Raw genomic sequence first — 115,343 nt, 5'->3', positions numbered from 1 at the left:
TTCATTTGGACCTAAAGTAATGGTTCCCCATTTTATATTACAAATCACAAGAGTTAGGATGGATACAGTAAACAGTAAGATGGTTAAAATAACAAAATCTGATTTTTTCAATTTATTCCTCATTTAAATTTTTCAAAGAAACTCAACTTGATACAATCTCAAAACAAAAATACCCATATGGGAGGGATTCCACATCTAGTTTAGTCATATCGTAAAGCCATACCATCATTTGAGGAATACCTCGAATCATCAGATAATCCATATATCTATTAATACTATCTTGAAAACCAGTAATATCTTTCTTTTCTACTAAAAAATTCGTATGTTCTACATCTTCCATTGATATGTAATTCTCAAGGATTTTATAATCAGAATCTGGATGTAACCAATACATTTGTTTTCTTAAAAAGTTCTGTTTATCTTCTACAGTTACAGTGTCTGCACATTCGAGATAGAAAACTCCAATATTTAATTCTTCCTGAAAATCTAATTTTTCGTTGATATAGAAAGGGGTAATCAGAATGCTTTCTGTAGTTTCTTCTGTTTGGATAATTTCTCTCAAGATACCAAATAAATTTGTTATTGTCGGATAAATTCGACACTTTGAATCCTGGTAACTTGTATTTACATAAATAATATTGTTTATCACGCCTTCTTTTTGTTTCTTCATATGATTCACCTCATCCGTAAACAGTTTTAGGATATTTCTTTAATCCAGTATATATTCGGAAATAACTTTTACATTACCCCAATTTTCAACTGAAAAGTGACTAGGATAGACGGAAAGCCAGTCTGGAATAATCTTATTTCGTAACAATTCTTCACTTTTAGTAAAGTATGGTGAAAGATTAATTTTTTTCTCCTTTACATACTCCATAATTTGATTGAGGTCTGTCAACCTTTTTTCATCAATAATGTTTAGAGACTGAACCAATTTATCAGATTCGTGATTATACTTATAATATATATCTATAATCACTCCACTACTATGCATGAATAGAAAGTCTATAGACATTCTCCCACTATCTAGTTTACCATCTGGATAATAAAAACTGTACGAAATACTCTCAACTCCTGTAGGTAAGACTTCTGAACGATACTTTTCTGAAATTGAACCGTAAAGCAGCCCGCCTGTTTTATTTACTTCCATCTCAGGTATTCTATTTAAAGTAGAATTCGTACGTAAAAAAGAAGTTGTAGCATGATGGTACTCGTCATGATAAATTTCTTCAAAAACATTACTATATCGTGGCTTTAAAAAAATGAAAGCGAGCGGTAGTAGCATGATTAAAAACGCCCCTATAGATAAGCTATAAAACATTTTTTTATTCATTTTGCGACCTCTTTCTTGTTAATCAATATAATCGTGCAAATCAGCTTTTTATATAAAGATTTGAAAAATTCTTATAACTCCTACTACTACATTTTTATCATCTTCTATCATAAAACTTAAAAGAACTCCTTAAACACAAAATCATATTCTCCCTTCAATCAAGTTACATTACTTATCCAATCTATAATTAGCTCCAATAATCTGAATTAGGAATATCCTTCGATATTTTTTCAGTAGAACATGGAAGATAACTATTTACCGTATTTAAACACAAAATTTCGATCATTGTCCTAAAATATAGATATAAACATCTTTTTCAAAGTCATACATTCTACACTTGATAGAAAGTACTTTTTGCATATGTAGGACAATCTATTTGGAAAAATTCAATGGCACAATCTCTACATCCCCAAGATTATCAACCGAGTAACGTTGACTGCCATTTTTTAACCAGCGTTCTAGAACGACATCATAGAGCATGAAGTGGGATTTTTCTTTAATCCAAGCTTCATCAATCCCATAAGGCTTTAAATACTCTAGTGCTTCGTTGGGATTAGTTAGCTGAAAACTTGGTAAACCTTTAGTCGAGCTAAAACTATAGGAACTTTTTAAATGTAGCTCTAAATCAGATTCTTTTCCCTTCTTCACTTCTATATTATAACCAATTAACCCGTAAGCTAATGATTGATCAGATTCTGAAATTTCAATAGTTTGTTTGAGCATCTTATCTCTATAATCATAATCAATAAAAAGATATCTACCATCAGGTAACGCCCGCCTATACTCAATTAGAAATGTTTTTTCAATACCTACATACACTAATATAGTTTCACTCTCAGATAAGCCTGCTTCAGGACTCAGACCAACTATAATATCCTTATCGCGATATGATTGGCCTCCGTCAACGGCTTTACTAAAATCAGCAAGTCCAGGTAAAATACCACTATGGGTTTCTGCATAGTTCATTTCTAAAAAGACATTACTTAAAGATTCATACACTCTCTTATAATAATTCTTTTGATGGACACGATCTAGACTAAACAAAGTTAGAAAACCTACTACAGTTATGAGTACGATTTTTAAAAATTTTTTCATTGACTTTTTTCCTTACTTAAATCTTGGATAAACTGATAAGCAACATTATTCTTCTCTTTTAACAGCTCCATTGCTTGGGTATCATCCTATTCAGAAAAACTGAATGGCACAATCTCTACATCCCCAAAATTGTCAACTGAATAACGTTGACTACCATTTTTGAACCAACGTGCCAGAACAACATCATAGAGCATGAAGTGGGATTTTTCTTTAATCCAAGCTTCATCAATCCCATGAGATTTTAAATACTCTAGTACTTCGTTGGGATTTGTTAGGTAAAAATTAGGTCTTTCCACAGTGCCCGCTCTCTTAAAATACGACTCCAAATTTATCTCCCCGCTATCCTTATTTCTTATATTATACCCAGCTAAGTAGTATGCCAGTGAACTTTTAGAATCCGAAATTTCGATAGTTGGGTTAAGATTTTTATTCTTATAATTGTATCTAATAAATAGATATCTCCCATCAGATAATAGTTGCTGATATTCAATAATAAAAGTTTCTTCAAAACCTACAATCACTTCTAAACTTTCATTTTCAGACAAGCCTGCATCAAGTCCTATGGAAATTATCCAGTCTGGATCTCTAAACGACTGACTTCCATCAACGGCTTTACTAAAATCAGCGAGTCCAGGTAAAACACCACTATGGGTTTCTGCATAGTTCATTTCTAAAAAGACATTACTTAAAGATTCATACACTCCCTTATAATAATTCTTTTGATAGACACGATATAGACCAAACAAAGTTAGAAAAACTAATAAAATTATGAGTACGATTTTTAAAATTTTTTTCATGACTTTTTCCTTACTTAAATCTTGGAGAAACTGATAAACAACATTATTCTTCTCTTTTTACATCTCCATTGCTTGGGTATCATCCTATTCAGAAAAACTTAGAGACACAATCTCTACATCCCCAAGATTATCAACTGAGTAGCGTTGACTACCATTTTTGAACCAGCGTTCTAGAACGACATCATAGAGCATGAAGTGGGATTTTTCTTTAATCCAAGCTTCATCAATCCCATAAGGCTTTAAATACTCTAGTGCTTCGTTGGGATTAGTTAAGTAAAAATTGGGTATCGAGTCCCCTGTTTTTGACTGACGTGATAATTCTTTATATACCTCTAAATCTAGTTTTTCCCCATCCTTGTGTAGTATATTGTAACTAGCTAAGTCATATGCTACCGACCATTTAGAATCTGAGATTTCGACTGATTGGCTGAATTTCTTATCATTGTAGTCATATTTTATATAAAGATATCTCCCATCAGATAATAGTTGCTGGTATTCAATAATAAAAGTTTCTTCAAAACCTACAATCACTTTTAAACTTTCATTTTCAGACAAGCCTGCATCAAGTCCTATGGGAATTATCCAATCTGGATCTCTAAACGACTGACTTCCGTCAACAGCTTTACTAAAATCAGCGAGACCAGGTAAAATACCACTTTTTACCTCTGCATAGTTCATCTCTAGAAAGACATTACTTAAAGATTCATACACTCCCTTATAATAATACCTTTGATAGACACGATATAGACAGAACAAAGTTAGAAAACCTACTACAGTTATGAGTACAATTTTTAAAATTTTTTTCATGACGTTTTCCTTACCTAGAACTTATATACTTTACAAAGTAAAAATACATTTTAAATACCTTATTTAGAGACAAGATAAAATTTAGACGCAAAACTCTTTTTTATAAGTTTTTTATCTTTAGCAACATTTTCCTTATAATCATTATACTATAAAATCTTAGACGGTGGAATCCAGACCATTTTTAGATAATCTCCCTTTAATACAAAAAACTTAGAAGCAAAAGCCTACTTCTAAGTTTTTAAGGATACTTGATTTAAAAATTATCTACTCAAAAAGTTGATAGTAATCGGAAATTTTCATCTTGGCTTTTTCATCCTTATTCAAATCTTGGATGATTCGCCCTTCTTTCATGACAATGAGGCGATTTCCATACTTGAGAGCATCTTCCATATGGTGAGTAATCATCAAAGCTGTTAGATGGTCCTTGTTGATAAAGTCATTTGTCAATTCCATCAAGGCCACACTTGTTTTAGGGTCAAGAGCAGCTGTGTGTTCATCCAGTAAAAGGAGCTCTGGACGTTTCAAAGTTGCCATCAAGAGGCTCAAGGCCTGTCTTTGTCCACCTGACAAGAATTCAATCGGTGTATCCAAATGCTTCTCTAGACCATTGCCAACCTTCTCAATGGTCGCTTGAAATTCTTCCTTATAGGATGACAATTTTCTTGGGAAAAGTCCACGTTTTTCCCCACGGAACTTAGCAATCAAAAGGTTTTCTGCAACGGTCATACGAGGGGCTGTTCCCATCTTAGGATCTTGGAAGACACGAGAAAGGTATTTGGCACGCTTTTCTGGGCTGAAATGAGTCACATCTTCGCCCATGATACGAATGCTACCACTGGTTAAAGGTAAAGTTCCCGCAATGCTATTAAATAGGGTTGACTTGCCTGCACCATTTCCACCCAAAATTGTGATGAAGTCGTGTTCATAAATATCAAGCGAAACATCATTTAGGATAATCTTTTCTTCGTCAAAGCCATTTGTCACAATTTTTGTGGCATTTTTTAATTCTACAATTGCTGTCATTTGCTTAACTTGACTCCTTTCAAGTATTTATCCTTAAGAGTTGGAATTACCAAGCAAGTTGCTAGGATAAGGGCACTATATAGACGGAGGTAGCTAGTATTAAAGCCGAGAGCAATGACTCCCCATACCAAGAATTGATAGCTGATGGAACCAACTACAATAGTAATCAAGCGTTCTGCTAAGGTAAGACTCTTAAAGAGAACCTCACCGATAATCAAGCTGGCAAGACCAACAACGATAACACCGATACCACGAGAGACATCCGCATAACCTTCTTGTTGAGCGATAAGTGCGCCAGCAAGTGCGATTACACCATTTGACAAGACCAAACCCATAAGCTCCATACGTCCTGTATTGATACCAAAACTACGAGCCATGTCTGGATTATCCCCTGTAGCGATATAGGCCTGTCCAAGTTTGGTATCTAGGAAGAAAAGCATGAGAAGGATAACCAAAGTCACAAAGATTAAACCTGTCAGTAATTGATTAACCTCTGATGAAAATGGAAGAACATCTTGTATTTGCTTGGTGTTTAAGAGTCCAAGGTTAGCCCGTCCCATAATCATGAGCATGATAGAATGACAAGAAGTCATGACTAAGATTCCTGATAGAAGAGTTGGAATCTTTCCTTTGGTATACAATAGTCCAGCTGCTAAACCAGCAAGACAACCTGCTCCTACAGCCGCTAAAGTCGCAAGAAAAGGATTGACTCCCTGGGTAATTAAAGTCACTGCTACTGCTCCTCCAAGTGGGAAGGAACCCTCAGTTGTCATATCTGGAAAGTTCAAGATTCGAAAGGTCATAAAGATTCCCAAACCTAGGATAGCCCAGACCAATCCCTGTGAAATAATAGATATTATCATGTTTGATTCATTTCCTTTATTCTAAAAATTGGAGGAGATGTCTCCAACTCCTCCTTCATTCTTATTCGATTACTTGACCAGCTTCTTTGAGAACTGATTCAGGAATTGTGATTCCAAGGTCTTGAGCAACTTTTTTGTTGATCACTGATTTACCAGTTGAGAAGACATTAACTGGTGTATCTGCAGGTTTTTCACCCTTCAAGACTTTGGCAATCATTTTACCAGTAGCAACACCAAGATCGTGTTGGTCAACAACGACTGAAGCCAAACCTCCAGCTTCTACCATGGCAGTCGCACTTGGGTAGATTGGTTTTTTAGCTGTTTGATTGCTTGAAACGACAGTTGAGAATGCAGATGCGATTGTGTTATCGATTGGAACCCAGATTGCATCAACTTTACCAGTCATAACATTAACTGTTGAAGCAATTTCGTTCGTTGATGGAACTGCAAATGTTTCTACTTTCAAACCAGCTTTTTCAGCGTAGGCTTTGAATTCTTCAACTTGTGATTTTGAGTTATCTTCACTACTTGAGTAAAGGGCTCCAACCGTCTTGACATCAGGAGTCAATGTTTTGATCAATTCAACTTGTTGTTCAGCAGGGTTGTGGTCAGACACCCCAGTGATGTTCCCACCTGGTTTTTCCAAGTTTTGTACAAGGTTAGCACCAATTGGGTCTGTGATAGCTGCCATGATAACAGGAAGGTCTTTTGTTGAACTTGCAAGACCTTGAGCTGCTGGTGTTGCAATACCGACAACGACATCATTTCCATTTGCTACCAATTGTTTACTCATTGTAGCAACCTTACTTTGGTCACCTTCTGAGTTCATAAAGTCGATTTTAACTTGGTCACCTTTATAGCCTTCTTCAGCAAGTCCATCTTGGATACCTTGGTAGATCAAGTCAAGCGATGGGTGGCTTACAAACTGAAGAACACCAACCTTAGCTGTTTTATTAGCTGTCTCAGTTTTAGTTTCTTGTTTCGTTAAACTAGAATATACCAAGCTTCCTCCAACTACAAGTGCTAATACTACGATAATACCGAGTAGACGTTTGTTTTTCATAATTTTCTCCTTATTTCTTCTTAACTTATTATTTTTTTCAATCACTTATTCAAGCGACGCCATCGTTTGATTTCCATAATTTTTTCCTCCCCATAGAAAAAGTCCTCACACAAAAAACTTGTGTGAGGACGTCGATGCGCGGTGCCACCTCAATTATAGGAACTAGTCCTATCGCTCTTACTCGCTAAAACGAGTTGCACTATAAGGTGTGCTCACCGAATTCTTATGATTTCAAATTCTTAATAACATTCAGCCCAATTTTCATCACTTCCACCTATCTGTTTCCACCAACCACAGACTCTCTAAAAAATTTCAATGATTACTTTCTGAATGCTTAAATTATATCATTTTACTAAAACTTGTCAAGGGTTTTCATGAATTATTTTAAAAAATTACGAAAATTCCTACGGTTTTTGGAAAATGGAGCTTATATCAACCTGAATTACGTAATCCTGTAGCAATTCCGTTGATAGTTGTATGGATCAATCGTTCTTCATCTGAAGATAGCTCACCTCTACGTTGACGCTTAATCAATTCCAACTGAATATAGTTAAGGATATTGAAATAAGGCATGCGGTAGTTGAGACTGTCTTTCAAATAAGTATTTTCTGCCAACAGCTCCTCATGGCCTTCAATAGCCAAGATAACATCCTTAGTCAACTGCCATTCATCCAAGATAGTATAGTAGATTGCTTGTACTTCTTCACTTTCACACAGTTTAGCGTATTCAAAGGCAATGTTCATATTTGATTTTGACAAGACCATATCGACATTGGATAGGAGTGATTGGAAGAATGGCCAATTTTGATACATATCACGAAGGAATTCGATATTTTTAGGATCTTGATCGATAAATTCCTTAAAGCTTGAACCAACCCCATACCAACCTGGGAACATGACACGACTTTGTGACCATGAGAATACCCAAGGAATAGCACGTAGACCACCAATTTCAGTGATTGTTTTACGAGCTGCTGGACGAGAACCAATATTGAAACTTGAAATAGCCTTGATTGGACTAGATTCAAAGAAATAATCATAGAAATGGTCATTTCCGAATACGAGTTCACGGTAGATATCGTAACTACGTTCTACTACTTGATCCATGATTGCTTCATAGCGATTTGACGTATTGGTATCACTCTTCTTCTTGGTAATCATACGGTTGATAGCTGCTGAAACCAACATTTCAAGGTTATAGTAAGCTGCATCCTTGTTTCCGTATTTGTTTCCGATAACTTCCCCTTGCTCTGTCAATCGAATACGATCCTTAATTGACTTGAGCGGTTGAGAAGCAATGGCATCATAAGTAGGGCCACCACCACGGCCAACGGTACCACCACGACCATGGAAGAAGGTTACTTTGACTCCAAATTCGTCACCAATAGCTGTCAATTGTTGTTGGGCCTTATAAAGTGTCCAACAAGATGATAGATAACCGCCATCCTTATTACTATCAGAGTAGCCAAGCATGATTTCTTGGTAATTGTTTTTAGAAGCAATCCATTTCTTAGCAAGTGGTAGAGAGAAATACTTTCTCATTGTTTCTTCAGAATGGTCCAAGTCCTCAATTGTTTCAAAGAGTGGAACAATCTGAACACGCGCTTTTTCAGCATCTACCAGACCAACTTCTTTGAGCATGATAGCCAACTCAAGCATATCTGACACGCTGGTTGCATGAGAGATAATCGTTTGACGAATGACATCTTCTCCTAAACGGTCTTTTAATTCACGTGCCGTTTTGAAAATAGCTAATTCTTTTTCGAGAAGTTCAGACTTCTCAGCATGAGTTGCAGACAAGATTCGAGGATCTTCTAACAATTCATGTAAAAGCAAGTCGCATTTTTCATCTTCTGATAAATCACTATAGTGGTCATTGATTCCAGCAGATGCCAACAATTCTGCTACACAGGCTTCGTGGACGCTTGAATCTTGACGCATGTCGATGGAAGCCAAGAAGAAACCAAATACTTCTACAGCTTCTAAAAGTTCTGCAAATTCACCTGTGAGTAAGGACTCTGCCTTGTTTTCAAGTAATGAATCCTTAATGGTATATAGATCTTTTTTAAACTCTTCAACTGTTTCGTAAAATGGTGGACGATCTTCAGCTAGCTCTTGAATAGCTCCTGAAAGTCGATTGCTAATATAATCTGTAATCACTCCTTGTTGATGCCCTTGAGTACCAAGAAGACGTTCAACAGGATGACGTTCATCAGCTGACGAGCCAACAACAGACCATTCTTTTAAATTCAAGAGAGTTTGAATCAATTTGGACTGAATCAAATGAAAGGCACGACGATAAGGTTCTTTTTCACGAAAGACTGATGTATCTCCAGACTGAGCAGCCATTTCTTCAACAGCTTTACTAGTTTTTGATAAATTCGTCGAGAGAGAGAAGGTACGATAGAGACTAGAAATCTTGCTAATATAGTAGTTCAAGATCACTTCACTTTGGATAGTAGCAGAACGCATAAGTGTTTCAGCTGTTACAAATGGATTTCCATCACGGTCTCCGCCGATCCACATTCCCATAGTAATTGGTTTGGCTTGTTTAAGATCAATTCCTTGCTCTTTTGCTAGACGTTTGTACTCTAGCATCAAGTTAGGGACAGCCTGTAGGAAGGAACTATTGTAGTACTCCATCACATTGGTGATTTCGTTGGTTACTTTTAGTTTCTTCTCACGAATCATATCTGTCTGCATGATAATCTCAATATAGCGACGAAGATCATTATGCCATTTTTCCTTGTTAATGAGTCCCATTCTCACGTCACGATATTTACGTAAAAGGGTATGGATATGAGTGGTCAAATCCAACATACTCTTACGTTGAACTTGAGTTGGATGGGCTGTCAAAACTGGCACCACATTCAAGTGTTCAAGAATCTCGGCAGCATTTTCTTTTTCAGCCACCATTTTAATAGTTGTTGACAATTTACCCAAATAGTCTTGATCAACATTATTTAGGTGGTTAATCTCATAAGCCAAGTCAACATCTTCTGAGATGTTAATTAAAAGAGGTAAAATAGAGAAGTATCTAGAAATGTAGACCATCTCATCATTTGAAAGCCCTGTTACTACTTTATCTAGCCCTTGATAGTCAAGTTTTGAAGAAAGTTCCTTCAAGTGCATAATCTTATCAAAGGTTTCAGCAGGAAGCATATTTTTTGTGATATCTTCCAGCATATCTGTCAAGATTTGAACTTCTTCTTGTACGACCGTTTTGTTACTATAATTTTCTAACTTTTGAAGAGACATTTTTTTCTCCTTGTTATATTATGTCTTAGAGTTGCGCTTCTAATTCGCGATAGAGTTTGGCACGTTTTTCGCTGGCATCAATATTCAACACAAAGGCGATAGCTACTGATAGGACCAAAAGACTGTTTCCACCTTGCGATAGGAAGGGGAAGGTTACCCCTGTTGAAGGGATCAAGCCTGATATACCGCCAATGTTAACAAATACCTGTATTAGAATCATTCCACCAATACCAATTGCCACCATAGAGTTGAAAGGATCTCTCGCTCGAATACCAACCAAAATAATACGAAGAATCAAGAAGAATAGAAGAGCCAAAATAAGACTAGCTCCTACAAATCCAAACTCCTCTATCACAATCGAAAAGACAAAGTCTGTATGAGCTTCTGGTAGATAACCTCGTTTTTCAATGGAATTTCCTAATCCAAGACCAAACCAGCCACCGTTAACCATTGCATAGTAAGAATTAGCCAACTGATGTCCAGATCCTGCTAGGTCATTAAAGGGGTTGAAAAAAGCACTGAAACGCTTGGCAACATAACCAAATACGGGAATTTTAGAGAATTTCTCAACACCGATAAAGCGAATGGCTGTTAAGGAAATCATAGAGACACCAGCTAGTAAGCCAAGAATAGTTGTGAACCATCGATAAGCTATTCCACTGATGGTATACATGAGCAAGGATACTAAAATCAAGATGGTTGCATTTCCAAGGTCAGGGAAGATTGCCAAACTACCAATCATGACCAAGAGGACAAAACGCCAATCATTAAAGGCTCTTGGCAACCACTGATTGAGGGTTAAAACTTGGAAGTCATAAACTGCTATCTCATCTTGTTGTTTTGAAAAACGCTGAGCCAAGTACCAAATGATAATAATCTTTAGATACTCTGCTGGTTGAATCGTGATGGGACCAACCTTGATCCAGCCATATGCTCCATTGATGGGACTACCTATTAACCGTGCCAGAGCTAGGAGTATCAGCTCGACAAACATAACGATAAAGAGCAACCGCTCATTACGAAGAAATCCTAATTTTAATTTATAGATTAAGGCTATTAAGAATAAACTGGCTATCCAGAAAATTCCCTGATTTCGCACTAGATATAATGCACTTTTCCCCTCCTGAATAAGGGTCGCACTAGTTGTCGAATAAACTACTATCAATCCTAAAACGGATAACAGTAAATAAGGAATCAAAATGGAATAATTCAGCAGGTGCCTTTTACTTATTTTCATATGTCACCTATCTTTCGGAAAAATATTTTTATTTTCCCTTATTATTTCTAGTTTTACATGCTATTATACCATTTTTTAGCCTAGAAAAAAACTCTTACAGTATAAACATTCGAATTTTACTCAAATATAGCATAAAAAGGGCAGTAACGCCCTTTCTATTTTATCTATATTTTCGTTTTCCTGCTAAAGCAAGTAGTCCAATACTTGCACCAAGCACTGCTAAGAGATTCGATTCTTTCGTTCCAGTATTTGGAAGTTGTTTCTCAGGTTCTGATTTTGCATTTGTAGCTTGTGCAGGCGCTTGATAAGTTTTATCGTCTTTAGTTCCTACAGTCACTTTCTCTGCTTTGTAATTAACCACATTCCCACGACCGTCTACCACTGGTACTGGTTGGTAACCTGCTTTTTCTAGCTCTTTACGTTTTTCGTCTGCAAGTGCAGCCAAGCGTTTTGCTTCTGCTTCTTCAAACTTAGTTTTAGCAGTTTCATAAGCAAACTTGGCTTGGTCTGCTGCAAGGCTCTTAGTTTCATAATCTAGTTTAGCTTCGTTTTGTGCTTTGTAAGCATCTTTAAGCTCAGTTTCAGCTTTTTCAAGCTCTGCTTTCGCTTCGTTCAAACGAGTATGCGCACCTTTAAGGTCTGCAAGTTCTTTTTCGGCTTGTTTAACTTCTTTTTGTGCATCTTGAAGGGCTTTCTTAGCAAGAGATACCGCTTGAGCTTTGCTTGTTGCAATCGCTTCAAGCTCTTTCATCTTATCTTCTTCTGCTTTAAGAGCTTCTTGTGCAGTTTTAAGAACTTGCTCAGCGTCTTTCAATTTTGCTTGCGCATTTGTAAGAGCTTCTTCTTTTGCAGACTGTGTAATAGTCAAATTATTGACAAGAGCGTTAGCGTTAGAAAGAGTTACTACTGCCATATCATGACGGTCTTTTGCTTCATCAAAAGCCTTTTGGGCATTCGCAAGTGGACTTTCACCTTTCTTCAAGGCAGTCAGATTAGCTTCAGCATTTGTAAGAGCAATTTTCGCATCTGATTCTGCTTTTGTTTTTGCTTCAAAAGTAGCTTGTGTGTTATCACGAGCAGTCATAGCATCAGCAAGTGCTTGACGAGCTTCGCTCAATTTACGCTCAATGACTCCATCGCTAAGTGGGTTTGCAATAGGTGTTTTATCCCATTTAGAGTCCTTTACTTCTTCATTACGAATAGCAGTCAAGAAGTGAGTAGTGTAAAAGTCGTCTGTTTTACTTTGTGCTACACCACCGAAGTAGATAGTTTCATTTGCGTGAGTAAATTGGAGGATACCATTAGTGTGAGCATAGTCTCCTTTAGTGGAAACTAGCATGATAAGGTCGTTATACAACTGCTCTTTCATTTCGCCAAGAGTTTTACGATAAACTCCGTCAGCATCGTCAAAATCATGGAAAACATAAGTAGTTACAGTATTTTCATAATATTGTTCACCCTTGTTTTCTTCCTCTGCATCTGTTGTAGGCATACCATATTCTTTGGCAACTTTGTTAACACCTTTAGCATAGTGACCGACACCACCTTTAGCGTAATAGCTTTCCTTCATAGCATTAGAGAAGTTCACTTTCAAATATTCTTTTGCAATCTTATCAGCAAACTCAAAAGAAGTTTTTGAAAGAACAACATCTGAAAGCCCAAGTTGGCGGCGCATTTGGTTAATAAGGTCAACCACATAGTAGTTCAACTCATCTTTAATCGCTTGTGGGAGATTGTTAATATCGTAGCGAGTTTTATCGGCTTGGTCGGCTTTGCTTGGAACGTATTTGTTGAGTTTCTTGTGTTCTACTTGTGAACCAACAATACGGTCATAAATTTCATCACTCTTAGCGTTACGCTCTTCTTCAGTCATTTCGACACCTTCATCGATTTGACGAAGGAACGCCATTTTATCTTTCACTGCTTGAATGAAAGCGGGTGAAAGGGTAATGGTTTGTTTCTTAGAGCTATCTTGAAGTGCGTCAAGCACAGATACCGCTTGGTTGTAAGTAGCCAGAGCGTTATCACGATTAGTTTTGGCAGTTTTAGCTTCGTTTTCAGTACGCTCTACATCTTGTGTAGTAGTTTTAACAGTAGTTTCTGCTTTTTTGAGTTGGTCAGCAAGCTCACCGTCCAACTTCTTAGCTTCATCAAGAGCTACTTGTGCATCTTCTTGTGCTTGTTTGCTTGTAGCTTCTTCTTTAATCGCTGCGTCTTGCTTCTCTTTAGCATCAGCAAGACCAACACCCTTCAAAGCATCCTCTGCATTTTTAACGGCTGCTTTAGCATCAGTAACTCCATTTTGCGCTTGAGTCACTTCTGCTTGCTTAGTACCAACAGTTTTACCCTGAATAGCGACATTACGGTCAGCATCATCTTGTTCAGTTTGTGCAGAAGATACCGCTTGTTCAGCAGTTGGAACACTTGCTTTAGCAGTTTCTACTTTCTTCTCAGCACCTTGGATAACCTCAGGAGTTGCTTTGTCCGCAATCTTTTGAGCATCGTCTTTAGCTTGGTTCAAGTCAGCGACTTTCTTTTCTGCTTTACCAGAAGTTTCATTAGCTTGATCCAAAACCTCTTTTGCCTTATCTGCATCTTCTTGGGTTTGTTTAGCAGTAGCACCAAGTTCAGCAACGTCTTCCTTAGTAGGAGTTTTCACTTCTACTGGTTTTGGTGCTTCTTTCTCTACCAAAGCTGGTTCAGTTTTAGCATCAGTAATGTTAAACGCTGGCTCAGTTTGAGCAGTACGAACACCACCTGCATTATCTACATTGGGTTCAGCTACCTCATTTGCACTTACAGTTGTTGCAAGGCACGTTGCTGCTATGGCAGTCAAAGCAATCAATTCTTTTTTCATAGGTTTCCCCTTTTTATTTTTTTATACCTTCATTATACCACAATATACAACTTTTTAAAGTCATTTTATTAAAATGTAACTATTTAAAGTCTAAAAAATGCAGTCGTTTGACTGTATCATGTAAGTAGCGAGGTACTACATGGTCAAAAATAAAAGTAATTTGCAAGACTACATTTCTAAACGCATCCGTTTACTCAGAATAGAAAGAGGATATACCCAAGAACAATTAGAGGAAATGGCTGACTTAGGAACAAATTATGTTTACAAATTAGAAAATCTATCAACAAACTTAAAGATTCAAACTCTAGAAAAAGTCATGGAAGCATTAGAAGTAGATTTAGACACTTTCTTTGATATCCAACTGAAAGAAGAAGACCCCAAAATATCCCGTCTGATTGACGAATTGAAACTTCTTCCTACAGAACAAAGATCTCGTGTACTAGATGCACTACTGCTAATTCTGAAAGAAGTCCAATAGAAAAAAACTATCTACTTTCTAAAAAAGAAAGATAGATAGTTTTTTTATTAGTTTGAGGCGCTACTGCTGCTGTCAGAAGTTGTTTCGCCTTTGATGTATTGTGTAAAGATATTTTGGAAGGCCTGGTCTTTAACTTTAATGTTGGCATCTTGTAATTCTTTACTAATAACACCTTGAACAAAGGTTGCATCATTTTGTTTTTGAGTCAAAATGATTGTTTTAAGTTTTTCTTTATAATCATCCAAGTTTGAAGATTTTTCTGACTTCTTCGTTAACTTAACAATGTAGAAACTACTTGTATAAGCTTGAGTTCCTGGAGCAGTGATAACATCTGAAATTCCGTTGACATCAAGAGCAAAAGCTGCTTTCTTAACTACATCTGGTAATTCTGTTGATGCAGAGTCAAAAGTAATTTCTCCACCATTTTCTTTTGTCTTTTCGTCTGTAGAATTGTCTTTTGCAAGTTGTGCAAAGTCAGCTCCAGACTCTTTTGCTTTGGCAAGAACTTCCTTAGCCTTATCTTCACTGTCAAGTTTAATAATTTGAGCCGTTACTTCTGGAGTATACTCTTCAAAAGCTTTTTTGTAGTTTTCATCTGTTAATTCAGCTTCAGCAGCTTTCTTAACAGCATACTCAACTAATTTACTTGTACGAATTTGAGCTTTACGGCTTTCTGCAGTCATACCTGAACGGGCGAGAATCGTTTGATAGCTATCACCGTATTTCTTTTGTTCTTCTGCAACTGCATCATCTACTTCTTTATCACTTACTTCTGAACCATATTGTTTTTCAAAAACTTTTTGAATGGTCATATTCAGCAAGACTTGTTGAGCAGTAGCATTATTTTTGACTTCTTCAAAGAATTGATGCTCAGTAATAACATCGCCTTTCATGCTAATCAAGTCAGTTCCTTCAGAACTGTTTGAACAAGCAGCCAAAGTAGCTACTGACAACAATGTGATGGCTCCTGCCATTAGTTTTTTCTTCATGTTTACTCCTTTTGTATACTAAATAAAGGTTTACCTTATCTATTTTACCAAATTGTCTTAAAAATATCTGAAATCAATCAATATCAGGCAGTTCTACTTCTGCTTGATTCTTTCTTAGCATGAGAATCCCATCTCCAAGAGGAACCAAAGTAGCGGTTAATCCTGGATTGTCCAAAGTCGCATCAAATAATCTTTGCAAGCCACGATAAATCGTCCGTTGTCCACGTCGGACTTCCATAATATCCCTCGCAATATCTCCTCCTTGGAAAATATCATCCAAGACAATGACTCCACCTACTTCGAGGTGTTTGAGGATTTCTGGTAGAAAGACGATGTATTTGGACTTGGCAGAATCCATAAATACAAAATCATAGGTCTCAGTCAACGTTGACAGGACATCTACCGCATCACCTTCTAAGAGAGTGATTTGTTTGCGGCTATCAAATTTTGCAAAATTTTCTTTGGCAAAACCAATCATCTCAGGATTTCGGTCAATAGTGGTGATTTTTGACTTGGGTGAATGCTCTGCCATTAAAAGTGCTGAAAATCCAATAGCCGTACCGATCTCTAAAATGTTTTTTGGTTGAATGGTTTCCATAAGGAAACGAAAATAAGCGACGGTTTCATGAGGAATGATGGGAATATTTTCCTTGCGAGCGAACTTCTCTAATTCCTTGAGTGAGCCAGTCACTTGCTTTTGTCTGTGGCGCATAAACTCAACAATCTCATGCTTGACAACAGGACGACGCATATTGTGATTGGCATTTTTGCTATAAGACTTTACCATCTGCCTTATGCCAATCCTAATTTTTCAACAAGAGCTTCAAACTCATCTAAACGACGTTCAAAGACAGCAAAGGCATCGTTGAGGTAGTCTTCCTTCTCCATATCAACGCCTGCTTTTCTCATGACATTAAGTGGATAGTCTGACTTCCCTGCTTTGAGGTAATCGATATAGCGATCACGATCTTCTTGGCTACCATGAACAATCTTTTCAGCCAAGGCTGAAGCTGCTGCAAAGCCTGTTGAATATTGATACACATAGTAGTTGTAGTAGAAATGTGGAATACGGGCCCATTCATATTGAATTTCAGGATTGTCTTCTTTACTCAAACCATAGTATGCTTCATTCAAGTCGGCATAAAGCTCATTTAAGAATTCACTGGTCAAGACTTCACCATTTTGGTCGGCTTGGTGGATGGCATGCTCAAATTCAGCAAACTGAGTTTGACGGAAGACTGTACCACGGAAACCATCTAGGAAGTTGTTTAAGATTGCAAAGCGTGTTGCATCATCTTGAACTTCTTGCAATAATTTTTCTGTCAGGATGTTTTCATTAGTAGTTGAAGCAATTTCTGCTAAGAAAATCGAATAGTCTCCATAAACGTATGGCTGGGTTTCACGAGTATAGCTAGAGTGCATACTGTGTCCAGTTTCATGGACAAGAGTAAAGAGATTATCTAGATTGTCCTGCCAGTTAAGAAGCATGAAGGCATTTGTATCGTATGATCCACCTGAATATGCACCTGAACGCTTGCCTTGGTTTTCATAGACATCAATCCAACGTTCGCTAAAGGCACGTTTAACTCGACTCAAGTAATCATCACCAAGAACTGCCAAAGCTTCTTCTGCCTTCTTTAAGGCTTCCTCGTAAGTAAAGCTGTAGTCTACTGAAGAAAGTGGTGTATAGACATCATACATCTTGAGGTCTGGAATACCCAAGATTTTTGAACGTAGTGCAAGATAACGATGCAAGAGTGGCAAGTGTTTGCGAACTGCTGACACTAGATTGTCATAGACACTTTCTGGTACAAAGTTAGCCGCAAGAGCAGCCTGACGAGCACTCTCATAATTGCGAACTTTAGCACGGTAGTTTTGGACTTTGACATTGGTCTGTAGAGTCTTAGCATAGGTGTGCTGGAACTGCTCGTAAGTCGCATAAAGTGCTTCATAGGCACAACGACGTACTTCTCGATTTTTTGATTCCATCAAACGTACGTAGGTTCCGTGAGAGAGCTGCACTTCATTATCTTCGTCATCCAAAACGTAAGGGAAAGTAAGGTCAGCATTGTCTAGGATAGCAAAGGTTTCACTTGCCGACCCAAAGATTTCACTGGCTCCTGCAAGCAATTCTTCTTCACGCTGTGAAAGAACATGATCTTTCTTTTGTAAGAGCTGATCAAAAAAGTGTTTATAGAGCTCAAGTTTAGGTTCAGCAGACAAGAAAGCAGTCATTTGTTCCTCAGTAATCTCCATAAACTCTGGCTCGTAGAAAGAAAGTGCCTGATCAAGCTGGCTATAAAGCGTCATAGCCTTAGCATAGTATTCTTGATACTTAGCTTCGCGGGTGTCTTGGTCATTTTTCATATGCGCATAGACATAAAGCTTCTCCAACTGGCGCTCTAACTCTAGAGAACGTTCAGTAATTTCAAGCAAGCTCTGAGCACTGTCTAAAAGATGACCTACATATTGGTCAACTGTTTCCACTTCCTCTGACAGTTGGTTGAGGGCATCTTCCCAAGCCTGATCAGTAGCAAAGATCGTTGATAGATCCCATTTGTCTTTTTCATTTATTTCATTTCGTTGTAATACCATAAGATTCCTCCATCCTTTCTATTTTACCACATTTTTTAAGAAATATTGCTGATAAAAAGCTGGGGGATAGAGCTTTTGTAACTCTGTTTGAGGATTTTTTTGATAATAAATTCGAAAGTTACGATAATAATCACTAATATCCTGTTTAATTTGACAAAAAGATCCGTTTTCTATCGGCCTTACTTGAGGATACCAGTCCTGATTCTTCAGATTCAAAAGGTTCTCCCCTCTCAAGTAGGCCTTGGCTTGTTGCTTCATCCAATAGGGATTTTGATAGTAGAGTTGTTTTTGAATATACTGACAAATGTTCTTATCTTGTTCGACCGAAAAAGTGCTAAGATTTTGTTGCTGATAAGGAGTCCGTAATATTTCTAGAAGATTTCCTTTGTCATAAGAAAATTCCTTGACTTGATAATGGAGTTTCCCTTTCAAATCTTGATGAAGGAGGTACTTGAGTCTCAAAACCTGTTTTTTATGGTCTAACTCCCAAATATGAAAGCCCATGTTATTACTAAAGTAAAGAAAATCTCTCTGAAGTTGAGTTAGTCGCTCTTTTATCCATAGTTTTTCTCCAAGTAACCACAAAACTTGAATCCCGAGACTTCGATAACCATTGCTTCTCTCCCTTAAAAGTTCACAAGAAATGGGACTACACTGAATTTCTAGAGCTAGTTGCTTGTTGATAAAGATATCAGCAATCTGCTTCAGTTCAGGTATAGGATATTCCATCTCTACTTCAGCATCTTTCTTAACCCAATTAAAAAGTGCCACCTTATTTTCCAAATGTTCTGGTCCTTCATTTTCATGAAAAAAATCACATTTTTTGAGACTTTCATGCGCAAAATGCCTTCTCACATTTTTTCCTTTTCTCATGCGAACACTTGTTCCACAAGCTGGACAATAATAATCTTGTTTGACTAGTTCATCCTCCAAGGCATTGACTAGGCGCCCGTTTTTATCTCTAGCTAAAAACATAAAACCTCCTTTTCTACTTTATTCGAAAAGAATAAGAAAAAGGCTGAGAAAAACAGCCTCATGGATTATTTAACGAATTAATAGAGGAATCTTATCCCCTTTTTCTTTTTAATTTCTTTTCCAACATCGGAATGATGTTAGAAATCTGATCATTTTTTATGACCAAGACTCCGTATTCATGGCAACGATTGATGTATACTGGATTTATTTTCCCAGAACAAACAATTAGTTTTAGACAACTTTCCCCGGCAAAATGGGTGGCATAAAGTTCTAATTCATTTATAGCCTCTACTGATAAGTCTGTCATTTTACAGGAAATAAAAACAATGGACCTACCTTTACGAAGGACAACATCAATCTCATTTTGTACATTATCAGCCTCAGGGAAAATACCATTCCAATCAATTTCAGCCCCTATCATACATTCATCAAAATACTCTGACTCTAGCGCTAGAAGGTAAAGATAGAGTTCTAAAATATGGCCTTTGCTCCGACAAAGCAGTTGGGCCTCGGGGGTAGAAAAAGTATAACTAACGTGTTTAGAAGTTTCCTCTTCAATATGGAGCAAGCCAGCATCTGTTAATAAGGAAATGATAGATTTAGGGTAATAATAACGTTTCCCATTATTCTCTAGCACTTTTCCTGTTTCAGAATGAATATTACTCGTCTTTGCCAGCGCAAAAAATTGTGTTACTTTTAACCACTCTTCAGGATTTGTAAGGGCAAAATTTGCCAGTTTTTTGATAGCAGCAATCTGTTTAGGCGTATGGAAAGGTTGCTTGGACTTTAGTAGTTTACCACCACGTAGGGCAATCAACTGCTGGATGGTTAGAGTTGGGACCACCAGGTTCTTTTTCTCCAATTTCCCAAGCTTCCAGTCATACTGTAGACCATGGTCAACATCCATTGCAAGAAGTGGTATATTTCTCTCCAAAGCATACTGATAAAGAACCATTGCTAATAGATTATCTCCGCCAAAAACATCGATGGTCACTGAATCATAGTTAGTCAAGAAAAGATTCAAATCATCCGTAATCTTATCTAGACTTATTTGCCGAAAATGCACTTGTTTTACATGGGAAACTTGATCCAGCAAAAAATGTTTCAAGGCCAATCTTTCATCTTCTGTAATTTTTTTCAAGGAGAGAAATAAAACCTCATCACAATCACAAATAAAAGTCTGATAAACATTTTTCTCGATAGTGTGATGATCAAAAAGTTCGACTAAAAGACTAGGCATATCGCTACCTCCCTATTAAAAATTTGCTAGTTGTATGGAAAATTTAAAATTTCTTATTATAAACTTCATAGAAATATGGGTTAAGAGATTGTCTTAAGCATTTTCTACACATCTAGTATAGCATAATTCAGTTGATTGGCCCTCAAGTCTTTATATGAAAAAACGAATAGAAATGGATAGCTATTCGTTTTAAGATTTTTATTTTACTTTTTTAGCCAGCATTGTTGCAAAACGTAGTTGGATACGATTTCCGTTTTCATCACGACGGTGCAAATGACCAGGATTTTCATTATACTTCACTAACTCCCAGTCCTGGTAGTAATTTGCTAATTCCCCCTCTTTAAAGGTAAAGGGAAAATTAACTGAACATGGATAATCTTCCGTATCCATGGCACAAACAATCAAATTGTAGCCACCGATAGAGGTTTGTTCCTGCATGTTTCGGATAATAGCAGGAATACGTTCTGCTTGTAAAAACATGAGCACAACCGTTGATACGATAAAATCGTAACTTTGTACAATGCTAGCTGAATTGATATCGTAGAGACCGACAGGCATTTCAAAGTCTTCTTGCTCCACAATGCTTTGCAAGATTTCAAGGGATAACTCATTTTGGTCCACTGCTGTGACATCAAATCCATGTTGAGCGAGAAAGAGTGCATTTCTTCCTTGACCACAACCCAAATCTAGTGCCTTACATGGTTTGACCGTCTGCATAGCTTCTAAGACTTCCGAATGAACTGGATTGGTATTGTATTTCTTAGGGAAATAATCTTCTAGTTTACAATAGAATTCCAAGTACCATTCCACATCTTCTGTGGCAGCTTCTACTCTGTGCCAAGCTTGAGGTTGTGCCATAGGATTATCAGCACCTGCTTCAAAAAAGTGCTCGGCTAAAACTTCCCCGTCTTCAGTCAACTCAATAAACTTTAGAGTCCCTTTTAATACGGTAATCTTGCCCCAGGTTCCGACCTTAGTATTGTGTTTTTTTTGAACAACTTCTGGCATGGTGTCTTTATTCCAGACAGGCATGCGTTTGTAGGCAACTAGTTTTTCCATTTCCTTCACTCTTTCTATCGGTGGTTAACAGCTTTCATAACACGCGCAATATCGCGATCTTGCTCACGTCGTTTGATAGACTCACGTTTATCGTAATCGTGTTTCCCTTTTGCAAGTCCTAAAAGTAACTTGGCATAGCCATCTTTGATATAAACTTTAAGAGGAACCAAGGTCATCCCTGTCCCTTTGGTTTCTTGCTCTAATTTCTGGATTTGTTTCTTATGGAGCAGGAGTTTACGACGACGTTCGGGTTCCTGATTCCAGATATTTCCTTCTTCATAGGGTGCAATATGCACATTGCTCAGCCAAACTTCCCCATTTTTCACTTGGGCAAACCCATCCTTCAGATTGATGCGGGCTGCTCGAACACTCTTGATTTCAGTTCCTGTCAGGACCATTCCTGCTTCTAGCGTATCTACGATTGTATAGTCGTGGTGCGCCTTTTTATTTTGCGCGACGACCTTTCCCTCGCCCTTTGCCATGCTTGGCTCCTTTCTTTGCTACTTCTTTGTAAAAAGGTTTCTTGCTTTTTTTCTTTTTGTCTTTTGGAGAATGCTTGCGCTTATCACCTAAGCGACCAGATTTTCTCTTGTCTTCTTTCTTATCGGAACGACGACCTCTATCCTTACGGCCAGACGGTTTCAACCCCTTCTCAATGACATCAAATTCGCTTGGAATAAAGCTGAAATCAATCTCGCCAGTCATCTTATCGGCTCTTTCGACACGAATGCGTATCTGTTGTCCCACACGGAAGGTTGTCCCTGATTTCTCCCCACGAAGAGTCAAATCACGTTCATTGAAATGGTAAAACTCAGGTAGATTTGTAATGTGAATCAAGCCTTCAACTGTATTTGGCAATTCAACAAAAAGACCAAATTTAACAATACTTGATACTACGGCATCATACTCTTCGCCCACAAATGCTTCCATGTACTCAGCTTTTTTCATAGCCTCGACTTCGCGCTCTGCCTCAATAGCTCTGCGCTCACGATTTGAAGACTGGGTGGCAATCTCTGGAATGACCTGTTCAAAATGTTCTGCTATTTCCTTGGAACGTCCATAGTCACGAATCATTCGGTGAACCAAGAGGTCCGGATAACGGCGAATCGGACTGGTAAAGTGAGTGTAATAGTCCGCAGCTAGTCCATAATGACCGTGATTACGCTCAGAATAACGAGCCTGCTGCATGGAACGTAGAAGCATCATGGACAACACATCCGAATATGGCTCACCTTCAACAGCACTCATGATGTCTTGAAGGGCTTCCTGGCTAATCTCACTGGCAGTCCCATAGATTCGCAAGCCAAAACTAGAGGCGTAATCAATAAACTTCTGAACTTTTTCAGCTTTAGGTTCCTCATGGATACGATAGATAAAAGGTAAATCAAGCTTGCTAAAATGCTCAGCAACTGTTTCATTTGCAATCAGCATAAAGGACTCAATCATACGTTCTGCAGTACCACGATGACGAAGAACAATATCTACTGGTTTCCCTTGCTTGTCAACCAAGATTTTAGCTTCATTGGTATCAAAATTGAGAGCTCCACGCTTAATCCGCATACTTTCAAGAATTTCATGGAGCTTAGCCATGAGTTCAATGCTAGGAACAATTTTCTTATACTCTTGTCTCTTCTCCTCGTCACCAGCTAAAATGTCATTTACATCACTATAGGTCATACGGAAACTTGTCTTGATAACTGTCTGCGTAATGGTGTAATTACGAACCCGACCATTTTTGTCAATTTCCATGATAGCTGATTGGGTCAAACGATCTACTTGAGGATTAAGAGAACAGATGCCATTTGAAAGGCGTTCTGGTAGCATTGGAACTACACGATCTGTCACATAGACAGAAGTCGCACGATTAAGGGCTTCCTTATCAAGAGCAGAACCTTCCTTTACATAATAAGAAACATCCGCGATATGAACTCCAAGTTCAAAATTTCCATTCTTCAAGGGCTTGATGTGAACTGCGTCGTCCAAGTCCTTAGCATCTGCTCCATCTATGGTAAATGTAATTTCATCTCTCAGGTCCAGACGGCCTTCCAGGTCTTTTTGGGATGGAGCATCAGGTACACTTTCCGCTTCTTTAAGAACAGCCTCTGGAAATTCTGAGACAATATCCATAGACTCTAGGACTTCAAGAACATCAATCCCTGCATCTGTTGAATGTCCCACAACATCTAAAACACTCGCCACAAAGAAATCGTGTTTCTTACTTGGGTACTTATCGATAAAGACCTTGAGAACTTCTGTGCCTTCCAATTGAATAGCTGGTTTTTTAACGTAGATCGGTTGACTAATTTTTTGATTTTTTGAACGGATATAGCCCGCATACTTGGGCTTTTCCTCATCAAGAACGATTTGCCCAACAACTGTCGTTAGACTGTGCTCTAGGATGTCGATAATCTTTGCTTCTGCGGCGGTTCCTTTGTTACGGTCAGCAACTTTCTTAATGACAACTTCAACAGTATCGCCATCAATGGCATAGTTAACATCACTTTTCCCAACAAAAAGATCGTCTTCTTCGCCTTCAAGACTTACAAAACCAAAGCCATTTTTATGGGCATGAAAAGTTCCTTTAAGAGTAATCTCGTGTTTCTTCTTTTGGTTCAAGGTGAGACTACCATCTTCTTCAAAGCGAATTTGGTGCTTTCTCTCCATCAGTGAAAGAGTTTTGATTAACTCACGGAAGTCCTTGGAACCATCCTTTCCAAGAACTTGAGCCAAGTCATTGACTGTGACTCGCCCCTTCTCTTGTAAATATTCTTTTATTTTATCTTTCATGTTTACTTTCTAGATTTATAATATTTTCTTTTTGGTGTAAAACCTTATTTCTTTTAAAAATAAAAATAGGCAAAGACCTAGTCCCGCCCATTATTTTCTTATCTACTTGATAATACCGTCAATGCTAAGGCAATGGCTAGCCAGAAAAAGACTAAAATTCCTGTCAAACGTTGCATCACAGCTTCAAAACCGCGCGCTTTGCTACGTTCAAACAAATCACCTGCACTGGCATCAAATACATTGCTAGATTGGTTTTTAGTTGGTTGCATGAAAATTGCAATCACAATCACAACAGATAATACTAATAGAATGGTTAATAATAGGTTATACATATCAAACTCCTTAAAATCCCTATTATTCTACCATAATTTCTACTTAGATTCAAGATGTAGAGTCACTTTTCTTTCTTTAGGGCAATACTTTAAGACCTCAATCTTGTCTGGATGGGTTTTGGAGTTCTTACTGGTTAGATAATTGATGCTACCACAAGAGGAGCATTTGAGATTGATTTTTACTCGCACTAGATTTCCTTCACTTTTAATAATGTTTTAAATTGGATAAGGTTAAATAAACAACTGATAGCTACACAAAGAGCTGTTGCATAAAATACTGAGTGATAGCCAAATTGTCCCGCTACTGCTGATCCTGCTAAGGGACCTATCACTCCTCCTAGATAAAAAAAGACTTGATTAAAGGCAAATACCCTTGAAATGCCAACTTTAGGGGTCATTTTGCTTAGAAGAGCATTGACACCAGGTATCAGAGCTCCCGTCCCCAAACCAAATAGAAAACGATAGAAGCCTAATTGGAATGGGCTAGTCGCATTTGCACATAATAGATATATGAAAACTGAATATACCTGAGCTACGACAAGTAGTCGATGATTGCCCACTTTATCACCTAATTTACCCATGATGCCTGCGCTCATCATACTTGAAAATCCCATGCTGGATACAATCAAACCAGAGACAAAGAGAAGATTCTCTTTCTGTCCCAAATCTCGTACATAGAGGGCAAGGATGGGACCAATAGATTGGGCAGCAAATTGAATCACAAAGCTAGTTAGAAATAGATTTATCAGGAGAAAAGGGTATTTAACAGAAGTAAAGAGCTCTTTTGTAGGCAGTGCTTTTTCTTTTGGCACTGGTTGAAAGTTTTCTTTGATAAAAAGAATGGTTAAGATAGCTGCCAAAAACAGGAAACTACCAACCAATAAAAAGACATTTCGAATTCCAAAAATTTCGGCAATGAAACCACCTACAAATGGACCGGTCAAAGTTCCAGCGACAACACCAGTTGATAAAGTCCCTAGAGCGTATCCCGACCTATCTTTGGGAACTTGACTTGCAATTAAAGCTGTCGCATTGGGTACAAATCCTGTAAAAACTCCATTAAGAAACCGTAAGAACAAGAGCCAGAAAACATTTGGAACAAAGGCCAGACCACCCATAGTAATAGTCATGGCTAGCCCTGCACGAATCATCATGGGTTTTCGACCATACTTGTCTGCTAAGATACCCCAAATTGGTGATACGATGGCTGCAGAAATGGCTGAGACTGATATAGCTAAACCTGAATAAAAGGCAACTTGATCCCCTTCAATTCCTAACTGTTCGACAAAAATAGGCATGAAAGGAACAACGAGAGAAATGCTGGCTCCTGTTAAAAAGCAACCAAACCAAGCAATACGAAGATTATCCTTCCAACTAATCTCTTGCATGGGCATCACCTCCTTCAAGTAAGGTCACTACTTGACTCAAAAGCTGCTCTCGAATGCCATTATTGTCTAATACATAAGTAGCAAATTTCTTCTTTTCTTCTAAAGGCCACTGTGAAGCTAAACGAGTTTCAGCTGACTCTTTGGATAACTGATCACGGTTCATTAAGCGATCCAGCTGGGTATCTCGCCTTACATAAACTAGCCAAGTTTCATCGAACCATGAAGCATAGTCCTGTTCAAAAAGCAATGGAATATCCATGAAAAACACGTCCTCAGTCTGAGATAACTTGTCTCTCAAAGAGCCCAATTCTTCACGGATGATTTGTCCTTGAGTTTCTTTAGACCATTCTCTCTCCTCAGAATTAGAAAAGATAAGACTGGCGAGTAATGGACGATTCAGTTCCCCATCTTCTAGAAGGATTTTTTCACCGAAATGCTCTACTAAAATCTGAAAAAGTCGTCCACCAGGTTTTTGAAGTTGGTGGACAAGAGCATCCGCATCTACCACTTCAAACCCTTTTTGTCTTAGAAAATTTGTGACGGTGGACTTCCCGGATGCAATACCACCAGTGATTCCAATAATTTTTCCCATCACTTTCTCCTTTGACATTTTGGGCAAAAATGGGTTCCACGACCACCGAGTTGAATTTTTTCGATAATGGATCTACAACGTGAACAAGCTTGTCCAGCTTTATCATAGACCTGATGAAAATCTTGCATGGTCCCATCTTCACCAAATGCATTGGTATAGGTGCGAATGGTTGAACCGCCTTTCTCAACAGCCTGCCCCAAGACTTCAATGGTTTGATCATGAATAGCTGTTGCTTCTGCTCTTGTCAAATTTTTTGAAGGTCTAGAAGGATGAACTTTCGCTTTCCAGAGAACTTCATCCACGTAGATATTTCCCAATCCAGCAACCAAAGTCTGATCGAGAAGATGCGATTTGATCGTTTTTTTAGATTTCTTCAAGGCACCTATAAAAATCTCTAAGTCAAAATCCTGTTCAGTAGGTTCTGGTCCAAGCTTTTTAGATATAAAGTAAGCATCTAAGAGTTCAGGAACAAGCAATTCCATGGTGCCAAACTTGCGGACATCCTCGTAGACTAGAGTGCCTCCATCTTCAAAATGAATCAAAACATGGGCATGCTTACGTTCAGGGACTTGACCTGGATAATAAAAATACTTGCCTTCCATCCTTAGATGAGAAATCAAGACCTTGTCTGTCAGGAAGAAAAGTAAATACTTGCCACGGCGCCCCATCGATTGAATTTCTTGACCAGGCACTTCCTTTTGAAATTGATCCAAATCTGTCTTAATCATTTTAGGATATCGAATGTCAAGACTAGCAATCTTCTTCCCTAGAATCAGTTTTTCAAGACCTCGTCGAACCGTTTCAACTTCAGGTAATTCAGGCATAACTCCTCCTTCTCTAAAAACAAGAAGCAGGCTACTGCCCACCTCTTTTTTAATTTAAATACTACATAAATATACATTCTTTGGATTGGTATTTAATTAGTGTAAATATTTACAAGATTGACCATTTTTTCCCAACATTCTATTAAATTCCTCGAAATCAATCTTAGCTTTACTTCCAATTTTAAGAGATGGAGCATTAGAATAAAAAATATCAAAATGATATAATGGATGAATATCTCCATCTTGACGTTTTGCATCTTCGTCAAATCGAATATATGCAGGTTCAAATACTAATAAATCTAAAAAGATATCCAGCACCTCATTAATAAGATTATCAGAAGTTATCATATCTAAGTCAGTCTTCACTATATCTTCAATCTTTAAATGAGTTTCCATTGAGATACCATACTTCGCTTTTTGATAGTCCAACACACCTTCATCTAGCAACATTTGCAAAATCTGTATATGTACAGAATATATTTCAAACTCATTTGAAGTTGACTGAAGACTAATTCGATAATTTTCTTCATCACACTTGATATTGAATGGGTATTGTAAACTAAAATGTCTCCATTCACTTGTTTCTAAATTGTTCTCAGTGAACATTAAACGTTTCGTATTTTTATCATAATTTAGCTGTCCCACTCTATCCTTCTCATCTATAGGGTAAGGATTAACTAATAAAAATTTGCTAATAAATAACACTAAATTGATTAGTTTAACCCGATTTTTTAAATTAATTCTCGAAACGTAATCCTTTACATGTTGATTATAATATATTTCCATCTCAATATCCGTTATTTTTTAAACCTTCAAAAAAATCATCATCTATTCTTCGGTTCGCAATTATAATGTTTTCCATTACTTCCTTATCTAATGATTTATCAATAAAATGCGCAGATAAAATTTGATCATATTTTATATATTGATATTGTGGGATACCTAATTTACTATATAGTTCATCTTTCATCTCTTCATAGCTTTGATAAGATGCTGACTCAACTTTTAATTGTTCTTCTGATAAAATTTCTTCTGGTGTTGGTTTTATAACTTTCAAACAATTATTTTGAATAATAAAATCTCTCGCATCTTTCCAAATTTTATATAATTCAGAATTTATATCAGAGATAATCAAATATGAGCTTATGAATGATCTTGTAAGTGACATATAAATTGTATTACGAACATCTTTACTTTTTGTTACCGAAGAGTTTGTAATACAAATTATAAAAGGGAATTCTAATCCTTTTACATTATTTCTATTACTAACAAATAGTGTATTTTTAATCTTCTCTTTAAAATCATAACCTCTTATTATTTTCCAATTTAATTCTTTCAGAATGATATATTCCAACTCATCTATGTATCCATAAGTAGATTTATTGCTATCCATAAAGACGACACCAATATCATCTGGTGTAACTGTAGGATGATGCTCTATAATCTCTTTAATAGTGTTAACAATTTGAATAACACACCCGTCTTTCTGAGTAAATAATTTTAAAGATAGTGGATTATATTCTTCGTCAATATCATCGTTATTGAATCTCCTTATTTTTTCTCTTGATAAGGTATACTCATCCTCTTTTGTAACAATATTATAACCACATGCTTTCCAATCATCATCATCAAGCCAATTTACAACTGGTCTTTCATAAAGTCCTAAACCTATAGCTTGTGCAAACATTAGTGTTCTTGGATCAGTACGATAAACTTTATTTAGTAAAAAATCTGGTGTTTTGTTACTGATATCCCTTTGAAAGATATTTTGAAAAATATCACCAGCAACATATACTGTCTTAGCAGTTATAAGTTCACACAATTCAACAAAAGATTTACCAAAATCTTGACTTTCATCAATTAACACAAAATCAAATATAGGATTAATATTTTCTAAAGATTTTAAATCATTAATTGCTTGTCTACAAACATCCTCGAAACTACCATACCTTAATCCATGAAATGGAATTTCATATTCAGAACAAATTTGAGAATAAAAACCTGAATATTTATCTCTAGCCGATCCCCAACTATGACTCACAAACAATCTACTATTCCACTCAATTTGCTCATCAACCTTCATAAATGTAAAAAAGTCAGGAATTCGTTGATTTAAATTATTAGCTAAAACCTTATTGTAACACGTAAAAGCTATTTTGTATTTATTGGGATGCGTGTACAATTCTTTTAATTTATGTAAAAGAAGTTCAGTTTTTCCTGTACCTGCTAAGCCTTGTATATATACTGTTTTTTTTTTAATATCTTCAAAAATAAAGCGAGTCTGTTCACCATCAAAAAGTACAATTTTTTGTTTAACTTTATCTAATAAAGTATCAGGTTCTTCTAAATTTATTTCATCAATTTGATTTATGCTACCAGTTAATAATGAAATGAGCAACTCAGATATTCTTTTTTCTTTGGAATTACTTAACCTAAATTGTTCAATGTCATCTATAAAACTGTTAATTTCAAATCTTTGATCTATGACTTGAATTTGTTGATCTTTCCATTTTCTCGGCCTACCTAATTTTTTAATGTATTCATATTTATCAGATAAAAATCCTAAATCAGCTATGAAATCATCTTTAAAATCATAAAAATCTTCATTATCTTCCCCTTTATTTACAATAAATATTTTATATTCTGGTATTAAGATAATAAAGGCATCATCATAATCGTATTCTGCATCACTCTTTATCAAGGGTTTTTTTATGATATATACTTGCTTCTCTAACTTTTTAGCAAATTCACTAAATTTTTCAATAGATTCTTTAGACAAATCTACATCTACTATACTTAAATTATCATAAATCATTATTATTACTAACTTCTTTCTATTATCTAATAAATAACTCCTTTAGAGAATAAATACAAAAACTTAACTGTGAAAGGTTTAATATTCTTTTTCGTTATAGCCAAAGTCAGCCAAATCTAGCTTCTTATCTCGCCAGTTTTTCTTAACCTTGACCCAAGTTTCTAGGAAAACCTTGTCCCCTAGCATAAGCTCGATATCACGACGGGCCATAGTCCCAATCTTCTTGAGCATAGCACCACCTTTACCGATGACAATCCCTTTTTGGCTGTCACGCTCCACCATGATGGTTGCTCGGATATGAACTTTATCAGTTTCCTCATCTCGTTTCATAGAGTCCACCACTACTGCAACTGAGTGTGGAATTTCTTCACGAGTTAAGTGTAAGACCTTTTCACGAATCATCTCAGAAACCAAGAAACGCTCTGGATGGTCTGTGATTTGATCGGCTGGGAAATATTGGAAACCTTCCTCAAGATTTTCACTGAGAATATCGACTAGACGAGAAACGTTATTTCCCTGAAGTGCTGAAATCGGAACAATTTCCTTAAAGTCCATTTGATTACGGAAGTCATCGATTTGAGCCAAAAGTTGATCAGGGTGTACCTTATCAATTTTGTTGACCACCAAAATTACAGGAACCTTAGCAGCCTTGAGTCGTTCGATAATCATGTCATCACCCTTACCACGCGCCTCATCTGCTGGCACCATGAAAAGTACGGTGTCCACTTCACGAAGGGTGCTATAGGCAGACTCTACCATAAAATCTCCGAGCGCTGTCTTAGGCTTGTGAATTCCAGGAGTATCGATAAAGACGATTTGCTCCTTATCAGTGGTGTAAATCCCCATGATTTTATTGCGCGTTGTCTGCGCCTTATCACTCATGATGGCGATTTTTTGCCCCATAACGTGATTCAAAAAAGTTGACTTCCCTACATTTGGACGTCCTAAAATGGCTACAAAGCCTGATTTAAATGTCATAATTTCCTCTTACTGTTTAAAATAATAAATCCCAAATTCGTGGGAGAAAGATAAGTGCACCTGTCAAAGCGGCAAAAAGTGAGACCACAAGCACGGCACCAGCCGCCATGTCTTTAGCTTTTTTTGCCAACATAGAAAAGTGATAGTGACTAGCCAAATCTACTACATTTTCAATAGCTGAATTAATAATCTCAAAAGCTACTACCATGAAAATGCTCAAAAGTAGAAATAACCATTCGATTCGTGACACCTGAAAAACAAAACCTGCAAGAACAACTATTAGAGCTGTCACTGCATGCTTTCTCATATTACGTTCTTCCTTAATCGCAGTAAAAATCCCTGTAATGGCAAATTCTAAACTGGAGATTAGGTCACGATTTTTCCATTTTCGTTTATTGTCTTGTGAGTCCATAGGCTGTCAAAATTTCTTCTTGTAAACCGAACATCTCCGCTTCTTCCTCGGGAGTGTAGTGATCATAGCCGTTAATGTGTAAAAAGCCGTGCACTGCCAAGAAGCCCATTTCACGCTCAAAACTATGACCGTACTCCTCAGCTTGCTCATGTGCCTTATCAATGGAAATGAAAAGCTCACCGATATAAGCATCAAATTCTGACATCATATCTGCCAAGTCAGGATCATTTTCCAGATCTTCCTCATCAAAGGCAATCTCTAACTCCGGCTTATATTCAAGACTGATGACATCTGTTGGACGATCGGTATCACGAAACTCTAGATTGAGTTCATGGCTTCGTTCGTTGGTCACAAATGTGACCGCCATTTCCTTGTCTTCTTTTCCAATTTTTTTTGCAGCAAATTCTAAAATTTCCTGTGTTTGTTCTAAAATTTCTTTTGAAACTTGTCCAGTTTCATCTACCATTTCAATATACATGTGCTTCTCGATTCTCTTTACTTGGCTTTATTATATCACATTTCTATGATTTTATTCTACCTTTTTGATATAATACTATGGAATACATTCACGAGGAGAGAACCATGTCATTTGATGGATTTTTTTTACACCACATGGTTGAGGAATTGCGGACTGAACTACTTAACGGACGCATTCAAAAAATTAATCAACCCTTTGACCAAGAATTGGTCCTGCAAATCCGTAGCAATCGTAAAAGTCATCGTTTGCTCCTGTCTGCCCATCCAGTTTTTGGACGCATCCAGTTAACAGAGTCCACCTTTGAAAACCCTGCTCAGCCATCTACTTTTATTATGGTATTGAGAAAGTACCTTCAAGGAGCAGTTATCGAGTCAATCGAACAAATTGAAAACGATCGTATCGTGGAAATCACGGTTTCCAATAAAAACGAGATTGGGGACCATATCCAGGCCACGCTTATTATCGAGATTATGGGCAAACATAGCAATATTCTCCTTGTAGATAAGTCTAGTCACAAAATCCTTGAAGTTATCAAGCATATCGGTTTCTCTCAAAATAGCTACCGTACCTTATTACCAGGTGCTACTTATATCGCTCCTCCAACTACAGAGGCGCTCAATCCTTTTATGGTCAAGGACGAAAAACTCTTTGAGATTCTACAAACCCAAGAATTAACTGCTAAAAACCTTCAAAACCTCTTTCAAGGTTTGGGAAGAGATACAGCAACCGAGTTAGAAAGACAACTGCTTAATAACAAACTATCTACTTTCCGGAACTTCTTTAGACAAGATACCAAACCTTGCCTAACAGATAAATCCTTTTCTTGTGTGCCTTTTTCTAGTAAAACAGCGGAGAATTTTGACAGTCTTTCACAATTACTTGATATCTATTATAAGGATAAAGCCGAACGTGACCGTGTGAAACAACAGGCTAGCGAACTCATTCGCCGTGTTGAAAACGAACTACAAAAAAATCGGCAAAAACTAAAGAAACAAGAAAAAGAACTTCTGGCTACTGAAAACGCAGAAGAATTTCGGCAAAAAGGAGAGTTACTAACCACTTTCCTTCATCAAGTTCCCAATGACCAAGATCAGGTCATTTTGGACAACTACTACAACAATCAACCTATCACGATTGCACTTGATAAAGCTTTAACACCAAACCAAAATGCTCAACGTTACTTCAAGCGTTATCAGAAATTAAAAGAAGCTGTTAAATACTTGACTGATCTGATTGAAGAAACCAAGGCAACCATTCTCTATCTAGAAAGTGTCGAAACTGTCCTCAATCAAGCCGGACTCGATGAAATTGCTGAAATTAGAGAAGAATTAATCCAAACAGGTTTTATCCGTCGAAGACAAAGGGAAAAAATCCAGAAACGACAGAAACCAGAGCAGTATCTAGCTAGTGATGGAAAAACGATCATCTACGTGGGGCGCAATAACCTACAAAACGAGGAATTGACCTTTAAAATGGCCCGTAAAGAAGAACTCTGGTTCCACGCTAAGGATATCCCTGGAAGTCATGTTGTTATCTCAGGCAATCTCAATCCGACTGATGAGGTAAAAACAGACGCTGCAGAACTTGCAGCCTACTTCTCTAAGGGACGTCTCTCAAATCTCGTTCAGGTAGATATGATTGAAGTTAAAAAACTCAACAAACCAACTGGTGGAAAACCTGGTTTTGTCACCTATACTGGACAAAAGACCCTCCGTGTTACACCCGACCCTGAAAAAATTCAGTCCATGAAAATCAAATAAAGTCTTGTATACTTGTGGGCTGTTACTGCTATAGACTCAATTAAAAATGGGAGGTGCGTTCAATGCTACGACATATCAAATCTATTTTAACCATTATATTCGGAGCTGCCATTTATGCCTTCGGACTCACGTATTTTGTTGTGCCCCACCACTTATTCGAGGGTGGAGCAACAGGAATCACCTTGATTACCTATTATCTCTTTAACATCCCTATCTCCGTGATGAACCTCATCATCAATATCCCATTATTCATTCTAGCCTGGAAAATATTTGGTGCAAAGACCCTATACAGTAGCCTGCTTGGTACTATTTCCTTATCCATTTGGTTAGCAATCTTTGAAAAGATTCCTCTCAGCTTTAATCTTGAGGGAGATCTGGTCATCGTTGCTTTAGTTGCGGGTGTTCTTTTGGGACTTGGTCTAGGTATTATCTTCAATGCTGGTGGTACCACTGGTGGAACAGATATCGTCGCTCGAATTCTCAACAAGTACACCAATATCTCCGTTGGAAAATTACTCTTTGCACTAGACTTCCTTATCCTAATGCTCATTTTAATTATCTTCCAAGACCTTCGTCTCGTAACTTATACACTTTTATTTGACTTCATCGTCTCTAGAGTTATCGACTTGATTGGTGAAGGTGGATATGCTGGTAAAGGATTTATGATCATCACCCAAAAGCCTATGGAGTTAGCTGATAAAATCAATGAAGAGCTCGGTAGAGGTGTCACCTTCATTTCTGGGCAAGGCTACTACAGTCAAAAAGATTTAAAAATTATTTACTGTATTGTAGCAAGAAATGAAATGATTAAGATGAAAGAAATGATACATACCGTGGATCCGATGGCCTTTATTACCATCACTGAAGCACACGAAATTTTAGGAGAAGGGTTCACCTTCGTAAAAGAAGAAACTTCATAACATCTAAATATTAAAAATAGTAACTTCGACTCTGAAGTTACTTTTTTTTTGATGATAAAAACGGAAGAATTAAATCTTCCGTTTCACAAATCATTATTTTTCAGCTGTCAATGCTGCCATAGTGATGTAGTTGTATGGTTTATTGAAGTGTGGCAAGAAGAATAGGTCTGTCAAGGCCAATTTTTCAATTGTAACATGTTCTTGGATAGCCAATGAGAACATGTGAATTCCCATACTGATTGCTGAATCACGTGATACCATTTGAGCACCAAGGATTTCACGGCTATCTTTATCAAAGACAATCTTGATTGCTACTTCATAGTTGTCATGTTTCATGAATTCTGGTTTTTGAAGATCGTTGAAGCCTGTTTCAACAGCATTGTAGCCTGCAGCTTTAGCTTTTTCAAGAGTCAAACCAGTTGAAACCATGTGAAGACCATAGATAGAGATACCGTTTGATCCTTGAACACCGATTCCTTCAAGTTCATGTCCACAAGCATTGTATGCACCAACGATACCAGTACGTACAGCGTTTGATGCAAGAGCGATGTAGCTAGTGTCTTTACGAGCGTTGTCATAAACAGTCGCACAGTCACCAACAGCGAATACACCTGGAAGTGAAGTTTCTTGTTTTTTGTTAACAAGGAAGGCACCGTTGCGGAAAAGTTCAATCTTGCCATCAGCAAGAGCTGTGTTAGGACGGAAACCAACTGCAAGAACAACCATGTCAACATCGAATGTTTCTTTGTCAGTGATCAAGCGTTCAACTTTACCGTCGCCTTCGATAGCTTTAACAGTTTGTCCAAGCGCCAAGCGGATGTTGTGGTCTTCCAAGTTTTTAGCCATCAATTGCGTGAAGTCTTTATCGTAGTATCCGTTCAAGACTGTATCTACGATGTCAACAAGGACAACTTCTTTTCCAAGACGTTCGAATGCTTCAGCAAGCTCAACACCGATGTATCCACCACCGACAACAGCGATACGCTCAAGATGTTTGCTCTTGTCAGCAAGTTTATTGATAACTTCTTCAGCGTTTTGGTACAATTTAACGAATTGTACATTTTCAAGAGTTGCTTTGAATTCGCGGTTCCCCTTAACAATTTCAACACCTTCGATTGGTGGCAAGATTGGAGTTGAACCTGTAGCAAAGATCAATTTTTCGTATGATTCTTTGTGTTCTTTTCCATCAACTTCAGCAGTTACAACTTTGTTATCATAGTCAATTGAAAGAACTGGTGAGTTCATGTAAACTTTAGCACCTTTTGCTTCCAATTTTTCTTTATCTGAGTAGAAGAGACCTTCTGGACCATCGATTTGCTCACCAATCCAAAGAGCCATTCCACATCCTAGGAATGAAATGTTTGAGTTTTGGTCAAAAACAACGATTTCATTTTCATTTCCAAAATTGTCCAACATAGTGTTGATACAAGCAGTTCCAGCGTGGTTAGCACCCACGACTACGATTTTACTCATAAGATAATTCCTACCTTTAATTTTTTATTTACCTTCCTAGTATATCATTTTCTGTGAGCGTTTACAAGCTTTTTACTCATTTTCACTTATTTTTGAAAAGATCGAAAACGTATATTAACTTATTTCCAGCGTTTTCAAATTTTATTTTAAGGGAATTTAGTTTTTTGAGCATATTTCTTGACTTTTTGTAAAAAATGATTTGTGAAAACGCTGACTTTATGATATTCTATTTACATGGGAATAAAATATAAATCTTTACATCACTTTCATGATAGGATTTACAACTATTTCCAATTGACTTGAAAGGAGTTGGTTTTTTGCCTCTTAGTTCATCTTCTCAACGACTAATGGGAACTACGATTACCATTTCCTTAGTACATGATCAGGCTGATAGTCTGCTCAGGCAAGCTTTTGATTTGCTTAGGGAGCTTGAATTTCGCTTCAATGCCAACAGTTCTGAATCGGAATTGATGGAAATCAACCATCGAGCTGGAATTGCTCCAGTCAAGGTTCATCCTGATTTATTTGAACTGATTTCCTTTGGTTTAGACCATAGTCTAGCACCTGGAAGTCATCTCAATATTAGTATCGGCCCCTTGGTTCAAACTTGGCGTATTGGTTTTTCCGATGCGAAAGTTGCTAGTCCTGAAGAAATTGCTTCCGTTTTACCATTGATAGACCCTCGCTTGATCAAGCTTGATTCAATTGATTCTACTGTTTTTTTAGAAAAAAAAGGGATGAAAATTGACTTAGGTTGTTTAGCAAAAGGTTATAGCGCAGATAAGGTTGCAACTTTTCTAAAAGAAAAGGGTGTCACTTCTGCTCTTATCAATCTTGGAGGAAACATCCTCACAATTGGGACCAACCAATCAAAAGATGGACGTCCGTGGCAAATCGGCATTCAAGATCCAAATAATCCACGCGGTAATCACCTGATGACCTTGTCTATTACTGGAAAATCAGTTGTTACATCTGGTATTTATGAACGGCATCTTGAAATCAATGGCAAGGATTATCATCACATTCTCGATAGTGAAACAGGCTATCCTATTGAAACGGATTTAGCTAGTTTGACCATTATATCAAATCGATCTGTCGACGGCGAGATATGGACTACACGATTGTTTGGCCAACGTAGCGCATCAATCATGTGGCAAGTCGAAAATATTGATGGTATCGAAGCCATCCTCATTGACAAAGATGGACGCATCGCTTGTTCATCTGGTATCCAACGGTAATTAATTAATAATGCAAAAGAGAAAGGAAAGCCCATGCTTAAACTTATTGCTATTGTAGGAACCAACTCTAAACGTTCCACAAACCGCCAACTGCTACAATATATGCAAAAACACTTTGCTGATAAAGCAGAAATCGAATTGGTCGAAATTAAAGATCTTCCAGTTTTCAACAAACCAGCCGACAAACAAATCCCGGCTGAGGCTATAGAAATCGTAGCTAAAATCGAAGCAGCTGATGGTGTTATTATCGGTACTCCAGAATACGACCACTCAATTCCAGCTGTACTTATGAGCGCCCTTGCTTGGATTTCTTACGGAGTATTCCCACTTTTGAATAAACCAGTCATGATTACTGGTGCTTCATATGGTACTCTTGGTTCTTCACGTGCTCAATTGCAACTTCGTCAAATTTTGAATGCGCCAGAGATTAAAGCGACAGTTCTACCTGACGAATTCTTGCTTTCTCATTCTCTTCAAGCATTTGATAAGAATGGTGACTTGGTAGATCTTGATGTTATTAATAAATTAGATGCCATCTTTGATGACTTCCGTATCTTTGTCAAGATTACTGAAAAATTGCGTAGCGCGCAAGAATTGCTTCGCAAAGATGCAGAAGAATTTGACTGGGAAAACTTGTAAGATAGGAGACAAAATAGAATGAAATTTGTTGGACTTGTTGGATCAAACTACGATCAATCATATAACCGCAAACTCTTGGAATTCATCCGTCGTAACTTCAAACTAAAATTTGAATTAGAAGTTCTTGAAATTGATGAAGTTCCAATGTTTAATCAAGATGAAAAATGGGATGAAAGCTTCCAATTACGTCTTCTTTACAACAAAATCACTCGTGCTGATGGTGTCATTATTGCTACTCCAGAGCACAACCACACTATTTCTGCTTCACTTAAGTCAGTCCTTGAATGGCTTTCATACGAAGTTCATCCATTTGAAAACAAACCAGTTATGATTGTGGGTGCTTCATACTACGATCAAGGAACTTCACGTGCTCAAGTTCACCTTCGTAAAATTCTTGATGCACCAGGAGTAAATGCCTACACATTACCAGGTAATGAATTCCTTCTTGGAAAAGCTAAAGAAGCTTTTGATGCTAACGGAGATATTATTAACGAAGGAACTGTTAAATTCCTTGAAACTTGCTTAGATAACTTTGTCAAATACGTGGGAGTCGTTTCTAAATTGAAAAAACCAAAACCAATTGAACCAGAAGACTTGGATTGTGGAAAACCAATCGCTACAACTATTACAGAAGTTGACCCTGATGATCCAGAATGGGTAGAAAAAGTTGCAGAAATTACAGGTGCTGTATCTGGGGATACATACGTTAAACTTGACCATGGTATCCTTACAGTTAACCAAATTGATATGTTCTTGAAAGCTATGCCATTTGAATTGACATATGCTGACGATAACAACCAATTCCTCTACTACAACAATGCTCACCAAGATCCTGATACAATGTTTGCAAAACGTGTACCATCTCAATCTGGTAGCCGTATGTCAACAGTTCATGGATCACTTCCACCTGCACGTATGAAAAACGTTGAGTGGGTTATTGGAACTCTTAGAAACGGTAACCAAGAATACGTACGTACAATTGTTCCAGGTTCACCTGCTGGTGTTATCAACACTCACAACTACCAAGCAATGTACTATCCTGATGGTTCATATGCTGGTATCAATGAAATTGTCTTTAACTTTCAACCATGGCTTGACTGGTACTTGAAAGAAACAGGTCAACGCTTGGTAGGAGGAAGCGGTCCGTTTGCTCCTGCTGGAGGCCACGGTGACGCAGATGCTACTTCTGGTGCTTCTGACTCAGCTGACGGAGGCCATGGAGATGCAGACGCTACTTCTGGTGCAAGTAACTAATACTCAATGAAAATCAAAGAGCAAACTAGGAAGATAGCCGCAGGTTGCTCAAAGTACTGCTTTGAGGTTGTAGATAGAACTGACGAAGTCAGTAACATATATACGGCAAGGTGAAGCTGACGTGGTTTGAATTTGATTTTCGATGAGTATAAAATTTAATACTAAAGGAACCTCTTTAGGTTCCTTTTTTTAAAACAAAAACTCGGTTAGATTTTACTAACCGAGTTTTCTATATCTCAAAATTATGAATTTGGATCGTCAAGACTACGACCATGCAAGCCTTTTTCACGTTGTACCTGACGAAGTTTCTCAGGAGTCACATCATTTCCATCTTCATCTACGATTTTGATTCCTTCAATGTGATGACGAACTGAACGACGATAGCCTTCGATATATTCCTCACGAAGTTTAGCTTGTTCTACTTTTTCTTCTGCAGTCAAGCCTTCTGTTTTTTTCTTTTTCGCAAGCTCATTAATACGAGCGATTTTTTCTGGTGTCATATTTGGACCTCCAATCTACTTTTTAATTTCTATTTTGTATTAAGAAGATTAAAAGCAGCGACTGTTTTCGCTTTATTCACAAGTTCAGTTAGAATAGCTAGACGATTATTCTTAACATCAACATCCTCTGCCATAACCATAGTATTGTCAAAGAATGCATCAATAACAGGACTAAGAGCAAATAACTGCGTTAATTTATCACTAGCTGAACCTTTCAATTCTAGATTTTCTACTGCTTGAGCTAGTTCTTTTTCCTGTTCATTTTCAAAGAGACTAGTATCAACTTTGACTGAACCTTCTGCTTTTTCCGCTAGGTTAAAAGCACGAGATAAGGATTCAACAGCTGGTTTGTAGTCACTATTTAGAGATGCTTCTTTCAGTGCTTCTGCTGCTTCAATCATATCTGCAACAACAAAGTTTGAACTTGCAAGAACAGCCTCTTTAATATCTTTTGCAGTAGACCCCATCATCTTATCAACACGAGCTTTGATGAAGTTAAGCACTTCTTCTTGATTATCGTAAGTTAGACTATCAAATGATAAAGCATAAAGGCTAGCAATCAATTCGTCCATTGGAATATTCCAGCCGAAGTCTTCCAAGATACGGACAATCCCTTGTGTTGCACGACGAAGAGCATAAGGGTCATTTGAACCAGATGGAATCAAGCCAACAGAGAAGAAGGACAAAAGAGTATCCAATTTATCAGCTAGTGCAAGGATAGCTCCGACTTTAGACTCAGGAAGAGCACCATCTGCAGAATCTGGAAGGTAGTGTTCACGGATAGCTTGTGCCACTGTAGCATTCTCACCTGCAAGAAGAGCATATTTCTCACCCATGATCCCTTGAAGCTCATCAAATTCACCAACCATACCAGTCAAGAGGTCAAACTTATAAATAGCTGCAGCACGAGCAAGGTCAACAGTTTCATCTACCGATAAACCTGCTTTTTCCGCCAAAAGGATAGCAATTTGTCCGGTACGAATCATGTGTTCACGTAATGAACCAATCTTTTCATGGAAGGTTACGTGTGATAATTTAGCTACAAGATCTTCAATCTTCAATTTTTGGTCTTCACGCCAGAAAAATTCACCATCTTCAAGACGCGCAACTAAGACTTTCTCATTTCCTCGGATGACATTATCCAAATATTCTGCATTTCCGTTACGAACAGAAATAAAGTTTGGTTTTAGATTTCCATCAAGGTCACGTACTACAAAGTAGCGTTGATGAGTTTCCATTGAAGTGACCAAAACTTCTTCTGGAACCTCTAAGTACTTAGGATCAAAATTCCCCATGAAGGCAGTTGGGTATTCAACCAAATTCAAAACTTCATTCAAGAGTCCTTCATCAATTTGTACCTGTACACCTTCTGCAGCTTCAATAGCCTTAATTTGCTCACGAATCATATTTTCGCGTTCAGTGCTATCTGCAATAACATAAACTTTGCGCAGGTCTTCTTCATAGCTGTCAGCATGCTGAATTTCTACTTCGTGACCAAGGAAACGATGTCCACGGCTAACTCTTCCTGAATGAATATCTAAGAAATCCATATCGAGTGCCACATCATCCAAAAGAACTGTCAACGTATGGACTGGACGGATATATTCAAAGGTATTGTTTGCCCAGTGCATACTTACTGGGAAGCTTAAGCTAGCCAATACTTCTGGAATTCCAGTCAAAACTTCCTCAGCTGGTTTTCCAGCTTCATGCTTAGTTACGTAGACATATTCTTCACCTTTGATTTCACGGAATTCGATATCATCTACCGTCAAGCCTTTACCACGGACAAAGCCTTGCGCTGCTTTAGAAAAGTTTCCTTCTGCATCCAAAGCAATTTTTTTAGAAGGTCCTTTAAAATCTTCAGTCAAATCCGTTTGTTGGTCTGCCAAGCCAAGTACGCGAACAGCCAAACGACGTGGAGTTGAAAAAGTTTGAATTCCTTCGTATGAAAGGCGGTTTTCATTCAAGAAGGCTGCCATTTTTTCACCTAGTTGTTTTTCACTTGGTGTGACAACGTAGGCTGGTAACTCTTCGAGTCCTAGTTCTACTAATAAATTTTTTGCCATGTTTTTTCCTTTACAAAATTTCTTCTTTTTGATAGGCAACTTAGGTACTGGGGACGTTGCTAACTAACTTTGTAAGTCTATGGGGAAATCTTCTGTCTTCTTGACAAAGATTTCCCCACAGTCTCATCAAAGTGGATTTAGGCAACTGATTTTTGAACCTAAAGTTTCAAAAATCCTCAGATATCAGTACGGCGGTGCCTATCCCTTTAGCAAGTCTTCGACTTGCCTCTCAGTGCCATACGGGCTCACTTTGTTCGCCCTTTTTCTATTCTTGTAACTATTTTTATTATTCCTCTTCTGCTAGGAGTTGAGCGCGTGTGGCTTCGTCAAGAAGTGGGTAACCAAGTTTCTTACGTTCTGCGACAAAGGTTTTGGCTACAACACGGGCTAAGTTACGGATACGAGCGATATAACCAGCACGTTCTGTAACGGATACTGCTCCACGAGCATCAAGCAAGTTGAAGGTATGTGAACATTTCAAAACGTAGTCATAGGCTGGGTGTACAAGTCCCAATTCCAAAGCACGTCCTGCTTCTTTTTCGAATTTCTCAAAGTTTTCAAGAAGCATATCTTGATCAGAAACTTCAAAGCTGTATTTTGAGTGTTCGTATTCTGGTTGAAGGAAGATTTCACCGTATTTAACACCAGGAGCCCACTCGATATCGTAAACTGAGTCTACTTCCTGAATATAAGAAGCTAAACGCTCTAAACCATAAGTAACTTCAGCTGTAACAGGACCAGTTGCCAAGCCACCGACTTGTTGGAAGTAAGTGAATTGAGTGATTTCCATACCGTCAAGCCAAACTTCCCAACCAAGACCTGCAGATCCAGTTGATGGGTTTTCCCAGTTATCTTCAACGAAGCGAATATCATGTTCCAAAGGATTGATACCCAATTTTTCCAATGACTCAAGGTAGAGTTCTTGAATGTTTGATGGTGATGGTTTCATAACCACTTGGAATTGATGGTGTTGGTAAAGACGGTTTGGATTTTCCCCGTAACGACCGTCTGCTGGACGACGTGATGGCTCAACATAAGCTGCATTCCATGGCTCAGGACCGATAGCACGAAGGAAAGTGTAAGGACTCATAGTTCCCGCACCTTTTTCATTATCATAAGCCTGCATCAGCATACAACCCTGATCATTCCAGTATTGTTGCAAAGTCAAGATAATCTCTTGAAAGGTTAGTTTTTTAGACATTATTTACTCCTTTTTCTATAATTTCTTGCGACTTAGAATACAAAAAGAACCGTGTCTTTGCTCCTAAGTCAAGTGACCTAGGGGCGTCAGAAACGCGGTTCCACCCTAATTTATTACTTCATTATTTTTTAAAATTTACCAAAAGCGCCACACTCATCTCTCAATCACCTGACTCTCACTATCACAGGCTCGCTTGGGATTTACTGATAAGATATTCTTTCTTGTTGTCTATTATATCAAAAAGGAATGAAAAAGTAAAATTATTTTATCATCACTCTTGTATTTTTCTCGGTATTAAATCTTAGAGATCTTTGCAATTCTTTAGAATATTAAAAATAGCATTATTCAATAATATTCCTAAAACTAAAAATACAAACTTCAATGACACATTTTTATAAGAAGGGCTGATAAAAAATACAAGATAATTGCTTTTAGACGATATGATCTTCTACTTTCTAGAAGCATTTCTAAATACTTCTTCCTTATTGAAAAACGATGATTAAATTGGTAAAAGAGGTAGCTAAGGAATTGATGTCTAAAAAGTCAAATCCACTAATATACTGGATTGCATAAAAGAGCAGTAAAATATCGATTTTTTCAGTATTTCCAGTACAGAGGGAAATATTTCTCTTTCTTGCGACTGAAAAATTACTTACAGAATAGACAACAATCGGAAATTTATCTTTTGCTATCGTTTTTTTCAATAACAAAATTTCTTCATCCCTTGTATGCATATGATAAGCTCCATTTTCTTGAACGATTTTAATTCTATTCATCCAGTTTTCTTCATATACCGATTTTGACTGAAGGGCCAGTCTTAATGATTTCTGCAAAAAGTTTTTAACTTAGAGTTTTTCTAGTTTAAACATTTATCATTAGCAAAACTAAACCTTCCAAAAGAAGTTCTGTTCACTCACCATAACTTTAGAGACTTGAATATCTTGGTATACAATGTCAATTAACATACTTGATAAAGTAATTGTAGCTTGTATCATATTATTTTTCGCTTCAATAAGTCTAATGTCATGTACAGTGTGAGACATGAGATTTTCAAAAGGAATATCTTTCATATTGAAATTTCTTGTGCCAGTTTCACTTTCAAAACATGTCCAACCCGCGTCCGTCTCATAGTTAACCTTAAAACAACGATAGAAGACTATCTCCCAGCAATACTGATCCGATTTACCATTTTCAACTTCAATATAGAGTCTACATTCATCTCCAAAAAATGAAGCTCTAAAATCTAATGCATAGGCGTCCCAGTAGTTCGTCCCCTTAATCTCTTCCTCTAGCTTTAAAATATCCACAAGTCCCTCCCCTTCAATTTTTTTAATTATAATCTAATTAAAAATGCATACATCTATAGAATAAACGAGAAACGCTTGCTAAATCATTACATTTCTAGTTTGTTCATCGTGTAATGTTACTGCCCTTTTATAGTCTTTTGAAAAAATTCTAGGCAAATGATTTCTAAAATGCTTTAGATTTTCCAATTGAGTTTTGACATAGAATTGACATCGATGGAGCCCCTCGTCATTATCTGCTACTTCCATATCCACTTCAATATTTAACTCTTCTCTTACATTAATAGGTGCAAAAGTGAAAACAAAATAACCACTTCCACCACCCCTATCATCTCCAAAAATGATCTTTCTTACTAGATTAGGATTTTCTATATAGTCATCCATGGTCAGTAATACCTTCGTCATCTCATCCTCAAAGAGATAGCATACTTGATAAATTGTTAGAAACTTTGTTTCACAAGTAAGCCTAACTTCGCAAAATTTTTCCGATTCATCGAACCACTCACTTCGTAGTACTATATTATCCAGTTTTTTCCCTCCTCTACACAATTACATATAACACATCACTCTATATTATAAAATTTAACAATAAAAATATGACCATAGATAGGTGATTTAGCGTTTAGCATTTAAACAAATAGTTTCCATGATAGTTTAATAAGTCAGATTTTATTTACGGCTGTATTCAAAATGATGACATTTCAAAAATCTACAAAATCAGTTTATTTTTTACACCTTAGAGTTATATGAAATAATAAAAATCGGTGTTTCAATAATTTTAATGGCTCATTGGATTTAAAAAATTTTTAGAAAATCCTTCTTCAGATACTTTTTACAACTACATTTTTACCTTCCTCGAGTGCAAATCTAAAACAAGTCAACATAACTTCAAATAAATCACTTCCTGAACTAGTTATGAAATATTGAGATAAATTTGTGATATGGGAAGCAATTTGATTACCCCAAGGAGGAGTGACTGACAAATCTTCAAAATCCCATATGATGTCGTGAGGTGGAAATTTTTTCAACTCTTCTTGAATAGATAACAACTCTGCTATTCCACTCTCAATATCTTCCAAAGGAATATCGCCAAAATAAAGTTTATTCATGATAACGGGATACTTACTTCCCCAGTCTTTATTCTCCAACTGAACATATATAGTCGAAAATAATGAATTAAAAAAGCTCCCTTCTCCTACTGTCCACCAATTATAACCTACCATTAAGCCTACAGACATAAAATCCACCTCCAAATTATTCTTAAATATTACTTCTACATCAACAGATGTCCTATTATTGTTAATAAAATCATCTGTTTACTGAAGATTAGCAAATGCTATCCCCTTTTTCTATCTATTATGCGCTATCTCTAGCAAATTGTCTTTCCAATGTTTATGGTCGAGATCAAACTTTTATACATCTGTGCTTTAATTGTAAATATCCTATTCAATCTTTAATTTCCTTTGATTTCCTAGGAGAGCATGTTTACAGATAAATAAGATTGTTGATTACTTTGGTCGTGTCTGACTAATTTATCTCTTAAACTTCCTCTAATATTTTCAACTGTAACCACTAGCATCGTACTAGTAATTTTAAAGATTAGATGGAATTTTTACTCGGATTTTAAAACTATCTGATATTCCTTTAAATCCCAAAAAGAAATATTGGCGAACATCAGTAAAAATAATAAAAACGGAGTTATTCCTAATATAATAAAAGAATCAACTTCATCTGTTACCACAATAGTATAAACACACCACAAGAGTAGAAATAAGAGGATGAAATAACCCATTATTTTACCAACTGCCATTTTCCAGTTAGCAGGCGACATTTTGACAAATACATAGGGGCGACCTTCATAGTCGAGTGAAAGTCTTTTTTTATGAGAATATTGAAATCTAAACCCCAACACGAAGAATAAGCTTATAAATAATAAACCGAATTTCGATACTGCTGCTACATTTGGAAGTTCAGGTAACAAATCCTTAACTAAATACCTCCTTAATAGTGTCGTACCGGAAATAATACATAAAGTTGCTCCTACAAACTGATATGGTTTTATATCAGAATAAGTTGAAGAAAGCAATGTCTTGTATTCTTCAGGCTCTATACAATAACATTTATGAGTTCTAAAAAAAGCAAACATTGGAAAGAAAAGCAATAAAATACTAGCATCACAATCCAATAAGTAGTACTTGCTATTCCATTCAAAAACACGATATCTTACATTTTTATACAAGCTATTTATAAGTACCAACTGCACTTTTACCTCCGTCCTAAGCGCTTTTTAGGATCAAATAATGAGGCAGTCCCATTATCTATTTTACTTCCCAGACAATCAAGTCCGTCATCAAGGCAAGCAATATTGTGATTATATTTTTACAATAGTTACCACATCATCTACATAGCCAAAACAAAATCTTATCGACTGATGTTTTTTAGAATTCCTATCTATCATTACTGAGCATAATCCCTACTTTTTTAGCCCAATAGATTCTTTAAAATATACTAGCCGTCTATTCTTTTTATGAGAAATTCAATAAAATCGCTAGCATAATATTCTCCATCTCTAAAAACTGCTAACTCATTGGTCAAACTTTCCTGTTTTTGAAAATAAAACATGCCATCTTCCCCTTCACAGATGACTAATTGTTCAGAGTTACTAAATCCTTGCTTTCTATTCAGTTCGTTTATGTAAACAATATCACCTCCCACAACCGTATCAAAATCTAATCCATAAATACTGAATATTTCTTCTCCATAAATTTCTCCACCCATATAATTTTTCAGCCACCACTTATATGTTTCAGGAAAAGTAAAATTTAATCTTTTCTCAGCTTTTATAATCCATTCATCAGAAATCCCCTCTCCAAATGGTGCAAAGTCCACACCCTCGGAAGAAGCAATCTTCTTTTTCAGTTCATCAATCATAATCCACCTATATTTATTTAAATTTTTTGAACTATTAGCGTTTGTCCAACTTATCTAGTTATTATCTGCCTGACAGAAATGCTTGTATTTATATCATATCAAACAATTAGTATTAATCTAGCAGATACACATTGAATATTTTTCTTTTTCCATCAACTATGTATCTTTCAACATCTTCTTCCCACCATGAAACTGTATCAGATAATATTTCTAAAAAAGTATTTTTAGAGTTTGCATCCTTGATAAAAAGATCTCTTGAATTGTTAAGAAAAATATTAATTCTCTCTGGATGTATATAATTAGAACGTTGAAGGCGGTCAAATAATGCATCCCAATTACCATCTTGGAGATCATCAATATTAAAACTGTTCGCTAATATCTCTATCGCATCTCTTTCACTTTGTACTTTTTTTCCATCAATATTTAGATTGAAATCATTAAAAGACTTAACCATTAAATAGTTTTTCTCTAACTTTGTTATTCTTCTATAAACATTCACTTAAAGTTCCCCTTCATAAACTGTTTAAAAATTTTTTCAAATTCATACTAGTATCACTTTTTTTATCCAACACTCCGCAACTCTAGTAGTTCTTGTTGGCCTTTCTCCATCCCCATTCAAGCATTACTTTATACATTTTTGGGCATAATCTAATGGTTAACTTTTGATAAACGTAAGAGGCCTCTAGGAATCCATTAGTCATTCTTCAACTCTTACTACAACCTTGATATGCTTATCAATATGTGTATCAATAAATTTTTTGGCTGTTAGGATTTGTTGGGGTATTGGGTGAATTTTCTAAAGTAGGCAAGTCCTTTACTAAGACCACCACTCTTTTACAATTTGTGCAGTCTTAAGTAGCGCCCTCATAAACTAATAAATAGGCATTGTAATTCAAAGTATTTATAACCTTATAACTCGATAAAATAGATTGGGCAAGCCCCATAAATCCACCATTTAAAACTTGATAAACAAAATGATTTTCGGGATGGATAGTAGCGATATCTAACTCATATTCCGATTCAATTGAACGTAAATCCAGTCCTTCATCAATCAATCTAAAAGCAACATAACCGTCACATTTTATAAGTTTATCACTGATTTTAACATAGAGTTCATCGTCATTGGTTAAACTAGCTTCTACATAATATAAACCTTTCTCGATGTTTCCTACTTCACTTATTTTCAAGGGGACGCCCGATATTTTTTGCAGTTCAGTAGCTGTTTTTTCAAATTTAAATGTCAAGGAAACATTTATGAGTATTTCCATCATGCCTTTATTAGAAAGGAAAACATAATGATTAAAATCATCAGCTGACCATATACCACAAGATCGATAACTAACTTCTTTCGATAATTTACTATCAAAAACTTGGTAGATTCCATAGCCATCAAGCTCATATTCTTTATTATATAGTTCACTATACTTTTTACTAACAAACGATAGATACTTAATATAATTAACTGATAAATTGAATTTCTGGATTCCATCATATACCTGAACTATATCTGCATCTTGAGTTTCATGAGCAATCTGAAAAGAAAAATCCAAGTGCTCTGAAGAAATCTTATCCGTAAATAACTTTATTACTCTACACACTTTCATACCTCAATATCTCATTTTTATATCTCAATCGTCAATTTTGCTATTTTATCTGATGCTTTAAAACCTAAATCAGTTCTCTGACTATCATAATAGCTTGTGCATCAATTGTCAAGTTCAGCTTTCTCTCAAACTTATTCTATCTGAGCTATAAGTAAACTTTATATGACACCATAAGTAAAAAAATCTCCTGAAGAATAAATTCCTCAAGAGATTTTAGATTGATTTAACTCATAATCCTATGTCATCAAAAATCTAAACCGATAATTATCCATTCATCTACATAATCCCAAAAAGGTATCGGATATTCTGGCAACTCATCCTTTGACCAAAATACACCTCCTTCATCTATTGGTTTAGACAAGTCTAATACGAGATACGTTCCCATACCATTGCTAAAAAAATTGTAATAACTGGAAATGTCATTTGTTAACTGTTCCTCAAATTCCCAATCATAATCAGCTATTGGTTCAATCATATCTAGATCGTCTAAGCCCATGCTTTTACTGGTAAAATCATTAAAACCTGCATGAATGTGTGTATAGAAATCACGGATACTTCCGTCAAGTTCTAGTTTGGACTGATTAAAGTGATCTGTAAACTCTTGGTCCGAAATCGGCATTTTGCCCTCATAAAAAACCAAGCTATTGCTTTGATACGTTCTAATCGAATAAAGCAATGAGTAATTGTTTCCAATTTTGATAAGATCTATATCTTCTGAAAATTCCTCTAGATATGAGATTGTATTGCTGAGTTCCTCAGCTAGATATTTTTTCCATTCTCCTAGGATGATTTGTTTTCTTTTAGAAAAATCTGATGTTTGAAACGCATCCCGCCAATATTGTGGAATAGGATGATTGGACAGATTTTCAAAATTAGATAAAATCTCGACCATCTCTCCAGATGGCACATATTTCTTTAAAAAATTTAATTTTTATTCATAAACTACCTCCAATTTATTTATCATAGATAAAGTTATCTATCATGCTCTGAAGTTTCCTTTCTAAGATTACTTCTTTTCTTATCAAATCCCTCCAAAGTAACAAATTTTTTCTTTGGGAATATATGATCAGATTCTATTTTCTTAGTAATGACATTTCCTGGTATTGTAAAATCATTCATCGGCAGACCAATCCCTTTATTGACTCTCATTCAAAGATCTGATATGGAGGAGCATTATCTCTAAATTCTATATTCTGCAGCAGATAATTTATTTTTCCAATATCGTGCTTTAGATATTAAAGTACACGATTAACCGCAAACATTTAGAAATTTTCTACTGTCATTGGTAGATGCTTCGTCATCGCAATATCAGCCTAAGGAGCTTCAACTATTTGAATATTACTACTCCACTACTGACCATTACCCGACAGTCTCACTCTCATAATCACACATATATATCAAAGCGTTCTATGGAGTTCTATTATCAAAATATTTGGCACTTCCATTCCGAAATATTTCAATTCTTCTAGTATCGTATCTATGATTATCAATTTCAGAATAAATCCAAACAGGATAATCATCATCATGTTACCAATAAGTTCGATAGTATTCCATTATTGGCCCCCCATCTGATTTTTAGCATTAAAAAGTTGTAATGTTTTTTCAAAATCATTTTTTGAAATTTCTATTACGGTAATTTCCTCACTATCGTTGATAGATTCTAAATCTTCATCGGTAGGAAATTCACCCAACTCAAAGGGAGTATTAGCATCATAATAACTAATTTTTCCATCTAAAAAAATTTCTAGTTTTCTAATCTCATACCCCTGATTATCAACTTCTGAAAATATCCATGTTGCATATTCAAGAGATGACTGCTCCCAATAAGTTCTATAATATTTCATTAGCTTCCTCCTAATTTTCATCATAATTTACAATACGATTTGTTATATCAAGAGAAGATTCATTAGGCGAATGGATTCCCTGTCATGTCTGTAGTTTTTAATGATTATCGCAAAGTTCAAACTACTCAGTTTCTTCTAATAAGGAGGGATTAATAATTAATTCTCTTTCAATTTCCTTTCCTATTCCACTGATGGTTGTTATTCCATGCATCCCTAATAATTTAGGCTCTTTATCCAATAATTCCCCAGTCTCTTTACAGAAAAAGTTACCTTTTAAATTAAGTTTATAAAAGCCGAAATCCAGATTTTTCTCTTCCTCTGTTAAGGGAATATTAGCGATAGTATGGAAATATCCTTTTTTCCAATATTCATCACCTACAATAGCAAGCGGAATTAACAAGTTAGAATAATCTGGCTTGTATTTATCAATATTTTTTTCATGAGTATTTCCTTTAAAGATAAATACAACATGTTTTCCTTCCACAAAAGAATCCGGAACTTTTCTAACTATATTAGCAACCAGCACTTTACCATAAAAGTAGATTCCCTCCCTAGGAGACACAAGAAATACATCTCCCACTTTTGGAATTGACCTGCTTTTTTTAATCACTTTTAGTTGATGAGTAGCTGCCTTTGTATCATAAAAGTCATCTAACTCCTTCTGAATTTCTAAATTTAAACTCTCAAAATGTTCTTTTCTTCTTAAAGCTATTAGATTTGTATTCATTATTCATTTCCTACATTAAGATATTTTTCACCATTTCATGCATTAGAGACCGTCTTTTTAACATAGTTCCAACCTTTTTTGATACTGTTCCAGAAGTACCCACTCGGGTCGGTGTAGTTGACGGGGTTGTTCTGCACATAGCTGTAGCGGTTCTGGCTGAGAGGCTCTGTGTCCTCACCTGGGTAGCTATCCTCGGTTAAGAAAGTACCTCCCTGACTATCATAATATCTTGCGCGTAAATAGTCAAGTCCAGTATCGTCACGGGCTTCGCTGTTATAGGCAAAGGCCTGACCTGTTGTGTCTGTGCTTGTCTTTCTTGCCCCAGAGAAGTTATAGCTGATTGATGCGACGGCTTTTCCATCCTTGGTCAAACCTGTCACAGAGCCCGACTATTTTCCAAGTAGTTGTAGCTGTCACCTGTTTGGTTGTTGAGGTAGCTAGCTCGAACCTGACCATAGCTATAGGTTTCTAGAGCCTTGACATCATGGTCATAGGTTTCAAGGACTTCTATATGTTCACGATTGATATCATTGACATAGTTGCGTTCCTCGTAGTAGTTGTAGGTATCCTCTCGTATGGTATAAGGGATGAGGACATCCTGAACCTGACTGGCATAGGTTACTTCTCCCTGTCCAGGTAGGTTCCCAAGTTCTGGTGGATTGACGACGATTCCTTCCTTAGTTTCTCGACCCTTAGCCACTTTCTGGTGGTAGGCTCTCAACACATTGTCAAAGATGCTGTGCCAGATGCTTCCTACTGTCTGTGGTAGGGTGGATAGGGATTGGAGGACATTCTGGCTAAAGCCATACCAGAAGAGGGAGTTTTCTTCCCCACTTGGAGCTGTATATGGCGACTTACGACCTGACTTATCTCTACCTGCATGCGTTACCTGATCCCCAGATTGAGTATCCTCGGCTTTGCGTTGGAAGAGTTGATAGGTGTACTTGCCTTCCTTGCGGCTAGCAGTGAAAACACGATTCTCATCTCCGTCGTAAAGTGCAGCCATGAGAAGACCCTTCTTGTTCTTGATCGCAAGCAGGCAGTTCTCGGTGTCGTAGATGTAGTCTAGCTTTTCTGAGTTCTTCTCAAAAGCGATGTTTATAGCAACATAGTCAGCTAGCAGTAAACTTTATAGTGAACCATAAGTAAAATCTCCTGAAGAAAATCTTCAAGAGATTTATTGATTTTAATTAACAGATTGTCTACTAATCCACATAAATGCACATGCCTTCTAATAATCCCTTAGCTTCCTTAAAGCCCTCTAATCCATATTTAGATAAGATTTCTACATCATCAGCCAGTCTGATATCTTGTTGCGGATTAGACACTTTTTCTTTGAATAACTTTACAACTAAATTCAACTCCGCTGTATTCATATCATAGTAATTTTTCCAATGCTCTAAACCGATTTCAAAAGAAGAGAGTTGAGGAATCAAAATATCTCCACCGTTAGAGAATATATCCTTCCAACTATCATTAGATTCTAACTCATTCCCGTTATTCCAGAAACAAGCTGTAATAACTGGGAGAATTTCTCCATTCCTTTCATCCAATAGATATTGCAAGGTCTCTTCCTCAGCCAATCGAAAATTTTGAACTGGACAATTTTCAAAATAGTATGTATAAGGAAGGAAATGGCTTAAACGTTCACTATTATCAGACCGAATAGCACATACACAAACATCATTTTGAAACGTAACAGTTCCTCGACTGCCAAAACCATCCTGAACGGAATAACTAGCCCCGTCCCAAGAGTGCTCAAAAGATAGTTCTGGAAATTTAGCAGACATAACTGCGCAAGAAATACTTGCTAAATAACATCCTTCATATAAAGTCTTTACATTTACATCATAAGACATCTCAATCACCTCCTGAATCATCATCAGATTTCATTCTATTCTCAAATCTAGGAAAAAACTGTGCATTAGCATAGCTATTAGAACCACCTTTGGTTTTAGGAATAATATGATCTATTTGCCACTCGTTATGTTTACCAGCTTTTTGAGGTTTATATAAAATTTCTACAGGTAAGTCTGAACGAACTACTCCACCATTTCTTACCCTATTCTCTTTTATAATGAATTCCTTTTGAATCGCATCACTTATTGTTTCACCTACTGTATCACTCCATTTTAGAATGAAATGTGTTAACTACTTTTAGTATTCTCTGAAAAGGTAACAACATTCTAATTTCCACTTTTAATAATTCTAAGATACTCTTCACCGTCTTTTGTACTACTTATTCAGTCAGTAATCCTTTTTTAAAATATATAATGTTTCTCAAATCATTTGTCCACTCCACTATTTCATCATTACTCCATGTAATAAACAATATGATTTGAGATATTTGAAAATTAGTTGATACATTGTTCTTCACGTCAAGTCCCTAATTCGGTTTTATAAAAAACAACTATTGGTTCTTCAGTATAATATAATTAAAATTCCATCTGTATTTACGTAATGTGTAAAAAACAGCTCACAAAAAGTAGAAGCTAAAGAGTTTAACGAGACAGTGTCATTCCCACATAATTTCGTTATTATATTTACTTATAAAAGAATAGATTATTTGCGGATTCATAAATAAATAAACAATCTGGTCATATAGATTTTTATTCATGCCGAAATCCCCGCCTAAAAAGTGTAACTCAATGGTTCCAGCATCTGTATTCATCTCTAAATCTTCAAATTTCTTCATCTTACTTTTACGGAAGTAAGAATCTAAAAATTTTTCCCAATTATAACCATTCATGTAAATTCCAAAATGTACTTCAATATAATTTGAAATTTCTCTAACCAATTTGTCTCCAATATCTATCGTAATTATACCTTCATCATTTTTTATGAAACTATCAATTTTTTTGTAGACAGATTATCATTCTTTAATACAAAATTAGGAATAATAGATGGATTCATAATTAATGAACGGTTAATTTCAGCAGCTACTCCTGTAATTGTACAAAGTCCGTACATTCCTAAAATCTGAGGTTCATGTTCTAAACGCTCTCCACTTGAAGTACAAAATGAATCTCCTAAAGGATGAATCTTATAGAATCCTATCTCCAGTTTTTTCTCTTCTTCACTGAGAGGAGAATGTTTAATTACGTAAAAGTAACCTTTTTCCCAATATTGATTATTAACAATAAAAGGATCCGTCAACAATTCATGATAGTTAGGTTTAAATATTTCGATATCCATAGTATTTCAACATGTTGAAAATATTACGACAACATAGCTTCCACTCATCAGGCTATTGCTTGATACAATGTTTAATTCCATAACTTTCCCCAAAAAATAATATCCTTTTTTGGGGGATAAAACAAACAGATCCCCTTCTTTAGGCAAATCATTACTAGGTTTTATTACTTGGAGTTGATAATCACTCGAATCAAGCTCTTCAAACTTTTTTAATTTTCTTTGTACTTCTTTTGGAAGACTATTAATTTTTTTATCTCTTCTTTCTTTCATCAAGTTATTAAAAATCATAATCTCCACCTATCTATTATTTTGAGCCCACATAATAGCCTCATCATGAAATTTATTTTTTGGACTAATGCTGTTGATCTTATTCAATTTATTTGAGTTACCAATTGGATTTCCTATTAACACTCCATTAAAATCAAAGTACATTTTTTGTTGACAGGCTACTTAATAAATATCCTAATCCAGTTATTAACTTAGAAATTACCAACTAATCAATGAATCTTATAGTATTTTAGGAAAGTAAAGAAAGAGTTTCTAACAAAGAACTAGAATATATTTGCTATAGAAGTAAACATTTCTGCTCTTTTTGATTTTAAATGAGTTTTAGTTATGAACTCGGAGATTAGTTTAAGCAGAAAAGTTACCATTTGGGGATACCTTTACTTCAATGCTAAAGAACATAATCATTGGAAACTAAGAACTATAAGAAGGACCATTGAAACTCTATTTTAAAATTGTGTCGTTCCTTTTTTGTCAAAAAAACACAGGCTAGCGGCTTGGTAGATTTGCAATTGGGATTGGAAAAAATTATACTTGTTTATCTTTAAGATTAACTATCATCACAACTCTAATTTTTATATTCCAATCATCATTCCTGCTAATTTATCTGATGTTTTAATATTTAAATCCGTTCTCTGACTATCATAATAGCTTGTGCATCAATTGTCAAGTTCAGATTTCTCTCAAACTTGTCCTTTACTAGGAATATTTCTCAGATAGATTAGACCAAATCTATATAGTATCTATTTTCGCTTCATAGCACTCATCATTCTATGAAATCGTAAGTAGATGAAGTCAGTTTCAATACCCTAGTAAGATAATTTTTGACCACTACTTGAATCTATGAAATACTTCTTCTCACCTTCGTAAATAAGTATGAGTTCTGTTCCAATAGGCATGTTAAAAATTGATAATACTGCTGGTTCTATTTCAAGAATTGTACTCCAGTCACATATCGACATATTTTCAGCATGTGATAGATATTCTTCTGTATCTATTTCGGATAAAAAACGCCATCCGTTATCTAACTCATTAACACTGTTCTCGCGTAATATCCATTTTATATTGGCCTTATTTTCTAAAATATTATTAGATACTATTGAAGCGCCTAATCCCATTCCTTTATTACTCACATTTATAACCTCTATTTATGTTAGCTAGTTCTTAACTTGAATCAGACAAGACAAACTACTCAAACCCATCACCTTTTATATAGTGGATTGAAATAAGATGTGAACAAAGAGGTTAGGAAAGTCAAATTGATTTCTTAGAATCCATAACGTACTATTCTAAATTCAATCTACTATACAAAACTGTACACTGTGAATTCTAAAAAATGCTAAAAATTGACTTAACTGCTCTGGTAAATTTGTTCAGATTCTATTTCATTTCACTATATATCCCAACCAATAAAAAAACCGAAGCCTAAGCTTCGGTCATTTTTCATGGAAACTCTATTATTTAAGAGTAACTGAAGCTCCAGCTTCTTCCAATTTAGCTTTGATTTCTTCAGCTTCTGCAGCTGCAACGCCTTCTTTGATGACACCTGGTGCACCATCAACAAGTTCTTTAGCTTCTTTAAGACCAAGACCTGTGATTTCACGTACAACTTTGATAACGCCGACTTTCTTGTCGCCTGCAGCTGTCAATTCAACGTCAAATGAATCTTTAGCAGCTTCTTCAGCACCACCAGCAGCAGCTACAGCTACAGGAGCAGCTGCAGTTACACCAAATTCTTCTTCGATAGCTTTTACAAGGTCGTTCAATTCAAGGATTGAAGCTTCTTTAATTTCAGCAATAATGTTTTCAATGTTCAATGCCATTGTTATTTCCTCCAAATAAGTTTATATTTTATGTTTATATTTTTGTAGCTAGGCTACGCTGCGTAGCTTAAGATTAAGCTGCGTCTTCTTTGTTGTCTGCAACCGCTTTGACTGCAAGAGCAACGTTGCGCACTGGCGCTTGAAGTACAGAAAGGAGCATAGAAAGAAGTCCTTCGCGGTTTGGAAGAGTTGCAAGAGCAACGATTTCTTCTTTTGATGCGACAGCGCCTTCGATTGCACCACCTTTGATTTCAAGTGCGTCAGCAGTTTTAGCAAAGTCGTTCAAGATTTTCGCTGGAGCGATAACATCTTCGTTAGAAAATGCTACAGCAGATGGTCCAACAAATACAGATGCAAGTTCTGCAAGGCCAGCTTTTTCAGCTGCACGACGTAAGATTGAGTTTTTAATAACTTTATACTCAACTTCGCTTCCACGAAGCTCACGACGAAGAACTGTATCTTGTTCAACTGTCAAACCACGAGCGTCTACAACGACGATTGATGCAGCAGCTTTCATTTTTTCAGCTACTACGTCAACTAGTTCTGCTTTTTTAGCAATAATTGCTTCACTCATTAGTGTGTTCACCTCCGTAATTATTTTGCTTGGGGAATTTTTCCAAAAGAAAAACGCGCCCAAACCTAGACACGAAAGTACAATACGCTTCTTTTTACATGATACGTTTTGTCCTCGGTAGGATATTTATGAGTCGATCTCCCCTACTGTCTTAGGCAGTTTTTTCAAACCGTATATAAGTATACCATACTACTTTGTTTAGTGCAAGAGTTTTTTTCTTATTTTTTAAAAAATTTATTTATTTTTTAACCTTATTTCAAGATAATCTCATCAAAAATCAATTTTAGTTCTTGACTTGTTTGATTTTTTATTGTACTATACAACTGTATATACAGCTAAAAGGAGTTATTATGAATACACAAAAGAAAACACAATTCATGACCTTGACCGCATTGCTAACAGCTATCGCTATTTTGATTCCTTTGGTGATGCCCTTTAAAATTGTCATTCCTCCCGCTTCCTACACTTTAGGAAGTCACGTTGCTATTTTTATCGCTATGTTTCTCTCGCCATGGATGGCTATCTTTGTTATTATAGCTTCTAGTTTAGGATTTCTCATGGCTGGGTATCCGATTGTCATTGTACTTCGCGCCTTTTCCCATATCTTTTTTGGAAGTCTGGGTGCTTTCTATCTTCAAAAACATCCTCAAACCTTGGACAATAAGAAATCTTCATTGATTTTCAATTTTGTACTTGGTTTGGTTCATGCTATTGCTGAAGTTTTGGCTTGTATGATTTTTTATGCTAGTACTGGAACTGACTTAAAAAATATGTTCTATGTCTTGTTTGTCTTGGTTGGATTTGGTACTATTATCCATAGTATGGTAGACTATTATCTAGCCTTGGCTGTTTATAAAGCATTGAGAAAACGCCGTTAAGCGTTAAGAAAGAAGAATATGACAAAAAATCGAAAAGAAGCACTTCTACAACTCTTAAAAGAAGCTCAAAAACCTCTAAACGGAAAAAGCTTAGCAGAACATTTTCATGTCACTCGCCAGATTATCGTTCAGGACATTGCAGTACTGCGTGCTGATGGTGCTCCTATCTTATCAACCAATCGTGGCTATATTTATAAAGAAAGCAAAACCAGTCCGTATGTTCACAAGCTGTTTAAAGTAAAGCACGAGATGGAAGAAATCGGTCAAGAACTTCTAGCTATCGTCGATAATGGGGGACGTGTTCAGAATACCTTGATTGATCATCCTGTCTATGGAGAAATTGAAACCTTGCTCAAACTCTCTTGTCGTCGGGACGTTCAGCATTTTTTAGAGCAAGTCGAAAGGTCTGACTTTAGACCACTTTCTGAATTAACAGATGGCGTCCATTATCACCTAGTCGAAGCTGAAAACGAACAAGACCTTCTCTATATCGAGAAGGCCTTGGATAAGTTAGGTTATTTAGTAAAGGATTAGAAGATTTTCTTTTCCCAATCGTCTTCTGTACGGCGAGGGTAGAAAAATTCAGACTTATCCGGATCTTCCATCATCTCCATTAAAGGTAACATATCATAGGCCAGATCCAAGTTTGGAATCTGGTCTTTTTGCACCCAAGAAACTTCTCCTTCATCTGAAGAACGAAGGGTACCAAAGAACTCAGTCGCCTTATAACAAACGACAATATAGCGGCCACCTGTATCTAGTGGCCAATTTTTAATGCCGACAAGTTGAGGATTTTGAATCGTCAGACCTGTTTCCTCGTATATTTCACGAATAACAGATTCTGCAAAGGCCTCACCATCTTCCACATGACCTCCTGGAAAAGCATAGCCAGACCAGCGGTTGGTTTCAGGCGATCGATACTGCATAACCACGCGCTGATTTTCAAGGTCTTCTATTAGACAAATATTAGTTAGAATGGTTAATTGTGCTCTAGACATAGGACTCACTTTCTAATGTTTAATTTTTTTCTACATACTTAACTTTAGACTTCATAATCAAAGGATTAACTAAGTCATGATATTCATGAATTTCATGGAGTAAGAATCCTCTGATGATTCTTATTTCATTTTTTTCCCTAATCACATAGTAGTCTAAATTGATAGGCATAGATGAATCTGGAACCGTGGAGAAAAATAAAAATATCATAAACCAGATTATGAGAGCAACGAATCCACTGAGAGCTTGAAAAATCAGATGATGCCATTGAAAGATTCTAGATTTATAAAAGATAGTCCACGGATGGATAAATAGGGTTAAACAAAGACCAAAGAACCAGAAATTCCACAAGACCGGTGTAAAGGCTAAACCAAAAAGCCCTAAGATAAAATGAAGCAGTACAAATACCAGGCACAAAAGATAAATAAACCTAAATACAGTTAGATGTTTCATCATGATTGACTCCTTTTCTTTTCAATATATTTCATCGCTAGAGTTATAATAGATGCCAAACTGAAAAAGATCAGATAAGTTGCAATAGGAAACCAGATGTAGCGGTGATCTAGGGATAAGAGAGAAGGTAAAATCCCTTTACTATTTTTCCCACAAACTCCTAAAAATAGATGAACTATTAAACCGATACTATTAAGATAGATAAATAATTCTGCATATCTTTTTATTGTCATTCTTGTCCTAGTCAAGTCTAGGAACCAATAGTCAAATAATCGATACACCAGACAAAAAAGATTTATATATATTGGAAAACTATAGTTGATATCTCTGTAGGGTGACGGAATAGGAAGGAGTTTAAAAACAAGATTGATACCTAGTCCTATTCCTAAGATTAGACCAAATACCAAGAAGAAACCTAATAATTTATGAGAATTCATCCAAAGCTGAAAACTTTCTTTCATTGAGAGATTCTTTTTTGTATTTGAATTTCTTTTATTCTTTTTCATTTTTTACTCAAGAGTGGAATTACTCATTCTTCAACAAAATTTTAAAAAATGTAAATCTCTAAGCTCCCCGATAAGGGATTTTTGAACTTTCTATCTCTATATCAGGATTGGCAAGTTTGAGATAAGGAGCAATATAGTCTGCATCCGTAACCTTTGGACCTAGAATTACTTTTGAGTACTTCAAAGGAGCCAGATTGATGTATACAAATAAATTATATCTGCCATTATCTTTCGAGCTTAATACGATATACTTCCTAAAATCTTTATAGTTAACCTTATCAAAAACTTCTAACCCAATTTCTTCTTTCTTAAAGTACTTCTCATTTGATGAATCATTAGCACCTCTTTTAATAATATTTTGTATAGCTGTATCATCTAAATTAATTAAAATACGATACTCCATTTCATACTCATAGTCTTTGACTTTAAAAAGGTAAGAAATCCTCTTCAATTTCTCAGCAAAACTTATTAATTCTTTTTCAGCTTTAAGATCCTGTAATTTTTCAAACAGCTGTTTTAAATTATCAAGATATTTACCAACATCTGTTTCATCTTTATTCTCTGACATTAAATCTAAATAATGAACTTTAACAAACTCTATCGATTTATGAGCGACTATATTTTCAAGATAAGACAGATCATATTCAAGGAATGCTCCCTGAGATGAGTCTGCATACTCCTTCCACATAGGTAAACTATCAGATACCGTAGTTAGAGAAGATATAAAAACATTGGAAGTTTGGTATTGTTGGAAAAACGTATTATCAATACCCAAATAATCATATATTACTCTTCCTTCCATCGGATCGTTTAACTGTTTAAGATTAGTAAGCCGTAAATATGGAAATTTCACTTTAGAGTCATTTTCACATTTGTTGTCATCCTTCCAGTCAGCTTTTATAAGATAATTTGTTAATGTGTCAATCTTTGTATAATGTCCAAAGGAACCTATTTCTTTCAACTCATTTGAATCAACAGTCAATTTAGAACGAATATTGGTGATAATTTTATCTGCTTGTTCTAAAAGTTGAGTCGCATCTAATGACGAAATAGATTCTAAATCACTTGTTTCATTAAGGTAATCATTATCATACTTCTCAATTAACTTAATAGCTTGGTTTCGGATGATATCAGAATCATTTTCTTCTACTATCTTTCGAACAATTACTATCGAATCTTCAATCACATCATCAAAGTTTCTCGATACAAAATCCAAGTATTTCTCAACATAATTAGATTGAGGGTTATTGAAATAATAGTTATTAATTGTTTCAAGATGTTCATTTTTAAAAATTGATAACATCTCATCTAATGCAAAATACCAATAGTCAATTGTCTCAAAATCAATATCTTGGAATATAAAACTTATAAATGATTCTAATTCCCTCTTAAAATAGATTCTTCTTTCTTCTGGTAAACTATCTTGTCTAAACAGTCGAACAAAAACTGAAAACAAGTCCGAAATACGATATTTTTCATCCTCTAGATTTTCTTTTAATGTTAAATCAAGGATTTCAAAGAAATAACTATCATTTTCAAACAGTTTAGAATATTCTTCATATCTTTCTATTTCAAATAAATATAAATAAAGAGTATCTAAGTAATAAGATATTTCATGCCGACTATATCCTTGTGATTTTTTTGATAGTATTTTATTTATAGTTTCTAAAATCTTTTTTTGGATAGTTTTATCAATTTTCAATAAAAAATTTCTACAGACATAAAGAACAGTTTCAGTATATTTCAATTGTTCTTCTTCAGATAACTCCAAATATTGATTAGCAAAATTATCAAGTTCGTATTTCAGTTTTATTTCATCCAAGGAATCAAAATAATTCTTTAATTCGGATTCACTAAATTTACCAGTAAAATAATTTAACTTTTCCATTTCATCTCCTTCTAAAACCTACCCCAACGCCTTGACTTCCAACATCATATCTCGGATCTGAGCAGCTAACTCGAAGTCAAGCACTTCGACGGCTTCTTGCATTTGTTTTTCCAGTTTCTTGACTAGTTCTTTGCGCTCCTGTTTATTGAGGCTATTGATATCAACTTCCTTGTCCTCTTCTTTAGCCACAGTTTTTGTGACAGAAATAAGGTCACGGATTTCCTTCTTAATAGTTTGTGGTACAATGCCATGCTCTTCATTATAAGCCATCTGAATTTTACGACGACGAGCTGTTTCATCAATGGCTTTTTGCATAGACTGGGTCATAGTGTCAGCATACATAATCACATGCCCTTCACTATTACGGGCTGCACGACCGATTGTTTGGATAAGACCACGTTCATTACGTAGGAAACCTTCCTTGTCAGCATCGAGAATGGCAACTAAACTTACTTCAGGTACGTCAATCCCTTCACGAAGTAGGTTAATTCCAACCAAGACATCAAAAACACCCAAGCGCAAGTCACGGATAATCTCTGTTCGCTCTAAAGTCTTGATATCCGAGTGCATATACTTGACCTTGATACCCATTTCCTTGAAGTAGTCTGTCAAGTCTTCTGCCATTTTCTTAGTCAAGGTAGTAATAAAGGTGCGTTCATTCTTTTCAACACGAGCATTGATTTCCCCCAAGAGGTCATCAATCTGTCCCATAGTTGGGCGCACTTCCACCTCTGGATCCAAAAGACCAGTCGGACGGATAATCTGCTCAATCACGGTGTCCGTTTGTTCCATCTCGTAATCACCAGGCGTCGCTGAAACATAGACAATCTGGTGGACATGACTTTCAAACTCTTCACGACGAAGAGGACGGTTATCCAAGGCAGACGGCAAACGGAAACCGTAGTTAACCAACATTTCCTTACGTGAACGGTCTCCATTATACATTCCTTTGATCTGCCCCATAGTCATGTGGCTCTCATCAATCATAATCAAAAAATCATCTGGGAAGAAGTCAAGAAGAGTATAAGGTGGCTCTCCTTCGCTTCGTCCATCCATGTGACGTGAGTAGTTTTCGACACCATTGGTATAACCCATTTCACGCAACATCTCGATATCGTACTCTGTACGCTGTTTCAATCGTTGCGCTTCGAGGAGTTTGCCTTCTTTTTCAAAGATAGCTAATTGTTCTTCCAATTCAGCCTGGATCTTAGCAATCGCTACTTCCATGTGGTCATCATTGGTCACAAAGTGAGTGGCTGGGAAAATCGCCAAATGGTCCACTTCTCCTAGAACTTGACCCGTAAGAGCTTCGACTTCACGAATACGATCAATCTCATCTCCGAAGAATTCAACACGAAAGGCATGCTCGTCACGAGATGCTGGGAAAATTTCCACCACATCTCCACGTACGCGAAATCTTCCACGCTGGAAATCAATGTCATTACGCTCAAATTGAATGTCGACTAATTCATTAAGCAGTTTATCACGAGAAATTTCAAGACCTGGACGCAGACTTACTACACTATCAGCATATTCCTTAGGAGAACCCAAACCATAAATACAAGATACAGATGCTACAACGATGACATCGTTACGCTCCAAGAGTGCTGATGTAGCGGAGTGGCGTAGTTTATCAATTTCGTCATTGACCGAGCTATCTTTTTCGATGTAGGTATCGCTCGATGGCACGTAGGCTTCTGGCTGGTAGTAATCGTAATAGGATACGAAGTACTCGACGGCATTCTCAGGGAAAAATTCCTTAAACTCCCCGTAGAGCTGTCCTGCTAGGGTCTTATTGTGGGCGATGACTAGAGTTGGTTTATTAACTTTGGAAATAACCTGACTCATGGTATAGGTTTTCCCTGTACCAGTCGCCCCCATCAAGATTTGAGCTTTTTCACCACCCTCGATGTTATCTACCAACTGTTCAATGGCCTGCGGTTGGTCGCCAGATGGTTGGTATTTGGATACAAGTTTAAATTTGTTGTCTGTAATTCTATTGATCATAATTGCCTCATACACATTTTCTATCCTTCTATTTTACCATAAAAAAGATCGACTTACTGATTCTCAACTTCTTGCCACTTGGCACTTTATGTCACATCTTCTTACATCAAAACACTAAATATTTGCCAACTTTTTTATTTTCTGCTATAATGGGTAAATATTCTAAAAAGGAGACTAAACATGAAGAAAAAAATCCTTGCATTTTTATTATTTTTATTTCCCTTATTCTCTTTAGGCTATGTTAATGCGGACACTATCAAAATTGTTAGTGATACAGCTTATGCACCCTTTGAGTTTAAAGATACAGACCAGACTTATAAAGGAATTGATGTCGACATCATCAATAAAGTCGCTGAGATAAAAGGATGGAATATCCAAATGTCTTATCCAGGCTTTGATGCTGCTGTCAATGCGGTCCAAGCAGGGCAAGCAGATGCAATCATGGCTGGTATGACAAAAACCAAAGAACGTGAAAACGTCTTTACCATGTCTGATACATACTATGATACAAAAGTTGTCATCGCAACGACTAAGTCTAACAAAATCACTAAGTATGAAGAACTCAGTGGTAAAACTGTTGGTGTTAAAAACGGTACTGCCGCACAACGTTTCCTAGAAAGCATCAAAGATAAATATGGATTCACTATCAAAACCTTTGATACTGGTGATTTGATGAATAACAGTCTCAGTACAGGGGCTGTAAATGCCATCATGGATGACAAACCAGTCATCGAGTACGCTATTAACCAAGGGCAAGATCTCAGTATCAACATGGACGGAGAAGCCGTTGGAAGCTTTGCTTTTGGAGTTAAAAAAGGTAGCAAGTACGAATACCTGGTTACAGAATTTAACGAAGCTTTAGCTCAGATAAAAAAAGATGGTAGCTTGGACAAAATTATCAATAAATGGACAAGTTCTTCTAAAACTAGTTCACAAGTAACTTCTCTCACTTCTACTACAAGCGCAGGGCAAAAAGCTACTCCAGTCAAATCAAAATACGTTATCGCAAGTGATTCTTCATTTGCACCATTTGTTTTCCAAAACTCAAGCAACCAGTACACTGGTATTGATATGGACTTAATCAAGGCTATTGCTGATGACCAAGGTTTTGAAATTGAAATCACTAACCCAGGATTTGACGCTGCTATTAACGCAGTTCAATCTGGTCAAGCTGACGGTATGATTGCCGGTATGTCTGTTACAGACGCTCGTAAAGAAACCTTCGATTTCTCTGATTCTTACTATACAGCTAATACTATTCTTGGAGTTAAGGAATCAAGTACCATTTCTTCTTATGAAGATTTGAATGGTAAAACCGTTGGTGTTAAAAATGGTACTGCTTCTCAAACCTTCCTAACGGAGAACCAAAGCAAGTACGGTTATAAAATCAAAACCTTTGCTGACGGTTCATCTATGTATGACAGTTTGAACACTGGTGCAATTGATGCCGTTATGGATGACGAACCAGTGCTTAAATACTCTATCAGCCAAGGACAAAAATTAAAAACACCAATCGAAGGTACTCCAATCGGTGAAACTGCTTTTGCAGTTAAAAAGGGAAGCAATCCTGAATTGATTGAAATGTTCAACAACGGTCTTGCAAATCTTAAAGCAAGTGGTGAATTCCAAAAGATTCTTGATAAATACCTTGCAACTGATTCAACAAGTGAATCATCAGCTGTTGACGAAACTACTATCTGGGGCTTGTTGAAAAACAACTACAAACAACTCCTAAGTGGACTTGGAATTACCCTTTCTCTAGCTTTGATTTCCTTTGCAATTGCGATTGTTATCGGGATTATCTTTGGTATGTTTAGCGTTAGTCCTTATAAATCACTTCGTATTCTTTCAGAAATCTTTGTCGATGTGATTCGTGGTATTCCATTGATGATTCTTGCTGCCTTTATCTTCTGGGGAGTTCCTAACTTTATCGAATCCCTTACAGGCCAACAGAGTCCAATCAATGACTTTGTCGCTGGTACAATCGCCCTCTCCCTAAACTCAGCCGCTTATATCGCTGAAATTGTTCGTGGTGGTATTAAGGCTGTTCCTATCGGACAAATGGAAGCTAGTCGAAGCCTTGGTATCTCTTACAGTAAAACCATGCGTAAGATTGTCTTGCCACAAGCAACCAAACTTATGCTTCCAAACTTCGTCAACCAATTTGTTATCGCACTTAAAGATACAACTATCGTATCTGCAATCGGTTTGGTCGAACTCTTCCAGACTGGTAAGATTATCATTGCTCGTAACTACCAAAGTTTCAAAATGTATGCAATTCTCGCAGTCTTCTATCTTGTGATTATCACTCTTCTTACTAGACTTGCAAAACGCTTAGAAAAGAGGATTCAATAATGGCTAAATTAAAAATCGATGTCGATAATTTACATAAGCAATATGGTAAAAACAAAGTCCTAAAAGGAATCTCAGCAAAATTCTATGAAGGAGATGTTGTTTGTATCATTGGACCTTCTGGTTCAGGTAAATCAACTTTCTTGCGTAGCTTGAATCTCCTTGAGGAAGGTACAAAAGGTCATATCACAGTTAATGGCTATGATTTGACGGATAAAGCAACCAACGTGGACCACGTTCGTGAAAATGTCGGAATGGTGTTCCAGCACTTCAATCTTTTCCCACACATGACGGTATTGGAAAATATCACTTTCGCTCCAGTAGAGCATAAGTTGATGACTAAGGCCGAAGCTGAAAAATTGGGAATGGAACTCCTTGAAAAAGTTGGATTGGCTGATAAGGCTAATGCTAATCCTGAAAGCCTATCAGGTGGTCAAAAACAGCGTGTGGCTATCGCTCGCGGTCTAGCCATGAACCCTGATATCATGCTCTTTGACGAACCAACTTCTGCCCTTGACCCTGAGATGGTCGGCGACGTTCTTAACGTTATGAAGGAATTGGCTGAACAAGGCATGACCATGATCATCGTAACCCACGAAATGGGATTCGCCCGCAAGGTTGCCAATCGTGTGATCTTTACTGCTGACGGTGAATTTCTTGAGGACGGAACACCTGACCAAATCTTTGACAACCCACAACATCCGCGTCTTAAAGAATTTTTAGACAAGGTTCTAAACGCCTAGAAGAGATTGGGCAAAAAGTCTTTATAATCAAAAAAACGCATTGTATCAGATATTAAAAACTTGATATTATGCGTTTTATTGTGGGAAAATTTACTTCGGTTGCTCCTGATACTCAATGAAAATCAAAGAGCAAACTAGGAAGCTAGCCGCAGGTTGCTCAAAGCACTGCTTTGAGGTTGTAGATAGAACTGATGAAGTCAGCTCAAAACACTGTTTTGAGGTTGTAAATAGAACTGACGAAGTCAGTAACATATATACGGTAAGGCGACGCTGACGTGGTTTGAAGAGATTTTCGAAGAGTATGAAATTGAGATTTTTCCCAGCCTCTTATTATAGACGTATTGGATTTTTGGATTTTTTAGAAAATTATGATAAAATAAAAAATATGAAAAATGGGGATTCCTCATGCCTAGTTTGACTAGGAAACAAAATAGAAATTAGGTAGCTAGATGTCATCAAAAGTTATTGTTACAATTTTCGGTGCAAGTGGGGATTTGGCCAAACGTAAGCTCTACCCTTCACTTTTTAGACTTTATAAATCAGGTAATCTTTCTGATCATTTTGCTGTTATTGGAACTGCTCGTAGACCTTGGAGTAAGGAGTATTTTGAATCTGTCGTTGTCGAATCTATTTTAGACTTGGCAGACAGTGTGGAAGAAGCTCAAGCATTTGCGAGTCATTTTTACTATCAAAGTCACGATGTTAATGATACTGAGCACTACATCGAACTACGCAAGCTTCAGGCTGAATTAAACGAAAAATATCAGACTGAGCACAACAAACTCTTCTTCCTCTCAATGGCACCTCAGTTTTTTGGTACCATTGCTAAACACCTCAAATCAGAGCAAATTGTTGATGGTAAAGGCTTTGAACGTTTGATCGTTGAGAAACCTTTTGGAACAGACTATGAGACTGCAAGCAAACTAAACGAAGAACTCCTAGCTACTTTTAACGAAGAGCAAATCTATCGTATCGACCACTATCTCGGTAAGGAAATGATTCAAAGTATTTTTGCCATTCGCTTTGCCAATATGATTTTTGAAAATGTTTGGAATCGTGAGCACATCGATAACGTACAGATTACCTTTGCAGAGCGTCTAGGTGTTGAAGAACGTGGTGGCTACTATGATGAATCTGGTGCCCTTCGTGATATGGTTCAAAACCATACCCTCCAACTTCTGTCACTCCTTGCTATGGACAAGCCAGCAAGCTTTACCAAGGATGACATTCGCGCAGAGAAAATCAAAGTCTTTAAAAATCTTTACCACCCTACAGATGAGGAACTCAAAGAGCAATTCATCCGTGGTCAATATCGTTCTGGTAAAGTTGATGGCATGAAATACATCTCTTACCGTAGTGAACCAAATGTTAACCCTGAATCTATGACAGAAACTTTTGCTTCAGGTGCCTTCTTTGTAAATACTGATCGCTTCCGTGGTGTACCTTTCTTCTTCCGTACAGGGAAACGCCTAACCGAAAAAGGAACACACGTGAACATTGTCTTCAAGCAAATGGATTCCATTTTCGGAGAACCACTAGCACCGAATGTGCTTACTATCTACATCCAACCAACTGAAGGATTCTCTCTCAGTCTTAACGGTAAAAAGGTAGGAGAAGAGTTTAGCCTTGCGCCAAATTCTCTTGACTATCGAACAGATGCGACTGCAACAGGTGCTTCGCCAGATCCATATGAAAAACTCATCTATGATGTTTTGAACAATAATTCAACTAACTTTAGCCATTGGGATGAAGTGAGTGCCTCATGGAAATTGATTGACCGTATTGAAAAGCTTTGGGCTGAAAACGGTGCTCCACTCCATGACTACAAGGCTGGTAGTATGGGACCTCAAGCTAGCTTTGATTTACTTAAAAAATACGGAGCTGAGTGGACTTGGCAACCAGATATCTCCTATCGTAAAGATGGTCGTTTAGAATAATCAAAAACAATCCTGCAAGAATTCTTGCAGGATTTTCTTTTATATCAAACCTTCTAGAAGGCCCTTCATAAAGTTTTCAGAGTTAAACTCACCGATATCATCGATTTTTTCGCCAAATCCAATCAACTTAACAGGAATATTGAGTTCTTCACGGATAGCCAGAACAACACCACCTCGGGCAGTTCCATCAATCTTGGTTAAGACAATTCCTGTAACAGGCGTAATTTTTGAAAACTCTTTGGCTTGTACAAGAGCGTTTTGACCTGTTGAGGCATCCAGAGCTAGGAAGGTTTCATGCGGAGCTTCTGGAACGACACGTTTAATGATGCGACCAATTTTTTCCAACTCTGCCATCAAGTTTTCCTTGTTTTGTAAACGGCCAGCTGTATCAATCATGAGAATATCAACACCTTCTGCTACTGCTCGTTCCATCCCATCAAAGACAACACTAGCTGGATCTGCTTTTTCAGGTCCAGTAACCACAGGAACTTCTACACGACGACCCCATTCTGCTAGCTGAGCTACCGCACCAGCACGGAAGGTATCTGCAGCAACAAGCATGACTTTCTTGCCAGCTTGTTTGTAGCGGTGAGCTAATTTACCGATTGAAGTTGTTTTCCCGACACCATTCACACCTACAAAGAGCATGACTGTCAAACCATCTTGGAAGTTAATGCTTTCATTGTATTGTCCATCTTTTTCGTAAAGCTCTACCAATTTTTCGATGATCACACGACGGAGGACATCTGGTTTCTTGGCATTTTCAAGTTTTGCTTCATAGCGCAATTCTTCAGTGAGATTTGAAGCTACCTGTACACCAACGTCACTCATGATTAAGAGTTCTTCAAGTTCTTCGAAGAATTCTTCATCAACAGAGCGGAAGTTAGCAAAGAAAGCATTCAAACGAGCTCCAAAGCCCGTACGAGTTTTCTTGAGACTACGGTCATATTTTTCCTGTACAGTCTCTTGAACTTGAGGAATTTCTTCGATTACTAGATCTTCTTCCACTTTTTCAGAAGTGTCTGCTTCCGTTTCGTCTGATTGAGCTTGATTAGCTTCTTCATCGTCGCTGTCACTTGAAGGTACTTCTTCGACTGGTGACTCAGGTTCTTCTGCAACAAACTCAACTACTTCTTGAGAGCTGTCTTCAGTTTCTTCAACTTCTGTTGACTCTGACTCTTCCTGACAACAATGACACTCAGTTTCCTCTTCAAACTGAGTTGCTTCTGGTTCAACTGTTTCTAGAGTTGTTTCTGCTACTGGTTCTTCCGACTCACTATCTTCTTTAAAATAAGTTTCCTCAAATTCTGAACTTTGGTCGATTTCTTCAGTAGTTTTCACTTCAACTTCTTCATTTACAAGTGCTTCAACTTCCTCGCCAGGTTCTGTCAGATCCAAGTTTTCCAAAGCTTCTTTAACAACTTCTTCGATTTTTGGTTCTTCTTTTCTACCAAATAAACGGTCAAATAATCCCATACTTTAGTTCTCCTTCAGTACATATTTTTCAATGGCCCAGGCAACAGCTTCCTCGTCATTGGTCATAGGGGTGACTACATTTGCAACTTCCTTGACCTCAGGCACTGCATTTTGCATAGCAACACCGAGTCCTGCCCACTCAATCATGGAAAGGTCATTGGCCTCATCTCCACAAGCCATCACCTGACTTCGGTCAATTCCTAGGTGGTCAATCAATTTATCTAATCCAGTAGCCTTATGAACGTTCTTTGGTGACCATTCCAAAAGCATGTCACGAGATTTAAAAATTTCATAATTGTTAAACAAGTCTGGAGAAATATTAGCAATTGCGGCATCCAGTGGTTCTTGGGCAAAAGCGGTCACACATTTGTTGTAGGTCATTTGACTAGACAAATCTTCAAAGTCAATTGGAACAAAAGTCAGAGCAGGATTAAATTTAGCATACAGACTCTCTTGATCTGATTGGATTTGGTAAACGGTTCCTTCTGAAATAGCATCTAAAGGAATGCCTAGTTTTTCAGTTTCCTCATAAATACGTGTCACATCATCAATCGAGAATACTGTCTTATCAAGGATTTCACCCGTATTTTTCTGAACCAATCCACCATTAAAGGTAATGGTATATTCATCATCATGACCGTCTGTCCCTAGCTCTTTGAGGAAGAAATCCATAGCCTTGAGGGGACGTCCAGTTGTCAGTACCACTTTGACTCCCTGATCACGCGCAGCCTTTAAAGTTGCCTTGGTACGATCAGTTAATTTCTTGTCTGTCGTCAGCAAGGTTCCATCTAAGTCCAAAGCAATTAATTTAATATCTGCCATTACAATTCCTCCATATAAGCAATAACTGATTGGTCCTTGTGGTGTCCAATAATTGTTTCAGCAAGTTCTAAAATCTCTGGACGAGCATTTTCAGGTGCTACTGGATGCCCAACCACTTGCATCATGTGAAGATCATTTAGATTATCACCAAAGGCCATCACTTGATCCATATCCAGATTTAATTTCTTAGCCAATTCGACAATAGCGACTCCCTTATCAACATGGTCTAAAACGATATCAATGGATTCAAAGCCTGTCGTCATAGCCTTGACCCCAGGAACATGTTCATTAACCCAAGATTCTCCAGCGTCAACCGTTTCTTCAGTGAAGTTAGTTGTGAATTTGAAAATCTCATCGGTAATCTCTTCAAGACTGGCTACTTTTTTGATATTTTCATTGTAATGATGACTAAACATAAGATAGGTTTCATCTACTGTGTCTAATACATAGCAAGCCTCTTTACCAGTCAAGAGCATCTTTTTCTCATCAAAATAAGGTGAAGTCTTTAGTTTTTCAAATGTTGATAGGTAAAAATCTCGAGGCATGGTTGCTTCATAGAGGTCCTCTCCATGGAAACGAACGAGACTCCCATTTTCAGCAATGAAAATAATCTCATCTTTAACATCCGCAAAATGCTTTTCAAGTGACAAAAGCCCACGACCAGATGCAACAGCAAAGTAGATTCCTTTTTCTTGATAAGAATGGAGCAACTTTTTCAGACGCTCCATATCAAATTGACCGGCACCATCCAAAAAAGTACCGTCCATATCCGTTGCTACTAATTTAATCATAAAGTTCTTCATACTCCAATTAATAAATCTACCTTCTATTATACCATAGAAAAAGTAAAAAAAGACGTGCTGAATTGACACATCCTTGTCTTCTATAAATCAATCCATATGCCATTTTGAAGGCCAGGCTGATTTGCTTACTTTCTTTTATATCCAACCTCTCAACACTTTTCTTCCAATGTTCTTGATTGAAGTTTATTCTAAGAGTTAATCAACTATTGCGTAAAAATTATCAATCTTTGGCTGAGATACATTTGTCACAATCATAAATAGCATATAGTTCTTGACATATAATCTTGCATATGAAAAAATACTTGTTGGAGGTTAATCATATGACTGAAAAAATCAAAAACTGGGTTAATATTTGTGTTTTGAGAAATCAAGAAATTTTATTACTTAATAGACAGCACGATAATTTTCCTGGCTGGATTCCACCGGGGGGAAAAGTTGAATTCCCTGAAAGTTTTTTTGAAGCTGCATTACGGGAACTTAAGGAAGAGACTGGACTCACTGCATTAAATCTTGAGTTAAAAGGAATTTCAGGTTTTACTAATTCAATTGGTAATGAGAGATTTGTCTTCTATGACTTTTTATGTACTCAGTTTACTGGTGAACTAAGCACATCTGCTGAAGGTGAGCCAAAATGGTGGAATCTAAAAGATATTGGTAAAATACCAATGCAAGATGAAATAAGAAAAAGGCTACCGCTTTATTTAAGAAAAGGAAGCTTTGAAAGTATTAACTATTGGGATGATAATAAGAAATGCATTAGTGAAAACAAAACAATTTTATTTGACTAATATCCTCTACAGTATAATCAAATGCAAAAATCTCAATCCATTAGTAATTTTTGTATAATTCAATACTCAACACAATCTGTCTTTAATAACATATAATTTAACGTTATACAAAATAAGGATATCTAATAAAAATCATCTACTCTAACAACTTTTTCCTTCTATCTATAGATAGCTAAAAAGCCTTGGAAACAGATTATTCCAAGGCTTTCTTTGTATTTTATTGTTTCAATTTCCTTATTCCGATTTCAGTTGTGACAAGTTTAATCATATATATTTCCATCCTCCGGTTAAAATTCTATCTTCTATTGGGTTAATTGTTATTAAAAATATAAGCCCTTCTCCACACTTTCCTGAATTAACTCTTCTGTCAGTTTCCATAATTCTTCTGATTCACTTTTTATGAACTTTTTCTTTTCTAATACCATGTCTGCACTGATATTATCAGGATTATAATTGAATTCTGACACTTCCAAGTGATTTATCAGCGGTACCAAGGCGTCGATCACTCTTGCATATCTTGCTTCATAACTCTGCCCTTTTTCAAATTCCAACCACGAATTTTTCATTTGTAAATATTTTTCTTCTGGAAGGATACTCATTGTTTTTTCTATAGATGCTCGTTCTCTATCATGAGAATGAAGCTTTTTTTCATCATCAAACACCCAAGTATCTCCAGCATAAATCTCACCTAAATCATGAATCAATAACATAGAAGTGACTTTCTCCATATCCAATTTTTCAGGATAATAATCTTGAAGAACCATCGCAGCTATGGCACCCTGCCAAAAATGTTCGGCACTATTTTCAAATCTGCCATCAAGAGTTCTATTAAATCTTCTTACTGCCTTTAATTTCTCTATTTCTTTAATAAAATCAACTGAATGTTTCAAATTACTCATTGCTATTCCAACCTTATTCGAAATTACAAATATATTAGCAAAAAATAATCTTTACATCATTAATTTCCCGTATTTGCAAAAAATAACGCCTAATCCACATGAGATTAGACGCTGATAATATAACTCTCGCTTATTCATCAATTCAAGGTTCTCTTATCCATATTTGGCAAAGAGAGTCGGAATTTAATGATGCAGAGTCGAATCACAAAACCAACAATAGAAACAATGATAAAGACAGTGATTCTTGGAAAGTGAAGGACAAAGGCCAACCAATAATAAATAACTCCAATTACGAAAGATAGAAGGGCATAAATATCTTCTTTTAGAACACTTGGTACTTCATTGATCAGGAGGTCTCGGATAATTCCACCACCTGCACCCGTTAAACAGGCCAAAATCCCTGCAGACATCAAATTTAGCTTACTATCCACTAAGGCTGTGGCTCCGATTAGAGAGAAGATAATTAACCCAATCGAATCAAAGATGAGGTAAGCTTCTCTCAACCACTTATAGAACTTTTTTTCATGACTAGCATTGGCCTGTTTTGAAGTTACAAAGACATACATGATAACCGCTACAAGGATAGAGACATAAATCGGGCTGGGATCAGCAAGAGAGGAAGGAAAACGACTGATAATAGAATCTCTCAAAATCCCTCCGCCTACTGCCGTTACAATTGCCAATAAACTAATTCCAAAAATATCTAATCGTTTACCAAATCCTTTGATGGCTCCTGAAGCCGCGAAGGCTATAGTCCCAATATAATTACAGATCATTAGGAATAGATCGAAATCCATATAAGCTCCTCAATTTATTTTTGTAACCCTCCGACTTCTTGAAGGTCATTCTAAATACTTTAGCTTGAAATGTTGTATCGAAAACAAACTAAGCATCCATATTTTCTAAATCTTTTAGTTTAACAGATACAATCTTAGAAACACCAGATTCTTGCATGGTCACCCCATAGATAGAGTCTGCTGCTGCCATGGTTCCCTTACGGTGGGTAACAACGATAAACTGGCTATCCTTGTCAAATCGGTTGAGATAATCCCCAAAGCGTTTAACGTTTGCTTCATCGAGTGCAGCTTCTACTTCATCCAAGATAACAAATGGAATGGTCTTGACCCGAATGATTGAGAAGAGCAAAGCCAGAGCTGACAAGGCCTTCTCTCCACCACTCATGAGATTGAGAGATTGGATTTTCTTGCCTGGTGGTTGCACAGAGATTTCAACACCTGCTGTCAATAAATCACCCTCGGTCAGGATTAGGTCTGCTTGGCCACCACCGAACATCTGCTTAAAGGTCACCTTAAAGGACTCACGAATAGCTTCGAATGTTGATTTAAATCGTTCCTTCACTTCATCGTTCATCTCTGTAATGGTTTCAAGAAGAAGATTTTTGGCAGAAAGAATGTCATCACGCTGACTATTTAAGAATTCCAAGCGTTCGTGAACTTCGTCAAACTGTTCAATGGCATCAAGATTGACTGGACCAAGTGAACGGATAGATTTTTCTAAATCCTTGACCTCTTGTTCAGCCATAGCTAAATCTTCCAATTGGTTGGCTTGTTCTAACGCTTCAGTATAACTAATCTGGTATTCTTCAGTCAGTTGACCTTGAAGATAGCGAAGGCGGTCCGTAATCTTCTCTTTAGTTGCTTCTGCACGTGTTTGCTTACGAATCCATTCTTCATTTTGCTGACGAGCTTGTTCTAAATGACTGGCTATATCATCCAACTGTCCTTCAATATCATCCAGTTCAAACTGCTTACGAATGAGCCCTTGTTGAATTTCTTCCTTCTGACTCTTGGCTTCTGCTTCCTGCTTGGCCAAAAGTTCTGTATCAACCTTTTCAAGATTGTCTACCTTTTCTTGGAGAAGGCGTTCAATCTCTTCTTGCTCCAAATCAAGGTTCTCAAGTTCTTTGTTAATCCGTTCAATATCTGCAACTTCATAACGTTTTCGCCCCATCATTTCTGTTTTGAGCAGACGTTCTTGAGAAAGTTTATCCTGCAAGCTTTGATAACGTTCTTGAATCGCATTTTTATTGGACTTGATTTCTTCAATTTCTGATTCAAGCTTTTGCTTTTCAGTTGAAATAACTGCAAGACGTTCTTGGCATTTTTCTTTTTCAGTTTGCCAATCTCCACCTCTGAGATTGTTTAATTCTTTTTCCTGAAGTTCTAAAAGTGTTGCTAGTTCCTCGACTTGCTGGCTAGTTTGTTGATAAGCAAGATATAAGCCCTGCTCCTCTATACGAGCTTGCTCTCCTTTAGACTTAATAGTTTCCAAAGTCTGAGTGAGGGTAGCTAAGTTTTCTTGAACTGTTTTCAGTTTTTCTTCTTCCTGACGAATCAACTTTTCTTCTTGAGCAATTTCTTTTTGCAATTGCTCCAATTCAGGCTTGATAAAAATACTGTTATTTTGACGATTGGCACCACCAGCATAAGAACCACCTGTTCGCAATTCTGTACCATCTAGCGTTACCATTCGAACCTGATAACGTACCTTGCGAGCTGCATCACGCGCATGCTCTACCGTATCAAAGATTGCTGTTGTAGCTAGCAAGTTTTTAAATATAGCTTCATGCTTGGCATCAAAAGTAACCAATTCATCTGCCATGCCAAGAAAACCTGGACTTGAGGCAATCACATCTTGATTCTGCCCAGAAATGCTACGAGCCTTAATCGTTGTCAAAGGTAGGAAGGTAGCGCGACCAGCTCGGTTTCTCTTAAGAAAATCGATGGCCTTTGTTGCTGCCTGTTCATCTTCAACGATAATGTGTTGGCTACTTGCACCAAGAGCAATTTCAAGTGCTGTCTGATAACGAACATCAAAGGTTAAATGTTCACTAACAGCTCCAACAATACCTCCTAGGCGATTTTTCTCTTGTAAAACACTCTTAACACCTGCATAGAAATTACTATGGTTTTTAAGGATGTTTTCCAAACTTTGTGCCTTGGCCTGCTTGTTTTTCAGACTATCCAAGCGATCAAATAGTTGATTTTGCTGGCTTTGATAAGCCTGCTTTTGTGCTTCTTCTTCTTTGGCACTGGTTTGATAGTCAGCGAGTAAGTTCTGTACTTCTTCTTTAGCAGACTTTAGGGCAAGCTCTTGATCAGCAGCCTTAGACTTGGCAGTAGCCAATTGTTCCTTCAAGGATGCGAATTGTTCTTCTTGCTTTTGAGTCTGTTGGCGACTATTTTCAAGGTCATTCTCAATCCGTGTCAATTGGTTAGACACATCCGCTTCTTCCTGCAAGAAAGCAACAAAGCGCTCCCGCAGTTGCTCAATCATCTGATCTGGATCATCAGAAAAAGCTAACAAATCAGCTTCTAAACGATTGACTTCCTTAGTATTGACTGCTAGATTTTCTTCTAACTGACTGAGATTTGTTTCTTTTTCTTCCTTCTCTTGAATGAGAACATTTCTCTTTTCGTCCAAACTAGCCAAACGATTCTGTGCCTCTTGTTGATTGAGAGCAACCTGCTCTGTCTCCAGTTTAGACAAGGCCAATTTCCGTTCTAAATCACTGATTAGGGCAGTCAAATCCATCAAACTAGTTTGATCTTTAGCCATCTCTGCTTGTAAATCATGACGTTTCTTTTTGAGAGTTTGGTTCTCTTCTTCTAAGTCTTGACGTTTTTGATAATAACTAGTCAACAGTTCTTGGACTTGGTTTAATTCTTCTTCTGTCACATCCAATTCAGCCTTATTGGCTTGAATTTGTGCAACTAAAACATCCAAGTAGATGGCTTTACGCTGACCGTCCAAGTCCATAAATTTACGAGCTGTTGCTGCTTGCTTTTCTAATGGTTTGATTTGATTGTCTAACTCATAGATGATGTCTTCCAAGCGGTCTAAATTGTCCTGAGTTTGTTGCAGCTTGCTTTCAGTTTCTTTTCGACGGGTTTTATACTTCAAGACTCCGGCAGCTTCTTCAAAGATAGCGCGGCGTTCCTCAGGCTTAGAGTTAAAGATTTCTTCGACCTTCCCTTGGGAAATAATAGAGAAGGAATCACGTCCAAGTCCAGTATCCAAGAAAAGGTCATGAATATCACGAAGACGAACTTTTTTACCGTCAATCTTGTATTCACTGTCTCCAGTACGATAGATGTGACGCTCCACCTTGATTTCCTGGCCTGCATCCTTGATAAAACCATCTTGGTTATCCAAAGTAACAATAACAGAAGCGTAGTTTAGAGGCTTCCGACTTTCTGTTCCTGCAAAGATGACATCAGGCATCTTCCCGCCACGAAGACTCTTGACACTAGATTCACCAAGTGCCCAACGGAGGCTTTCAGTGATATTTGATTTCCCAGAGCCATTTGGTCCTACAACCGCCGTCACCCCTTGGTCAAAAACAACCTTGGTCTTGTCAGCAAAGGACTTAAACCCTTGGATCTCAATTTCCTTTAAATACATGAATCCAGCCCTTTCTCAACTGCATTTTTAGCGGCTTCCTGCTCTGCTAATTTTTTGGAGCGTCCTTGACCGGAACCTAAACTTTGCCCCTCAACAAGGACTTCAACCTCAAACATCTTATCATGGGCTGGTCCAATCTCTGAAATCACCTGATAACGAATATCAACATCTCCATTAACTTGGAGCAATTCTTGAAGGTGAGTCTTATAATCCTTGATCATCTCAAAATCGCCAGCTTCAACCTTAGGAATCATGACTTGGTAGATAAAGGTTTTTACAGTCTTTATATCCTTGTCTAAAAGCAGAGCACCCAAAAAGGCTTCAAAAGCATCACCCAAGATGGTATCTCGGTTACGACCACCAGACTTTTCCTCCCCCTTACCTAGCTTGATAAACTGGTCAAACTGACAATCACGGGCAAAACCAGCCAAACTCTCCTCACGGACAATCATAGCACGGAGTTTTGACAAGTCCCCTTCTGGTTTTTTAGGGTATTTTTTAAACAGATATTCTGAAATCAATAATTGCAGAACAGCGTCTCCTAAAAATTCCAAGCGTTCGTTGTGTGAAATTTTTAAGAGGCGGTGCTCATTGGCATAACTGGTATGGGTAAAAGCTGTTTCAAGTAAGCTTTTATCTGTAAAAACAAGCTCAAAACGGTCTTGTAACACTGATTCTAATTCTTTCATGACTACCTCTTTCTAAATCATTATAATCCTATCCATTATATCAAAAAAAGGCTTCATAGTCAGAAAAGAACAGTGAAAAGCTCATTTTCTAACTTCTAGCTAAAATCAGCCCCCAGCTAGCGAATTAGGCTTTTTTTTGGTATAATAAATCTTATGGAAATTGAAAAAACCAATCGAATGAATGCTCTGTTTGAATTTTATGCAGCCCTTTTGACCGATAAGCAGATGAACTATATCGAACTCTACTATGCAGACGACTATAGTTTAGCTGAAATCGCTGAAGAATTCGGTGTCAGTCGCCAGGCCGTTTATGATAATATCAAACGAACTGAAAAGATTCTGGAAGACTATGAGATGAAGCTCCATATGTACTCTGACTACATTGTCCGCAGTCAGATTTTTGACCAGATTTTGGAGCGTTATCCAGAGGATGCTTTTCTGCAAGAGCAAATTGAGATTTTGACCAGTATTGATAATAGGGAGTAATCATGGAAAATCTTGTTGTCTATAAAGGAATCCCTTGCAAACTATTAGCTGCAGAGAAACCATTTCCTACAAGACTACAAATTCTCTCACCTGATTCTATTCCTCAAGCCCTTAAAGAAGGATTTAGCTGTTGGGGATATCCAAATGAAATCATGAAAGAAGTCACACCCGAAGAACTAGAGTGTTTGCAACATTTCGGACGATTTCCACTGAATTGAAAAAATAGGAGAAAATAATGGCATTTGAAAATTTAACAGAACGTTTGCAGAACGTCTTTAAAAACCTACGTAAAAAAGGAAAAATCACAGAGAGTGATATCCAAGAAGCAACCAAAGAAATTCGTCTGGCTCTTTTAGAAGCCGACGTTGCTTTACCAGTTGTCAAGGATTTTATCAAGAAGGTTCGTGAACGTGCCATTGGGCATGAAGTCATTGATACCCTTAATCCAGCCCAACAAATCATCAAGATTGTCAATGAAGAATTGACAGCAGTCCTTGGTTCAGACACAGCTGAGATTATCAAGTCCCCAAAAATCCCGACCATTATCATGATGGTTGGTTTGCAGGGGGCTGGTAAAACAACTTTTGCAGGTAAACTTGCTAACAAACTTAAAAAGGAAGAGGATGCTCGTCCTTTGATGATTGCGGCCGATATCTATCGTCCTGCTGCTATCGACCAATTGAAAACACTGGGACAACAAATTGATGTGCCTGTATTTGCTCTTGGTACTGAAGTTCCTGCAGTTGAGATTGTTCGCCAAGGTTTGGAGCAAGCTAAAGCTAACCATAACGACTATGTTTTGATCGATACGGCAGGTCGTTTGCAAATTGATGAGCTTCTCATGAATGAGCTTCGTGACGTGAAAGCATTGGCTCAACCAAATGAAATTCTGCTCGTCGTTGATGCCATGATTGGTCAGGAAGCGGCAAATGTTGCGCGTGAATTTAACGCTCAATTAGAAGTTACTGGTGTCATCCTTACCAAGATTGATGGTGATACTCGTGGTGGTGCTGCCCTTTCTGTTCGTCACATCACTGGAAAACCAATCAAGTTCACTGGTACTGGTGAAAAGATTACGGACATTGAGACCTTCCACCCAGATCGCATGTCTAGCCGTATCCTTGGTATGGGGGATATGCTCACTTTGATTGAGAAAGCTTCTCAGGAATACGATGAGCAAAAAGCCCTTGAAATGGCTGAGAAGATGCGCGAAAACACCTTTGATTTCAATGATTTCATTGATCAGTTGGATCAGGTGCAAAACATGGGGCCAATGGAAGACTTGCTCAAGATGATTCCAGGTATGGCTAACAATCCAGCCCTTCAAAATATGAAGGTGGATGAGCGTCAGATTGCTCGCAAACGTGCCATTGTTTCTTCTATGACGCCTGAAGAACGTGAAAATCCAGAATTGCTAAATCCAAGTCGTCGCCGTCGTATTGCCGCAGGTTCTGGAAATACTTTTGTCGAAGTTAATAAATTCATCAAAGACTTTAACCAAGCTAAACAGCTTATGCAAGGTGTCATGTCTGGAGATATGAACAAGATGATGAAGCAGATGGGAATCAATCCAAACAACCTTCCTAAAAATATGCCAAATATGGGAGGAATGGATATGTCTGCCCTTGAAGGAATGATGGGACAAGGTGGTATGCCTGACCTGTCAGCTTTCGGAGGAGCAGGAATGCCAGATATGAGTCAGATGTTTGGTGGAGGTCTCAAGGGAAAAATCGGGGAATTTGCTATGAAGCAATCCATGAAACGCATGGCTAATAAAATGAAAAAAGCTAAGAAAAAACGCAAATAAAAAGGGACTCGCTTGAGTCCTTTTTTTAGTTATTTCGAAGTTTTTCCAGAGTCTCTTTAAAGATATCTGGGATATCGGCAGTAAATTCCATAGTTTTCTCTGTTTTAGGATGGGTAAATCCAAGCGTTTTGGCATGAAGAAATTGCCCATGTCCTTTCAAGGTTTTACGAGGGCCATAGACCTCATCGCCAGCGACAGGATGACCGATATAAGCCATGTGTACACGGATTTGGTGAGTTCTTCCAGTTTCCAGTTGCAATTCCAACAATGTATAATCACCAAAACGTTCTAAGACTTGAAAACGTGTCACTGCTGGTTTACCTTTGGCAGTCACAGCTTGTTTCTTACGGTCTTTTTCGCTACGCCCAATTGGTGCTTCAATCACACCACGGTCATTTGGGAGATTACCGTGAACAATAGCCCAATATTTCCGAAGAGACTTTTTGTCCTTCAATTCTTGAGCTAGTGCTAAATGGGCATCATCGTTTTTAGCAATCATCAAGAGACCTGAAGTATCCTTATCAATACGATGGACAATCCCTGGACGCAAGACACCATTGATGCCCGATAGGTCCTTGATGTGGTACATAAGGGCGTTAACCAAGGTCCCACTGGTATGACCAGCGCTTGGATGAACAACCATTCCTTGAGGTTTGTTAACTACAGCTACATCCTCATCTTGATAAATGATTTCTAGAGGAATATCTTCAGCTACATACTCCAAAACCTCTGGTTCAGGAACTTGATAGGTGATAACATCCCCCTCTTGAACCGTATACTTGGCTTTCTTGACCTGGCCGTTGACCAAGACTTGGCCTGATTTGATTTGTTCATTGGCGAGACTTCGCGACAGTTCTGTTAAATCTGACAAAGCCTTATCTAAGCGTAGTCCACCTCTTTCAATTTTAATTTCCATTTATTTCCTCTTTTAGCATTGCAATCAATAAAATAATCACTCCAACAGTCAGATAGCTATCTGCCACATTGAAAATTGCAAAATTGATAAAGTCAAGGTGGAACATATCCACAACAAAGCCCTGACTGATTCTGTCAATAAAGTTTCCAAGACCACCTGCGATAATCAAGGTCAAACCCAAGACCATCCAGAATGAGTCCTCCATGTGTTTATGTAAATACCAAATGGCACCTACCACGACAACCAGAGTAATGACAGCGAATAACAACTGCTGATCTTGTAAGATAGAAAAGGCTGCCCCTCGATTTTGCAGGTAGGTTAAACTGACCAGATTAGGGATCCATGTTTTAACTTCACCTAGAGCAATATTCTGAACGACATAAGATTTTACCAATTGATCTAACACTATTAAGATTGCTATGATTCCTGCTACTATTCCTCTTTTTTTCATGCTTTCCTCTTCTGATCAAAATACTCTTGCATAACCTCTACAAATAAAGTCCCTGCCTGGCTCAAGTCTACTTCCTCACGCTTGACATAAACCATGCGATTATTGAGATTATCATTTAGCGGAATAACGGTAATTCCGTTCACACTATCGCTATCTAAGAATCCAGATCCAGTCGCATAAGCATCTGTTCTTTCAAGAATCCCATTTAAGGTAGCGCGGTCAGTTACGTTAAACATTTGAGAGCTAGCACTTGTATCCACAAAGTTTTCTGAGTAATAAAGATACTCATCCTTTTCCTGTGTGAATCGAACTGTTGGTAAATCAGCCAAATCCTCCATGACCAACTCTTTCTTCTTGGCTAAAGGATGTCCTTCACGCAGATAGATATGGGTTTGGAAAGGAATCAACTCAATCACTTCAAGTCCTAACTTTTCAACCCGTTGCATAATTCCCTTTTGGTTTTGATTGTTGAGGTAGATAATTCCAATCTCACTATGTCCTTGGGCTACTTCATCCAAAATCTGAACAGTTGTAGATTCAAAGATACGAAAATTCTTATAGTCAGGATATTGTTGCGAAAAAGCTGTAATGGTTGGTGGCAAGAAATCATAGTGCTGGCTGGCTATTGAAAACTCATCCTTCTCCTCTTCAGGATTGGCATACTGATTTTGGAAAACATCAAATCCTTTAACCAACTCTTGTGCCTTTTCATAAAATTCCATCCCACGACGTGTAAGAAAAGTTCCTGAACTGGTTCTACGAAAAATCTTGAAGCCAAGCTCTTTTTCCAAGTCTCTTACAGAAATAGATAGACTGGGTTGGCTAACGTACATCTTCTCAGCTGCTTCACGAAAAGTACCACTATTAGCAATAGCTACAACGTAGCGTAATTGTTGAATATTCATGATTTCTCCTTCGATTTCTATCTTATCATTATACCATAAATCAAGCCTATCTAACAAAGGAAAATCATGAGTCACAGATATCTTCGCAAAGCAAACAAAAAAAACCTTTCAAGTTAGATAAAATTCTAACCCCAAGGTGTCGTTATTAAGATTATTTAGCTGCTGCGTAGAGTTCGTCTACTTTATTCCAGTTGATAACTGAGAAGAAAGCTTTGATATAGTCAGGACGAACGTTGCGGTATTTCACGTAGTAGGCATGTTCCCAAACGTCCAAGCCCAAGATTGGTTTCTTACCTTCTGAGATTGGTGTGTCTTGGTTCGCAGTTGAAGTTACTTCAAGTTTACCTTCTTTGTTAACAACCAACCATGCCCATCCAGAACCGAAACGAGTAGTTGCTGCCGCAGTAAATGCTGCTTGGAATTCTTCAAATGAACCAAATGTTGCATCGATTGCTGCTGCAAGTTCTGCTGAAGGAGCTGTTTTTTCAGGAGTCATCAATTCCCAGAAAAGAGCGTGGTTCAAGTGTCCACCACCATTGTTGATAAGCGCTTGACGGATATCAGCTGGGATAGATTCTACGTCAGCGAGCAAAGCTTCAAGGTCTTCACCGATTTCAGGGTGTTTTTCAAGAGCTGCATTAGCATTGTTGACATAAGCTTGGTGATGCTTGTCATGGTGCAAGTGCATTGTTTCAGCATCGATGTATGGTTCTAATGCATCGTAAGCGTATGGAAGATCTGGTAAGATAATAGCCATCTGTAATACCTCTTTTTCTTTCTATATAAAGATGATAACGCAATCATCCTATTTTTTCAAGTTATTTGCTCAATTTGACTGGCTAGCAATCTGCAACAAAGCCTTCTCAAACAGGTAGCCTTTCTCATAAACTCCTGTCTTAATTTGGTAATCAGCTTGGATGAGATGACGAATAGAATTCTGGAGAAAATCAAGGGATAGTCTTCGAGAATCACGAAGGGCAAATTTGATTTGGTAGGGATTCGGATTGCGACCAAGATAGTGACCTAAACTGCTGACCATCTGGGACTCTGTCTGACCTGACTCTTGCAAAATTTTCACTTGTGTATAGAGTCTGAACTGCCCCAACATAATGGCAATCAGTTTAATCTCATCTTCTCCCTGCAAAGTCAAATCTTTGACTAAATCACGTGCCTGATCAATCTTCTTAGTCAATATTAACTGAGTTAAATCAAAAATATTATCCTGCAAAGTCTTTGGTATGGCCTCAACAATGTCTTCTTCGGTAATCCGGTCATCATCCTTATAAGACTGTAAGAAGAGTAGGTTTTTCTGAATTTCACTGAATTGAAAACCTGATTTGATAAGTAACTGTTCAAAGGATTTTCCATCAAAGGTCAGTCCTTGTTCCTGAGCCCACTTTTGAAAATAAGCACGCATCTCTTGTTCTTTTGGTTCAAGAGCTTCAAAAATCTTGGAATCCCTCTTTAGAATTTTAACTAGACGTCGCTTGCTGTCTAGTTTACCTTCAGCAAAAATAACTAATTTACTCGTCGGAGATGGATTTTCCAAATATTCTTCAAAAGCCTTAAGCTCGTCATCAGATAGATAGCGCTTTTTAGCTGTTGTTATATCGAGAAAATGATCTAAAATAACAATTTTTTCATCCGCAAAGAAAGGAAGACTGACCAGCTCTAGTTCCAAGCTTTTGTAGTCTACTTCTTTCATATCAAAATAAGCAAAGTTCAAATCAGCAGAATCGTAGCCGATTTGCTTTAGCACCTGAGTTTTCATGACTTCATACTGTCCTTGATCAGCGCCTGTAAACAAGGTCAAACTAGGTAAATTTGATAAAGATAGCTTTTGGCTTTCTTCTATTGCTAGCATCATTTCTCCTTTCTTTTTAGTTTCTCTTTTATTTAATCAATATAATTCAATTTACCACGGAAATCTTCAAGGCTTTCATAACCTTTTTCCGTCATAATTTCTTTGAGTTCCTTTGTAATGCGTTCAAAAGCACCCACACCTTCTTTATGTAGGGTAGTTCCTACCTGCACCATGCTGGCACCACATAGGATATGTTCAAAAGCATCACGTCCTGTTAATACTCCACCAGTTCCGATGATTTGAATCTGAGGATTTAAGCGTTGATAAAAGGCATGAACGTTGGCAAGGGCAGTTGGTTTAATGTATTCTCCACCAATTCCACCAAAGCCGTTCTTAGGACGAATCACGACAGACTCGTCTTCTATATAAAGACCATTTCCAATAGAGTTGACACAGTTGACGAATTTGAGTGGATATTTATTAAAAATAGCTGCCGCTTGATCAAAATGTACAATATCAAAATAAGGTGGAAGCTTAATTCCTAGAGGTTTTGTAAAATACTCAAAGACTTCTGATAAGATACGATCTGTTGTTTCAAAATCATAGGCAATCTGTGGTTTACCAGGAACATTTGGGCATGAGAGATTGAGTTCAGTTAGACCACGAAAATCACTCTCTTGAACCTTTTTCAAAATAGTGTGAGTTTCCTCTGGAGACATTCCAACTAATGATAAAAAGAAGGTACGGTTTGGTTCTTTTTCTTGTAATTCCAATAGATAGTTTAAGTAATAGTCTAAACCATTATTTGGGAGGCCCATCGAGTTAATAGAACCTAGTGGAACATCTTGATAACGTGGTTCCGGATTTCCCTGACGAAATTCCAAGGTTGCTGTTTTAGTGACAAAGGTTCCTGCTGCTGAATTTTTAACACCTTCCAATTCCTCAATAGTCATACAAGCAACTCCTGCTGCATTCATCAAGCAATTGTCAAACTCAAAACCAGCAATCTGTGTTTTAGTTGATACCATGATTCTGTTCCTCCAGATTCCTTTTTATGTCTATTATTATACCATACTTTAACTTTTGCTTTTCAATAAAACCATTTCCATAGAAAATGTTCGTTTTTTAGCAAGTTTTGAATCAGTTGTGTCAAATTGAAAGAATTTTTAGAAAATTTGTGTTTTTTTCTTTACACTGAAAAAATTTTCTGCTATAATGACTCATGTAATAAAATATGACAACAAAAAGGAGAACGATATGACATCTGCTAAAGAATATATCCAAAGCGTGTTTGAAACTGTAAAAGCTCGTAACGGGCATGAGGCTGAATTTCTCCAGGCGGTTGAAGAATTCTTCAGCACTTTGGAGCCTGTCTTTGAAAAACACCCTGAGTATATTGAAGAAAATATCTTGGCACGTATCACTGAGCCTGAGCGCATAATTAGCTTCCGTGTTCCTTGGGTTGACCGTGATGGAAAAGTTCAAGTTAACCGTGGTTACCGTGTTCAATTCAACTCAGCTGTTGGACCATATAAAGGCGGACTTCGTTTCCACCCAACTGTAAACCAAGGGATCTTGAAATTCCTCGGATTCGAACAAATCTTTAAAAACGTTTTGACTGGACTTCCAATCGGTGGTGGTAAAGGTGGATCAGACTTCGATCCTAAAGGCAAAACTGATGCTGAAGTGATGCGCTTCTGCCAAAGCTTCATGACTGAATTGCAAAAATACATCGGACCATCTCTTGACGTACCTGCTGGTGATATCGGTGTTGGTGGACGTGAGATTGGTTACCTTTACGGACAATACAAACGCCTCAACCAATTTGATGCTGGTGTCTTGACTGGTAAACCTCTTGGTTTTGGTGGTAGCTTGATCCGTCCAGAAGCAACTGGTTACGGTTTGGTTTACTACACTGAAGAAATGCTTAAAGCTAACGATAACAGCTTTGCTGGTAAGAAAGTTGTGATTTCAGGTTCTGGTAACGTAGCTCAATACGCTCTTCAAAAAGCAACTGAACTTGGTGCAACTGTTATCTCTGTATCTGACTCAAATGGTTATGTCATTGATGAAAATGGTATCGACTTTGACCTTCTTACAGATGTTAAGGAAAAACGTCGTGCTCGTTTGACTGAGTACGCTGCAGAAAAACCAACTGCTACTTACTACGAAGGTTCTGTATGGACTTACACTGGAAACTACGATATCGCTCTTCCATGTGCGACTCAAAACGAGATCAACGGTGAAGCTGCGAAACGCTTGGTTGCTCAAGGAGTTATCTGTGTATCTGAAGGTGCTAACATGCCTAGCGACCTTAAAGCTATCAAAGTCTACAAGGAAAATGGAATCCTTTATGGACCTGCCAAAGCTGCCAATGCTGGTGGGGTAGCTGTATCAGCTCTTGAAATGAGCCAAAACAGCCTTCGCCTTTCATGGACACGTGAAGAAGTTGATGGTCGTCTCAAAGATATCATGACTAACATCTTCAACACAGCTAAAACAACAGCAGAAACTTACGGTCTTGGAACTGACTACCTTGCAGGTGCAAACATTGCAGCCTTTGAAAACGTAGCAAACGCTATGATTGCACAAGGGATTGTGTAAGATAAATCAACACAAAAATCCTCAATCACTTCGATTGGGGATTTTTATTTTGGTTTTAAAAAGAGCTCTCTTAATTTTTTAGTGAACTTAAAATTAAGAGTTATTTTACGATAACTAAGGAAAAAGAAAGACATTCGACAATTTCATTTGTTACTTTATCAATGTTTATATCTTCTTTGTCATTTATAATCATAGGAACAATATAAGAAAGACTTAAAGCTAAAATATAGCGAACGATCCTTTCATTTGACCAATCTCGGATAACACCATTTTCTTTAAATTGATTCAAAACAGGACTAATCGGATTAATGATAGAGTGTACAATAATATTTCCTAACTCTTCAGAAATAGCTTTATCAATAAGTGAACGACTCAAAAGAATTTTAACTTGCATTTTATTGTTATGAATAAAAATTAACCTATCCCGAACGATGCTTCTTAGAAAAAGTGAAAAAGATTTTTGCTCTATTGTAAATCTCTTATCTGAAAAATCAGCAATCACTTCTGGAATAACTTGCTCTAGAAATGTAGATAAAATAGCATCTAGGATACCTTCCTTGGTTTTAAAATAACTAAAAACGGTTCCTTCTGAGACTCCAGCGTGTTCAGCAATAAGATGAGAAGTTGTATTTTCAAAACCAATCTCGGAAAATAATTTTAAACTGGATATTAATACTTGACGTTGTTTTAAACTTAAGCTACTGGATTTTAATGTCTCTGCGAACTTATATTCTATAGTTTCCATTGCTAACTCCTCACTATCTATTCTTTTATCTTGATTATTCTTTTACCACGAGTATGTCCCAATTTCAGACTACGATATGCCTCTCTAACAGACTCCAGAGAAAAACTATACTCTTTCTCAATATTTAGCTGAACTTTTCCATCTGAAACCATCTCCTCTAGAATTCTTAAATCATCATATGTAGAATGTCTTGGCCCAGTGAACTGAGCCCCTTTTATCATAACAAATGGTGAAGGTACTAAAGTTCCAATATCAGTTCCGTTCAATCCAAGATGGAAAGCTAATTTAACGTAATCACCACCATAGCAATCCAAGAATTTTGTAATAGGTTTTGGAGCTACTGATAAAAGAGACTTTTGGACATCCTCTTCATAAGTTACTGGTATAGCTCCTAAAGACTCTAAATATTTTGCATTATTCTTGCTCGCAATACCAATAACAGTTGCGCCCTTAGCAACCGCATACTGTACTGCAATGCTACCAATGCCACCTGAAGCTGCTGAAATAACTACAACATCTTTTGAATTTAAATGAATTCTTCTAAAAGCACCTCCGACCGTTAAAGAGGCTACACCCATAGTAGCAGCATGATTCATGTCAATCTTATCTGGTTTCAATGCGATTTCCGATTCATAAACACAAATTTCTGTTGCTAACGCACCCCTCTTAGTACCAAGTCCAGGATCACTTATTATTGTTCCAAAAACCTTGTCACCTACTGAAAAACGGCTCACTCCTTCACCAATCTCCGTTATAACACCAGCAAAATCCCTAGCTACTCCTCTTGGAAATAAAGATGATTTTGATTCAAACCAACGACTTGGTTGTTTTAATTTTGTTAAGAAAGTCAAAAAACGAAGTGGCTTTGCCCCCTCGAAAGTTTTATAATCAATAGGATTTAAACCAACAGCAAATACTGCTACCCTAACTTGGTTCATTTTTAATGGTTCAGATGTAATATTTACTAAATCTAGAACTTTCTCATCACCAAAACGATTATACTGTATTTCTTTAATAACCATTATCTAATTCTCCTAATCCCTAACAAATTGAGTGATTACTCAATCATTTTTTATATATTATACGCTTATTCTTCAAAGAAATCAACAGCTCTATGATTTTAAACAAAAAGACCTACCCTACTGGATAGATCTTTATTTTCTTACAATTTACCTGCTACGGCATCCAACAATTCTTGGATTTTCGCTTGATTGCTTCCTCCTGCCATGGCCATGTCTGGTTTACCACCACCACGTCCATCGACGATTGGAGCTAATTCTTTAATCACATTACCTGCATGCACCTCTTTTGTCTTGCTAGCTACAAGGACATTGACCTTATCACCGATAGCGGCAACTAGGACAAGAAGATCAGAGTAGTCTTTCTGCTTCCAGTTATCTGCAAAGGTACGAAGGGCACCAGCATCAGATACAGACACTTGGCTAGCGATATAACGGTGACCGTTGACTTCCTTAACATCCTTGAAGATATCGCCTGCGGCTGCAGCTGCGGCTTTTTCTTTCAACTCAGCATTTTCTTTTTGAAGTTGACGAAGTTGTTCTTGAAGTCCTTCTACCTTGTGAGGTACTTCTTTAAGTTGAGGTGCTTTCAAGGTTGCTGCGACAGCTTTAAGAGCGTCTTCTTGTTCACGGTAGGCTTCAAAGGCTTCCTTACCAGTCACTGCCAAGATACGGCGAGTTCCTGAACCGATCCCTTCTTCTTTGACAATCTTGAAGAGTCCAATCTCAGAAGTATTGCCAACGTGGGTACCACCACAAAGTTCGATAGAGTAGTCACCGATAGTAACAACACGGACTTCCTTGCCGTATTTCTCACCAAAGAGAGCCATAGCTCCCATTTCTTTAGCAGTGTCAATATCCGTTTCAACTGTCTTCACTTCAAGAGCTTCCCAGATTTTTTCGTTGACTTGCTGTTCAATAGCGCGCAATTCTTCAGCAGTTACTGCTTGGAAGTGGGTAAAGTCAAAGCGAAGGAATTCAACTTCATTAAGTGAACCTGCTTGAGTTGCATGATGGCCAAGAATATTGTGAAGAGCCGCATGGAGCAAGTGAGTGGCTGTGTGGTTCTTCATGACACGATGACGACGATTGCTATCGATAGCCAAAGTGTATTCTTGGTTCAATGCAAGAGGAGCAAGAACTTCAACGGTGTGCAATGCTTGTCCGTTTGGTGCTTTTTGAACGTCTGTTACTGTAGCTACGACATTTCCTGCAGCATCCAAGATTTGACCATGGTCCGCAACTTGTCCACCCATTTCAGCGTAGAATGGAGTTTCTGCAAAGATAAGTGACGCAGTTCCTTCTGATACAGCTTCTACTTCGGCATTGTCAGCTACGATAGCCACCAACTTAGAAGACAATTGGCTAGCATTGTAGTTGAAGACACTTTCTACAGTGATGTTTTGAAGGGTTTCGTTTTGCATACCCATAGATCCACCTTTGACAGCAGATGCACGCGCACGTTCTTGTTGTTCCTTCATGGCTGCTTCGAAACCTTCACGGTCTACAGTCATTCCTGCTTCTTCAGCAATTTCTTCTGTCAATTCTACTGGGAATCCGTATGTATCATAGAGTTTAAATACATCTTGACCAGCAATAACAGATTGTCCTTTTTCTTTCAAGTCTGCTACGATGCCTTGGGCAAAGTGTTGACCTGAGTGAAGAGTACGAGCAAATGACTCTTCTTCGCTCTTAACGATTTTTTCGATAAAGTCACGTTTTTCAAGCACTTCTGGGTAGTAGCTTTCCATGATTTTTCCAACAGTTGGAACGAGTTTGTAAAGGAAAGGCTCATTGATACCCAATTTTTGACCATGCATAGAGGCACGACGTAGGAGACGACGAAGGACATAACCACGACCTTCATTTCCAGGAAGGGCACCATCTCCAATCGCGAATGAAAGAGAACGGATATGGTCGGCAATGACCTTGAAGCTCATGTTATCGCCATCTTGGTCGTAAACCTTACCAGATAATTTCTCAACTTCACGGATGATTGGCATGAAGAGGTCAGTTTCAAAGTTTGTCTTAGCACCTTGGATCACTGCTACCAAACGCTCTAAACCAGCGCCCGTATCAATGTTTTTGTGTGGCAATTCTTTGTACTCGCTACGAGGAACAGCAGGGTCTGCGTTAAATTGTGACAATACGATATTCCAGATTTCGATATAACGGTCGTTTTCGATATCTTCTGCAAGAAGACGAAGACCGATATTTTCTGGGTCAAAGACTTCTCCACGGTCGAAGAAGATTTCTGTATCAGGTCCAGAAGGTCCCGCACCGATTTCCCAGAAGTTGTCTTCGATTGGGATCAAATGACTTGGATCTACTCCCACTTCAATCCAGCGGTTGTATGAATCCTTGTCATCTGGATAATAAGTCATGTAAAGTTTGTCTTTAGGGAAGTCAAACCACTCAGGACTTGTCAAAAGCTCATATGCCCATGTAATTGCTTCGTCACGGAAGTAATCCCCGATTGAGAAGTTTCCCAACATTTCAAACATAGTATGGTGACGGGCAGTCTTCCCTACGTTTTCGATATCGTTGGTACGGATTGCCTTTTGAGCATTGGTAATACGTGGGTTTTCAGGAATGATGGTTCCATCAAAGTATTTTTTAAGAGTGGCAACCCCTGAGTTGATCCACAAAAGTGTTGGGTCGTTTACTGGAACCAAGCTAACGGATGGTTCTACTGAGTGGCCTTTTGTAGCCCAGAAATCAAGCCACATTTGGCGGACTTGTGCACTGGATAATTGTTTCATATGTATCTCCTTTTTACTAATTTGATTGGCTTTCTAGCATTTCCACATAGTCAATAGCGACACAGAGGGAAATGACTAGGTCTGCATAAGATTCGTCATAGACGGTTACGGTATAGGTAGAGGTTAAATGGAAAAGTTCCTTGGCAATCTCAGCAATCACTTGGTCACGATCATCCAGCAATTTAAAATTCAAATCCCAGACATTTCCTTCGATACGAAGACCGAGATTATCAAACTCATACTTATCTCTGAAGAAAGTCAACTTCTTTCGGATATAAAAATGATCTCCATTACTGAGTTGAATCTCAAAACGAGGTAGGAAAGTTAAGACTTCCTTACTAATCTCACTGACCTGTTCACCAGCAACATCATAGATGGTAAAGGTTTTAGGAATCTTAAAAAAAGAACCTTCAACCTGATAGGCAACATTGCCCAACTCATCCTTGATATCAAAGCGTTCACCACCTAGGCGAAATTTTTGTTTGACAAGAAATCTTCTCATAAGCACCTCCAAAAATAAAAGACAAATCCATATCACGAAGGGCGAAAAACCGCGGTACCACCTTCATTCAATGAACTTGTCATTCTTTCGTTCTTATGCAATTGTTGGATTGAGTAGCATGACTTTCTATCTTAGATGGCTCGCAGCACCGCCAATTCTCTGAACTAAGATGGAGAGAAAATCAATTCTCAACTTTCTTATTATATCGTTTTTTTAAGTCTGCGTCAACTGGAAATAATCCTCATTTAAATAACCAACTCCCTATATCTCTGGTTAATTTTTCAGGATATATTTTTTCTTACTGCCATTTTTCTTTTTATCCCAACTTTTATTCCAAGTTTTCGAATTGCTATACATAAATACGAAAATATTTGCAAATATAAAGTAACCTATCACCAAATGTATGGAATCAGTTGTTAGGTATTGTCGATCCAAGCCATCCTTTAAATGGAATAGTATAATTGTTTCGTTAACAATCAAAAAGGTTGGCCAATAACTTTTTTTGAAAAAAGTAGACATTTTCATGATTTGTTACCGCTTTCTATTATTATAAACTTAGTATACTACTAGGCTATAAAATAAGCAAATAGGATAGTAAAAATATACAGCTATACAACTATTCAAAAAACGAACCAGTTTGACTGATTCGTTCTTTTTGTTTATTCCTACTTACGATACATCTTGAATTGTAGGAAGAGGTCACTATATTTTCCAGTCCATTTATGGTCAAATTTCTCATAAACTTCTAGATGTTTCATAGTATCTGCATCTGGATAAAAGGACTTGTCCTCTTTTGTCTCCTCAGGGAGCATTTCCTTAGCAGCATTATTTGGTGTTGAATAACCGACATACTCTGCGTTCTTAAGAGCATTGTCAGGTTTCAACATAAAGTTAATGAAGGCATAGGCAGCATCCTGGTTTTTGACAGTCTTAGGAATGACCATATTGTCAAACCAGAGATTACTTGCCTCTGTCGGTACGACATAGCGGAGATTTTCATTTTTCTCCAGCATTTGGCTGGCTTCTCCTGAGAAAGTCACACCGATGGCAGCATTGTTCTGAATCATGTAACCCTTCATCTCATCGGCAACGATGGCCTTGATGTTAGGCGTTAGCTTGTAGAGTTTGTCTACTGTCTCTTCTAATTGTTCAGGATCTTTGGAGTTCAGACTGTATCCTAGAGAGTTAAGACCTAGTCCAAGTACCTCACGCGCCCCATCAAAGAGCATAACGGAGTTCTTATACTCTGGCTTCCAAAGGTCGTCCCAATGTTCAGGCGCTTCTTCCACCATAGTCTCATTGTAGACGATTCCCAAGGTCCCCCAGAAGTATGGGATAGAGTACTGGTTGTTGGGATCAAAGGACTGGTTGAGAAATTCAGAACCGATATTCTCAATGCCCTCAATCTTGCTATAATCCAGTGAAACTAGAAGGTCTTCATCCTTCATCTTGTTTATCATGTACTCACTTGGGATGGCAATATCATAGGTTGTCCCACCCTGCTTGATTTTCGTGTACATGGCTTCGTTGGAGTCAAAGGTCTCATACTGGACTTGGATTCCTGTTTCTTCTGTAAATTTCTCGAGAAGTTCAGGGGCGATATAGTCTCCCCAGTTGTAGATAACCAATTTTTGACTATCACGGCTATTGATTTTACTGTCAAGATGATAAGAAATTCCCCACAAAACAAGGATAATCGCTAGAATTCCTGCTAAAAATGAATAGAGTCGTTTCATGCTTGCTCCTCCTTCTCACGTGAAATGAAGTAATATCCGACAACTAGGATAATACTAAAGAGAAAGACCAAGGCTGAAAGAGCATTAATTTCTAGAGAAATTCCCTTACGAGCTCTAGAGTAGATCTCAACTGAGAGGGTTGAAAAACCATTTCCCGTCACAAAGAAGGTCACGGCAAAGTCATCCAGCGAATAGGTAAAGGCCATGAAATAACCTGCAATAATAGACGGAGTCAGGTAAGGAAGCATAATTTCCTTGAACATCTGAAATTGACTGGCTCCCAAGTCATAGGCCGCATGAATCATATCGCCATTCATTTCCTTAAGACGTGGCAAGACCATCAAGACCACGATAGGAATGGAGAAGGCCACGTGACTAGAAAGAACGGTCAAAAAGCCAAGTGAAAACTTGAGTTGGGTAAAGAGAATCAAGAAGCTGGCACCAATCATAACATCAGGCGCAACCATGAGGATATTATTGAGTGATAAAAAGGCTTCTTGGTATTTCTTACGAGACTGGTAGATGTAAATAGCACCAAAAGTCCCGATAATAGTCGCAATCAAGGCTGACAGGAAGGCCAAGAAAAAGGTTTGAGTCACAATCAACATGAGGCGACCATCACCAAACATGGTTTTAAAATGGCTCAAGCTAAAGCCCGTAAAGCTGTTCATGTCGTTGCCTGCGTTAAAGGCGTAGCCAATTAAGTAAAAGATAGGCAGGTAGAGGACAAGAAAGACCAGTCCCAGATAAAGGTTGGCAAATTTTTTCATCGTTCTCTCCTTTCCTTAGTCACCCACATGGTGATGAACATAGTCAGGATGAGAATCACACCTATGGTAGAACCCATACCGTAGTTGTCATTGGTTAGGAAGTTCTGCTCAATGGCTGTCCCTAGTGTGATAACGCGGTTCCCACCAATCAAACGGGTCAGCATGAAGAGACTCAAGCTGGGGATAAAGACCGACTGAACTCCACTTCTCACTCCGTTCATAGACAGAGGGAAGATGACATGACGGAAGGTTTCCCACTTGGTCGCACCGAGATCATAGCTGGCATTGATGAGATTGTTATCCATATCGTCCAAGACATTGAAAATTGGCAAAATCATAAAAGGAAGCTCGATGTAGCTTGCGACAAAGATAAAGGAGAAATCCGTAAAGAGCAACTGTTGCGAACCGATTCCGATGAATTCCAAGAATTGGTTGATAGAGCCATTTTGCCCAAAAATCCCGATAAAGGCATAGGCCTTAAGGAGAAGGTTGATCCATGTTGGCAAGATGATGAGCATAAGCCAGAGTTGACGGTGTTTAAGACGAGTCAAAAAGAGGGCTGTTGGATAGCTGATAAGAAGCGTCACGAGAGTTACAATCCCAGCATAGAGAACTGAGTTAAAACTCATTTTGAGATAGGTCAAATTTTGTGACGCAAAATAGGATTTATAGTTTTCTAAACTGAACTGGCCTTCGATGTTGAAAAAGGATTGTCCAAAAATCAAGACCAAGGGTGCCAATACAAAGAGCGCAATCCAAAGCATGTAGGGCACTACAAAGAGTTTAGAGGTTGTTTTCTTCATCTCTTTCCTCCTCGATAGCGTTGATCAAACCTGCTTCTTGCTCTTCGATTTCTACATATTCTTCGATACGAGCATCGAACTCTTCTTCTGTTTCATTAAGACGCATGATGTGGATGTCTTCTGGTTCAAAGTCCAGACCAATTTCCTCGCCCACAATGGCCTTACGAGTCGAGTGAATCATCCATTCGTTGCCAAGTTCGTCATAGGCGATAATCTCATAGTGAACCCCACGAAAAAGCTGAGTATCGACCTTAACTTGAAGCTTACCTTCTTCTGGAAGCGTGATCTGCAAATCTTCTGGGCGAATCACGACTTCGACTGGTTCATTTGGTTTCATCCCACCGTCGACCGCTTCAAAGCGTTTACCGTTAAATTCGACCAAGTAGTCCTCAATCATAGTTCCAGGCAGGATATTTGATTCACCGATGAAGGTAGCAACAAAGTGGTTGATTGGCTCATCGTAGATATCCACTGGTGTCCCAGACTGAACGATTTCACCATCATTCATAACGAAAATCCAGTCACTCATAGCCAAGGCTTCTTCTTGATCATGGGTAACAAAGACAAAGGTAATGCCCAATCGCTGTTGAAGTTCACGCAATTCGTACTGCATATCTGTTCGCAACTTCAAGTCCAAGGCTGACAAAGGTTCATCCAAGAGTACCACACGAGGTTGGTTGATAATCGCACGCGCAATAGCTACACGCTGGCGTTGTCCTCCAGAAAGCTTACGAATAGAACGTTTTTCAAAACCTTCCAACTGTACCATCTTAAGAACTTCTAGCACACGTCGTTCGATTTCTTTTTTATCGACCTTACGCAATCGCAATGGAAAGGCAACATTTTCAAAGACATTCATATGTGGGAACAAGGCGTAAGACTGGAAGACCGTATGAACATCACGTTTATTGGTTGGGATATCATTGATACGGACACCGTCTAGCATGATATCACCAGTTGTTGCATCCAACAAACCTGCAATGATATTGAGGATGGTTGATTTACCAGATCCTGAGGCACCGAGAAGTGTGTAGAACTTCCCTTCTTCCAATTCAAAGTTAATATCCTTGAGAACCTTGGTGTTGCTATCTTCAAAAACTTTAGAAACGTTTCTGAATTCGATAATTGGTTTTTTCAATTGGCATAAATTCCTTCTTTTTCATAGATTAACAGATCAGGGCTCTGTCAGGCCGCTACTACCTCTTGCAGGGAGTTGGACCACCTGCATATATCTTCGCTACCGATAGGCTATTACCCCCTTTACATTTCTAGTTAGCAGCAGCTAGGCTATTTCTAGTATTTACTCATGTTCACCCAAGATACGAACCTCTCGCTCTAGGGTAACACCAGAATGTTCTCTAACTTTTTCAATGACAGACTCAATCAAGTCTTCATAATCTCTAGCAGTTCCATCAGCAATATTGACCATAAAGCCTGCATGCTTTTCAGAAACTTCAACCCCACCGATACGATAACCTTTCAAGCCTGCTTCTGCAATCAATTGCCCTGCAAAATGCCCCACTGGACGTTTAAAGACTGAACCACAAGAAGGATACTCTAAAGGTTGCTTGAGTTCACGAAGGTGGGTCAAGCGGTCCATTTCTTGTTTGATAGTCTCATAATTTCCTGGCGATAGTGCAAATTTAGCTGATAGGACTACTGCTCCTGATGCTTGAATGGCTGAATGACGATAACCAAAGGCCAGGTCCTTAGCAGATAGGGTTTCGATTTCACCTTCCTTAGTCAAGATTTGACAAGACTGGAGAACATGAGCAATCTCACCACCATAAGCGCCAGCATTCATAAAGACAGCACCACCGACGCTTCCTGGAATTCCACAAGCAAACTCAAAACCAGTCAAGCTATGACGGAGGGCAATACGAGTGGTTTCAATCAAGTTTGCTCCAGCTTCAGCCTCAATAGTGTAACCATCAACCGAAACATTATTGAGCTTGTCACACATGATTACAAAGCCACGAACTCCACCTTCACGGACGATAATGTTACTTGCATTTCCAAGAACCATCCAAGGAATGTTTTCCTGATTGGCAAACTTGACCACACGAGCCATCTCGTAGCGATTTCGAGGAAATACTAAATAATCTGCCTTCCCTCCAACTTTGGTATAAGTATAGGATTTTAAAGGTTCGTCGAAACGAATATCGATTCCTTCTAGGGTTTCATTTAATTTATCTAATACGGTCATTTTTCTAATCCTTTTATAAAATTCATTCCATTATACCATTTTTAGCTCTATTTTTCGATGATTTGGTTAGCTTTTTCAAAAGCTCAAACTAAAAAGAGGATGAACCTCTTTTTTGTATTATTGCTTTTTATAAAAGATCGTTTTTGTAAAGTAAATAAAAATAATAACTTCCACTGCTAACAATCCTTCTACGAGAAGAGGATTTGACAACCAACCAACTTGAGATAGGCTCGGAGCCAAATCAAATAGGGCGTGTAAACCATAAGCAGCTACTAGGTAAATCCATTTCTTTTGGCGAACTGCTTGATAAACCCAGAAGGTCAAACCAACTTGAAGAAGCAAGGCCAGGATTCTCTCTAGTCCCAAAAGGTAAATCTGCCATGCTGCTAGATTGTTAATCGTAGCAAGCGTACTCTCAGGTAAGAGTTGCATGATGGCTGGATTTTGCGATTCTACGGCTGAAAAGAGGATGAAGAGATTGAGTAAACTTGCAATCCCGATATAGATCAACTCTAAACCACCATGCCCCAATCCATAAGCAAGAGCATCTGAATCTTCCAAAGTTCTTTTCTTCTCCAACCATTTAAAGAAAATAAGTCGAGCTGTTTCTTCAAAGATAGCAGCCATAGAAATGCCATAAATCACATAGAGAAGAGGATTTTCTGACATGAGTGGAACTGTCCCATCCTTTTGTGGATGAAGAACCAAGAGATGAACGATTTTCTCCAAGACTTGAGAAGAGGCAAAAAATGCAACTGCCCCAAGGCCCAAAACTGCAAAATTAATCTTGTATTGCTTTCTTGCATACCAAACTGCTGCAATGAGAAAGGTAAATAAAGCCAGCATCGTTATTATTACATGAATTTTCATATTTGACTCCTTTTATTCTGCCTGTTCGATATCTTTTTTCATCTCGTCAACATTAAACTTAGCAAATAGATACTGACGGTCCTGAACAGGAAAACGTTGATCCAACTGGTCAACTGCACCCACTTCTACAATCCCTTCCTTGATGACAAAATCCATAACGTGGCCACCAAAGGTTAGGTCATCTGAGATAAAGTGTAGATGGTAACCAGCAACACTAACTCCATGGAAAATTTCAGGTGTCCAAAAACCAACGATAGTTCCTGAGACATTGTCGCAGCTATATTCAGGCTGATGCGTCGCAACCTCAGCAAACTTCGTTTCAGTTGTTGATTTTGGAATCATACGAACATGCATATGCTTGAAATCACCATGAATCTTGATGGAACGGAAAAGATTTTCTCCATCATAATAGGACTCAATACGTTTTTCGAGTTCCTGATCAGTCATTTCAAAACGCTGGCGGAAAATAACTTCTGCCTGGTGGGGTACAACTGCTGCATAGGGGATCAAGGCATCTGGTGAAACTTCAACGATTTCAGGTTTCTCACCTGAACCCTTGGCCTGATAAGCTTTCCCATCTAAGACAATCAATTCTCCATCGATAGAATCCAGGGTTCCTAATCCTAAATCACCATGTTCAAGCAATTCACCAACTGTCATGGTTCCACCGTAAAGTCCCGCCATCAAGGCTCCCAAAGTATTGTATTGGAATAATTTAACTGGTTCTTGCACCTTCATCATCTCACTCTTCTTTGAAAATTTTACTTACTAAGTATATCACATTTCTGATTAGAATTGAATGCTAGACTGCCTTTTAATACTCAATGAAAATCAAAGAGCAAACTAGGAAACTAGCCGCAGGTTGCTCAAAACACTGTTTTGAGGTTGTAGATGGAACTGACGTAGTCAGCTCAAAACACTATTTTGAGGTTGTGGATAGAACTGACGAAGTCAGCTCAAAACACTGTTTTGAGGTTGTGGATAGAACTGACGAAGTCAGTAACCATACCTAAGGCAAGGCGACGTTGACGCGGTTTGAATTTAATTTTCGAAGAGTATAACATTGCCAAACTTCTAAAAAAAAGGTACAATGTAACAAAATCATGAGAGGTCTGGGATGAAGCAAGAAAGCAAGTATGAACAAGTCGTTCACTATCTAAAAAATGAGATAGAATCAGGTAGATTTCCCACTGGAAGTCGCCTACCATCTATCCGAAAACTCAGTCAAGATTTTCACTGTAGCAAAGACACCATACAGCGTGCACTCTTAGAACTCCGATACGAGAAATATATCTACTCAAAACCTCAAAGTGGTTATTATGTATTGGAGCAACAAACCAGTCATGAAGACTTAATTATCTCAGTTAACGATGAACACGCAGCGGCCTATGATGATTTTCGTCTGTGCGTCAATGAGAGCTTGATTGGGCGAGAAAATTATCTCTACAACTACTATGAACACCAAGAGGGTTTAGAAGAATTACGTCAGTCCGTTCAGAAACTACTGTTTGATCAAGCGATTTATAGTAAGGCAGACCAGTTGGTCATGACGTCTGGAACCCAGCAAGCACTGTTTATTCTTTCTCAGATTGATTTTCCAGGTCAAGCTCAGAAAATACTGGTTGAACAACCGACCTATCATCGGATGAACCAGCTGCTACTAGCTCAAAATATTCCCTATCAAACCATTGACCGTCGAGTAGACGGCATTGACCTAAACGAACTTGAGGAACACTTTAAAAGCGGAAAGATTAAGTTTTTCTATACTATTCCCCGTTTCCACTATCCTCTGGGGCATTCTTATTCTGAAGAGGAAAAACTTGCCATCCTTGACTTGGCTGCAAAATATCAGATTTATATCGTTGAGGATGACTATCTGGGGGACTTGGATCCTAAAATGGGACAAACCTTTCATTATTTAGACCAACATGATTTGGTCATCTATATCAAATCCTTTTCTACCAGTCTTTTTCCTGCCCTTCGAATCACTGCCCTTCTTCTTCCAAACACTATCAAGGAAGCTTTTGTCACCTATAAAAACATTCTCGACTACGATAACAACCTTATCATGCAAAAGGCTCTATCACTCTACATCGATAGTCAACTCTTTGAGAAAAACAGACTAGCACGACTGGCACTGCAAGAAAAAAGTCAGGAGCACATCCAACAGCTCTTACAAAGGTATCCCATTTCCCTACCGAACTATCCACTTCATGATGGGCTTTTGCTTGATCTCAGGAACTATCCTAGCATCGCTAGTCTTAAACACAGTCCTCTAGATCTTGACTTCTTCGAATCTTCCTATCTAACGAACTGCCCTTATCACTTTGCAAAAATTTCCTTAGAAAATATTGAAGAAACATTAAGCTATTTAAAAACAGAGCTGGACTGAAATCCAACTCTGTTATTTTTTATTGCTCTACTTCTGTTAGCTTAGCAGCTTTTTCAAGATAAGTTTGGTAAGTTCCGTCATCTTTCAGTTTTTGGATGACCTTATCAACTACTTCCTTCAAATCTGAGTTACCTTTTTTGATAGCTACAGCATTTGCTTCGCCTTCCTTCATAGTCAAGCTTACTGTAGCCACTGCCAAATCTGAGTTCTTAGCAGCATAGCTTAGTGCTACTGGCTCATCCATATGAACGGCATCAACTTTACCAGATTGGAGCTCATTGACTGCCTCACCCATGTTTGTCAAAGAAGTCAACTGTGCCTTTGGAAGTTGCTCTTTAACCATAGATTCAGGAACAGTTCCTTTCTGAGCTGCAATATTAGCACTTGCTAGAGAGTCCAAATCCTTGTATTTTTCAAGATCTGATTTTCTGATAAGGAAGCTAATTTTATTTTCATAGTAAGGAATTGAGAAATCAAAGACTTCTTGTCTTTCTTCAGTTGCACTGATTCCCGCAATTGCTAGGTCTGCTTTTCCTGTTTGAAGACTGGTCAAGACATTATCAAAACTCATGCTTGAAACTTCCAATTTCACTCCAAGTTCATCAGCGATTGCTTGCGCCATGTCAATATCCGCACCTACGACTTGGTTTTTACCATCCACAAGTGCTTGAAACTCAAAGGGAGCATAGTCGGGACTAGTTGCGACCACTAATTTTCCTTTTTGCTTGATGGCCTCCACTGCAGACTGCGAGCTTGAACTAGACGATTGGCAAGCTACCAATAAGAAGCTTGCAAGAAAACTACATAAGACAAATATCCATTTTTTAAAATTCATAAATAAACAACCTCTCTGTTAATTTTGTATAATTATAACTCTATCTACTTCGTTTGTCAAGCATATTCTAAATTTTTATGAAAAATTTTCAATTTTTGTTTCAAAAAAGGAGCTTTTACTTACTAACAAGCTCCTTTTTTTGCATAATTAATCAATCTTACAATTCAACAATCTTACCTGTTTCAAAGTAAACAACCCATTCACAGATATTTTTTGCATAGTCACCAATGCGTTCCAAATAAGAAATAACTTGGAAATAATCACGACCTGTGACAATAGCTTCTGGATTCTTTCTGATTTCTTCAGTTGCAAGGTCACGAATGTTATCAAAGTAATAGTTAATTTTTTCGTCCATGGTTGCAACTTCATAGGCTTGATCCACAGAACCATTCAAATAAAGTTCTAAAGTAGCCTCAACAAAGTTTTTTACTTCACGACCCATTTTTTTGATTTCTTCTTCAACTGCAGGGATGCGTTGCTCACCCTTCATACGAATCGTTGCTTTTGCGATAGATACTGCATGGTCTCCCATACGTTCTAGGTCTGAAACAGCTTTTAAAACTGTCAAAACTGTACGTAAGTCTTGTGAAACTGGCTGTTGTAGGGCAATCATTTCAAATGATTTCTTTTCAAGTTTCACTTCGTATTCGTTTACTTCTGCATCTTCCTCAATAACTTCTTTAGCCATGTCACGGTCATGCGTTACAAAAGCACGTACGGTACGATTGATTTGGGAAAGAACTTCTTGTCCCATAGCATAAAACTGATTATGCAATTTCTCTAAATCTTCTTCAAATTGAGATCGTAACATCTTCTCACTCCTTATCCAAATTTACCTGAAATGTAGTCCTCTGTCTCCTTATGTTGAGGATAGAGGAACATTTCCTTGGTATCGTTAAATTCAATCAAATCTCCATTGAGGAAAAATCCTGTCTTATCAGAGATTCGAGATGCTTGCTGCATAGAACGAGTGACCAAGAGCATGGTGTATTTGTCTTTTAGACCATACAAGGTTTCCTCAATCTTACCAGCAGAAATAGGGTCCAAGGCTGAAGTTGGTTCATCCAAAAGGATGATTTTAGGACTAGTCGCCAATACACGTGCTACACAAACACGTTGTTGTTGACCACCTGAAAGACCAATAGCAGAGTCATGCAAACGGTCTTTGACTTCATCCCAGATTGAAGCACGCTGTAAAGCCTTCTCCACTGCTTCATCTAAGACCTGCTTATCCTTTTCTCCATTTATGCGGAGGCCATAAACGACATTTTCATAGATAGACATAGGGAAAGGATTGGGTTGTTGGAATACCATTCCAATTTCCTTACGCAATTCAACTGTATCGGTACGAGGGCTATAGATGTTGTGACCGTTATAAACCACTGATCCAGTTGTCGTCACTTCAGGATTGAGGTCCCCCATTCGGTTAATAGCCTTTAGAAGTGTTGATTTTCCAGATCCAGACGGACCGATAAGGGCCGTAATTTCCTTGGGTTGGAATGATAAGGAAACACTATTCAAGGCCTTCTTTTTATTGTAATAGACTGACAGGTCTGAAACCTGCAAAATCGGTTCTGTCATACTGTTCCCTTTCTAACCAAAATGTCCAGTTACATAGTCATTAGTAGACTGTAGCTTAGCATTTTGGAAAATATTAGCGGTCTTATCATACTCAATTAAGTCACCCAAGTAAAAAAATCCTGTATAATCACTAGCACGCGCAGCCTGTTGCATACTGTGAGTTACGATGATAATGGTAAAGTCCTTCTTCAACTCAAGCATGGTTTCCTCAAGTTGAGCTGTCGCAATCGGATCTAAGGCTGATGCAGGTTCATCCATCAAGAGAATATCTGGTTTTACAGAAATAGCACGGGCAATGCAGAGACGTTGCTGCTGACCACCTGAAAGCATCAAGGCAGACTTATGAAGGTCATCTTTGACCTGATCCCAGAGGGCAGCCTGACGAAGAGAGGTTTCTACAATTTCATCAAGGATTTTCTTGTCCTTAACTCCTGCACGTTCATGTGCAAAGGTGATGTTGCGATAGATTGATTTAGCAAATGGATTTGGACGTTGAAATACCATTCCGATATGTTTACGCATTTCATAAACATTAATTTCTGGACGGTTAACGTCAATACCTCGATAGAGAATCTGTCCTGTAACCTTTGCAATATCAATGGTATCATTCATACGGTTGAGACTGCGTAGGTAGGTTGATTTCCCAGATCCAGACGGACCAATCAGGGCCGTGATTTTATTTTTTTCGAATTGCATATCGACGCCCTTAATGGATTCATTTTTACCGTAGTAAACATGTAAATCCTTAGTAGAGAGGGCCACTTTTTCTTCTGGAAAGGTAATGATATGCTTTTCATCCCAATTATATTTTGACATGGCTTCTCCTTTAGGCAGCGGTTAATTTCTTGTGTAGGTAGCTTCCGAGTTTGCGAGCTCCAAAGTTAAAGATTAAGATAAAGATTAGGAGCACCGCAGCAGAACCTGCTGAAACAAGTGTTCCATCAGGAATAGTTCCTTCACTGTTGACTTTCCAGATATGAACAGCCAAGGTTTCTGCTTGACGGAAGATTGAGATTGGACTGGTTACGCTGAGGACATTCCAGTTTGACCAGTCAAGAGCTGGTGCTGATTGTCCTGCAGTATAGATAAGAGCCGCAGCTTCACCAAAGATACGACCTGATGCAAGTACGATACCTGTTACAATACCAGGTAGGGCTTCTGGGATAACGACATGAAGAACTGTTTCCCAACGAGAAAGTCCAAGTGCTAAACCAGCTTCACGTTGCGTGTGGTGAACGTGTTTCAAGCTGTCTTCAACATTACGCGTCATCTGTGGAAGGTTAAAGACGGTCAAAGCCAAGGCACCAGAAATAATTGAAAATCCATACTCAAACTGAACGACAAAGATGAGGTAACCAAAGAGACCAACAACGACTGATGGTAAAGAAGACAAAATCTCAATACAGGTACGAACGAAGTTAGTAACACGACCTTTTTTGGCATATTCAGCCAAGTAAATCCCAGCTCCCATTGACAAAGGCACAGAGATGAACAAGGTGATGACCAAAAGGAAGAAGGAATTATAAAGCTGAATTCCAATACCTCCACCTGCTTGGTAAGAAGATGATTTTCCAGTCAAGAAGGACCAAGAAACATGAGGTAAGCCTCGAACCAAGATATAGAGAATCAAAGAAGCAAGAATGGTCACAATGATTCCTGCGATGGTATAGAGGACAGCTGTTGCAAGTTTATCTAATTTCTTAGCGTGCATAGTTTTTCTTTCCTCTTTCTTTCGTAATCAGTTTAATCACACTGTTAAAGGCCAAACTCATCAAGAGCAATACTAGGGCCAGTGACCAAAGAACATTATTATCAACAGTTCCCATAACGGTATTACCGATTCCCATGGTCAAAACAGATGTCAGAGTCGCTGCTGGTGTCGTCAATGAAGTTGGAACAACTGCTGAGTTACCGACAACCATCTGAATCGCAAGGGCTTCACCGAAAGCACGCGCCATACCAAAGACTACAGCAGTAAAAATACCTGAACGAGCAGCCTTCAAAGTAACACGCCAGATTGTTTGCCAACGAGTTGCTCCCATAGCTAAACTAGCTTCACGGTAGTGACGAGGAACTGCACGTAAGCTATCAGTTGTCATAAAGGTTACAGTCGGCAAGATCATAACAAAGAGAACGAAAATCCCCGATAAAATACCAAAACCTGTTCCACCAAAGACACTACGTACAAATGGTACAACGACCTGCAAACCGATAAATCCGTATACTACCGAAGGAATCCCAACTAGAAGTTCGATAGCTGGTTGCAAAATCTTAGCTCCTTTTGGCGATACTTCTGTCATAAAGACTGCAGCACCAATTGCAAATGGTGTTGCGATGAGAGCAGATAGGATGGTAACGATAAAGGAACCTAAAATCATTGGAAGAGCACCAAACTGCTTACCTGAAGGGTTCCAAGTTGCACCAAAGAGAAAATCAAAGATATTCACACCATTCACAAAGAAGGTAGATAACCCTTTTTGGGCTACAAAGATTAAAATCATAGCCACAATGATAACAATCAAAGAGAGGCAGGCAAAAGTCAGACTTTTCCCTAATTTCTCAAGACGAGAGTTCTTTGACGGAGAGAGCAATTTTTTAGATAATTCTTCTTGGTTCATTATTGACTCCCTTCTAGCGCTGTTACAGTCCCTGTAGCATCTTTTTCAACCTTCATTTCCTTAACAGAAATATAGCCCATTCCTTTAACGATTCCGTTCTGAGCTTCGTCTGAAAGAACAAAGTTTAAGAATTCGGCAACCAATTCATTTGGCTCACCAAGTGTATACATATGTTCATAAGACCACAAAGGCCAATTATTCGTGGTTACATTCTCTGAAATTGGTTCATAACCATTGAGTTTGATTGTCCCAACAGAATCATCGACATAGGCAAACGCTAGATAGGAAATAGCTCCAGGGGTTTGAGAAACGATTGATTTGACCATCCCGTTTGAATCCTGTTCCTGACTTTGCATTGCTGATTGACCATTCATGATCACACTATCAAAGGTTGCACGAGAACCTGAACTAGCCGCACGGTTGATAATAGAGATGGCTAAATCTTTCCCACCGACTTCTTTCCAGTTGGTAATTTCTCCTGTGAAGATTTGTCGGAGTTGATCTGTCGTTAGATTATCAACATCTACTTCTTTATTGATAATAACAGCCAAACCTGCAACAGCTACCTTATGATCGACCAAGGCTGAAGCATCAATACCGTCTTTTTCCTCAGCAAATACATCCGAGTTTCCGACATCTACTGCTCCTGATTGAACCTGCGATAGTCCTGTACCAGAACCTCCACCTTGAACATTGACCGTTTTACCGATATGAGCTGATGCGAATTCATCTGCCGCCGCCTCGACTAAAGGTTGGAGGGCAGTTGAGCCAACAGCCGTCATTGACTCCCCACGATCAATCCAACTTGCACATCCTGCTAGTGAACCAGCAAGTAAAAAGGTTGCAAGAAAGAGGGTGAGTTTTTTAATTTTTTTCACTATTTGTCTCCTTGAAAATAATGATGAATAGCTTGGAATTTCGCCCTATTTTTCTATTGTTTTATGCAAAAAATCCATACTTCCACTATAACATAGAATACTGATTTTGACTAGTTTTTTACCTTAAACCTCAAGCCCTTAGGGAAATAATTCTTCAAGGTATTTCCGGTCACTTTTGCAAAACCTAGACCATTTCCACCAACCAAAACTTGATACCAGCCATTTGACAAAGTTTCAGACAGCTGAACTGTTTCACCGGCCACGTATTTGACAAAGTCCGCTTCATGAATTTCAATTCTTTGATTGACTTGGCTTGGTTTTAAGGCTAAACCAAGAGCAAAACTTGGTTCAAAACGTTTTTTCTTAAAGGTTCCAAGATGAAGTCCGTTTCGTGCAATCCTAAGTTTACCCAAATCTGGTAGAACTTCAGGTAAGAGATATAGTTGTTCTCCAAAAGTCTGTAAAATTCCTGGCAAATTTATCTTCAGGTGTTTTTTTTCAAAATCTTGCCATAAACTCAACTGTTCGCGACTGAGATTAGTCTTAAAAGACTTGAACTTCCCTGACTTGTTTTGTCCCTTAAACTGAAGATGGGCAACAAATTGACCTTCTCCCTTAAAACGATGTGGGTACATCCGAGCTGTCTCAGGAAAATCAATCCCAGGAGCCATTCCATTGATATGTGTAACTGGAATCAATTCAAAATCATAACTATCCAGCAACCATTTAATAATTTCTTCGTTTTCTTCTGGAGCCCATGTACAAGTCGAATAGACCAAACGACCACCATCAGCTAACATGGTGACCGCATCCTCTAGAATTTCACGCTGCAAGTCAGCACATTGGCTTGGATATTCTACACTCCAATAATCCATGGCATCTGGCTGTTTTCGGAACATTCCTTCTCCTGAACATGGAGCATCTAGAACAATTAGGTCAAAATATCCCTTAAACACTTTAGCCAAACGATCTGCAGATTCATTGGTTACAACAACATTTGATGCACCAAAACGCTCCATATTTTCAACCAAAATCTTAGCTCGCTTGCTAGAAATTTCATTGGAAACAAGTAGTCCTTCGCCTGCAAGATAAGCTGCCAGTTGAGTTGATTTCCCACCGGGAGCCGCTGCCAAATCCAAGACCTTCATGCCTGGTTTTGGTTGAGCTACTTGTGCAACCATTTGTGCAGCAGGCTCTTGTGAATAGACCAAGCCTGTTACATGCTCAGGTGATTTCCCTGAAACCTTGCCATAATAGCCCCAAGGTGTATGTGGAATAGCATCTGAAAAAGAAACTTGGCTTTCTTTTAAGGGATTGATGCGAAAGGCGGAAACTGCCTCATCATCAAAAGAGGCAAGAAAAGCTCTTGCCTCATCTCCCAATATTTCTTCATATTTTTTTACAAATCCTTCTGGAAATTGCATGTAAGTTTATTTCCTTTCGTAGATATAGGATTGAATTTCTGCCAACTTGTCTGTTGGAACCATCATAATTGGTTGTCGTGTCTGAAAATCCACCGGCTCTCCAGTTAAGGTTACAATCTGATAACCTAAACTTTTTCCAATGATACCAGCTGCAGCATAGTCCCAAGGTTGGAGATAGGTGATATAGGTCAATAGCTGACCAGATAATATTTTTGCAAAACTAATAGCCGCACTTCCATATATTCGTACACCAAGTGAAGCATTAGCTAATTCTGCCACACCCCAGGCGTTTGTTTCCAACATGCCAGCATTACTCGCAATTAGAAAATCTCGCAAGGGCTTATCCTTAAAATTAAGCAAGGGTTCTTCATTGAGACAGGCCTGAAAAGTACCTCCTCCATGATAACAATGACCTTTCATGACATCATAAATGATCCCAAACTGACCCACACCGTTTTCAAAATATGCTACCATAATGGCAAAATCATCACCTTGTGCGACAAAGTTGTTGGTACCATCAATGGGATCAATGACCCAAACAGATCCATGTCCAACTGAAGCACGTAAACATCCCTCTTCTGCACAAAATTGGTCATCCGGAAAATGCGAACGAATCTTATCAATCAAAAAATTCTGAACTTCCTTGTCCAAACGAGTCACCAAATCTGTAGGGGATGATTTTCTCTCAATATGCAATTCTTCTCGCATGTGAGCTAGAATATAGTCTCCTGCTTCCTTGACAATCTCTTTAGCAAACACAAATTTATTTTCCAAGCGAAATCTTCCCTTCCCCTTGTTCTTTAGCCAATTGGACAGCTCGATAGAAGGAATAACCACTCGCAGTTTCAAATTCACGGCCCAAGCGTTTTTCTTCACTCTTGCTTGGAACAACCGCTTTGAATCCCTTATAGGAATCTAGTAGTTTTTTTGCCTCTACCTTAGTCTCATAGGCTGCTTCAACATCATTAAAAAAAGAAAGCACTGAAGCAAGTTCTTCAGTGCTCCACGACAAATCTAGTGGGTAACTATACTGTTTATTCATCTAATTAATACCAGCTCTCAATGTAGCTTCTTTCAGTTCTTGTTTACGGTAACTACGAGGGAGAAAAGCACGAATCTCATCTTCATTAAAACCGATTTGCATCCGCTTTGCATCAATAATAATCGGACGACGCAAAAGACTCGGATACTGCTCAATTAAATGAAGCAACTCCGATACTGAGATACTCTCTACATCAATATTCAATTTTTGAAAAATCTTTGAACGAGTCGAGATGATGTCATCAGTACCATTTTCGGTCAAGGAAAGAATGTGTTGCAGTTCTTTTCTCGTTAAAGGGCTGGTCATAATATTATGCTCTTGGAAGGGCACTTTATGATTCTCGAGCCAGGCCTTTGCTTTACGACATGATGTACAACTCGGTGATAAAAATAGTGTAATCATGCTTTCCTCTTCTTTACATACTTTTCTATTCCTATTATACAAAAAAATAAAGCGCTTGACTAGTTATTTCCGCAAAAAAACCTACTTTTTCAAGAAAAATAGGTTTTTTAGAATCAAATGTGAATGTTCTGCTTAAATATAGAAATATTCATGTTACAAACGATAGTTTTTTCCTAGATTTTATTTGGAATCAGTAATACTTTTCTTGACTTATCTATTTGTTTTTCGACTTTGTAGGTACAGAAATCCAAAAATCAATTCATACAAGCAGAAAAATAGAAGAAAGGCATGGAGGAAAAAGTCCTCTGGTAGGATAAGAATGACTGGATCCTTTGCCGGATCAAATAGCCAGGTATCATCACCTACAAAAAGAATTTGATGAAACAAAGTAAAGAACTGCTCAAATCCAATGAAAACTCCAACTAAACCAAGAACCAAAGGTAGCGAGACCATGATTAAGAGACCTCTACGGTAGAGAGATAGAAATCCTTTCTGAATGACCTGCTTCCAAAAAAGATAGAATATCGGTAGAGTTACTAGTGCTACTCCTTGAGCCAGATGGAACAAACCCTTGACAACTGCAAAATGATGGATTCCAGATGCAGATGAAGGAAAATCTGGCATTGCTAATACTTGACTCAACGGATTGGTCAAATAATCCATCAAAACATTAAAGTTATGCTGGATTATCTGAGGTTGCAGATGAACACGATTTGTCAAGTTTAACCAAGAAATTTCCTGAGGATAGACCAACCAAGCTAGGTAAATGGTCAATAAAATAGCAAGCGAGAGGAGAAAGAGAATACTTCCTACAAAAGTAAACTTAGTTTTCATCGAAATTCCACTCCGCTAGACTTGAAAGGACATGAGTTGGTGCAATTGGCAAGTCTGCTACTTCTTCAGGTTTTGTAAATCCTGTCGTCACCAAAAGGCTAGGAATGCCATTGTCAATACCAGCTCGAATATCAGTAAGATAATTATCGCCCACCATGACAATTTCTTGGCGTTCAAATCCTAGGTGTTCAACAGCCTTGTCCATAATAATCGCGTTTGGTTTTCCTATATAAACTGGCTTTACGCGAGTTGCTGCTTCAAGAAGAGTAATCAGTGAACCAGCACCAGGTAAAAGTCCACGTTCAGTTGGAATGTTCAAATCAGGGTTGGTACCGATAAAATGAGCACCTTTATGGATAGCTAGGGTCGCCGTAGCAAATTTTTCATAGTCAACTTGCCAGTCCAAACCTACAACCACATAGGCTGGATTTTCTTTATCTTCTACATACCCTGCTTCTTGAATGGCTTCCTTGAGCCCTGCTTCTCCAATCACATAAACTGTCTTTTCAAGACCTAAATCATTCATGTAATCAATTGTAGCTAAAGTTGCAGTATAGATCGTCGATACAGGCGTGTCAATGTTAAACTGATTGGCTAACATCTCTTGAACACTTTCAGGTGTACGAGTGGTGTTGTTTGTTACAAAAAGATAAGGAAGCTCTCTTTTTTGTAACTCGTGAACAAAAGCCTCTCCCGCAGGGATTCTATCTTTCCCCTTATAGATCGTTCCGTCTAAATCAATTAAATATCCTTTATAAGTCATATCTTTCTTTCTAATCTTTGTTAATTTCTTGCCAAGTTATCCTTGCCTTAGCATTGGTGTCACCATCACTTGTGACTTTATGATTACTCTCTAATCCATTTAATTCATAACTAGAAGTAATCATTCCACCTGGTCGAACTTCCTTAACATATTTAAGGTTAATTTTTTTAGGGATATGTTTAGTCAGGAAATCGGCTCCCATGACCTCAAAAATCCAATCTAGGTATTTGCTGTTATTGACGTGACCATTCATATCTAAGTCATAGAAACGAACGTGATAATCCTTGCTTATCGCTTCTTCCAGCTCTCTATATTTTGGCCCACGGACCAGTTTCTTAGAAAACTCAGATTGATAAGGGGCGACAATTTCTGCTACTACAGGATGAACCTTTCGACTCTCACGATCCATAAGGACAAAGGTAGCTGCCATATGAACGATCTCTTGACCAGCTCCATCGTAAATGATAAAGCGTCGGTAGCAAAAAAGACGATTATAAGTTAAAGTTTCTGTTTCAATGGTGATTTCATCAGCAAAACGAGGCAAACGAACCACATCGATATCATAATCTGTGATAATCCATACCAGATTATACTGTTCTAAAACATCCTTGTCACTTACTCCCAGCTCAATTGACTGCATTCCTGATACCTGGAGGGACAACAAGATAAGGTCTGGTAGCTTGATATGACCATTCATGTCAGCCATATCAAAAGGAATTTTCATCTTCATTTGATAAGTTAATCCCATAATTTTACTCCAATATAAATCGTTCTGCTACTGTATCTCCTAAAAAGAGACCTCTCTTGGTCATGCGAACACGGTCACTATCAAGCTGCACGAGACCTTGTTGAATCAAGTCTTCGACGATTTCTCCATACAGTTCCTGGAAAGACCGTTCGAATTTTTCTTCAAAGCGTGCCATGGAAACTCCTGACTTCTTGCGAAGGCCGAGAAACATCTCTTCTTCCATTTGCTCCCTTTGACTCAGGTGTTCTTCATTGATACGAGCACTTCCCTCTTCTACCGCCTTTAAATAATGGCGGATAGGACCATGATTTTTATAGCGAACACTATCTACATAGCCAGACGCACCAGCACCGATTCCATAATACTCAGCATTGTCCCAGTACATAAGATTGTGACGACTTTCAAAGCCTTGCTTAGAAAAGTTAGAAATCTCATAGTGCACAAAGCCAGCTCTTTCTAGTTCTGCAATGATATACTCAAACATCTCTGCTTCTAATTCTTCCTTAGGAAGAGGTAGTTTCCCTCGTCTCATGCGATTCATAAAGACCGTATGATTTTCCAAAATCAAGCTATAGAGACTCATGTGGGGAATGTCCAAAGCGATAGCCTTGGCAACATTGTCCTTGACCTGGTCCATGGTCTGACCAGGAAGTGCGTAAATTAAGTCAATGGAAATATTGTCAAAACCAGCAAGTTTGAGGCGGTCGATATTTTCATAAATATCCTTTTCCGTATGACTACGCCCTATCTTTTTCAGCATTTTATCATCAAAGGTCTGAACACCTAGTGAAACACGATTAACTGCAGAATTTTGCAGAACAGCAATCTTATCCGCATCCAGGTCACCAGGATTAGCCTCGATGGTCAATTCTTCCAACATTGATAAGTCCAGGTTTTTAGTCAATCCATCTAACAAAACTTCCAATTGAGAAGCAGACAAGGCTGTCGGTGTCCCACCACCAATATAGAGTGTACGCAATTTTTGAATATCATAAGAATGAAATTCTTGCAGTAGATGCTCTAGATAGCTGTCTACTGGCTGATTTTTAATAAAGACCTTGGAAAAGTCACAATAATAACAAATCTGTGTGCAAAATGGTATATGCACGTAGGCTGATGTCGGTTTCTTCTGCATAGTATTTATTATACCACAAAAGCGAACAATACTTAGAATTCCGTTTAACAAAATCCTAGCATTGTTCGCTTTCTTTATCTAAACATTCTTTTTATTTTATGACTAACACGATTCCCAGAACCAATCTAGTTTGTCTTTATAACACAAAAGAATGAATATTTATTTGACTAAATTTTTAGTCTTCTTTTTTCTTTCCCACAGCAAGTCCGAGACCACCTAGAATACCAAGAAGGCCTAGAGATGCAAGAGTCGCATTTGATTCAGTACCAGTATTTGGCAATACTTTTTGAGAATCATTTGGCTTAGCTTCATTAGTATCAGGTGTTACTGGCGCAACTGGTGTTTCTGGTGTTACCTTACCTGGTGTTGTTACTGGAACTTCAACAGCTGGTTTACCTGGTTCTGTAATCTTACCTGTTCCTGGTACTTTTCCTTCTGGTAATTCACTGTTTGGTACTTTACCTTTACCGTCTTCACCGATTGTTACTGTGATTGGGTTGCCATCTTTACCTGGGATTTCTACCTTAGTTCCTGGTGGGAATGTTGAGCCATCTGGTTTCTTAGGTGTTACTGTAACGTCACCTGTCTTAGGATCTTGTTCAACATCTACTGTTGGTGTCTTACGAGCTGGTGTTGTTACATCTACCGGTTGTGATGGTTTCTTGTTCGGTTCGGTTACTGTTCCTGTACCTGGGACATCTTTCTTAGGAAGTTTGTCATTTGGTACTTCACCTGAACCATTGTCACCAATTGTAACTTCGATTGGTGTGTTGTTTTCACCTGGAATCACTACCTTGCTACCTGATGGGTATGGTTTTCCATCTGGTTTCTTAGGCGTTACAATCGCATCACCATTTGGTTTGCGTGTGATTTCAATCTCACTTGGTGTTTCAGTTGTTGGGGTATTTGGTGTTACCTTACCTGGTGTTGTTACTGGAACTTCTACAGCTGGTTTACCTGGTTCTGTAATCTTACCTGTTCCTGGAACTTTACCGTCTGGTAATTCACTGTTTGGTACTTTACCTTTACC

118 protein-coding genes, 1 pseudogene and 1 other annotated feature (1 of these 120 running past the window's edge) are annotated in these 115,343 nt (G+C 37.8%); of the genes and pseudogenes, 17 read left to right on the top strand and 102 right to left on the bottom strand.

Annotated features, from left to right (window positions below):
- The 12 genes from O3611_RS02420 to O3611_RS02365 all read right to left on the bottom strand — a co-directional run.
- Positions 1–111: the 5' end (the start) of a hypothetical protein gene (locus O3611_RS02420; RefSeq protein ID WP_371607697.1), read on the bottom strand. The gene continues 375 nt to the left of window position 1, outside the view; only the first 111 of its 486 coding nucleotides appear in the window; its start codon is at positions 109–111; its stop codon lies off the left edge, out of view.
- Positions 112–142: 31 nt separating this feature from the next.
- Complete coding sequence (locus tag O3611_RS02415) at positions 143–670, bottom strand: hypothetical protein (RefSeq protein ID WP_371607696.1); 528 nt, start codon at positions 668–670, stop codon at positions 143–145.
- A 39-nt stretch (positions 671–709) separates the two neighbouring features.
- Complete coding sequence (locus tag O3611_RS02410; RefSeq protein ID WP_371607695.1) at positions 710–1,333, bottom strand: TipC family immunity protein; 624 nt, start codon at positions 1,331–1,333, stop codon at positions 710–712.
- 372 nt (positions 1,334–1,705) lie between these two features.
- Complete coding sequence (locus tag O3611_RS02405) at positions 1,706–2,428, bottom strand: TipC family immunity protein (protein WP_371607694.1); 723 nt, start codon at positions 2,426–2,428, stop codon at positions 1,706–1,708.
- Positions 2,429–2,514: 86 nt separating this feature from the next.
- Positions 2,515–3,225 (bottom strand): TipC family immunity protein, encoded by a 711-nt coding sequence (locus O3611_RS02400; RefSeq protein WP_371607693.1) that lies wholly within the window; start codon positions 3,223–3,225, stop codon positions 2,515–2,517.
- An 84-nt stretch (positions 3,226–3,309) separates the two neighbouring features.
- A complete protein-coding gene (locus O3611_RS02395; RefSeq protein WP_371607692.1) occupies positions 3,310–4,032 on the bottom strand; it encodes a TipC family immunity protein in 723 nt (240 codons plus the stop codon).
- A 264-nt stretch (positions 4,033–4,296) separates the two neighbouring features.
- Positions 4,297–5,055: an ABC transporter ATP-binding protein gene (locus O3611_RS02390; RefSeq protein WP_371607691.1), complete on the bottom strand. Its 759-nt coding sequence runs from the start codon at positions 5,053–5,055 to the stop codon at positions 4,297–4,299.
- Positions 5,052–5,918, bottom strand: a complete 867-nt coding sequence (locus O3611_RS02385; RefSeq protein WP_371607690.1) for an ABC transporter permease — start codon at positions 5,916–5,918, stop codon at positions 5,052–5,054. Before O3611_RS02385 ends, O3611_RS02390 begins: the two co-directional genes overlap by 4 nt.
- A gap of 61 nt (positions 5,919–5,979) precedes the next feature.
- On the bottom strand, positions 5,980–6,981 hold the full coding sequence (gene trpX, locus O3611_RS02380; protein ID WP_371607689.1) for a tryptophan ABC transporter substrate-binding protein: 1,002 nt from the start codon (positions 6,979–6,981) through the stop codon (positions 5,980–5,982).
- Between the two features lie 432 nt (positions 6,982–7,413).
- On the bottom strand, positions 7,414–10,239 hold the full coding sequence (gene ppc / locus O3611_RS02375; RefSeq protein WP_371607688.1) for a phosphoenolpyruvate carboxylase: 2,826 nt from the start codon (positions 10,237–10,239) through the stop codon (positions 7,414–7,416).
- Between the two features lie 25 nt (positions 10,240–10,264).
- The gene (gene ftsW / locus O3611_RS02370) at positions 10,265–11,476 is read right to left on the bottom strand and encodes a cell division peptidoglycan polymerase FtsW (RefSeq protein ID WP_281334969.1); all 1,212 of its coding nucleotides are present in this window, start codon (positions 11,474–11,476) and stop codon (positions 10,265–10,267) included.
- A gap of 160 nt (positions 11,477–11,636) precedes the next feature.
- The gene (locus O3611_RS02365) at positions 11,637–14,333 is read right to left on the bottom strand and encodes an SEC10/PgrA surface exclusion domain-containing protein (protein ID WP_371607687.1); all 2,697 of its coding nucleotides are present in this window, start codon (positions 14,331–14,333) and stop codon (positions 11,637–11,639) included.
- A gap of 139 nt (positions 14,334–14,472) precedes the next feature.
- On the opposite strand from O3611_RS02365, the gene O3611_RS02360 reads away from it, so the two are divergent.
- The gene (locus O3611_RS02360; RefSeq protein WP_153224722.1) at positions 14,473–14,811 is read left to right on the top strand and encodes a helix-turn-helix domain-containing protein; all 339 of its coding nucleotides are present in this window, start codon (positions 14,473–14,475) and stop codon (positions 14,809–14,811) included.
- Positions 14,812–14,858: 47 nt separating this feature from the next.
- Here the strand turns inward: O3611_RS02360 and prsA are convergent, their stop codons facing one another.
- From prsA to ybeY, 18 genes are all read right to left on the bottom strand, one after another.
- Positions 14,859–15,800, bottom strand: a complete 942-nt coding sequence (gene prsA, locus O3611_RS02355) for a peptidylprolyl isomerase PrsA (RefSeq protein ID WP_000728085.1) — start codon at positions 15,798–15,800, stop codon at positions 14,859–14,861.
- Between the two features lie 73 nt (positions 15,801–15,873).
- Positions 15,874–16,587, bottom strand: a complete 714-nt coding sequence (locus O3611_RS02350) for an O-methyltransferase (protein ID WP_371607686.1) — start codon at positions 16,585–16,587, stop codon at positions 15,874–15,876.
- A gap of 5 nt (positions 16,588–16,592) precedes the next feature.
- Positions 16,593–18,395 (bottom strand): oligoendopeptidase F, encoded by a 1,803-nt coding sequence (gene pepF / locus O3611_RS02345; RefSeq protein ID WP_371607685.1) that lies wholly within the window; start codon positions 18,393–18,395, stop codon positions 16,593–16,595.
- Positions 18,396–18,413: 18 nt separating this feature from the next.
- Entirely contained in the window at positions 18,414–19,370 is a 957-nt protein-coding gene (locus O3611_RS02340; protein ID WP_075231645.1) for a competence protein CoiA, read from the bottom strand.
- 91 nt (positions 19,371–19,461) lie between these two features.
- Positions 19,462–20,610 carry a hypothetical protein gene (locus O3611_RS02335; protein ID WP_371607684.1) on the bottom strand — a complete coding sequence of 383 codons (1,149 nt, stop codon included), beginning with the start codon at positions 20,608–20,610 and terminating at the stop codon, positions 19,462–19,464.
- A 198-nt stretch (positions 20,611–20,808) separates the two neighbouring features.
- Complete coding sequence (tehB, locus tag O3611_RS02330) at positions 20,809–21,669, bottom strand: SAM-dependent methyltransferase TehB (RefSeq protein WP_371607683.1); 861 nt, start codon at positions 21,667–21,669, stop codon at positions 20,809–20,811.
- 14 nt (positions 21,670–21,683) lie between these two features.
- On the bottom strand, positions 21,684–22,151 hold the full coding sequence (gene smpB, locus O3611_RS02325) for an SsrA-binding protein SmpB (RefSeq protein ID WP_001051741.1): 468 nt from the start codon (positions 22,149–22,151) through the stop codon (positions 21,684–21,686).
- The gene (gene rnr, locus O3611_RS02320; RefSeq protein WP_371607682.1) at positions 22,114–24,456 is read right to left on the bottom strand and encodes a ribonuclease R; all 2,343 of its coding nucleotides are present in this window, start codon (positions 24,454–24,456) and stop codon (positions 22,114–22,116) included. Before rnr ends, smpB begins: the two co-directional genes overlap by 38 nt.
- A gap of 98 nt (positions 24,457–24,554) precedes the next feature.
- Positions 24,555–24,788 (bottom strand): preprotein translocase subunit SecG, encoded by a 234-nt coding sequence (gene secG, locus O3611_RS02315; protein WP_000282514.1) that lies wholly within the window; start codon positions 24,786–24,788, stop codon positions 24,555–24,557.
- Positions 24,789–24,827: 39 nt separating this feature from the next.
- Positions 24,828–24,977, bottom strand: coding sequence for a 50S ribosomal protein L33 (gene rpmG, locus O3611_RS02310; protein WP_001809104.1), 150 nt, complete (start codon positions 24,975–24,977; stop codon positions 24,828–24,830).
- Positions 24,977–26,176, bottom strand: coding sequence for a multidrug efflux MFS transporter (locus O3611_RS02305; RefSeq protein ID WP_371607681.1), 1,200 nt, complete (start codon positions 26,174–26,176; stop codon positions 24,977–24,979). The genes rpmG and O3611_RS02305 overlap by 1 nt, the downstream gene beginning before the upstream one ends.
- On the bottom strand, positions 26,163–26,768 hold the full coding sequence (coaE, locus tag O3611_RS02300) for a dephospho-CoA kinase (protein ID WP_371607680.1): 606 nt from the start codon (positions 26,766–26,768) through the stop codon (positions 26,163–26,165). The genes O3611_RS02305 and coaE overlap by 14 nt, the downstream gene beginning before the upstream one ends.
- Positions 26,768–27,592 (bottom strand): DNA-formamidopyrimidine glycosylase, encoded by an 825-nt coding sequence (gene mutM, locus O3611_RS02295; RefSeq protein ID WP_371607679.1) that lies wholly within the window; start codon positions 27,590–27,592, stop codon positions 26,768–26,770. Before mutM ends, coaE begins: the two co-directional genes overlap by 1 nt.
- 96 nt (positions 27,593–27,688) lie before the next feature.
- Complete coding sequence (locus O3611_RS02290; RefSeq protein ID WP_371607678.1) at positions 27,689–28,378, bottom strand: hypothetical protein; 690 nt, start codon at positions 28,376–28,378, stop codon at positions 27,689–27,691.
- Between the two features lies 1 nt (position 28,379).
- Positions 28,380–30,407 (bottom strand): AAA family ATPase, encoded by a 2,028-nt coding sequence (locus tag O3611_RS02285; RefSeq protein WP_371607677.1) that lies wholly within the window; start codon positions 30,405–30,407, stop codon positions 28,380–28,382.
- A 78-nt stretch (positions 30,408–30,485) separates the two neighbouring features.
- On the bottom strand, positions 30,486–31,385 hold the full coding sequence (era, locus tag O3611_RS02280; protein WP_223338886.1) for a GTPase Era: 900 nt from the start codon (positions 31,383–31,385) through the stop codon (positions 30,486–30,488).
- A 16-nt stretch (positions 31,386–31,401) separates the two neighbouring features.
- Complete coding sequence (locus tag O3611_RS02275) at positions 31,402–31,797, bottom strand: diacylglycerol kinase family protein (protein WP_000378151.1); 396 nt, start codon at positions 31,795–31,797, stop codon at positions 31,402–31,404.
- Positions 31,778–32,275 carry an rRNA maturation RNase YbeY gene (gene ybeY / locus O3611_RS02270; protein WP_000275150.1) on the bottom strand — a complete coding sequence of 166 codons (498 nt, stop codon included), beginning with the start codon at positions 32,273–32,275 and terminating at the stop codon, positions 31,778–31,780. The genes O3611_RS02275 and ybeY overlap by 20 nt, the downstream gene beginning before the upstream one ends.
- Positions 32,276–32,379: 104 nt before the next feature.
- On the opposite strand from ybeY, the gene O3611_RS02265 reads away from it, so the two are divergent.
- On the top strand, positions 32,380–34,035 hold the full coding sequence (locus tag O3611_RS02265; protein WP_371607676.1) for an NFACT family protein: 1,656 nt from the start codon (positions 32,380–32,382) through the stop codon (positions 34,033–34,035).
- Positions 34,036–34,097: 62 nt separating this feature from the next.
- Positions 34,098–34,955 carry a YitT family protein gene (locus O3611_RS02260; RefSeq protein WP_371607675.1) on the top strand — a complete coding sequence of 286 codons (858 nt, stop codon included), beginning with the start codon at positions 34,098–34,100 and terminating at the stop codon, positions 34,953–34,955.
- A 93-nt stretch (positions 34,956–35,048) separates the two neighbouring features.
- On the opposite strand, the gene nox is transcribed toward O3611_RS02260, so the two are convergent.
- On the bottom strand, positions 35,049–36,428 hold the full coding sequence (gene nox / locus O3611_RS02255; protein ID WP_153224735.1) for a H2O-forming NADH oxidase: 1,380 nt from the start codon (positions 36,426–36,428) through the stop codon (positions 35,049–35,051).
- 317 nt (positions 36,429–36,745) lie between these two features.
- Here nox and O3611_RS02250 point away from each other — a divergent pair, with 317 nt between their 5' ends.
- From O3611_RS02250 to O3611_RS02240, 3 genes are read left to right on the top strand one after another with little or no spacing between them, the layout of a single operon-like run.
- Complete coding sequence (locus tag O3611_RS02250) at positions 36,746–37,666, top strand: FAD:protein FMN transferase (protein WP_371607674.1); 921 nt, start codon at positions 36,746–36,748, stop codon at positions 37,664–37,666.
- A 33-nt stretch (positions 37,667–37,699) separates the two neighbouring features.
- The gene (locus tag O3611_RS02245; protein WP_371607673.1) at positions 37,700–38,305 is read left to right on the top strand and encodes an NADPH-dependent FMN reductase; all 606 of its coding nucleotides are present in this window, start codon (positions 37,700–37,702) and stop codon (positions 38,303–38,305) included.
- A gap of 18 nt (positions 38,306–38,323) precedes the next feature.
- The gene (locus O3611_RS02240) at positions 38,324–39,559 is read left to right on the top strand and encodes an NAD(P)H-dependent oxidoreductase (RefSeq protein WP_371607672.1); all 1,236 of its coding nucleotides are present in this window, start codon (positions 38,324–38,326) and stop codon (positions 39,557–39,559) included.
- A 242-nt stretch (positions 39,560–39,801) separates the two neighbouring features.
- Here O3611_RS02240 and O3611_RS02235 read toward each other — a convergent pair whose 3' ends face one another.
- From O3611_RS02235 to rplJ, 25 genes and pseudogenes are all read right to left on the bottom strand, one after another.
- The gene (locus tag O3611_RS02235) at positions 39,802–40,059 is read right to left on the bottom strand and encodes a DUF896 family protein (RefSeq protein ID WP_000187071.1); all 258 of its coding nucleotides are present in this window, start codon (positions 40,057–40,059) and stop codon (positions 39,802–39,804) included.
- A 29-nt stretch (positions 40,060–40,088) separates the two neighbouring features.
- Positions 40,089–42,125 (bottom strand): glycine--tRNA ligase subunit beta, encoded by a 2,037-nt coding sequence (gene glyS, locus O3611_RS02230; protein ID WP_371607671.1) that lies wholly within the window; start codon positions 42,123–42,125, stop codon positions 40,089–40,091.
- A gap of 286 nt (positions 42,126–42,411) precedes the next feature.
- On the bottom strand, positions 42,412–43,326 hold the full coding sequence (gene glyQ, locus O3611_RS02225; protein ID WP_000038761.1) for a glycine--tRNA ligase subunit alpha: 915 nt from the start codon (positions 43,324–43,326) through the stop codon (positions 42,412–42,414).
- A 482-nt stretch (positions 43,327–43,808) separates the two neighbouring features.
- On the bottom strand, positions 43,809–44,102 hold the full coding sequence (locus O3611_RS02220) for a hypothetical protein (RefSeq protein WP_315639248.1): 294 nt from the start codon (positions 44,100–44,102) through the stop codon (positions 43,809–43,811).
- A gap of 108 nt (positions 44,103–44,210) precedes the next feature.
- Entirely contained in the window at positions 44,211–44,633 is a 423-nt protein-coding gene (locus O3611_RS02215) for a hypothetical protein (protein WP_371607670.1), read from the bottom strand.
- 78 nt (positions 44,634–44,711) lie between these two features.
- On the bottom strand, positions 44,712–45,035 hold the full coding sequence (locus O3611_RS02210; protein WP_315639252.1) for a hypothetical protein: 324 nt from the start codon (positions 45,033–45,035) through the stop codon (positions 44,712–44,714).
- 416 nt (positions 45,036–45,451) lie between these two features.
- The gene (locus O3611_RS02205) at positions 45,452–45,868 is read right to left on the bottom strand and encodes an Imm70 family immunity protein (RefSeq protein ID WP_371607669.1); all 417 of its coding nucleotides are present in this window, start codon (positions 45,866–45,868) and stop codon (positions 45,452–45,454) included.
- 374 nt (positions 45,869–46,242) lie between these two features.
- Positions 46,243–46,893 carry a DUF443 family protein gene (locus tag O3611_RS02200; protein WP_371607668.1) on the bottom strand — a complete coding sequence of 217 codons (651 nt, stop codon included), beginning with the start codon at positions 46,891–46,893 and terminating at the stop codon, positions 46,243–46,245.
- 245 nt (positions 46,894–47,138) lie between these two features.
- The gene (locus tag O3611_RS02195; protein WP_371607667.1) at positions 47,139–47,561 is read right to left on the bottom strand and encodes an SMI1/KNR4 family protein; all 423 of its coding nucleotides are present in this window, start codon (positions 47,559–47,561) and stop codon (positions 47,139–47,141) included.
- Between the two features lie 112 nt (positions 47,562–47,673).
- On the bottom strand, positions 47,674–48,060 hold the full coding sequence (locus O3611_RS02190; RefSeq protein WP_371607666.1) for a barstar family protein: 387 nt from the start codon (positions 48,058–48,060) through the stop codon (positions 47,674–47,676).
- Between the two features lie 352 nt (positions 48,061–48,412).
- Entirely contained in the window at positions 48,413–49,165 is a 753-nt protein-coding gene (locus tag O3611_RS02185) for a hypothetical protein (RefSeq protein WP_371607665.1), read from the bottom strand.
- Between the two features lie 244 nt (positions 49,166–49,409).
- Positions 49,410–50,057, bottom strand: a complete 648-nt coding sequence (locus O3611_RS02180; protein ID WP_311522371.1) for a hypothetical protein — start codon at positions 50,055–50,057, stop codon at positions 49,410–49,412.
- A 515-nt stretch (positions 50,058–50,572) separates the two neighbouring features.
- Positions 50,573–50,677 (bottom strand): annotated as a pseudogene (locus tag O3611_RS02175) (hypothetical protein); the annotation flags it as partial.
- Between the two features lie 41 nt (positions 50,678–50,718).
- Positions 50,719–51,009: a hypothetical protein gene (locus O3611_RS02170; protein ID WP_371607664.1), complete on the bottom strand. Its 291-nt coding sequence runs from the start codon at positions 51,007–51,009 to the stop codon at positions 50,719–50,721.
- A 121-nt stretch (positions 51,010–51,130) separates the two neighbouring features.
- The gene (locus O3611_RS02165; protein WP_371607663.1) at positions 51,131–51,736 is read right to left on the bottom strand and encodes an immunity 26/phosphotriesterase HocA family protein; all 606 of its coding nucleotides are present in this window, start codon (positions 51,734–51,736) and stop codon (positions 51,131–51,133) included.
- Between the two features lie 35 nt (positions 51,737–51,771).
- On the bottom strand, positions 51,772–52,116 hold the full coding sequence (locus O3611_RS02160) for an RHS repeat-associated core domain-containing protein (protein ID WP_311522378.1): 345 nt from the start codon (positions 52,114–52,116) through the stop codon (positions 51,772–51,774).
- Entirely contained in the window at positions 52,113–52,742 is a 630-nt protein-coding gene (locus O3611_RS02155) for a hypothetical protein (RefSeq protein ID WP_311522379.1), read from the bottom strand. The genes O3611_RS02160 and O3611_RS02155 overlap by 4 nt, the downstream gene beginning before the upstream one ends.
- Before the next feature lie 199 nt (positions 52,743–52,941).
- Entirely contained in the window at positions 52,942–53,595 is a 654-nt protein-coding gene (locus tag O3611_RS02150; protein ID WP_311522381.1) for a hypothetical protein, read from the bottom strand.
- Between the two features lies 1 nt (position 53,596).
- Entirely contained in the window at positions 53,597–53,755 is a 159-nt protein-coding gene (locus O3611_RS02145) for an HNH endonuclease (RefSeq protein ID WP_371607865.1), read from the bottom strand.
- 496 nt (positions 53,756–54,251) lie between these two features.
- A complete protein-coding gene (locus O3611_RS02140; protein ID WP_371607662.1) occupies positions 54,252–54,533 on the bottom strand; it encodes a hypothetical protein in 282 nt (93 codons plus the stop codon).
- 41 nt (positions 54,534–54,574) lie between these two features.
- Entirely contained in the window at positions 54,575–54,931 is a 357-nt protein-coding gene (locus tag O3611_RS02135; protein WP_311522383.1) for an Imm26 family immunity protein, read from the bottom strand.
- A 6-nt stretch (positions 54,932–54,937) separates the two neighbouring features.
- A complete protein-coding gene (locus O3611_RS02130) occupies positions 54,938–55,219 on the bottom strand; it encodes a hypothetical protein (protein WP_311522384.1) in 282 nt (93 codons plus the stop codon).
- 806 nt (positions 55,220–56,025) lie between these two features.
- Positions 56,026–56,349, bottom strand: coding sequence for a DUF2185 domain-containing protein (locus tag O3611_RS02125; RefSeq protein ID WP_371607661.1), 324 nt, complete (start codon positions 56,347–56,349; stop codon positions 56,026–56,028).
- 324 nt (positions 56,350–56,673) lie between these two features.
- Complete coding sequence (gene rplL / locus O3611_RS02120; protein ID WP_001196968.1) at positions 56,674–57,039, bottom strand: 50S ribosomal protein L7/L12; 366 nt, start codon at positions 57,037–57,039, stop codon at positions 56,674–56,676.
- 73 nt (positions 57,040–57,112) lie between these two features.
- The gene (gene rplJ / locus O3611_RS02115; protein ID WP_311518285.1) at positions 57,113–57,613 is read right to left on the bottom strand and encodes a 50S ribosomal protein L10; all 501 of its coding nucleotides are present in this window, start codon (positions 57,611–57,613) and stop codon (positions 57,113–57,115) included.
- A gap of 38 nt (positions 57,614–57,651) precedes the next feature.
- Positions 57,652–57,787: a sequence feature (ribosomal protein L10 leader region), on the bottom strand.
- Positions 57,788–57,963: 176 nt separating this feature from the next.
- On the opposite strand from rplJ, the gene O3611_RS02110 reads away from it, so the two are divergent.
- Positions 57,964–58,491, top strand: a complete 528-nt coding sequence (locus O3611_RS02110) for an ECF transporter S component (protein ID WP_001095969.1) — start codon at positions 57,964–57,966, stop codon at positions 58,489–58,491.
- An 18-nt stretch (positions 58,492–58,509) separates the two neighbouring features.
- Positions 58,510–59,025, top strand: a complete 516-nt coding sequence (locus O3611_RS02105; RefSeq protein ID WP_075231670.1) for a transcription repressor NadR — start codon at positions 58,510–58,512, stop codon at positions 59,023–59,025.
- Here the strand turns inward: O3611_RS02105 and O3611_RS02100 are convergent.
- The 5 genes from O3611_RS02100 to uvrB are packed head-to-tail and all read right to left on the bottom strand — an operon-like array spanning position 59,022 to position 64,341.
- On the bottom strand, positions 59,022–59,489 hold the full coding sequence (locus tag O3611_RS02100) for an 8-oxo-dGTP diphosphatase (RefSeq protein ID WP_311523747.1): 468 nt from the start codon (positions 59,487–59,489) through the stop codon (positions 59,022–59,024). The genes O3611_RS02105 and O3611_RS02100 overlap by 4 nt on opposite strands.
- Positions 59,490–59,508: 19 nt before the next feature.
- Entirely contained in the window at positions 59,509–59,943 is a 435-nt protein-coding gene (locus O3611_RS02095) for a hypothetical protein (RefSeq protein ID WP_045763321.1), read from the bottom strand.
- The gene (locus O3611_RS02090; protein WP_371607660.1) at positions 59,940–60,446 is read right to left on the bottom strand and encodes a hypothetical protein; all 507 of its coding nucleotides are present in this window, start codon (positions 60,444–60,446) and stop codon (positions 59,940–59,942) included. Before O3611_RS02090 ends, O3611_RS02095 begins: the two co-directional genes overlap by 4 nt.
- Before the next feature lie 58 nt (positions 60,447–60,504).
- Positions 60,505–62,334 carry a DUF2971 domain-containing protein gene (locus tag O3611_RS02085; protein WP_371607659.1) on the bottom strand — a complete coding sequence of 610 codons (1,830 nt, stop codon included), beginning with the start codon at positions 62,332–62,334 and terminating at the stop codon, positions 60,505–60,507.
- A gap of 18 nt (positions 62,335–62,352) precedes the next feature.
- Positions 62,353–64,341, bottom strand: coding sequence for an excinuclease ABC subunit UvrB (gene uvrB, locus O3611_RS02080; protein ID WP_371607658.1), 1,989 nt, complete (start codon positions 64,339–64,341; stop codon positions 62,353–62,355).
- 180 nt (positions 64,342–64,521) lie between these two features.
- Here uvrB and O3611_RS02075 point away from each other — a divergent pair, with 180 nt between their 5' ends.
- From O3611_RS02075 to zwf, 3 genes are all read left to right on the top strand, one after another.
- Positions 64,522–66,696 (top strand): ABC transporter substrate-binding protein/permease, encoded by a 2,175-nt coding sequence (locus O3611_RS02075; RefSeq protein ID WP_371607657.1) that lies wholly within the window; start codon positions 64,522–64,524, stop codon positions 66,694–66,696.
- Entirely contained in the window at positions 66,696–67,436 is a 741-nt protein-coding gene (locus O3611_RS02070; RefSeq protein WP_049503260.1) for an amino acid ABC transporter ATP-binding protein, read from the top strand. Before O3611_RS02075 ends, O3611_RS02070 begins: the two co-directional genes overlap by 1 nt.
- A gap of 449 nt (positions 67,437–67,885) precedes the next feature.
- Positions 67,886–69,373, top strand: coding sequence for a glucose-6-phosphate dehydrogenase (gene zwf / locus O3611_RS02065; protein WP_371607656.1), 1,488 nt, complete (start codon positions 67,886–67,888; stop codon positions 69,371–69,373).
- A gap of 39 nt (positions 69,374–69,412) precedes the next feature.
- Here the strand turns inward: zwf and ftsY are convergent, their stop codons facing one another.
- From ftsY to O3611_RS02050, 3 genes are read right to left on the bottom strand one after another with little or no spacing between them, the layout of a single operon-like run.
- Positions 69,413–70,849 (bottom strand): signal recognition particle-docking protein FtsY, encoded by a 1,437-nt coding sequence (ftsY, locus tag O3611_RS02060; protein ID WP_371607655.1) that lies wholly within the window; start codon positions 70,847–70,849, stop codon positions 69,413–69,415.
- Positions 70,850–70,852: 3 nt separating this feature from the next.
- Positions 70,853–71,671 carry a Cof-type HAD-IIB family hydrolase gene (locus tag O3611_RS02055; protein ID WP_248034126.1) on the bottom strand — a complete coding sequence of 273 codons (819 nt, stop codon included), beginning with the start codon at positions 71,669–71,671 and terminating at the stop codon, positions 70,853–70,855.
- Positions 71,671–72,462 carry a Cof-type HAD-IIB family hydrolase gene (locus O3611_RS02050; protein WP_000594105.1) on the bottom strand — a complete coding sequence of 264 codons (792 nt, stop codon included), beginning with the start codon at positions 72,460–72,462 and terminating at the stop codon, positions 71,671–71,673. The genes O3611_RS02055 and O3611_RS02050 overlap by 1 nt, the downstream gene beginning before the upstream one ends.
- A gap of 332 nt (positions 72,463–72,794) precedes the next feature.
- Here O3611_RS02050 and O3611_RS02045 point away from each other — a divergent pair, with 332 nt between their 5' ends.
- Positions 72,795–73,262 carry an 8-oxo-dGTP diphosphatase gene (locus O3611_RS02045; protein WP_371607654.1) on the top strand — a complete coding sequence of 156 codons (468 nt, stop codon included), beginning with the start codon at positions 72,795–72,797 and terminating at the stop codon, positions 73,260–73,262.
- Positions 73,263–73,582: 320 nt separating this feature from the next.
- Here O3611_RS02045 and O3611_RS02040 read toward each other — a convergent pair whose 3' ends face one another.
- From O3611_RS02040 to rnc, 4 genes are all read right to left on the bottom strand, one after another.
- Complete coding sequence (locus tag O3611_RS02040) at positions 73,583–74,161, bottom strand: HD family hydrolase (RefSeq protein ID WP_371607653.1); 579 nt, start codon at positions 74,159–74,161, stop codon at positions 73,583–73,585.
- A 137-nt stretch (positions 74,162–74,298) separates the two neighbouring features.
- Positions 74,299–74,958: a trimeric intracellular cation channel family protein gene (locus O3611_RS02035; protein WP_281335004.1), complete on the bottom strand. Its 660-nt coding sequence runs from the start codon at positions 74,956–74,958 to the stop codon at positions 74,299–74,301.
- Positions 74,959–75,046: 88 nt separating this feature from the next.
- The gene (gene smc, locus O3611_RS02030; RefSeq protein WP_371607652.1) at positions 75,047–78,586 is read right to left on the bottom strand and encodes a chromosome segregation protein SMC; all 3,540 of its coding nucleotides are present in this window, start codon (positions 78,584–78,586) and stop codon (positions 75,047–75,049) included.
- Positions 78,577–79,275: a ribonuclease III gene (gene rnc, locus O3611_RS02025; RefSeq protein ID WP_371607651.1), complete on the bottom strand. Its 699-nt coding sequence runs from the start codon at positions 79,273–79,275 to the stop codon at positions 78,577–78,579. The genes smc and rnc overlap by 10 nt, the downstream gene beginning before the upstream one ends.
- Positions 79,276–79,428: 153 nt before the next feature.
- On the opposite strand from rnc, the gene O3611_RS02020 reads away from it, so the two are divergent.
- The 3 genes from O3611_RS02020 to ffh are packed head-to-tail and all read left to right on the top strand — an operon-like array spanning position 79,429 to position 81,568.
- Positions 79,429–79,761, top strand: coding sequence for a putative DNA-binding protein (locus tag O3611_RS02020; RefSeq protein ID WP_000402062.1), 333 nt, complete (start codon positions 79,429–79,431; stop codon positions 79,759–79,761).
- Positions 79,762–79,763: 2 nt separating this feature from the next.
- On the top strand, positions 79,764–79,979 hold the full coding sequence (locus tag O3611_RS02015; RefSeq protein ID WP_371607650.1) for a 2-oxoglutarate:acceptor oxidoreductase: 216 nt from the start codon (positions 79,764–79,766) through the stop codon (positions 79,977–79,979).
- A gap of 17 nt (positions 79,980–79,996) precedes the next feature.
- The gene (gene ffh, locus O3611_RS02010) at positions 79,997–81,568 is read left to right on the top strand and encodes a signal recognition particle protein (protein WP_371607649.1); all 1,572 of its coding nucleotides are present in this window, start codon (positions 79,997–79,999) and stop codon (positions 81,566–81,568) included.
- A gap of 25 nt (positions 81,569–81,593) precedes the next feature.
- Here the strand turns inward: ffh and O3611_RS02005 are convergent, their stop codons facing one another.
- From O3611_RS02005 to O3611_RS01980, 6 genes are all read right to left on the bottom strand, one after another.
- Positions 81,594–82,484 carry an RluA family pseudouridine synthase gene (locus O3611_RS02005; RefSeq protein ID WP_371607648.1) on the bottom strand — a complete coding sequence of 297 codons (891 nt, stop codon included), beginning with the start codon at positions 82,482–82,484 and terminating at the stop codon, positions 81,594–81,596.
- The gene (lspA, locus tag O3611_RS02000; RefSeq protein WP_371607647.1) at positions 82,474–82,935 is read right to left on the bottom strand and encodes a signal peptidase II; all 462 of its coding nucleotides are present in this window, start codon (positions 82,933–82,935) and stop codon (positions 82,474–82,476) included. The genes O3611_RS02005 and lspA overlap by 11 nt, the downstream gene beginning before the upstream one ends.
- Positions 82,932–83,840, bottom strand: a complete 909-nt coding sequence (locus O3611_RS01995; protein ID WP_371607646.1) for a LysR family transcriptional regulator — start codon at positions 83,838–83,840, stop codon at positions 82,932–82,934. Before O3611_RS01995 ends, lspA begins: the two co-directional genes overlap by 4 nt.
- A gap of 151 nt (positions 83,841–83,991) precedes the next feature.
- Positions 83,992–84,597, bottom strand: a complete 606-nt coding sequence (gene sodA, locus O3611_RS01990; protein WP_000974725.1) for a superoxide dismutase SodA — start codon at positions 84,595–84,597, stop codon at positions 83,992–83,994.
- A 69-nt stretch (positions 84,598–84,666) separates the two neighbouring features.
- Complete coding sequence (holA, locus tag O3611_RS01985; RefSeq protein ID WP_371607864.1) at positions 84,667–85,704, bottom strand: DNA polymerase III subunit delta; 1,038 nt, start codon at positions 85,702–85,704, stop codon at positions 84,667–84,669.
- A 32-nt stretch (positions 85,705–85,736) separates the two neighbouring features.
- Positions 85,737–86,672, bottom strand: coding sequence for a dihydroorotate oxidase (locus O3611_RS01980; RefSeq protein ID WP_371607645.1), 936 nt, complete (start codon positions 86,670–86,672; stop codon positions 85,737–85,739).
- 229 nt (positions 86,673–86,901) lie between these two features.
- Here O3611_RS01980 and gdhA point away from each other — a divergent pair, with 229 nt between their 5' ends.
- Entirely contained in the window at positions 86,902–88,248 is a 1,347-nt protein-coding gene (gene gdhA / locus O3611_RS01975) for an NADP-specific glutamate dehydrogenase (RefSeq protein WP_371607644.1), read from the top strand.
- Between the two features lie 100 nt (positions 88,249–88,348).
- Here gdhA and O3611_RS01970 read toward each other — a convergent pair whose 3' ends face one another.
- From O3611_RS01970 to budA, 12 genes are all read right to left on the bottom strand, one after another.
- Complete coding sequence (locus O3611_RS01970; RefSeq protein WP_371607643.1) at positions 88,349–88,993, bottom strand: TetR/AcrR family transcriptional regulator; 645 nt, start codon at positions 88,991–88,993, stop codon at positions 88,349–88,351.
- Between the two features lie 17 nt (positions 88,994–89,010).
- Positions 89,011–90,015, bottom strand: coding sequence for an NADP-dependent oxidoreductase (locus tag O3611_RS01965; RefSeq protein ID WP_371607642.1), 1,005 nt, complete (start codon positions 90,013–90,015; stop codon positions 89,011–89,013).
- A 140-nt stretch (positions 90,016–90,155) separates the two neighbouring features.
- The gene (gene alaS / locus O3611_RS01960; protein ID WP_371607641.1) at positions 90,156–92,774 is read right to left on the bottom strand and encodes an alanine--tRNA ligase; all 2,619 of its coding nucleotides are present in this window, start codon (positions 92,772–92,774) and stop codon (positions 90,156–90,158) included.
- A gap of 16 nt (positions 92,775–92,790) precedes the next feature.
- Positions 92,791–93,276 (bottom strand): LURP-one-related/scramblase family protein, encoded by a 486-nt coding sequence (locus O3611_RS01955; protein WP_060955565.1) that lies wholly within the window; start codon positions 93,274–93,276, stop codon positions 92,791–92,793.
- A 273-nt stretch (positions 93,277–93,549) separates the two neighbouring features.
- Complete coding sequence (locus O3611_RS01950; RefSeq protein WP_371607640.1) at positions 93,550–93,801, bottom strand: hypothetical protein; 252 nt, start codon at positions 93,799–93,801, stop codon at positions 93,550–93,552.
- Positions 93,802–93,941: 140 nt separating this feature from the next.
- Complete coding sequence (locus O3611_RS01945; protein WP_371607639.1) at positions 93,942–95,012, bottom strand: ABC transporter substrate-binding protein; 1,071 nt, start codon at positions 95,010–95,012, stop codon at positions 93,942–93,944.
- On the bottom strand, positions 95,009–95,782 hold the full coding sequence (locus O3611_RS01940) for an ABC transporter permease (RefSeq protein ID WP_000712740.1): 774 nt from the start codon (positions 95,780–95,782) through the stop codon (positions 95,009–95,011). Before O3611_RS01940 ends, O3611_RS01945 begins: the two co-directional genes overlap by 4 nt.
- Positions 95,779–96,585 (bottom strand): ABC transporter permease, encoded by an 807-nt coding sequence (locus O3611_RS01935; protein WP_000754114.1) that lies wholly within the window; start codon positions 96,583–96,585, stop codon positions 95,779–95,781. Before O3611_RS01935 ends, O3611_RS01940 begins: the two co-directional genes overlap by 4 nt.
- The gene (locus O3611_RS01930; RefSeq protein WP_371607638.1) at positions 96,566–97,723 is read right to left on the bottom strand and encodes an ABC transporter ATP-binding protein; all 1,158 of its coding nucleotides are present in this window, start codon (positions 97,721–97,723) and stop codon (positions 96,566–96,568) included. The genes O3611_RS01935 and O3611_RS01930 overlap by 20 nt, the downstream gene beginning before the upstream one ends.
- A gap of 162 nt (positions 97,724–97,885) precedes the next feature.
- On the bottom strand, positions 97,886–98,791 hold the full coding sequence (murB, locus tag O3611_RS01925; protein ID WP_371607637.1) for a UDP-N-acetylmuramate dehydrogenase: 906 nt from the start codon (positions 98,789–98,791) through the stop codon (positions 97,886–97,888).
- 117 nt (positions 98,792–98,908) lie between these two features.
- Positions 98,909–99,661, bottom strand: a complete 753-nt coding sequence (locus O3611_RS01920; protein WP_371607636.1) for a YhfC family intramembrane metalloprotease — start codon at positions 99,659–99,661, stop codon at positions 98,909–98,911.
- Between the two features lie 12 nt (positions 99,662–99,673).
- Positions 99,674–100,402 carry an acetolactate decarboxylase gene (budA, locus tag O3611_RS01915; protein WP_049503184.1) on the bottom strand — a complete coding sequence of 243 codons (729 nt, stop codon included), beginning with the start codon at positions 100,400–100,402 and terminating at the stop codon, positions 99,674–99,676.
- Between the two features lie 376 nt (positions 100,403–100,778).
- Between budA and O3611_RS01910 the strand changes: the two genes are divergently transcribed.
- On the top strand, positions 100,779–102,053 hold the full coding sequence (locus O3611_RS01910) for a PLP-dependent aminotransferase family protein (RefSeq protein ID WP_371607635.1): 1,275 nt from the start codon (positions 100,779–100,781) through the stop codon (positions 102,051–102,053).
- Between the two features lie 19 nt (positions 102,054–102,072).
- Here O3611_RS01910 and O3611_RS01905 read toward each other — a convergent pair whose 3' ends face one another.
- The 16 genes from O3611_RS01905 to O3611_RS01830 form a co-directional block, all read right to left on the bottom strand.
- Entirely contained in the window at positions 102,073–102,888 is an 816-nt protein-coding gene (locus O3611_RS01905) for an ABC transporter substrate-binding protein (protein WP_049509820.1), read from the bottom strand.
- A gap of 157 nt (positions 102,889–103,045) precedes the next feature.
- Positions 103,046–103,699 carry a phosphate signaling complex protein PhoU gene (gene phoU / locus O3611_RS01900; RefSeq protein WP_371607634.1) on the bottom strand — a complete coding sequence of 218 codons (654 nt, stop codon included), beginning with the start codon at positions 103,697–103,699 and terminating at the stop codon, positions 103,046–103,048.
- 11 nt (positions 103,700–103,710) lie between these two features.
- The gene (gene pstB, locus O3611_RS01895) at positions 103,711–104,469 is read right to left on the bottom strand and encodes a phosphate ABC transporter ATP-binding protein PstB (protein ID WP_223338828.1); all 759 of its coding nucleotides are present in this window, start codon (positions 104,467–104,469) and stop codon (positions 103,711–103,713) included.
- A gap of 12 nt (positions 104,470–104,481) precedes the next feature.
- Positions 104,482–105,285 carry a phosphate ABC transporter ATP-binding protein PstB gene (gene pstB, locus O3611_RS01890; protein WP_371607633.1) on the bottom strand — a complete coding sequence of 268 codons (804 nt, stop codon included), beginning with the start codon at positions 105,283–105,285 and terminating at the stop codon, positions 104,482–104,484.
- Between the two features lie 10 nt (positions 105,286–105,295).
- Positions 105,296–106,180, bottom strand: a complete 885-nt coding sequence (gene pstA / locus O3611_RS01885) for a phosphate ABC transporter permease PstA (RefSeq protein WP_000543058.1) — start codon at positions 106,178–106,180, stop codon at positions 105,296–105,298.
- On the bottom strand, positions 106,170–107,087 hold the full coding sequence (gene pstC / locus O3611_RS01880; protein ID WP_045763363.1) for a phosphate ABC transporter permease subunit PstC: 918 nt from the start codon (positions 107,085–107,087) through the stop codon (positions 106,170–106,172). The genes pstA and pstC overlap by 11 nt, the downstream gene beginning before the upstream one ends.
- Positions 107,087–107,965, bottom strand: coding sequence for a phosphate ABC transporter substrate-binding protein PstS (locus O3611_RS01875; RefSeq protein ID WP_371607632.1), 879 nt, complete (start codon positions 107,963–107,965; stop codon positions 107,087–107,089). The genes pstC and O3611_RS01875 overlap by 1 nt, the downstream gene beginning before the upstream one ends.
- 110 nt (positions 107,966–108,075) lie before the next feature.
- Positions 108,076–109,389, bottom strand: coding sequence for an RsmB/NOP family class I SAM-dependent RNA methyltransferase (locus O3611_RS01870; protein ID WP_371607631.1), 1,314 nt, complete (start codon positions 109,387–109,389; stop codon positions 108,076–108,078).
- Between the two features lie 6 nt (positions 109,390–109,395).
- Positions 109,396–110,163, bottom strand: a complete 768-nt coding sequence (locus O3611_RS01865) for an inositol monophosphatase family protein (RefSeq protein WP_371607630.1) — start codon at positions 110,161–110,163, stop codon at positions 109,396–109,398.
- The gene (locus tag O3611_RS01860; protein WP_045763367.1) at positions 110,153–110,431 is read right to left on the bottom strand and encodes a UPF0223 family protein; all 279 of its coding nucleotides are present in this window, start codon (positions 110,429–110,431) and stop codon (positions 110,153–110,155) included. Before O3611_RS01860 ends, O3611_RS01865 begins: the two co-directional genes overlap by 11 nt.
- Positions 110,432–110,833 (bottom strand): Spx/MgsR family RNA polymerase-binding regulatory protein, encoded by a 402-nt coding sequence (locus O3611_RS01855; protein WP_045763368.1) that lies wholly within the window; start codon positions 110,831–110,833, stop codon positions 110,432–110,434. It abuts the gene before it with no gap.
- Positions 110,834–111,043: 210 nt separating this feature from the next.
- The gene (locus tag O3611_RS01850; RefSeq protein ID WP_371607629.1) at positions 111,044–111,667 is read right to left on the bottom strand and encodes a TIGR01906 family membrane protein; all 624 of its coding nucleotides are present in this window, start codon (positions 111,665–111,667) and stop codon (positions 111,044–111,046) included.
- On the bottom strand, positions 111,657–112,430 hold the full coding sequence (locus tag O3611_RS01845) for a TIGR01457 family HAD-type hydrolase (RefSeq protein WP_371607628.1): 774 nt from the start codon (positions 112,428–112,430) through the stop codon (positions 111,657–111,659). The genes O3611_RS01850 and O3611_RS01845 overlap by 11 nt, the downstream gene beginning before the upstream one ends.
- A gap of 10 nt (positions 112,431–112,440) precedes the next feature.
- A complete protein-coding gene (locus O3611_RS01840; protein WP_371607627.1) occupies positions 112,441–113,178 on the bottom strand; it encodes an acyl-ACP thioesterase domain-containing protein in 738 nt (245 codons plus the stop codon).
- A gap of 4 nt (positions 113,179–113,182) precedes the next feature.
- Positions 113,183–114,313: a radical SAM family heme chaperone HemW gene (gene hemW, locus O3611_RS01835; protein ID WP_371607626.1), complete on the bottom strand. Its 1,131-nt coding sequence runs from the start codon at positions 114,311–114,313 to the stop codon at positions 113,183–113,185.
- A 175-nt stretch (positions 114,314–114,488) separates the two neighbouring features.
- The coding region (locus tag O3611_RS01830; RefSeq protein WP_371607625.1) for an LPXTG cell wall anchor domain-containing protein at positions 114,489–115,343 on the bottom strand (855 nt) is incomplete at its 5' end.

The organism is Streptococcus sp. 27098_8_91 (assembly GCF_041432385.1).
In the GTDB taxonomy this organism is placed as follows: Bacteria; Bacillota; Bacilli; order Lactobacillales; family Streptococcaceae; genus Streptococcus.
This window is presented reverse-complemented; position numbering and strand designations above follow the sequence as displayed.

Bases quoted from the DNA above. Each gene is read 5' to 3' on its own strand.
- O3611_RS02415 (WP_371607696.1), bottom strand. From the start codon at position 670: ATGAAGAAACAAAAAGAAGGCGTGATAAACAATATTATTTATGTAAAT.
- O3611_RS02410 (WP_371607695.1), bottom strand. From the start codon at position 1,333: ATGAATAAAAAAATGTTTTATAGCTTATCTATAGGGGCGTTTTTAATC.
- O3611_RS02405 (WP_371607694.1), bottom strand. From the start codon at position 2,428: ATGAAAAAATTTTTAAAAATCGTACTCATAACTGTAGTAGGTTTTCTA.
- O3611_RS02400 (WP_371607693.1), bottom strand. From the start codon at position 3,225: ATGAAAAAAATTTTAAAAATCGTACTCATAATTTTATTAGTTTTTCTA.
- O3611_RS02395 (WP_371607692.1), bottom strand. From the start codon at position 4,032: ATGAAAAAAATTTTAAAAATTGTACTCATAACTGTAGTAGGTTTTCTA.
- O3611_RS02390 (WP_371607691.1), bottom strand. From the start codon at position 5,055: ATGACAGCAATTGTAGAATTAAAAAATGCCACAAAAATTGTGACAAAT.
- O3611_RS02385 (WP_371607690.1), bottom strand. From the start codon at position 5,918: ATGATAATATCTATTATTTCACAGGGATTGGTCTGGGCTATCCTAGGT.
- trpX (WP_371607689.1), bottom strand. From the start codon at position 6,981: ATGAAAAACAAACGTCTACTCGGTATTATCGTAGTATTAGCACTTGTA.
- ppc (WP_371607688.1), bottom strand. From the start codon at position 10,239: ATGTCTCTTCAAAAGTTAGAAAATTATAGTAACAAAACGGTCGTACAA.
- ftsW (WP_281334969.1), bottom strand. From the start codon at position 11,476: ATGAAAATAAGTAAAAGGCACCTGCTGAATTATTCCATTTTGATTCCT.
- O3611_RS02365 (WP_371607687.1), bottom strand. From the start codon at position 14,333: ATGAAAAAAGAATTGATTGCTTTGACTGCCATAGCAGCAACGTGCCTT.
- O3611_RS02360 (WP_153224722.1), top strand. From the start codon at position 14,473: ATGGTCAAAAATAAAAGTAATTTGCAAGACTACATTTCTAAACGCATC.
- prsA (WP_000728085.1), bottom strand. From the start codon at position 15,800: ATGAAGAAAAAACTAATGGCAGGAGCCATCACATTGTTGTCAGTAGCT.
- O3611_RS02350 (WP_371607686.1), bottom strand. From the start codon at position 16,587: ATGGTAAAGTCTTATAGCAAAAATGCCAATCACAATATGCGTCGTCCT.
- pepF (WP_371607685.1), bottom strand. From the start codon at position 18,395: ATGGTATTACAACGAAATGAAATAAATGAAAAAGACAAATGGGATCTA.
- O3611_RS02340 (WP_075231645.1), bottom strand. From the start codon at position 19,370: ATGTTTTTAGCTAGAGATAAAAACGGGCGCCTAGTCAATGCCTTGGAG.
- O3611_RS02335 (WP_371607684.1), bottom strand. From the start codon at position 20,610: ATGCCTAGTCTTTTAGTCGAACTTTTTGATCATCACACTATCGAGAAA.
- tehB (WP_371607683.1), bottom strand. From the start codon at position 21,669: ATGGAAAAACTAGTTGCCTACAAACGCATGCCTGTCTGGAATAAAGAC.
- smpB (WP_001051741.1), bottom strand. From the start codon at position 22,151: ATGGCAAAGGGCGAGGGAAAGGTCGTCGCGCAAAATAAAAAGGCGCAC.
- rnr (WP_371607682.1), bottom strand. From the start codon at position 24,456: ATGAAAGATAAAATAAAAGAATATTTACAAGAGAAGGGGCGAGTCACA.
- secG (WP_000282514.1), bottom strand. From the start codon at position 24,788: ATGTATAACCTATTATTAACCATTCTATTAGTATTATCTGTTGTGATT.
- O3611_RS02305 (WP_371607681.1), bottom strand. From the start codon at position 26,176: ATGCAAGAGATTAGTTGGAAGGATAATCTTCGTATTGCTTGGTTTGGT.
- coaE (WP_371607680.1), bottom strand. From the start codon at position 26,768: ATGGGAAAAATTATTGGAATCACTGGTGGTATTGCATCCGGGAAGTCC.
- mutM (WP_371607679.1), bottom strand. From the start codon at position 27,592: ATGCCTGAATTACCTGAAGTTGAAACGGTTCGACGAGGTCTTGAAAAA.
- O3611_RS02290 (WP_371607678.1), bottom strand. From the start codon at position 28,378: ATGGAAATATATTATAATCAACATGTAAAGGATTACGTTTCGAGAATT.
- O3611_RS02285 (WP_371607677.1), bottom strand. From the start codon at position 30,407: ATGATTTATGATAATTTAAGTATAGTAGATGTAGATTTGTCTAAAGAA.
- era (WP_223338886.1), bottom strand. From the start codon at position 31,385: ATGACATTTAAATCAGGCTTTGTAGCCATTTTAGGACGTCCAAATGTA.
- O3611_RS02275 (WP_000378151.1), bottom strand. From the start codon at position 31,797: ATGGACTCACAAGACAATAAACGAAAATGGAAAAATCGTGACCTAATC.
- ybeY (WP_000275150.1), bottom strand. From the start codon at position 32,275: ATGTATATTGAAATGGTAGATGAAACTGGACAAGTTTCAAAAGAAATT.
- O3611_RS02265 (WP_371607676.1), top strand. From the start codon at position 32,380: ATGTCATTTGATGGATTTTTTTTACACCACATGGTTGAGGAATTGCGG.
- O3611_RS02260 (WP_371607675.1), top strand. From the start codon at position 34,098: ATGCTACGACATATCAAATCTATTTTAACCATTATATTCGGAGCTGCC.
- nox (WP_153224735.1), bottom strand. From the start codon at position 36,428: ATGAGTAAAATCGTAGTCGTGGGTGCTAACCACGCTGGAACTGCTTGT.
- O3611_RS02245 (WP_371607673.1), top strand. From the start codon at position 37,700: ATGCTTAAACTTATTGCTATTGTAGGAACCAACTCTAAACGTTCCACA.
- O3611_RS02240 (WP_371607672.1), top strand. From the start codon at position 38,324: ATGAAATTTGTTGGACTTGTTGGATCAAACTACGATCAATCATATAAC.
- O3611_RS02235 (WP_000187071.1), bottom strand. From the start codon at position 40,059: ATGACACCAGAAAAAATCGCTCGTATTAATGAGCTTGCGAAAAAGAAA.
- glyS (WP_371607671.1), bottom strand. From the start codon at position 42,125: ATGGCAAAAAATTTATTAGTAGAACTAGGACTCGAAGAGTTACCAGCC.
- glyQ (WP_000038761.1), bottom strand. From the start codon at position 43,326: ATGTCTAAAAAACTAACCTTTCAAGAGATTATCTTGACTTTGCAACAA.
- O3611_RS02220 (WP_315639248.1), bottom strand. From the start codon at position 44,102: ATGAATAGAATTAAAATCGTTCAAGAAAATGGAGCTTATCATATGCAT.
- O3611_RS02210 (WP_315639252.1), bottom strand. From the start codon at position 45,035: ATGACGAAGGTATTACTGACCATGGATGACTATATAGAAAATCCTAAT.
- O3611_RS02205 (WP_371607669.1), bottom strand. From the start codon at position 45,868: ATGTCTGTAGGCTTAATGGTAGGTTATAATTGGTGGACAGTAGGAGAA.
- O3611_RS02195 (WP_371607667.1), bottom strand. From the start codon at position 47,561: ATGATTGATGAACTGAAAAAGAAGATTGCTTCTTCCGAGGGTGTGGAC.
- O3611_RS02185 (WP_371607665.1), bottom strand. From the start codon at position 49,165: ATGAAAGTGTGTAGAGTAATAAAGTTATTTACGGATAAGATTTCTTCA.
- O3611_RS02180 (WP_311522371.1), bottom strand. From the start codon at position 50,057: ATGGTCGAGATTTTATCTAATTTTGAAAATCTGTCCAATCATCCTATT.
- O3611_RS02170 (WP_371607664.1), bottom strand. From the start codon at position 51,009: ATGAAATATTATAGAACTTATTGGGAGCAGTCATCTCTTGAATATGCA.
- O3611_RS02165 (WP_371607663.1), bottom strand. From the start codon at position 51,736: ATGAATACAAATCTAATAGCTTTAAGAAGAAAAGAACATTTTGAGAGT.
- O3611_RS02155 (WP_311522379.1), bottom strand. From the start codon at position 52,742: ATGGCTGCACTTTACGACGGAGATGAGAATCGTGTTTTCACTGCTAGC.
- O3611_RS02150 (WP_311522381.1), bottom strand. From the start codon at position 53,595: ATGTCTTATGATGTAAATGTAAAGACTTTATATGAAGGATGTTATTTA.
- O3611_RS02135 (WP_311522383.1), bottom strand. From the start codon at position 54,931: ATGGATATCGAAATATTTAAACCTAACTATCATGAATTGTTGACGGAT.
- O3611_RS02130 (WP_311522384.1), bottom strand. From the start codon at position 55,219: ATGATTTTTAATAACTTGATGAAAGAAAGAAGAGATAAAAAAATTAAT.
- rplL (WP_001196968.1), bottom strand. From the start codon at position 57,039: ATGGCATTGAACATTGAAAACATTATTGCTGAAATTAAAGAAGCTTCA.
- rplJ (WP_311518285.1), bottom strand. From the start codon at position 57,613: ATGAGTGAAGCAATTATTGCTAAAAAAGCAGAACTAGTTGACGTAGTA.
- O3611_RS02110 (WP_001095969.1), top strand. From the start codon at position 57,964: ATGAATACACAAAAGAAAACACAATTCATGACCTTGACCGCATTGCTA.
- O3611_RS02105 (WP_075231670.1), top strand. From the start codon at position 58,510: ATGACAAAAAATCGAAAAGAAGCACTTCTACAACTCTTAAAAGAAGCT.
- O3611_RS02100 (WP_311523747.1), bottom strand. From the start codon at position 59,489: ATGTCTAGAGCACAATTAACCATTCTAACTAATATTTGTCTAATAGAA.
- O3611_RS02095 (WP_045763321.1), bottom strand. From the start codon at position 59,943: ATGATGAAACATCTAACTGTATTTAGGTTTATTTATCTTTTGTGCCTG.
- O3611_RS02090 (WP_371607660.1), bottom strand. From the start codon at position 60,446: ATGAAAAAGAATAAAAGAAATTCAAATACAAAAAAGAATCTCTCAATG.
- O3611_RS02085 (WP_371607659.1), bottom strand. From the start codon at position 62,334: ATGGAAAAGTTAAATTATTTTACTGGTAAATTTAGTGAATCCGAATTA.
- uvrB (WP_371607658.1), bottom strand. From the start codon at position 64,341: ATGATCAATAGAATTACAGACAACAAATTTAAACTTGTATCCAAATAC.
- O3611_RS02075 (WP_371607657.1), top strand. From the start codon at position 64,522: ATGAAGAAAAAAATCCTTGCATTTTTATTATTTTTATTTCCCTTATTC.
- O3611_RS02070 (WP_049503260.1), top strand. From the start codon at position 66,696: ATGGCTAAATTAAAAATCGATGTCGATAATTTACATAAGCAATATGGT.
- zwf (WP_371607656.1), top strand. From the start codon at position 67,886: ATGTCATCAAAAGTTATTGTTACAATTTTCGGTGCAAGTGGGGATTTG.
- ftsY (WP_371607655.1), bottom strand. From the start codon at position 70,849: ATGGGATTATTTGACCGTTTATTTGGTAGAAAAGAAGAACCAAAAATC.
- O3611_RS02055 (WP_248034126.1), bottom strand. From the start codon at position 71,671: ATGGCAGATATTAAATTAATTGCTTTGGACTTAGATGGAACCTTGCTG.
- O3611_RS02050 (WP_000594105.1), bottom strand. From the start codon at position 72,462: ATGATTAAATTAGTAGCAACGGATATGGACGGTACTTTTTTGGATGGT.
- O3611_RS02045 (WP_371607654.1), top strand. From the start codon at position 72,795: ATGACTGAAAAAATCAAAAACTGGGTTAATATTTGTGTTTTGAGAAAT.
- O3611_RS02040 (WP_371607653.1), bottom strand. From the start codon at position 74,161: ATGAGTAATTTGAAACATTCAGTTGATTTTATTAAAGAAATAGAGAAA.
- O3611_RS02035 (WP_281335004.1), bottom strand. From the start codon at position 74,958: ATGGATTTCGATCTATTCCTAATGATCTGTAATTATATTGGGACTATA.
- smc (WP_371607652.1), bottom strand. From the start codon at position 78,586: ATGTATTTAAAGGAAATTGAGATCCAAGGGTTTAAGTCCTTTGCTGAC.
- rnc (WP_371607651.1), bottom strand. From the start codon at position 79,275: ATGAAAGAATTAGAATCAGTGTTACAAGACCGTTTTGAGCTTGTTTTT.
- O3611_RS02020 (WP_000402062.1), top strand. From the start codon at position 79,429: ATGGAAATTGAAAAAACCAATCGAATGAATGCTCTGTTTGAATTTTAT.
- O3611_RS02015 (WP_371607650.1), top strand. From the start codon at position 79,764: ATGGAAAATCTTGTTGTCTATAAAGGAATCCCTTGCAAACTATTAGCT.
- ffh (WP_371607649.1), top strand. From the start codon at position 79,997: ATGGCATTTGAAAATTTAACAGAACGTTTGCAGAACGTCTTTAAAAAC.
- O3611_RS02005 (WP_371607648.1), bottom strand. From the start codon at position 82,484: ATGGAAATTAAAATTGAAAGAGGTGGACTACGCTTAGATAAGGCTTTG.
- lspA (WP_371607647.1), bottom strand. From the start codon at position 82,935: ATGAAAAAAAGAGGAATAGTAGCAGGAATCATAGCAATCTTAATAGTG.
- O3611_RS01995 (WP_371607646.1), bottom strand. From the start codon at position 83,840: ATGAATATTCAACAATTACGCTACGTTGTAGCTATTGCTAATAGTGGT.
- sodA (WP_000974725.1), bottom strand. From the start codon at position 84,597: ATGGCTATTATCTTACCAGATCTTCCATACGCTTACGATGCATTAGAA.
- holA (WP_371607864.1), bottom strand. From the start codon at position 85,704: ATGCTAGCAATAGAAGAAAGCCAAAAGCTATCTTTATCAAATTTACCT.
- O3611_RS01980 (WP_371607645.1), bottom strand. From the start codon at position 86,672: ATGGTATCAACTAAAACACAGATTGCTGGTTTTGAGTTTGACAATTGC.
- gdhA (WP_371607644.1), top strand. From the start codon at position 86,902: ATGACATCTGCTAAAGAATATATCCAAAGCGTGTTTGAAACTGTAAAA.
- O3611_RS01970 (WP_371607643.1), bottom strand. From the start codon at position 88,993: ATGGAAACTATAGAATATAAGTTCGCAGAGACATTAAAATCCAGTAGC.
- O3611_RS01965 (WP_371607642.1), bottom strand. From the start codon at position 90,015: ATGGTTATTAAAGAAATACAGTATAATCGTTTTGGTGATGAGAAAGTT.
- alaS (WP_371607641.1), bottom strand. From the start codon at position 92,774: ATGAAACAATTATCCAGTGCACAAGTCCGCCAAATGTGGCTTGATTTC.
- O3611_RS01955 (WP_060955565.1), bottom strand. From the start codon at position 93,276: ATGAGAAGATTTCTTGTCAAACAAAAATTTCGCCTAGGTGGTGAACGC.
- O3611_RS01950 (WP_371607640.1), bottom strand. From the start codon at position 93,801: ATGAAAATGTCTACTTTTTTCAAAAAAAGTTATTGGCCAACCTTTTTG.
- O3611_RS01945 (WP_371607639.1), bottom strand. From the start codon at position 95,012: ATGAAACGACTCTATTCATTTTTAGCAGGAATTCTAGCGATTATCCTT.
- O3611_RS01940 (WP_000712740.1), bottom strand. From the start codon at position 95,782: ATGAAAAAATTTGCCAACCTTTATCTGGGACTGGTCTTTCTTGTCCTC.
- O3611_RS01935 (WP_000754114.1), bottom strand. From the start codon at position 96,585: ATGAAGAAAACAACCTCTAAACTCTTTGTAGTGCCCTACATGCTTTGG.
- murB (WP_371607637.1), bottom strand. From the start codon at position 98,791: ATGACCGTATTAGATAAATTAAATGAAACCCTAGAAGGAATCGATATT.
- O3611_RS01920 (WP_371607636.1), bottom strand. From the start codon at position 99,661: ATGAAAATTCATGTAATAATAACGATGCTGGCTTTATTTACCTTTCTC.
- budA (WP_049503184.1), bottom strand. From the start codon at position 100,402: ATGATGAAGGTGCAAGAACCAGTTAAATTATTCCAATACAATACTTTG.
- O3611_RS01910 (WP_371607635.1), top strand. From the start codon at position 100,779: ATGAAGCAAGAAAGCAAGTATGAACAAGTCGTTCACTATCTAAAAAAT.
- O3611_RS01905 (WP_049509820.1), bottom strand. From the start codon at position 102,888: ATGAATTTTAAAAAATGGATATTTGTCTTATGTAGTTTTCTTGCAAGC.
- phoU (WP_371607634.1), bottom strand. From the start codon at position 103,699: ATGTTACGATCTCAATTTGAAGAAGATTTAGAGAAATTGCATAATCAG.
- pstB (WP_223338828.1), bottom strand. From the start codon at position 104,469: ATGACAGAACCGATTTTGCAGGTTTCAGACCTGTCAGTCTATTACAAT.
- pstB (WP_371607633.1), bottom strand. From the start codon at position 105,285: ATGTCAAAATATAATTGGGATGAAAAGCATATCATTACCTTTCCAGAA.
- pstA (WP_000543058.1), bottom strand. From the start codon at position 106,180: ATGCACGCTAAGAAATTAGATAAACTTGCAACAGCTGTCCTCTATACC.
- pstC (WP_045763363.1), bottom strand. From the start codon at position 107,087: ATGAACCAAGAAGAATTATCTAAAAAATTGCTCTCTCCGTCAAAGAAC.
- O3611_RS01870 (WP_371607631.1), bottom strand. From the start codon at position 109,389: ATGCAATTTCCAGAAGGATTTGTAAAAAAATATGAAGAAATATTGGGA.
- O3611_RS01860 (WP_045763367.1), bottom strand. From the start codon at position 110,431: ATGAATAAACAGTATAGTTACCCACTAGATTTGTCGTGGAGCACTGAA.
- O3611_RS01855 (WP_045763368.1), bottom strand. From the start codon at position 110,833: ATGATTACACTATTTTTATCACCGAGTTGTACATCATGTCGTAAAGCA.
- O3611_RS01850 (WP_371607629.1), bottom strand. From the start codon at position 111,667: ATGAAAACTAAGTTTACTTTTGTAGGAAGTATTCTCTTTCTCCTCTCG.
- O3611_RS01845 (WP_371607628.1), bottom strand. From the start codon at position 112,430: ATGACTTATAAAGGATATTTAATTGATTTAGACGGAACGATCTATAAG.
- O3611_RS01840 (WP_371607627.1), bottom strand. From the start codon at position 113,178: ATGGGATTAACTTATCAAATGAAGATGAAAATTCCTTTTGATATGGCT.
- hemW (WP_371607626.1), bottom strand. From the start codon at position 114,313: ATGCAGAAGAAACCGACATCAGCCTACGTGCATATACCATTTTGCACA.